The 115,343-nt window shown below is 38.4% G+C and carries 102 protein-coding genes, 5 tRNA genes, 3 rRNA genes and 3 pseudogenes (2 of these 113 running past the window's edge); 77 read left to right on the top strand and 36 right to left on the bottom strand.

Annotated elements, in window-relative coordinates; genetic code table 11:
• The 9 genes in view from AC4CVF_RS19320 to galE are tightly spaced (at most 27 nt apart) and all read left to right on the top strand, a layout consistent with a single transcriptional unit that may run on beyond the window.
• Nucleotides 1-332, top strand: partial view of a hypothetical protein gene (locus tag AC4CVF_RS19320; RefSeq protein ID WP_490789846.1) — the 3' end only. It extends 502 nt beyond the left edge of the window; only the last 332 of its 834 coding nucleotides appear in the window; its start codon lies off the left edge, out of view; the stop codon is at nucleotides 330-332.
• A 27-nt stretch (nucleotides 333-359) separates the two neighbouring features.
• A complete protein-coding gene (locus AC4CVF_RS19325) occupies nucleotides 360-1,463 on the top strand; it encodes an O-antigen polymerase (protein ID WP_490789847.1) in 1,104 nt (367 codons plus the stop codon).
• Nucleotides 1,464-1,476: 13 nt separating this feature from the next.
• Nucleotides 1,477-2,307: a beta-1,6-N-acetylglucosaminyltransferase gene (locus tag AC4CVF_RS19330; protein ID WP_490789848.1), complete on the top strand. Its 831-nt coding sequence runs from the start codon at nucleotides 1,477-1,479 to the stop codon at nucleotides 2,305-2,307.
• Nucleotides 2,307-3,137, top strand: a complete 831-nt coding sequence (locus AC4CVF_RS19335) for a glycosyltransferase (protein WP_490789937.1) — start codon at nucleotides 2,307-2,309, stop codon at nucleotides 3,135-3,137. Before AC4CVF_RS19330 ends, AC4CVF_RS19335 begins: the two co-directional genes overlap by 1 nt.
• Before the next feature lie 16 nt (nucleotides 3,138-3,153).
• Nucleotides 3,154-3,774: a sugar transferase gene (locus tag AC4CVF_RS19340; RefSeq protein WP_333667321.1), complete on the top strand. Its 621-nt coding sequence runs from the start codon at nucleotides 3,154-3,156 to the stop codon at nucleotides 3,772-3,774.
• Between the two features lie 24 nt (nucleotides 3,775-3,798).
• Nucleotides 3,799-4,677, top strand: coding sequence for a UTP--glucose-1-phosphate uridylyltransferase GalU (gene galU, locus AC4CVF_RS19345; protein ID WP_490789849.1), 879 nt, complete (start codon nucleotides 3,799-3,801; stop codon nucleotides 4,675-4,677).
• A gap of 11 nt (nucleotides 4,678-4,688) precedes the next feature.
• Nucleotides 4,689-5,948 (top strand): nucleotide sugar dehydrogenase, encoded by a 1,260-nt coding sequence (locus AC4CVF_RS19350; protein WP_336953801.1) that lies wholly within the window; start codon nucleotides 4,689-4,691, stop codon nucleotides 5,946-5,948.
• Nucleotides 5,945-7,606: a glucose-6-phosphate isomerase gene (gene pgi, locus AC4CVF_RS19355; protein WP_490789850.1), complete on the top strand. Its 1,662-nt coding sequence runs from the start codon at nucleotides 5,945-5,947 to the stop codon at nucleotides 7,604-7,606. The genes AC4CVF_RS19350 and pgi overlap by 4 nt, the downstream gene beginning before the upstream one ends.
• A 10-nt stretch (nucleotides 7,607-7,616) precedes the next feature.
• Nucleotides 7,617-8,636, top strand: coding sequence for a UDP-glucose 4-epimerase GalE (gene galE, locus AC4CVF_RS19360; RefSeq protein ID WP_490789851.1), 1,020 nt, complete (start codon nucleotides 7,617-7,619; stop codon nucleotides 8,634-8,636).
• 51 nt (nucleotides 8,637-8,687) lie between these two features.
• Here galE and AC4CVF_RS19365 read toward each other — a convergent pair whose 3' ends face one another.
• Nucleotides 8,688-10,064: a phosphohexomutase domain-containing protein gene (locus AC4CVF_RS19365; RefSeq protein ID WP_490789852.1), complete on the bottom strand. Its 1,377-nt coding sequence runs from the start codon at nucleotides 10,062-10,064 to the stop codon at nucleotides 8,688-8,690.
• Nucleotides 10,065-10,480: 416 nt separating this feature from the next.
• On the opposite strand from AC4CVF_RS19365, the gene AC4CVF_RS19370 reads away from it, so the two are divergent.
• From AC4CVF_RS19370 to AC4CVF_RS19380, 3 genes and pseudogenes are all read left to right on the top strand, one after another.
• Entirely contained in the window at nucleotides 10,481-12,040 is a 1,560-nt protein-coding gene (locus AC4CVF_RS19370) for a TolC family protein (protein ID WP_333667306.1), read from the top strand.
• Nucleotides 12,037-14,172: a type I secretion system permease/ATPase gene (locus tag AC4CVF_RS19375; protein WP_336953797.1), complete on the top strand. Its 2,136-nt coding sequence runs from the start codon at nucleotides 12,037-12,039 to the stop codon at nucleotides 14,170-14,172. The genes AC4CVF_RS19370 and AC4CVF_RS19375 overlap by 4 nt, the downstream gene beginning before the upstream one ends.
• A pseudogene (locus AC4CVF_RS19380) lies at nucleotides 14,169-15,424 on the top strand (HlyD family type I secretion periplasmic adaptor subunit). The gene AC4CVF_RS19375 and the pseudogene AC4CVF_RS19380 overlap by 4 nt, the downstream one beginning before the upstream one ends.
• A 182-nt stretch (nucleotides 15,425-15,606) precedes the next feature.
• Here AC4CVF_RS19380 and AC4CVF_RS19385 read toward each other — a convergent pair.
• The 3 genes from AC4CVF_RS19385 to AC4CVF_RS19395 form a co-directional block, all read right to left on the bottom strand.
• Nucleotides 15,607-15,682 (bottom strand) — tRNA-Gly (locus AC4CVF_RS19385).
• 45 nt (nucleotides 15,683-15,727) lie between these two features.
• A tRNA-Gly gene (locus AC4CVF_RS19390) sits at nucleotides 15,728-15,803 on the bottom strand.
• Between the two features lie 46 nt (nucleotides 15,804-15,849).
• Nucleotides 15,850-15,922: transfer RNA gene (locus AC4CVF_RS19395), tRNA-Gly, on the bottom strand.
• Between the two features lie 217 nt (nucleotides 15,923-16,139).
• On the opposite strand from AC4CVF_RS19395, the gene AC4CVF_RS19400 reads away from it, so the two are divergent.
• From AC4CVF_RS19400 to AC4CVF_RS19415, 4 genes are all read left to right on the top strand, one after another.
• Entirely contained in the window at nucleotides 16,140-16,448 is a 309-nt protein-coding gene (locus AC4CVF_RS19400; protein WP_336953796.1) for a BolA family protein, read from the top strand.
• Between the two features lie 18 nt (nucleotides 16,449-16,466).
• Entirely contained in the window at nucleotides 16,467-16,859 is a 393-nt protein-coding gene (locus tag AC4CVF_RS19405; protein ID WP_333669467.1) for a SirB2 family protein, read from the top strand.
• An 85-nt stretch (nucleotides 16,860-16,944) separates the two neighbouring features.
• Entirely contained in the window at nucleotides 16,945-17,781 is an 837-nt protein-coding gene (locus AC4CVF_RS19410) for a ParA family protein (protein ID WP_004723483.1), read from the top strand.
• A gap of 13 nt (nucleotides 17,782-17,794) precedes the next feature.
• A complete protein-coding gene (locus AC4CVF_RS19415; RefSeq protein WP_490789853.1) occupies nucleotides 17,795-18,208 on the top strand; it encodes a hypothetical protein in 414 nt (137 codons plus the stop codon).
• A 69-nt stretch (nucleotides 18,209-18,277) separates the two neighbouring features.
• Here AC4CVF_RS19415 and AC4CVF_RS19420 read toward each other — a convergent pair whose 3' ends face one another.
• Nucleotides 18,278-18,925, bottom strand: a complete 648-nt coding sequence (locus AC4CVF_RS19420) for a DedA family protein (RefSeq protein WP_333670074.1) — start codon at nucleotides 18,923-18,925, stop codon at nucleotides 18,278-18,280.
• 196 nt (nucleotides 18,926-19,121) lie between these two features.
• On the opposite strand from AC4CVF_RS19420, the gene AC4CVF_RS19425 reads away from it, so the two are divergent.
• The 4 genes from AC4CVF_RS19425 to AC4CVF_RS19440 all read left to right on the top strand — a co-directional run bounded on the left by AC4CVF_RS19425 (nucleotide 19,122) and on the right by AC4CVF_RS19440 (nucleotide 23,167).
• On the top strand, nucleotides 19,122-19,538 hold the full coding sequence (locus AC4CVF_RS19425; RefSeq protein ID WP_490789854.1) for a DoxX family protein: 417 nt from the start codon (nucleotides 19,122-19,124) through the stop codon (nucleotides 19,536-19,538).
• 124 nt (nucleotides 19,539-19,662) lie between these two features.
• Nucleotides 19,663-20,289 (top strand): hypothetical protein, encoded by a 627-nt coding sequence (locus AC4CVF_RS19430; RefSeq protein ID WP_490789855.1) that lies wholly within the window; start codon nucleotides 19,663-19,665, stop codon nucleotides 20,287-20,289.
• A gap of 120 nt (nucleotides 20,290-20,409) precedes the next feature.
• Nucleotides 20,410-21,978 carry a glutamine-hydrolyzing GMP synthase gene (guaA, locus tag AC4CVF_RS19435; RefSeq protein WP_004823655.1) on the top strand — a complete coding sequence of 523 codons (1,569 nt, stop codon included), beginning with the start codon at nucleotides 20,410-20,412 and terminating at the stop codon, nucleotides 21,976-21,978.
• A 268-nt stretch (nucleotides 21,979-22,246) separates the two neighbouring features.
• The gene (locus AC4CVF_RS19440; protein WP_336953790.1) at nucleotides 22,247-23,167 is read left to right on the top strand and encodes a restriction endonuclease; all 921 of its coding nucleotides are present in this window, start codon (nucleotides 22,247-22,249) and stop codon (nucleotides 23,165-23,167) included.
• Between the two features lie 146 nt (nucleotides 23,168-23,313).
• Here AC4CVF_RS19440 and AC4CVF_RS19445 read toward each other — a convergent pair whose 3' ends face one another.
• Complete coding sequence (locus tag AC4CVF_RS19445; protein ID WP_336953789.1) at nucleotides 23,314-24,081, bottom strand: putative porin; 768 nt, start codon at nucleotides 24,079-24,081, stop codon at nucleotides 23,314-23,316.
• Nucleotides 24,082-24,567: 486 nt separating this feature from the next.
• Here AC4CVF_RS19445 and prfB point away from each other — a divergent pair.
• From prfB to AC4CVF_RS19475, 6 genes are all read left to right on the top strand, one after another.
• Nucleotides 24,568-25,663 (top strand): peptide chain release factor 2 gene (prfB, locus tag AC4CVF_RS19450; protein ID WP_490789938.1). Its coding sequence is split into 2 segments (ribosomal slippage): nucleotides 24,568-24,639 and nucleotides 24,641-25,663, totalling 1,095 coding nucleotides; the frame shifts between segments, so codons are not numbered across the junction.
• Nucleotides 25,664-25,803: 140 nt separating this feature from the next.
• The gene (locus tag AC4CVF_RS19455; protein ID WP_034614967.1) at nucleotides 25,804-26,103 is read left to right on the top strand and encodes an ArsR/SmtB family transcription factor; all 300 of its coding nucleotides are present in this window, start codon (nucleotides 25,804-25,806) and stop codon (nucleotides 26,101-26,103) included.
• Between the two features lie 37 nt (nucleotides 26,104-26,140).
• Entirely contained in the window at nucleotides 26,141-27,199 is a 1,059-nt protein-coding gene (locus AC4CVF_RS19460) for an alkene reductase (RefSeq protein WP_490789856.1), read from the top strand.
• 29 nt (nucleotides 27,200-27,228) lie between these two features.
• Nucleotides 27,229-27,411 carry a hypothetical protein gene (locus tag AC4CVF_RS19465; RefSeq protein WP_490789857.1) on the top strand — a complete coding sequence of 61 codons (183 nt, stop codon included), beginning with the start codon at nucleotides 27,229-27,231 and terminating at the stop codon, nucleotides 27,409-27,411.
• 125 nt (nucleotides 27,412-27,536) lie between these two features.
• Nucleotides 27,537-28,817: a 3-deoxy-D-manno-octulosonic acid transferase gene (locus AC4CVF_RS19470; RefSeq protein ID WP_490789858.1), complete on the top strand. Its 1,281-nt coding sequence runs from the start codon at nucleotides 27,537-27,539 to the stop codon at nucleotides 28,815-28,817.
• Between the two features lie 58 nt (nucleotides 28,818-28,875).
• A complete protein-coding gene (locus tag AC4CVF_RS19475) occupies nucleotides 28,876-29,589 on the top strand; it encodes a 16S rRNA (uracil(1498)-N(3))-methyltransferase (protein WP_490789859.1) in 714 nt (237 codons plus the stop codon).
• Here AC4CVF_RS19475 and AC4CVF_RS19480 read toward each other — a convergent pair.
• Both AC4CVF_RS19480 and AC4CVF_RS19485 read right to left on the bottom strand, forming a co-directional pair.
• On the bottom strand, nucleotides 29,572-30,555 hold the full coding sequence (locus AC4CVF_RS19480; RefSeq protein WP_373868811.1) for a mechanosensitive ion channel family protein: 984 nt from the start codon (nucleotides 30,553-30,555) through the stop codon (nucleotides 29,572-29,574). The two genes, AC4CVF_RS19475 and AC4CVF_RS19480, sit on opposite strands and share 18 nt — an antisense overlap.
• Before the next feature lie 146 nt (nucleotides 30,556-30,701).
• A complete protein-coding gene (locus tag AC4CVF_RS19485; protein ID WP_336953784.1) occupies nucleotides 30,702-31,283 on the bottom strand; it encodes a DUF805 domain-containing protein in 582 nt (193 codons plus the stop codon).
• Nucleotides 31,284-31,576: 293 nt separating this feature from the next.
• On the opposite strand from AC4CVF_RS19485, the gene acs reads away from it, so the two are divergent.
• Together acs and AC4CVF_RS19495 are read left to right on the top strand one after the other, a co-directional pair.
• Nucleotides 31,577-33,520 (top strand): acetate--CoA ligase, encoded by a 1,944-nt coding sequence (gene acs / locus AC4CVF_RS19490; protein ID WP_490789860.1) that lies wholly within the window; start codon nucleotides 31,577-31,579, stop codon nucleotides 33,518-33,520.
• A 168-nt stretch (nucleotides 33,521-33,688) separates the two neighbouring features.
• Entirely contained in the window at nucleotides 33,689-34,873 is a 1,185-nt protein-coding gene (locus AC4CVF_RS19495) for an acyl-CoA dehydrogenase family protein (RefSeq protein WP_336953782.1), read from the top strand.
• A gap of 211 nt (nucleotides 34,874-35,084) precedes the next feature.
• Here AC4CVF_RS19495 and ampC read toward each other — a convergent pair whose 3' ends face one another.
• The 3 genes from ampC to msuE all read right to left on the bottom strand — a co-directional run bounded on the left by ampC (nucleotide 35,085) and on the right by msuE (nucleotide 38,467).
• On the bottom strand, nucleotides 35,085-36,209 hold the full coding sequence (ampC, locus tag AC4CVF_RS19500; RefSeq protein ID WP_419328338.1) for a class C beta-lactamase: 1,125 nt from the start codon (nucleotides 36,207-36,209) through the stop codon (nucleotides 35,085-35,087).
• 355 nt (nucleotides 36,210-36,564) lie between these two features.
• A complete protein-coding gene (gene sfnG / locus AC4CVF_RS19505; protein WP_004723462.1) occupies nucleotides 36,565-37,683 on the bottom strand; it encodes a dimethylsulfone monooxygenase SfnG in 1,119 nt (372 codons plus the stop codon).
• A 46-nt stretch (nucleotides 37,684-37,729) separates the two neighbouring features.
• Nucleotides 37,730-38,467 carry an FMN reductase gene (gene msuE, locus AC4CVF_RS19510; RefSeq protein WP_004723461.1) on the bottom strand — a complete coding sequence of 246 codons (738 nt, stop codon included), beginning with the start codon at nucleotides 38,465-38,467 and terminating at the stop codon, nucleotides 37,730-37,732.
• 378 nt (nucleotides 38,468-38,845) lie between these two features.
• Here msuE and AC4CVF_RS19515 point away from each other — a divergent pair, with 378 nt between their 5' ends.
• The 4 genes from AC4CVF_RS19515 to AC4CVF_RS19530 all read left to right on the top strand — a co-directional run bounded on the left by AC4CVF_RS19515 (nucleotide 38,846) and on the right by AC4CVF_RS19530 (nucleotide 44,582).
• Entirely contained in the window at nucleotides 38,846-39,499 is a 654-nt protein-coding gene (locus tag AC4CVF_RS19515; RefSeq protein WP_004823671.1) for a response regulator, read from the top strand.
• A 234-nt stretch (nucleotides 39,500-39,733) separates the two neighbouring features.
• Nucleotides 39,734-40,954: an MFS transporter gene (locus AC4CVF_RS19520; protein ID WP_336953780.1), complete on the top strand. Its 1,221-nt coding sequence runs from the start codon at nucleotides 39,734-39,736 to the stop codon at nucleotides 40,952-40,954.
• Between the two features lie 267 nt (nucleotides 40,955-41,221).
• Nucleotides 41,222-43,627: a YgiQ family radical SAM protein gene (locus tag AC4CVF_RS19525; RefSeq protein WP_490789861.1), complete on the top strand. Its 2,406-nt coding sequence runs from the start codon at nucleotides 41,222-41,224 to the stop codon at nucleotides 43,625-43,627.
• A 430-nt stretch (nucleotides 43,628-44,057) separates the two neighbouring features.
• The gene (locus tag AC4CVF_RS19530; protein ID WP_336953778.1) at nucleotides 44,058-44,582 is read left to right on the top strand and encodes a DUF2726 domain-containing protein; all 525 of its coding nucleotides are present in this window, start codon (nucleotides 44,058-44,060) and stop codon (nucleotides 44,580-44,582) included.
• A gap of 61 nt (nucleotides 44,583-44,643) precedes the next feature.
• Here the strand turns inward: AC4CVF_RS19530 and AC4CVF_RS19535 are convergent, their stop codons facing one another.
• The 7 genes from AC4CVF_RS19535 to argS all read right to left on the bottom strand — a co-directional run bounded on the left by AC4CVF_RS19535 (nucleotide 44,644) and on the right by argS (nucleotide 52,040).
• The gene (locus AC4CVF_RS19535; RefSeq protein ID WP_336953777.1) at nucleotides 44,644-45,000 is read right to left on the bottom strand and encodes a RidA family protein; all 357 of its coding nucleotides are present in this window, start codon (nucleotides 44,998-45,000) and stop codon (nucleotides 44,644-44,646) included.
• A gap of 59 nt (nucleotides 45,001-45,059) precedes the next feature.
• Nucleotides 45,060-45,284 carry a hypothetical protein gene (locus AC4CVF_RS19540; protein ID WP_336953776.1) on the bottom strand — a complete coding sequence of 75 codons (225 nt, stop codon included), beginning with the start codon at nucleotides 45,282-45,284 and terminating at the stop codon, nucleotides 45,060-45,062.
• 69 nt (nucleotides 45,285-45,353) lie between these two features.
• A complete protein-coding gene (creD, locus tag AC4CVF_RS19545; RefSeq protein WP_483770527.1) occupies nucleotides 45,354-46,766 on the bottom strand; it encodes a cell envelope integrity protein CreD in 1,413 nt (470 codons plus the stop codon).
• A gap of 112 nt (nucleotides 46,767-46,878) precedes the next feature.
• Nucleotides 46,879-48,342, bottom strand: coding sequence for a two-component system sensor histidine kinase CreC (creC, locus tag AC4CVF_RS19550; protein ID WP_483770528.1), 1,464 nt, complete (start codon nucleotides 48,340-48,342; stop codon nucleotides 46,879-46,881).
• A gap of 3 nt (nucleotides 48,343-48,345) precedes the next feature.
• A complete protein-coding gene (gene creB, locus AC4CVF_RS19555) occupies nucleotides 48,346-49,065 on the bottom strand; it encodes a two-component system response regulator CreB (protein ID WP_419328320.1) in 720 nt (239 codons plus the stop codon).
• A 445-nt stretch (nucleotides 49,066-49,510) separates the two neighbouring features.
• Complete coding sequence (locus AC4CVF_RS19560; protein ID WP_336953772.1) at nucleotides 49,511-50,104, bottom strand: SPOR domain-containing protein; 594 nt, start codon at nucleotides 50,102-50,104, stop codon at nucleotides 49,511-49,513.
• Nucleotides 50,105-50,249: 145 nt separating this feature from the next.
• Nucleotides 50,250-52,040, bottom strand: a complete 1,791-nt coding sequence (gene argS / locus AC4CVF_RS19565) for an arginine--tRNA ligase (protein ID WP_004823680.1) — start codon at nucleotides 52,038-52,040, stop codon at nucleotides 50,250-50,252.
• Nucleotides 52,041-52,235: 195 nt separating this feature from the next.
• Here argS and AC4CVF_RS19570 point away from each other — a divergent pair, with 195 nt between their 5' ends.
• Complete coding sequence (locus AC4CVF_RS19570) at nucleotides 52,236-52,655, top strand: hypothetical protein (protein WP_336953771.1); 420 nt, start codon at nucleotides 52,236-52,238, stop codon at nucleotides 52,653-52,655.
• Nucleotides 52,656-52,713: 58 nt separating this feature from the next.
• The gene (locus AC4CVF_RS19575; RefSeq protein WP_490789862.1) at nucleotides 52,714-52,983 is read left to right on the top strand and encodes a DUF2798 domain-containing protein; all 270 of its coding nucleotides are present in this window, start codon (nucleotides 52,714-52,716) and stop codon (nucleotides 52,981-52,983) included.
• 5 nt (nucleotides 52,984-52,988) lie between these two features.
• Here AC4CVF_RS19575 and AC4CVF_RS19580 read toward each other — a convergent pair whose 3' ends face one another.
• On the bottom strand, nucleotides 52,989-53,585 hold the full coding sequence (locus tag AC4CVF_RS19580) for a YfjT/YkfB family phage-associated protein (protein ID WP_490789863.1): 597 nt from the start codon (nucleotides 53,583-53,585) through the stop codon (nucleotides 52,989-52,991).
• 324 nt (nucleotides 53,586-53,909) lie between these two features.
• On the opposite strand from AC4CVF_RS19580, the gene AC4CVF_RS19585 reads away from it, so the two are divergent.
• The 11 genes and pseudogenes from AC4CVF_RS19585 (at nucleotide 53,910) to AC4CVF_RS19635 (ending at nucleotide 65,830) form a co-directional block, all read left to right on the top strand.
• On the top strand, nucleotides 53,910-55,607 hold the full coding sequence (locus tag AC4CVF_RS19585) for an NAD-dependent malic enzyme (protein WP_419328317.1): 1,698 nt from the start codon (nucleotides 53,910-53,912) through the stop codon (nucleotides 55,605-55,607).
• 173 nt (nucleotides 55,608-55,780) lie between these two features.
• A complete protein-coding gene (locus AC4CVF_RS19590) occupies nucleotides 55,781-59,107 on the top strand; it encodes a type VI secretion system Vgr family protein (protein ID WP_419328316.1) in 3,327 nt (1,108 codons plus the stop codon).
• Nucleotides 59,107-59,556 (top strand): hypothetical protein, encoded by a 450-nt coding sequence (locus tag AC4CVF_RS19595; protein WP_199959319.1) that lies wholly within the window; start codon nucleotides 59,107-59,109, stop codon nucleotides 59,554-59,556. The genes AC4CVF_RS19590 and AC4CVF_RS19595 overlap by 1 nt, the downstream gene beginning before the upstream one ends.
• A complete protein-coding gene (locus AC4CVF_RS19600) occupies nucleotides 59,557-61,698 on the top strand; it encodes a glycoside hydrolase family 73 protein (RefSeq protein ID WP_199959317.1) in 2,142 nt (713 codons plus the stop codon).
• 9 nt (nucleotides 61,699-61,707) lie between these two features.
• Nucleotides 61,708-62,232 (top strand): hypothetical protein, encoded by a 525-nt coding sequence (locus AC4CVF_RS19605; RefSeq protein ID WP_199959315.1) that lies wholly within the window; start codon nucleotides 61,708-61,710, stop codon nucleotides 62,230-62,232.
• A 267-nt stretch (nucleotides 62,233-62,499) separates the two neighbouring features.
• Nucleotides 62,500-63,300: a hypothetical protein gene (locus AC4CVF_RS19610; protein ID WP_336953766.1), complete on the top strand. Its 801-nt coding sequence runs from the start codon at nucleotides 62,500-62,502 to the stop codon at nucleotides 63,298-63,300.
• A gap of 225 nt (nucleotides 63,301-63,525) precedes the next feature.
• The gene (locus AC4CVF_RS19615) at nucleotides 63,526-63,900 is read left to right on the top strand and encodes a lysozyme inhibitor LprI family protein (protein WP_336953765.1); all 375 of its coding nucleotides are present in this window, start codon (nucleotides 63,526-63,528) and stop codon (nucleotides 63,898-63,900) included.
• A gap of 121 nt (nucleotides 63,901-64,021) precedes the next feature.
• Complete coding sequence (locus AC4CVF_RS19620; protein ID WP_336953764.1) at nucleotides 64,022-64,546, top strand: hypothetical protein; 525 nt, start codon at nucleotides 64,022-64,024, stop codon at nucleotides 64,544-64,546.
• Nucleotides 64,547-64,706: 160 nt separating this feature from the next.
• Nucleotides 64,707-65,122, top strand: a pseudogene (locus AC4CVF_RS19625) (transposase family protein); the annotation flags it as partial.
• Nucleotides 65,123-65,153: 31 nt separating this feature from the next.
• A pseudogene (locus AC4CVF_RS19630) lies at nucleotides 65,154-65,312 on the top strand (IS5/IS1182 family transposase); the annotation flags it as partial.
• Between the two features lie 56 nt (nucleotides 65,313-65,368).
• Nucleotides 65,369-65,830, top strand: a complete 462-nt coding sequence (locus tag AC4CVF_RS19635; protein WP_419819848.1) for a hypothetical protein — start codon at nucleotides 65,369-65,371, stop codon at nucleotides 65,828-65,830.
• 394 nt (nucleotides 65,831-66,224) lie between these two features.
• Here AC4CVF_RS19635 and AC4CVF_RS19640 read toward each other — a convergent pair whose 3' ends face one another.
• Nucleotides 66,225-67,145, bottom strand: a complete 921-nt coding sequence (locus AC4CVF_RS19640) for a Dyp-type peroxidase (protein ID WP_419328312.1) — start codon at nucleotides 67,143-67,145, stop codon at nucleotides 66,225-66,227.
• 162 nt (nucleotides 67,146-67,307) lie between these two features.
• Between AC4CVF_RS19640 and AC4CVF_RS19645 the strand changes: the two genes are divergently transcribed.
• Nucleotides 67,308-67,928 (top strand): LysE family transporter, encoded by a 621-nt coding sequence (locus tag AC4CVF_RS19645; protein ID WP_336953762.1) that lies wholly within the window; start codon nucleotides 67,308-67,310, stop codon nucleotides 67,926-67,928.
• Between the two features lie 72 nt (nucleotides 67,929-68,000).
• Complete coding sequence (locus tag AC4CVF_RS19650; RefSeq protein ID WP_419360054.1) at nucleotides 68,001-68,621, top strand: LysE family translocator; 621 nt, start codon at nucleotides 68,001-68,003, stop codon at nucleotides 68,619-68,621.
• 37 nt (nucleotides 68,622-68,658) lie between these two features.
• Here AC4CVF_RS19650 and znuB read toward each other — a convergent pair whose 3' ends face one another.
• The 3 genes from znuB to AC4CVF_RS19665 are packed head-to-tail and all read right to left on the bottom strand — an operon-like array spanning nucleotide 68,659 to nucleotide 70,733.
• Nucleotides 68,659-69,459: a zinc ABC transporter permease subunit ZnuB gene (gene znuB / locus AC4CVF_RS19655; RefSeq protein WP_419360052.1), complete on the bottom strand. Its 801-nt coding sequence runs from the start codon at nucleotides 69,457-69,459 to the stop codon at nucleotides 68,659-68,661.
• 3 nt (nucleotides 69,460-69,462) lie between these two features.
• Nucleotides 69,463-70,263: a zinc ABC transporter ATP-binding protein ZnuC gene (znuC, locus tag AC4CVF_RS19660; protein ID WP_336953759.1), complete on the bottom strand. Its 801-nt coding sequence runs from the start codon at nucleotides 70,261-70,263 to the stop codon at nucleotides 69,463-69,465.
• Nucleotides 70,236-70,733 (bottom strand): transcriptional repressor, encoded by a 498-nt coding sequence (locus AC4CVF_RS19665; protein WP_336953758.1) that lies wholly within the window; start codon nucleotides 70,731-70,733, stop codon nucleotides 70,236-70,238. The genes znuC and AC4CVF_RS19665 overlap by 28 nt, the downstream gene beginning before the upstream one ends.
• Nucleotides 70,734-70,871: 138 nt before the next feature.
• Between AC4CVF_RS19665 and AC4CVF_RS19670 the strand changes: the two genes are divergently transcribed.
• The 10 genes from AC4CVF_RS19670 (at nucleotide 70,872) to AC4CVF_RS19715 (ending at nucleotide 79,081) form a co-directional block, all read left to right on the top strand.
• Nucleotides 70,872-71,714 (top strand): metal ABC transporter solute-binding protein, Zn/Mn family, encoded by an 843-nt coding sequence (locus AC4CVF_RS19670; RefSeq protein ID WP_336953757.1) that lies wholly within the window; start codon nucleotides 70,872-70,874, stop codon nucleotides 71,712-71,714.
• A 171-nt stretch (nucleotides 71,715-71,885) separates the two neighbouring features.
• Nucleotides 71,886-72,284 (top strand): ATP synthase subunit I, encoded by a 399-nt coding sequence (locus AC4CVF_RS19675; protein ID WP_004723429.1) that lies wholly within the window; start codon nucleotides 71,886-71,888, stop codon nucleotides 72,282-72,284.
• Nucleotides 72,285-72,387: 103 nt separating this feature from the next.
• On the top strand, nucleotides 72,388-73,263 hold the full coding sequence (gene atpB / locus AC4CVF_RS19680; protein ID WP_336953756.1) for a F0F1 ATP synthase subunit A: 876 nt from the start codon (nucleotides 72,388-72,390) through the stop codon (nucleotides 73,261-73,263).
• A gap of 83 nt (nucleotides 73,264-73,346) precedes the next feature.
• On the top strand, nucleotides 73,347-73,592 hold the full coding sequence (atpE, locus tag AC4CVF_RS19685) for a F0F1 ATP synthase subunit C (RefSeq protein WP_000424060.1): 246 nt from the start codon (nucleotides 73,347-73,349) through the stop codon (nucleotides 73,590-73,592).
• A gap of 39 nt (nucleotides 73,593-73,631) precedes the next feature.
• Nucleotides 73,632-74,102: a F0F1 ATP synthase subunit B gene (locus tag AC4CVF_RS19690; protein WP_004723424.1), complete on the top strand. Its 471-nt coding sequence runs from the start codon at nucleotides 73,632-73,634 to the stop codon at nucleotides 74,100-74,102.
• Between the two features lie 11 nt (nucleotides 74,103-74,113).
• Nucleotides 74,114-74,650: a F0F1 ATP synthase subunit delta gene (locus tag AC4CVF_RS19695; protein WP_004823704.1), complete on the top strand. Its 537-nt coding sequence runs from the start codon at nucleotides 74,114-74,116 to the stop codon at nucleotides 74,648-74,650.
• Between the two features lie 60 nt (nucleotides 74,651-74,710).
• A complete protein-coding gene (gene atpA / locus AC4CVF_RS19700) occupies nucleotides 74,711-76,255 on the top strand; it encodes a F0F1 ATP synthase subunit alpha (protein ID WP_004723422.1) in 1,545 nt (514 codons plus the stop codon).
• Nucleotides 76,256-76,343: 88 nt separating this feature from the next.
• Complete coding sequence (atpG, locus tag AC4CVF_RS19705) at nucleotides 76,344-77,213, top strand: F0F1 ATP synthase subunit gamma (protein WP_004723421.1); 870 nt, start codon at nucleotides 76,344-76,346, stop codon at nucleotides 77,211-77,213.
• A gap of 26 nt (nucleotides 77,214-77,239) precedes the next feature.
• On the top strand, nucleotides 77,240-78,634 hold the full coding sequence (gene atpD / locus AC4CVF_RS19710) for a F0F1 ATP synthase subunit beta (protein ID WP_004723420.1): 1,395 nt from the start codon (nucleotides 77,240-77,242) through the stop codon (nucleotides 78,632-78,634).
• Nucleotides 78,635-78,661: 27 nt separating this feature from the next.
• Nucleotides 78,662-79,081 (top strand): F0F1 ATP synthase subunit epsilon, encoded by a 420-nt coding sequence (locus AC4CVF_RS19715; protein ID WP_056518359.1) that lies wholly within the window; start codon nucleotides 78,662-78,664, stop codon nucleotides 79,079-79,081.
• A gap of 99 nt (nucleotides 79,082-79,180) precedes the next feature.
• Here the strand turns inward: AC4CVF_RS19715 and AC4CVF_RS19720 are convergent, their stop codons facing one another.
• Complete coding sequence (locus AC4CVF_RS19720) at nucleotides 79,181-79,954, bottom strand: tRNA(His) guanylyltransferase Thg1 family protein (RefSeq protein ID WP_336953755.1); 774 nt, start codon at nucleotides 79,952-79,954, stop codon at nucleotides 79,181-79,183.
• Between the two features lie 96 nt (nucleotides 79,955-80,050).
• On the opposite strand from AC4CVF_RS19720, the gene AC4CVF_RS19725 reads away from it, so the two are divergent.
• On the top strand, nucleotides 80,051-80,350 hold the full coding sequence (locus AC4CVF_RS19725; RefSeq protein WP_336953754.1) for a hypothetical protein: 300 nt from the start codon (nucleotides 80,051-80,053) through the stop codon (nucleotides 80,348-80,350).
• Nucleotides 80,351-80,355: 5 nt separating this feature from the next.
• On the opposite strand, the gene AC4CVF_RS19730 is transcribed toward AC4CVF_RS19725, so the two are convergent.
• A complete protein-coding gene (locus AC4CVF_RS19730) occupies nucleotides 80,356-80,799 on the bottom strand; it encodes an AAA family ATPase (protein WP_490789864.1) in 444 nt (147 codons plus the stop codon).
• A 95-nt stretch (nucleotides 80,800-80,894) separates the two neighbouring features.
• Between AC4CVF_RS19730 and AC4CVF_RS19735 the strand changes: the two genes are divergently transcribed.
• Complete coding sequence (locus AC4CVF_RS19735) at nucleotides 80,895-81,359, top strand: hypothetical protein (RefSeq protein WP_490789865.1); 465 nt, start codon at nucleotides 80,895-80,897, stop codon at nucleotides 81,357-81,359.
• 21 nt (nucleotides 81,360-81,380) lie between these two features.
• Here the strand turns inward: AC4CVF_RS19735 and AC4CVF_RS19740 are convergent, their stop codons facing one another.
• The 5 genes from AC4CVF_RS19740 to AC4CVF_RS19760 form a co-directional block, all read right to left on the bottom strand.
• Nucleotides 81,381-81,995, bottom strand: coding sequence for a PM1805 family lipoprotein (locus AC4CVF_RS19740; RefSeq protein WP_419360047.1), 615 nt, complete (start codon nucleotides 81,993-81,995; stop codon nucleotides 81,381-81,383).
• 282 nt (nucleotides 81,996-82,277) lie between these two features.
• Nucleotides 82,278-82,823 carry a glutathione peroxidase gene (locus AC4CVF_RS19745; RefSeq protein ID WP_004723411.1) on the bottom strand — a complete coding sequence of 182 codons (546 nt, stop codon included), beginning with the start codon at nucleotides 82,821-82,823 and terminating at the stop codon, nucleotides 82,278-82,280.
• A 153-nt stretch (nucleotides 82,824-82,976) separates the two neighbouring features.
• A complete protein-coding gene (locus AC4CVF_RS19750) occupies nucleotides 82,977-83,501 on the bottom strand; it encodes a PM1805 family lipoprotein (RefSeq protein ID WP_004823717.1) in 525 nt (174 codons plus the stop codon).
• 188 nt (nucleotides 83,502-83,689) lie between these two features.
• Nucleotides 83,690-84,436 (bottom strand): helix-turn-helix domain-containing protein, encoded by a 747-nt coding sequence (locus AC4CVF_RS19755; RefSeq protein WP_490789866.1) that lies wholly within the window; start codon nucleotides 84,434-84,436, stop codon nucleotides 83,690-83,692.
• A 12-nt stretch (nucleotides 84,437-84,448) separates the two neighbouring features.
• Nucleotides 84,449-85,687 carry an MFS transporter gene (locus tag AC4CVF_RS19760; RefSeq protein WP_483771054.1) on the bottom strand — a complete coding sequence of 413 codons (1,239 nt, stop codon included), beginning with the start codon at nucleotides 85,685-85,687 and terminating at the stop codon, nucleotides 84,449-84,451.
• Nucleotides 85,688-85,836: 149 nt separating this feature from the next.
• Here AC4CVF_RS19760 and AC4CVF_RS19765 point away from each other — a divergent pair, with 149 nt between their 5' ends.
• Both AC4CVF_RS19765 and AC4CVF_RS19770 read left to right on the top strand, forming a co-directional pair.
• Nucleotides 85,837-86,481: a TetR/AcrR family transcriptional regulator gene (locus AC4CVF_RS19765; protein ID WP_336953748.1), complete on the top strand. Its 645-nt coding sequence runs from the start codon at nucleotides 85,837-85,839 to the stop codon at nucleotides 86,479-86,481.
• 141 nt (nucleotides 86,482-86,622) lie between these two features.
• Nucleotides 86,623-87,516: a DMT family transporter gene (locus tag AC4CVF_RS19770; RefSeq protein ID WP_336953857.1), complete on the top strand. Its 894-nt coding sequence runs from the start codon at nucleotides 86,623-86,625 to the stop codon at nucleotides 87,514-87,516.
• A 423-nt stretch (nucleotides 87,517-87,939) separates the two neighbouring features.
• On the opposite strand, the gene tsaC is transcribed toward AC4CVF_RS19770, so the two are convergent.
• The 3 genes from tsaC to AC4CVF_RS19785 are packed head-to-tail and all read right to left on the bottom strand — an operon-like array spanning nucleotide 87,940 to nucleotide 90,858.
• Nucleotides 87,940-88,509, bottom strand: a complete 570-nt coding sequence (gene tsaC, locus AC4CVF_RS19775; protein WP_336953747.1) for an L-threonylcarbamoyladenylate synthase type 1 TsaC — start codon at nucleotides 88,507-88,509, stop codon at nucleotides 87,940-87,942.
• Between the two features lie 46 nt (nucleotides 88,510-88,555).
• A complete protein-coding gene (gene dprA / locus AC4CVF_RS19780) occupies nucleotides 88,556-89,683 on the bottom strand; it encodes a DNA-processing protein DprA (protein WP_336953746.1) in 1,128 nt (375 codons plus the stop codon).
• A gap of 23 nt (nucleotides 89,684-89,706) precedes the next feature.
• Entirely contained in the window at nucleotides 89,707-90,858 is a 1,152-nt protein-coding gene (locus AC4CVF_RS19785; RefSeq protein ID WP_336953745.1) for a LysM peptidoglycan-binding domain-containing protein, read from the bottom strand.
• A 123-nt stretch (nucleotides 90,859-90,981) separates the two neighbouring features.
• Between AC4CVF_RS19785 and def the strand changes: the two genes are divergently transcribed.
• The 4 genes from def to AC4CVF_RS19805 all read left to right on the top strand — a co-directional run bounded on the left by def (nucleotide 90,982) and on the right by AC4CVF_RS19805 (nucleotide 94,516).
• Entirely contained in the window at nucleotides 90,982-91,512 is a 531-nt protein-coding gene (gene def / locus AC4CVF_RS19790) for a peptide deformylase (RefSeq protein WP_004723400.1), read from the top strand.
• Between the two features lie 69 nt (nucleotides 91,513-91,581).
• Entirely contained in the window at nucleotides 91,582-92,088 is a 507-nt protein-coding gene (locus tag AC4CVF_RS19795) for a DUF2946 domain-containing protein (RefSeq protein ID WP_490789867.1), read from the top strand.
• A gap of 70 nt (nucleotides 92,089-92,158) precedes the next feature.
• On the top strand, nucleotides 92,159-94,231 hold the full coding sequence (locus AC4CVF_RS19800) for a TonB-dependent copper receptor (RefSeq protein ID WP_336953744.1): 2,073 nt from the start codon (nucleotides 92,159-92,161) through the stop codon (nucleotides 94,229-94,231).
• A 42-nt stretch (nucleotides 94,232-94,273) separates the two neighbouring features.
• Nucleotides 94,274-94,516 carry a hypothetical protein gene (locus AC4CVF_RS19805; protein WP_056518382.1) on the top strand — a complete coding sequence of 81 codons (243 nt, stop codon included), beginning with the start codon at nucleotides 94,274-94,276 and terminating at the stop codon, nucleotides 94,514-94,516.
• A 116-nt stretch (nucleotides 94,517-94,632) separates the two neighbouring features.
• Here the strand turns inward: AC4CVF_RS19805 and AC4CVF_RS19810 are convergent, their stop codons facing one another.
• Nucleotides 94,633-95,841: an oxygenase MpaB family protein gene (locus tag AC4CVF_RS19810; protein ID WP_336953743.1), complete on the bottom strand. Its 1,209-nt coding sequence runs from the start codon at nucleotides 95,839-95,841 to the stop codon at nucleotides 94,633-94,635.
• Nucleotides 95,842-95,927: 86 nt separating this feature from the next.
• Between AC4CVF_RS19810 and AC4CVF_RS19815 the strand changes: the two genes are divergently transcribed.
• The 8 genes from AC4CVF_RS19815 (at nucleotide 95,928) to AC4CVF_RS19850 (ending at nucleotide 105,737) form a co-directional block, all read left to right on the top strand.
• Nucleotides 95,928-96,542: a TetR/AcrR family transcriptional regulator gene (locus tag AC4CVF_RS19815; protein WP_336953742.1), complete on the top strand. Its 615-nt coding sequence runs from the start codon at nucleotides 95,928-95,930 to the stop codon at nucleotides 96,540-96,542.
• Nucleotides 96,543-97,390: 848 nt separating this feature from the next.
• Nucleotides 97,391-98,929, top strand: a 16S ribosomal RNA gene (locus AC4CVF_RS19820).
• 59 nt (nucleotides 98,930-98,988) lie between these two features.
• Nucleotides 98,989-99,065, top strand: a tRNA-Ile gene (locus tag AC4CVF_RS19825).
• A gap of 44 nt (nucleotides 99,066-99,109) precedes the next feature.
• A tRNA-Ala gene (locus AC4CVF_RS19830) sits at nucleotides 99,110-99,185 on the top strand.
• A gap of 336 nt (nucleotides 99,186-99,521) precedes the next feature.
• A 23S ribosomal RNA gene (locus tag AC4CVF_RS19835) occupies nucleotides 99,522-102,412 on the top strand.
• A gap of 182 nt (nucleotides 102,413-102,594) precedes the next feature.
• A 5S ribosomal RNA gene (rrf, locus tag AC4CVF_RS19840) occupies nucleotides 102,595-102,709 on the top strand.
• Together the 16S, 23S and 5S rRNA genes with 2 tRNA genes alongside form the textbook arrangement of a ribosomal RNA operon.
• A gap of 474 nt (nucleotides 102,710-103,183) precedes the next feature.
• Entirely contained in the window at nucleotides 103,184-104,326 is a 1,143-nt protein-coding gene (locus AC4CVF_RS19845) for a PQQ-dependent sugar dehydrogenase (protein WP_419358662.1), read from the top strand.
• A gap of 166 nt (nucleotides 104,327-104,492) precedes the next feature.
• Nucleotides 104,493-105,737 (top strand): esterase-like activity of phytase family protein, encoded by a 1,245-nt coding sequence (locus AC4CVF_RS19850; RefSeq protein WP_490789868.1) that lies wholly within the window; start codon nucleotides 104,493-104,495, stop codon nucleotides 105,735-105,737.
• Between the two features lie 84 nt (nucleotides 105,738-105,821).
• Here the strand turns inward: AC4CVF_RS19850 and AC4CVF_RS19855 are convergent, their stop codons facing one another.
• Nucleotides 105,822-106,589: a hypothetical protein gene (locus tag AC4CVF_RS19855; RefSeq protein ID WP_490789869.1), complete on the bottom strand. Its 768-nt coding sequence runs from the start codon at nucleotides 106,587-106,589 to the stop codon at nucleotides 105,822-105,824.
• A 441-nt stretch (nucleotides 106,590-107,030) separates the two neighbouring features.
• The gene (locus AC4CVF_RS19860; RefSeq protein WP_336953608.1) at nucleotides 107,031-110,522 is read right to left on the bottom strand and encodes a PAS domain-containing hybrid sensor histidine kinase/response regulator; all 3,492 of its coding nucleotides are present in this window, start codon (nucleotides 110,520-110,522) and stop codon (nucleotides 107,031-107,033) included.
• Nucleotides 110,523-110,707: 185 nt separating this feature from the next.
• On the opposite strand from AC4CVF_RS19860, the gene AC4CVF_RS19865 reads away from it, so the two are divergent.
• The 4 genes from AC4CVF_RS19865 to AC4CVF_RS19880 all read left to right on the top strand — a co-directional run.
• Nucleotides 110,708-111,040: a DUF485 domain-containing protein gene (locus AC4CVF_RS19865; RefSeq protein ID WP_336953609.1), complete on the top strand. Its 333-nt coding sequence runs from the start codon at nucleotides 110,708-110,710 to the stop codon at nucleotides 111,038-111,040.
• Between the two features lies 1 nt (nucleotide 111,041).
• Nucleotides 111,042-112,757 carry a cation acetate symporter gene (locus AC4CVF_RS19870; protein ID WP_336953610.1) on the top strand — a complete coding sequence of 572 codons (1,716 nt, stop codon included), beginning with the start codon at nucleotides 111,042-111,044 and terminating at the stop codon, nucleotides 112,755-112,757.
• 218 nt (nucleotides 112,758-112,975) lie between these two features.
• Nucleotides 112,976-113,656, top strand: a complete 681-nt coding sequence (locus AC4CVF_RS19875) for an ion channel (RefSeq protein ID WP_336953611.1) — start codon at nucleotides 112,976-112,978, stop codon at nucleotides 113,654-113,656.
• A 166-nt stretch (nucleotides 113,657-113,822) separates the two neighbouring features.
• On the top strand, nucleotides 113,823-115,343 hold the 5' portion of the coding sequence (locus AC4CVF_RS19880; protein ID WP_336953612.1) for a glycine betaine transporter. Its footprint extends 447 nt past the window's final position; only the first 1,521 of its 1,968 coding nucleotides appear in the window; the start codon lies at nucleotides 113,823-113,825; its stop codon lies off the right edge, out of view.

Genomic DNA, 115,343 nt, shown 5'->3' on the forward strand with positions numbered 1-115,343 from the left:
TTGTTTTACAAAATAGAAATACCATTGCAAGAGTTACTAATTTTGTAGAAATTGGTCCTATTTTTTCATTTCATTCCTCTATATTTCAATATGTTCTACCATTTCCTGACGGTGCTGAAATGGGATGGGGGTTAGATTATATTTGGCCGAAAATCGCTGAAAAATATAAATTTAAAATAGGTATTGTTGATGAAGTTGCTGTAGATCATAGCTATAGACCACAAAGTAAAACTTATTCTAATAGTACTAATGTAATTTTAATGAATCAATTACTGGCAGATATTGATAACAACATGAATGAAAAAAAAGTTATCATTGAAAAATTAAGATAAATTAAATGTTTTTTGTAGAGGTTAAGTATGGAACTAGTAAATAGAAAAGAGAGTATTCAAAGTATAGTTTTTTTTATTTTAATTAGTTCAGCCTTTATAAGTATTCATATATTACCTGTTAATCCAGCATATATTTTAGGATTAATCCCTATTTTTTTATCTATGCTTTATATAAACTTTAAAGAAGTAGATAAATTTGCATTAATGCTTTTTATCTATTTTTCTTTAAGTCTTAGTTTTTTTTATATCGGTATAGAAGTTTTTAAGACTGTTAATGCTAATCCTAATTACCAATCAAGTTTTTTGTATATTTTTTGCATAATTTTAGGTTTTTCAACCATATTAATTGGGTCAAATATTAAGAAAAAATATAGATTGATTGTGTATAGATATATTGCAAATTTTTTAATATTGTTTTTGCTAGTAGATCTTGTATCTAGATTTGCATTTGGAGGAAATAGTGGTAGTTTTTATGATTATAAATTTGGTCCGTTTTATCTAGATTCTAACTTTACAGGTAATATATTACTATGTTTTTTAATGTTTTATTATTTTTTATATAAACAGAAGATTTTAAATATTGGTTTCTTTAGATTTTCAATGCTTGTATTATTGCTTATTGGAACATTTTCAAGAGCTGCAATCTTTTCATTCGTTTTATCTTACTTTTTATTTAATTTAAACCAAAAATATAGAACAATTTTATTATCAGCTTCTGCGATTTTAGGCGTGATTCTTATCTATAAAATGATTAGCTTTTATTTGTTAGGAGGCGATTTTATGGGGGTAGATCCAAGTTTTAATTCTAAATTTGCATTGATTAATATTGCTATTGATAATTATGACAAATTACCAATTTTAAATAAATTTTTTGGAATAGGTTTGAATAATTTTTCATATTATTCAAATGGAATGTTTGCTCATAATTTTTTTATTACTTTTTTTTATGAATTTGGTTTTTTTGGAATTTTTCTTTTTTCATTACTATTATGCTATTTCTATATTAAACTGAAATCAGACTCTTTATATTTGATATTCCCATTTCTACTGTGTAGTTTTTCTTTATTCTCTGCTTATATGCCATTTTTCTTTGTAATTATGTCATGTATATATTTGGAAAAAAAATATTAATTATGGTGCTCATATGTCAAAAAATGCATTTTTAATTCTTACCCATAAACCTATTGAACATATTTATGCTTATGCGAAATTTTATCAAGATTCTAATTTTTATGTGCATGTCGATAAAAAATCAGATATAAGTTTAATTAATACACAAAAGTTGAATAATGTTTATTTCTTGGAGAATAGTGATAGAGTTAATATTACTTGGGCTGGTTTTTCAATGGTTCAAGCGACATTGAATCTAATAAATTTTTCTTTGAATAATGATAGTGAAAATTCTTTTTTTCATTTAATTAGTGGAGATGATGTAATTTTCCAAGCCTTTGATTGTATTGAATTTGATGAAAAAAAAATTTATATGGAATGTTATGAATCACCGAGACATAGATATAGAGTTCGTTTTGATACTCCGCACGCGGATACAAAGCATCAGAGAAAGCCGTATGGAAAAGCCCTAACGATTTTTTATAAGTTATTAGATAAATTAATACCAAGTGACGAAAAGTGCTTGTTTGGTAGCCAGTGGTTTTCAATAGGGCGTAAAGATTTAGAAGTGATGATGTCATCCGCGAACGAGGATTATCTTAACTCATTTAGACGCAAGTTATGTCCAGATGAACATTTTTTCCAATACCTTGTGAAAAATAATAATTTAATAGAAAAGTTATCAGAAGACAGTAATAAACGCTTTATTGTTTTTGATGATAATTATCAACATGGATCTAGTCCAATATTTTTGGATTTAGATACATTAAAAGAGAAAAATGAAAGTACCTACTGGTTCTCCAGGAAAGTAAAGCCTGATGTAATTTCAGAATTTATTAAGTTTAGGGGTTTGGGTTTAAAATGATGAGTTTCTCAGTCTTAAGCTCTATTTATCACAAAGAGCATCCATTACATTTTAATTCATGTATGGAAAGTATTTGGGATAAACAAACTTTAAAACCTACAGAAATTGTTTTAATTGAGGATGGTTCTTTAACACCTGAATTAGATCAAATTATTGCTAAATGGCAAGCAAAATTAGGTAAAGTTCTTCGGGTTAAAAAACTTGAACAAAATGTTGGAACAGGCAAGGCAAAAAATATTGGATTGCAAGAATGCACCTATGACATAGTTTGTATTGTTGATACAGATGATATTTATGTGCCAGAACGATTTGAAAAACAAATTAAATTTTTAGAAAAAAATCCTGATATCTCAATTGTAGGAGGGCAAATTCTTGAGTTTGTTGAAGACACTCAAAATCCGACAGGTATGCGTAACGTTCCTTTATCAAATGAGGAGTTAAGGAATTACGCAAAAAAACAAAGCCCTTTTAACAATATGACGATTGCTTACCGGAAATCACATATTCTTGAGGTGGGCGGCTATCAACATCATCTATGGATGGAAGACTATAATCTTTTTTTACGCGTTATTGCCAAAGGCTATAAGATTCAAAACCTAGCTGATGTGTTGGTATATGCTCGAATTGATAACGGCATGCATGGACGCCGCAAAGGGTTAGAATATATTAAAAGTGAAAAGCAATTACTAAATTTAAAAAAACAACTTAAGTTACAAAATCCAATTCATGCTAACATGTTATTTCTAATAAGATCAGCACTTAGGTTGGTACCTAGTTCACTGTTAGGAAAATTTTATAATACTTTTCTGCGGAAAAAAGTTAAAAAATAGAGTGGTAAATTAAGTAATGAAAAGATTGGTAGATATAGTTATATCATTGACGGCATTAATGATTTTGTCGCCTATTTTTTTATTTGTTGCTTATAAAGTGCGCAAAAATTTAGGGTCTCCTATCTTCTTCTATCAAGAGCGACCAGGAAAGAACGGTGAACTTTTTAAAATGATGAAGTTCCGTTCAATGAAAGATGCAACCGATACTCAGGGTAACCCATTACCCGATGAGCAACGTATCACGCCTTTTGGACAAAAATTACGTTCAACCAGTTTGGATGAAATGCCACAACTGATCAATGTCTTAAAAGGTGATATGAGTGTAGTTGGACCACGACCAATGCTGAAAGAATTTGTTGAGCTTTATTCACCTGAACAAGCACGTCGTTTAGAAGTCCGTCCTGGTATGACGGGTCTTGCACAAATAAGCGGTCGTAATGAATTGGACTATGAAGAACGTTTTAAGTATGACGTTTGGTATGTCGATAACCAAAGCCTATTGGTTGATTTTAAAATTATGTTTAAAACAGTTTCTGTCATGACAAATCGAGAAGGCATCAATGCGCCTGGTCATGTTGGTCCTTCTCTTTTCAAAGGGAATGAATCAGATGCAAAAAATGATGAAGTAAAGTCTTAAATTAATAAATTGAAGTTTTAAGTTATGATCAAAAAAGCCATTTTACCTGTTGCTGGATTAGGCACTCGTTTTTTACCTGCAAGTAAATCAATTCCTAAAGAAATGGTGACTGTTGTAGATCGCCCTGCAATTGAATATGTCGTCAAAGAAGCAGTGGCGGCTGGAATTGAACAAATTATTTTGGTGACACACTCATCAAAAGCGTCCATAGAAAATTATTTTGATCGAAATTTTGAGTTGGAAACCACATTAGAAAATAAGAAAAAAATTGATCTACTCAAAGAAATTACTGAAATTTTACCTAAACATATAAGTGTAGTCACTGTACGCCAACCTCAAGCATTGGGTTTAGGTCATGCTGTTTTATGTGCGAAATCAGTAATTGGAAATGATGACTTTGCTGTGTTATTGCCAGATGTTTTGGTGAAAGAAAATAGTACAGAAAACGACTTAGCGAGAATGATTCATCGTTTTAATACATCTAAAGCATCGCAGATTATGGTAGAGGCTGTCCCTGATCATCTAGTGGATCAATACGGTATTGTGGATGTTGCATCTTCACCTGTTGAGGGTGAAAGTATCATGATGAAAGGCATTGTCGAAAAGCCGGCAGTGGGTAGCGCGCCTTCAAATTTATCTGTGGTGGGACGTTATGTGCTTCCTGCTAAAATTATGCAATTATTAGAACAGACACCTAAAGGTGCGGGCAATGAAATTCAATTGACGGATGCCATTGCTGCATTACAAAAATTAGAAAATGTCGAAGCGTATCGTATGAAAGGTCAAACTTTCGATTGTGGTAGTAAAATTGGTTATTTAAAAGCAGTATTATACTATGGTATTGAACATCCTAAGTTGGGTGAAGAATTTAAACTACTTATTAAAGAATTGAATTTATTATAATTGGATATGATATGAATATTTGTGTATTTGGCACAACACTTCAAGCTGGCGTACTCGCTGGCTTGTTTGCTGAATATGGGCACCACGTATATTGGTGTCCTCAAGTAGGCGCTGATCATCAATACTCAGTACATTATCAAGATCAAGATTTAAATCAACTCATTCAAAAACAGATTAAAAACAATGCAATTCAATTGGTTGGGTTAAAACAGCTTAAATTGCAAAGTGAAGTTTTTTTATTTAGTTTTAACCCTTCTGAATTTGATCAAGCTAAGCGCTTGGCTGAAGAATTAAAACGACTTCCTATTATTCATCCAAGACTGATGATCAATGGTTCTACGTTCGGTTTACAGGGCACTGAAGAACTTAAACAAATTTTAGTGACTGACCATTGGGCTTATTTGCCTGACACGATTCAAGAAGGCAATGCGATTCAAAGTTTTATTGACTTAAAGCAAGTAATTGTGGGTGTAGATCAATCTGAAACACAGCAGATTATCAAAGAATTGTTAAGACCTTTTTTTCAATTAAAACATCAATATTTGTTTATGCCATTTTTAGATGCTGAATTTACCAAGCTGAGTATTTCAGGCATGTTGGCAACACGCATCAGTTATATGAATGATATGGCGCAAGTTGCTGAAAAATTAAATATTGATATTCATAATGTTAAACAGGGATTAGCATCTGATAGTCGAATTGGCGCATCATATTTATCTGCAGGTGTTGGTTTTGGTGGGGAAAATTTCTCCCATGATATTTTAACCTTAACCGGTACAGTGGCGGGCTCCGGGATCAAAAGCCAGTTGCTGGATCAGGTTTGGAATATCAATGAACAACAAAAAGAAATTTTATTTAGAAAACTGTGGAATTACTATCAAGGGCAGTTAACAGGTAAAGTTGTGGCGATTTGGGGTGCTTCTTTTAAAGAAAATACCTCCAGTATTGAGAACTCGCCAATTCATGCCATGCTTGCAGCGCTTTGGGCGCAAGGCGCGATTGTACAGTTGCATGACCCACAAGCCTTGGAGCGGGTAGCAAATTTCTATGGCGAACGCACTGATTTGATTTTATGTCATGATCAATACCAAGCCGTAGAAAATGCACATGCATTGTGTTTATTGACGGCTTGGAAGCAATATTGGAGTCCAGATTATTCGCAACTTTTACAGAAAATGGCCCATCCTTTAATTCTCGATGGTCGTAATATGTTAGATCCAGATTTCGTCAAAGCACAAGGTTTTGCTTATCAGGGTGTAGGGCGAGTATGACAAATTCTATATTAAATATTGATCAAAGAAATCAGCATTTAGCAGGATTGCAAAATCTTGCTACAGAACAACAGCAATTGCGCTTAACCGATTTATTTGAACAAGATCCACAGCGTTTTGACAAGTTCTCAGTACATTTTAATCAACTGAGTTTTGACTATAGCAAACATCGTATTGACCAAAATGCATGCGATGCCTTGTTTAAATTTGCAGATTCAAAACAATTAACGCAATGGATCAAACGTTTATTTACTGAAGAATCGATCAATTATACGGAAGACCGAGCAGCAATGCATTGGGCATTGCGCTTACCGAAACATGATCAAGATTACCCTGAGCTGGCTGAGTTGGTGCATCAACAATTAGATCGTATGTACCAGCTTGTTGATAAAGTCCACGCGGGACAATGTCGTGGTTCGACAGGTGAAGTGATTCAGGACGTGGTCAATATTGGTGTGGGTGGTTCTGACTTGGGACCATTGATGGTGAGTCATGCCTTATCAGATTATAAAGTCAGTACCTCTAAACCATTAAAAGTACATTTTGTTTCAACTATGGATGGTAGTCAGCTTTCTGATTTATTACATCAATTACGCCCAGAAACCACCTTATTTATTATTTCATCTAAGTCTTTTGGTACCATTGATACTTTATCCAATGCTCAAACAGTTCGTCAGTGGTTAGAAAAAGATTTGGGTACACAAAACAGTGTGATCCAACATCATTTTATTGGGGTTTCAACCAAGCCTGAGAAAATGACAGAATGGGGAATTGCAGCAGAAAACCAGTTCTTACTTTGGGATTGGGTCGGTGGTCGTTACTCGCTGTGGTCATGTATTGGTTTACCAATTGCATTGCAGATCGGTGTTGATGGGTTTAAGCAATTGCTCGCAGGCGCTTATGCGATTGATCAACATTTCCAAAAAGCCTCATTTGAACAAAATATTCCCGTATTGATGGGTTTGCTTGGGGTCTGGAATAATAATTTTTTAAATATTCAGACCCATGCAGTATTGCCTTATGATGGCCGTCTAAAATATTTTGCTTCTTATTTACAGCAACTTGAGATGGAATCGAATGGTAAGTCGATTCAAAGAAATAATGAAAAAGTTGATTTAAACACCTGTCCAATCGTCTGGGGGGAAGTGGGACCAAATGCGCAACATGCTTTTTATCAGCTTTTGCATCAAGGAACCCATGCAGTGAGTTGTGATTTCATTGCGCCGGTACAGCGTTATAACTCGAATCAATTCACCTATGCAGAAAGTGCGGAATCCTTAATTGAGCAGCATCATTTGGCTTTATCCAATTGCTTGGCCCAGTCGCGATTATTGGCTTTTGGTAACACAGCATTAAATGCCAATGAATTATCAGACTTACCTGTATATAAACAATATGAAGGTAACCAACCAAGCTCAACGCTATTGTTACAAGAACTAAGCCCTTATAGTTTAGGGATGCTGATCGCATTGTATGAACATAAAGTATTTGTGCAATCGGTCATTTGGAATATTAATCCATTTGATCAATGGGGGGTTGAAAAAGGCAAAGAAATTGCTAATCAATTACTCCCTATCCTCAATGGTAAAGAAAAAGACGTGTCTCAACTGGATGCTTCAACACAAGGTTTAATCAAGATATTGCTGGGTAAAGAATAGAGAAAAATTTATGGCAAATATTTTAGTAACAGGCGGTGCGGGTTATATTGGATCACATACTTGTGTGGAGTTACTTGAGGCTGGACATGAGGTTATTGTTCTAGATAATTTATCAAATAGCTCGGAAGAATCATTAAAACGTGTCCAAGCGTTGACTGGAAAAACGCTGAAATTTATTCAAGGCGACATTCGTTATCAACATGATTTAGATCAAGTTTTTTCAAACAACAAAATTGATGCTGTGATTCATTTTGCCGGTTTAAAAGCAGTGGGAGAAAGTCAGCAAATTCCACTGACTTACTTTGATCATAATATTGCAGGATCAGTTCAGCTGGCACAAGCAATGCAAAGAGCGGGTGTTTTTAATTTAGTTTTTAGCTCGTCTGCAACTGTATATGATGAAGCGAATATTTCTCCCTTAGATGAAAATATGCCGACAGGCATGCCTTCAAATAACTATGGTTATACCAAGTTAATTGTTGAGCAATTGTTGGAAAAGCTATCCATTGCGGATGAGCGCTGGTCAATTGCACTCTTGCGTTATTTTAATCCAGTTGGGGCACATAAGAGTGGCCGTATTGGTGAAGATCCACAAGGTATTCCAAATAATTTAATGCCTTATGTCACTCAGGTTGCCGTTGGGCGTCGTGAAAAACTTTCGATTTATGGTGATGATTACGACACTGTAGATGGTACAGGGGTGCGTGACTATATTCATGTGGTTGACTTAGCCAATGCGCATTTATGTGCTTTAAACAACCGTTTAGCGGCTCAAGGCTGCCGTGCTTGGAACATTGGTACAGGGAATGGTTCATCTGTACTTGAAGTGAAGAACACTTTCGAACAGGTGAATGGGGTTTCTGTTGCATATGAAATTGCACCGCGTCGTTCGGGGGATGTCGCAACTTCATTTGCAAATAATGCACGCGCAATTAAAGAATTAGGTTGGACGCCAAAGTATACTTTGGAAGATATGCTGGCAGACAGTTGGAATTGGCAAAAACAAAATCCAACAGGCTATCAAGCATAAATTTAACTGTAAAAAAATAGACGCATTAAGCGCCTATTTTTTTATCGCCATTTAGAACTTACCCTGAATCAACTGAGTTAACTCATCTACATAGTCTTGCATTGGTTTAGGATTTTTATCTGCACGGCTTTCAATATTTAAGCGTAATAATGGCTCGGTATTGGATGCACGGACATTTAAACGCCATTCACCAAAATCAAGGCTAACGCCATCTGTTTGATCAATTGCAGGGTTTAGATCGGCAAAATGATCGAAGATTTTTTGAATAGTTTTTTGAGTATCTTCGACTTTAAAGTTGATTTCACCACTACAAGGAAAACGTTCAATCATCCCTTCAACAAGGCTTGATAATGATTGTTGGGTTTCTGATACCACTAAAATTGCCAATAACCAAGGGATCATCCCGCTGTCACAGTAAGCAAAATCGCGGAAATAGTGATGTGCACTCATTTCCCCACCATAAGCCGCATTGTGTTCACGCATCACATCTTTAATAAAGGCATGTCCAGATTTAGATTGAACAGCAATACCATTATATTGGTCAATGATATCCAGTGTATTCCAAACTAAGCGAGGATCATGTACGATTTTTTCACCGGCTTTTTTTAACAAGAAAGCTTGGGCTAATAATCCAACAATATAATAGCCTTCAATAAATTGACCTTTTTCGTCGAATAAGAAACAACGGTCAAAGTCACCATCCCACGCAATTCCCATATCCGCATGATGTATTAAAACCGCATTTCGAGTGCTATCTCGATTTTCCACCAAGATTGGATTGGGAATACCATTTGGGAAAGTACCATCTGGATGATTATGGATTTTAATAAACTCTACTGGGATATTGAGCGCTTTGAACTTTTCTTCGATTGCATCAACGACATGACCCGCCGCGCCATTGCCTGCATTCATCACCAGTTTAAGCGGGCGAATTTTGCTCGGATCAATATAAGTAAGTAAGTGTTCAATAAATTCAGGCAGGATATTATATTTTTGGACTGAGCCTTTTTTCTCGACTTCAATGAATTGTTCAGATTCAGCCAATGATTGGATATCTTTTAGTCCCGTATCTGCACTGATTGGTCGGGCATTTTCACGAACCAATTTCATGCCATTATAATCCATCGGGTTATGGCTTGCTGTGATTTCAATACCACCTTGAACATCGAGATGAAAAGCAGCAAAGTAAACTTCTTCTGTCCCCGTCATCCCAAGATCAAGAACATCTACCCCAGCATCATTTAAGCCCCGAATCGTTGCTTGTTTTAATGCTTCACTGGTTAAACGGATATCACAACCGATAACAATAGTTTTCGGTTGATAGATTTGACCATAAGCACGTCCTACTTTATAAGCGATTTCTTCATTTAGCTCTGTGCCCAGTTTGCCTCGAATGTCATAGGCTTTGAAACAAGTCAGTTTATTCATGTTCATCTTTATATTGTTTAAGGTTGGCTGGTAGTGAAACATCATTTTAACCTTAAAGTGTATAAGAAATTATATTGGAAGATGTAAATTTAGTTGAAGTGTGAAATTAAATAAGTGTCTACTTCATCAAGCCGAACTCTTAATATCATGTTTGATCATCCGTGATGATTTGCACATTGCCAATTTATAGCTTTTGAGATGATCTATGTGGAATCTTATAATTCATGTGATAAGAGTCACGTTTTATCATCATTACTCTTTGAATTTAAAATATTTTATTAAAGAAAATTAACTTTAAAAAGTAAAAATAAGCATTTGATTAGATTTTATAATGTGTAGAATAGAAATGAGGTAGGGAAATAATTCAAAATAATTCAATACCGATAATTAAAAGCTTTTCTAGGTGCCATTCGCGAATGTTAATAGCAAAAAAGCCCACTATATTGTTAAAAAGTTTGAGTGCTGTCAGTTTATTGGTTCTATTGCAGAACAATGGTTATACACAAGAAACAAGCTACTTAAAAAATATCAAAGAAGGTGTGACAGGTTTTATAAAACCTAAAGATGATCAGTCATTTAGAACCGTACAGCTCAAGGATTTGACCGATTTTAAATATCAACCCGATACACATATAGGCAATCAGAATCAACTGCCTATAGTAAAGCCATATACTGGACAAAAGGCATCACTCAATAATTTATATTTAGAACAAGCGCAAACAAGCAAGGCGTATTCAAGCCAAGCAAAAATCTTAAGTCTTGAAGATGCGATTCAGATTGCAGTAAAAAGAAACCCCAATATCGCTCAAACGATTTCAACATTGGCAGGACAAAATGCCAATATTGATGTGGCAAAAGCACAATATTACCCACAGTTAAAAGCGGGTATGAATACGGGTGATTTTACATCCAATGACAAAGGTCGCCAATTGTATTCAGTTGAAGCCAACCAATTGCTTTATGACTTTGGCAAAGTAAAATCCAGTGTCACCACGCAACAAAATAAATTGGCAGTTGAGCAAGCCAATGTATTAATCAGTATTGATGATATATCGACACAAACAGCGCGAGATATTTTATCCTTACTGCGCTATCGCAATATTATCAAAATAGCGCAAGATCAATTAAATGGGGTCAGTCGTTTACATGAGATTGCCCGTTTAAGAGCAGACGCAGGAATCAGCAGTAATGCCGATCCTGTACAAGCACAAAGCTATGTTGAGTACGCTCGTTCTTACTTAATTACTCAGCAAAATTTTTTAAAACAACAAGAACAAAAATTACGCACATTATTGGGTTTTGATGTGAGTCAAATGGATTTTAATATTCCTGATGAATTTGTAAAACAATCAGGTCTTTATGACGACCCTGAAATGAATACCATTCCTACGATGATTGCAGCAAAAGCAGAGATTGATGTTGCGCAGAGCCAAAAGAAACAAACCCAATTGAGTGCTTATCCCACAATTTCATTAGTAGGATCAGTCAGCAAAGCACTGAATGGTCAAAATCCAAATACTGGTTTAGAAAATGATACTGATGGTTCTGTCGGCGTGCAGATGTCCAGTAATTTTTATCAAGGTGGTGCACTGGGATCTCAAGTTAAGGCTGCAAATTTTGCTGAACAAGCGGCACGTGCAAAGTTGAATGCAACTTACCTAGATATTATGGATCAAACACAAATTGCGCGAGAAAGCATTGAAAACACAGATAAGCAGATCTGGGTTTTATTGGATCGGGAACGTTCAACAGCAAAAACTCGTGAGCTATATGAAGAACAATATAAATTAGGTAAGCGTTCAATCTTAGATTTATTAAGTTCAGAGCAATCTTATCAAAGTTCAAGAATAGAAAGGGAAGCGGCACGCTTTGATATCTATGACACGATCGCTTTGTATATCAAGGTAACCGGTAAAAGTAGAAATGCTTATCATTTAAATAACATTCAAATTCAGGGGTTTGAAGTTCAACCATGAATACAAAAACATTAAATTATCAACCCTGGTTACAAGCGATCATTACGGTTGCTCAGCATTATCGGATGCAACCTGCTGAAGAACAAATTCGACTGCAACTGGATTGGAATAAATACACAAATATTGATGACATGTTGTCCATTATTACCCGTCAAGTGGGTTTGAATGTTCGCAAAGCAGACTTCACCACGGATGTACTAAATCCATGGAGGTTGCCGGTTGTTGTAGAGTTTAACAATGGTCAAGTTGCGGTTATCGAGAAAGTCGACAATGAGGGTAATGCAAGCTTACAGTTAAGTGGTGATCAAGGCCTTTCACAAACTTTTAACTTGCATGAACTTCAAGCCAATGCCAGTCGTGTTTATATTTTTCGACCAGAAACATCGATTCCCGATGCACGTGTTGATGAATATATCAAACCTTATGAAAAAAGCTGGTTCTGGGACATCGTTTTAAAAGATTGGAAACGTTATACAGACATCATGGTTGCTTCGATGATTGCCAATATTTTGGCATTGGCAACCATTATTTTCTCTATGCAAGTCTATGACCGAGTTGTGCCATCTCAATCTATCCCAACCTTGTGGGTGCTTGCAGGTGGGGTGTTGATTGCAGCCGTTTTTGAGTTTGTGTTACGCATTGCACGGGTTTATTTGTCAGACATTATTGGTAAACGCGCAGATCTCAAGATTTCAGACCGCGTCTTTGGTCATGCACTACGTATTCGAAATAAAGATCGTGCCCGCTCAACGGGTTCGTTCATATCACAGATTCGTGAACTCGAAGGTGTTCGTGAGTTGGTGACCTCAACAACAATCAGTGCAATTGCAGATTTACCATTTTTCTTCCTATTTTTAGCGATTTTCTGGATTATTGGCGGCAACATCTTTTGGGTGATGTTACTGGTTGTACCACTGATGATTATTCCTGGGTTCTTGGTGCAGAAAAAGTTAGCTCATTTAGCCACTGAAGGGATGCGTGAATCTGCAATTCGCAACGCAATTTTGGTCGAGGCGGTTCAAGGTATTGAGGACATCAAGTTATTACGTGCTGAAGCCAGATTTCAAAATCAATGGAATCACATGAATGAAGTGTCTGCAGATGTCAGTATGCGTCAACGTAAAATCGTGGGTTGGTTAAATGCTTGGACACAAAAAATTCAAGGACTGACCTATGCGATTGTGGTTTTAGTGGGGTGTTTTGCGGTGATGAAAGGGGATATGACCACTGGGGCATTGGTGGCGTGTTCGATTTTATCTTCACGTATGCTTGCGCCAATTTCACAAATCACAGGTGTATTAGGTCGTTGGCAACAAGCCAAAGTGGCTAAAAATGGTTTAGATGAGCTGATGCAAAAGCCAGTAGACCGTCCTGATCGAGCACAATTGATTCAGCGTAAAGTCCTCTCAGGTGATTATGATTTTAAAGGTGTGATATTTAAATATACTGAAGATGATCCACGCCCAACTTTAGTCATTCCACAGTTAAAAATTCAGGCAGGTGAAAAAGTTGCAATTCTTGGACGTAATGGGGCAGGGAAATCTAGCTTATTACAGTTACTTTCAGGAATGCAATTGCCAGTACAGGGCAAGATCAGTTTGGATGGTGTCGATCAATCTTTACTTGATCCCGATGATATTCGCCGTGATATGGCATTACTAAATCAAAACGCGCATTTGTTCTTTGGTACCATTCGTGAAAATTTAACTCTGGGTGCACCATTAGCAAGCAATGATGAAATTATCCAAGCCTTAAAAATCACCAATGCTTTAGAAATCGTGGAACAAAAAAAGGAAGGCCTAGATCATCTTATTCTTGAGGGTGGTGTGGGGTTCTCTGGAGGACAGAAACAAGCACTGTTACTCACACGATTATTGCTCCGAAATCCAAATATTGTGTTATTGGATGAACCGACTGCTTCGATTGATGATGTTTCTGAAAAAGTGTTGATCCAGCATTTAAAAGAATGGTTAGGTCATCGGACTTTAGTGGTTGCGACGCATCGTCCTGCGGTTTTGCAACTTGTTGATCGTATTATCGTTGTACATGAAGGTAAGATTATCAAAGATGGGCCACGTGATGCCATTTTGAATCCTGCCCAGCAGGCAAATGCAGGAGGGACTTCAACATGAGCCAAGAAAAAAATGACCAAAATATCACAGCTCAAGATGCTGAACCTGCTCAAGTTGATCATGTCTCCAATGTGTTACAACGGCCAACTAATCCCTCTGCATTAAAATTTTCAGAACCGCCTTTACCGAAATCCACATTTATTATTTGGATCGTTGCAATTGGCTTGTTGGCTTTCTTAATTTGGGCTTGTGCATTTAAATTGGAAGAAGTTTCTACAGGAACGGGTAAGGTTGTTCCGTCATCAAAAGAACAGACGATTCAATCTTTAGATGGTGGTGTGTTGACCAGCTTAGATGTCAAAGAGGGAGACATTATTCAAAAGGGGCAGACGCTTGCGCAAATTGATCCTACTCGATTTGAGTCACAAGTGGGTGAAAGCCAAATGAAATTACTTGCCACACTGGCCACTGCATCACGTTTAGAAGCTGAAGTAAATGGGACAGCGATCAAGTTTCCAAAACAGGTTTTGGCCGTTCCTGCGTTAGTGAGAGAAGAAAGTGCACTGTATAGTTCGCGTCGTGCAAATTTAGACGAATCAATTACTGGTTTAAAACATGCATTATCTTTGGTTCAAAATGAATTGCAAATGACACAACCTTTGGTGGCAAAAGGCGCTGCTTCTGAAGTTGAAGTGCTACGCTTAAAACGAGATATCAATAATTTTGAAAATCAAATCAATGATAAGCGTAATGACTACTATGTAAAGTCACGTGAAGAATTGGCAAAAGCCAACGCTGATATTCAGTCATTACAGCAAGTTGTTGCTGGTCGTAATGATTCAGTGACACGCTCTACTTTTAAAGCACCAGTACGTGGTGTGGTTAAAGAAATTGCGGTGACAACCATTGGTGGGGTTATTCCACAAAATGGCAAATTGATGACTATTGTACCGATTGATGAGCAGTTATTAATTGAAGCTCGGATTTCGCCACGAGATATTGCGTTTATTCACCCTGGTCAACCTGCATTGGTAAAAATCACAGCATATGATTATTCAATTTATGGTGGCTTGGAAGGGAAAGTGACAGTGATTTCTCCTGATACCATCCGTGATGAAGTTAAACAAGATCAGTTTTCTATCGAGTCTATATTCGTACAGATAAAGATAAGTTGACCAATAAAGCGGGTAAATCCTTTTCAATAACACCAGGTATGGTGGCAACGGTAGATATTCGTACTGGTCAAAAAACAATTATTGAATATTTATTGAAACCATTTAATAAAGCCAAAGAGGCTTTAAGAGAAAGATAATTGCATCATGTGGTGATTATTTTAAAAAACCAATCTTCGGATTGGTTTTTTTGTGCTTTTACCGTTTTGTGATCAACACACTGATTGAATGAATCAGCATAAAGTGTGTAAGTGTATTTTGATGATTTATAAATTAATAATGCAAAAAAAGCCCCAATCTTTCGATCAGGGCTTTTTAAATTTGGAGCGGGAAAGGAGACTCGAACTCCCGACCCCAACCTTGGCAAGGTTATGCTCTACCAACTGAGCTATTCCCGCGGAGTCTGTCCAATTTTTTAAATAAAAAACTGAATAAAAAAATTTTGGAGCGGGAAAGGAGACTCGAACTCCCGACCCCAACCTTGGCAAGGTTATGCTCTACCAACTGAGCTATTCCCGCGGAGTCTGTCCAATTTTTTAAATAAAAAACTGAATAAAAAAATTTGAGCGGGAAAGGAGACTCGAACTCCCGACCCCAACCTTGGCAAGGTTATGCTCTACCAACTGAGCTATTCCCGCATGCGGTGTATAATACATCAACAGATGGTAGGGTCAAGATTTTTCTGCAAAGGAAAACACTAATTGCATAAAATAAAGACATTTTTATGAAAAAAAATCAAAATTTAATTTAAAAAAATCAAATCGAACAGCAAAAGCTTTGTTGAACACTCAGCGATGCTCAAAGAATCCGCTATACTATGTCATTCATCCATTGATCGATCTCTAAGGAATCAGCATGAGTTTAGAACAACAATTGATTGAAAGTTTAAATCAACTTGAGCCATCACATTTAGAAGTGATCAATGAGTCTGCTGGTCATGGTGGGTATTTTCCTGGAAAAGAGTCGCATTTTAAGGTGATCATTGTCAGTGAACAATTTGCAGGGTTACGTTTGGTACAACGCCACCAAAAAGTGTACGCAGAAGCCAAAGACTTACTCAGTCCTGGAAAAATTCATGCCTTAGCGATCCATGCTTATCTTCCAAGTGAGTGGCAAGGTCAAGCACCAGCAAGCCCAGAATGCGCTCACGCACCTAAAGTATAAAGTGCAGAGTAATTTAAAATGGATATACATTTGCTGATCAAAATCATTCACATGACCAGTGTTGCATTATTGATACTGGTTTTTGTTTTACGCGCTTCAACATTATTTATTAGAACACACAACCAGCAGCCGAATCCTAAAGGGCGGGTGGCTTTTGTTGCCTTGCAACATCTTTCCCTCACGGTGGTTATATTTACAGGTCTAACTTTATTGATCATGAATGAGTTTAAAGTGCAGCCTTGGTTCTATGCGAAAATTATTTTGTTTATGGTTTTCCTTTCCTCACAAATAAAAGCCTATAAAAAGGATGACACTATTCTTTTGGCACAACGTCGAGCGGGTTTAGTGATTGGCGGAATTGCTTTACTTGCAACTTTAGTTTTGGTGGTGCTTAAACCAGTTTTTAGCTGATTGTTAGACATGAATTTCACACTTGGAGAGTGTCTAGGTTAAACTAGATACAAGTTTAAAAATAATGATAGCTTGGGGAACTTGTATGCTAACTCGTGTGGTATTTAACCAAAAAGGCGGTGTGGGAAAATCAAGTATTACAGTGAATCTTGCTGCGATTAGTGCATATCAGGGTTTTAAAACTCTGGTAATTGATTTAGATCCTCAAGCAAATTCAAGCCAATATCTTTTGGGTGATGACGCCACCTATTCGGCTGAAAAAACCGCATTAGAACCCAATATTGAAAATTTTTTTAATGATGTGCTGGGGAATCATCAACAAAAAGGATTGATTGGAAATGCCATTGGTAGCCTTTTAAAAACAAAAAATAAAGGTTTTGAGCAATATATTCATCGTTCACCTTTTAAAGATTTGGATGTATTACCTGCCAGCCCGAGCTTAGGCGAGTTAGAGCATGCGTTAGAATCAAAGCATAAAATTTATAAGTTACGTGATGCGATTCAGACCTTAACCAGTCAATATGAGCGTATTTATATTGATACACCACCAGCATTTAACTTTTTTACCTTATCGGCACTGATCTCAGCAGATCGTGTTCTGATTCCGTTTGATTGTGATGTATTCTCAAAACGTGCATTACAGACGCTTATTCAAAATGTCATAGAAACTCAAGATGATCATAATGATCGACTTGAAATCGAAGGCATTGTGGTCAATCAATATCAAGCTCAGGCAAAATTACCGCGTGAAGTGGTACAACAGCTTAAAGATGAAGGTTTACCTGTTTTAGAAAATATGTTGCCACCTTCTGTATTAATGAAAGAATCGCATCATAAAAATCTGCCATTAATTCATTTGGCTACAGATCATAAATTGACTCAAGCCTATCAATCATTGTTCAATGAGATTGATAAAAAATAATTTCGAGATCGTGATGAAATCATTGAAAATGACTTCTGTTAAATTATCAGTCGTTGCTTTAACGACAATGGTCGTATCTGCTTGTACGACGACGGTTAAACCTACATATGTATCGCCTACGCAATATCAGGCAATGAACTGTATGCAATTGAATACAGAATTTAACCGTATCCAACAATACATTAATAATGGTGTACAACCTGCGAAACGTACAGGCGTGGGTGTTGGATTAGGCGTCGGTGGTGGTTGGGGCAGCGGTGGCTGGGGTTGGGGCATTGGTCCAAGTATTTCTGTAAATTTAGGGCAATCTTCAAATACCAAAAATACTGAGCTTTCCCGATTGTATGGTGAACAAGATGCCCTTTCACAGGCAGCTCAATTTAAAAATTGTCCTTATGTCCCTAAGCGTCAGTATGTCAAAAAATAACTGTTTTGATGTTATATAAAAAGCCGATTTTAGAAATCGGCTTTTTTATCACTTTTAACATAGTGTTTATTAATTGTTGGGCATTTTATTTTTATTAAAAAATTTATGACGTATATAGCCAATAATACCAGGCAAGACACTCAAAATAATGATACCGAAAACCAAATGGGTAAAATTATCTTTCACAATCGGCATATTACCGAATAAATAACCCAAAGTAATAAACGAGCCAACCCAGCAAATTGCACCGACTGCATTATAAGTTAGGAAATACTTATAATTCATGCTTCCTGCACCCGCGACAAAGGGTGCAAAAGTACGGGCAAAAGGGATAAAGCGGGCAAAAATAATGGTTTTTCCACCATGTTTTTCAAAAAATTGTGATGTTTTCAACAAGTGTTGTTTGTTGATAAATTTAGAATCAATTTCAAAAACACGAGGTCCAACATATTTCCCAATATGATAATTGAGGGTATCACCAAGAACTGCCGCAATAAATAGCAGAAGAATTAAAACCATAGGATCCATTGCACCCGTGGAGGCTGCTAAAGCACCCGCGGCAAAAAGTAAGCTATCCCCGGGCAGGAAAGGCATCACCACTAGACCTGTTTCAACAAAAATAATCAGGAATAAAATTCCATACACCCAGATACCATAATTTCTAATAAATTCAAATAGGTGTTCATCTACGTGCAAAATAAAGTCAATCAGATCCATAAGGAAGAAACTATGCGAATTGGTGCACAAATCCTAGCAGTGTGAGTTATGAAAGTCAGTATTAAAAAGTAATTTTTTAAAACTTATTATTGTTCTTAATTTGCAACGATGAGTTTAGTTTTTAAGTATTTAACTTGAAATGTTTAGTGATTAATATGTATACATCTTCAGAACGAAATACAAATTAGGTCACAGCATGTTTAATCCAAATATCGTTGTTAAAAATATTGTGAATCAACCCACCGCGAATGCGATCATTGCATTGATTGCGCGTATTCTTATGGCATATATTTTTATTGTTGCAGGCTGGGGCAAAATCACGGCTTACAGCGCAACTGTCGGTTATATGGAATCAATGGGTGTACCAGGTGCCATGTTACCTTTGACCATTCTGGTTGAGTTGGGTGGTGGTTTGGCATTGCTATTTGGTTTTCAGGCACGCTTTGCAGCATTTGGTTTAGGTATATTTAGTTTGATTACCGCGTTGATATTTCATGGTGGTGAAGCAGATGCAATTAATTTTATGAAAAACTTTGCAATGGCAGGCGGTTTGTTTTTCTTGATGTTGCATGGTGCTGGGAAATTGAGTCTTGATCATGTAATAGAAAAATAATTTAAACATAAATAAAGTTTTGAAAAGCCAGATCTGTATCTGGCTTTTGTGTGTGTTCATTTAGCACTATTCAAATGGATCAATTGGTTTATGCTATCTAAAAATATTCAATTCAGTTTTAACAATGAAAAAAGAAATTCTAGACAGAATAAAAGCACTGGGCGGTGATGTTGATCAAGTCAAAGGTGTGTCATGGGTTGATGACCTGTGCGCTATCACCTTTAATACCGTTTTATATGAACGGCCTCAGGATACACCTTGGGCGGCAGCCGATGATCAAGAACCAATTTATGGTTTGGGTGACTATATTGATCAACATCAAGCCGAGCTAGATCTAAATCCAGATGGATTTTTTAATCAACTGATTCAAGAGTATTATCAGTTAACAGAAGAAGTGCGCGGACAAACCTTTTGGCAAGCTGTGCACTTTACTCCATATCAAGCTGGTACAGCTGATTTTGATGAATGGAACCGTGATTTTTTAGAGGATGATATTGATCTCAAAGCAGTGATTCAGCTGACCCAAAATCCAAAACCTGATTTTCTACAGTTGTTTTATCGTTATAGCTTACCTGATCGATACTATATCTGCTTGTCTGATCCAGACCCTGAAAATCCAACATTATTTGGCACAGATCATGAGGTGTTTTTTACAGAAGTGACCGACGAAGGCTCCTTAGAAGATTTTTTAAATCGCTGTATGACCCCCAGTGAACTGATTAGCATCATTAAAGCCAAAATGAACCTATAAGCTGATTATTTAAAATGATTTTTTAGAAAGCTAAGGAACTTGATTGAATGGAGTGCGTACGGCTTATAAAAATGATAGAATATGGCGCTTATATTCGTTTGCCTGCATAGTTGTTGACTCATGACTACCAATACTCAAATTACTGAAGATCGTATCCTTATCTTGGATTTCGGTTCTCAATATAGCCAGCTTATTGCACGCCGTGTACGTGAAGCTGGTGTATATTCTGAAATGTATGCTTTTGATATGTCTGAAGAAGACATTCGCGCGTTTAATCCGAACGGTATCATCTTGTCTGGTGGTCCTGAAAGTGTGCATGAGGAAGGTAGTCCACGTGCGCCAGAAGTTGTGTTCAACTTGGGTGTACCTGTATTGGGGATCTGCTATGGTCTGCAAACCATGTCAGAACAACTTGGCGGTAAAGTAGAGCCAGGTACTGTACATGAATTTGGTTATGCAGCAGTTGACGTTTTAGTACGTGATCAATTGCTTGGTGATTTAAATGATGGTGATGACAAACTCAATGTTTGGATGAGCCACGGTGACAAAGTTTCTGCGATTCCAGCAGGCTTTAAAGTGACTGCAAGCACACCAAGCTGCCCATTTGCTGCAGTGAGTGATGAAACGCGTCGTTTCTACGGGGTGCAATTCCACCCAGAAGTAACACATACTGCCAAAGGCGCAGAATTACTGTCTAACTTCGTTCACAGCATTTGTGGTTGCCGTAATCTTTGGAATTCTGAAAACATTATTGATTTACGTGTTGAACAATTACGTGAACAAATTGGTGATCAAAAAGTTCTTTTAGGTCTTTCAGGTGGTGTTGACTCATCTGTGGTTGCAGCATTGTTGCATAAAGCAATCGGTGATCAACTGACCTGTGTATTCGTAGACAATGGCTTACTTCGTTTAAATGAAGGCGAGCAAGTGATGGACATGTTTGCGAAAAACATGGGGATCCGTGTGATTCGTGCGGATGCAGAAGAGCGTTTCTTATCTGCACTTGCTGGTGAAGTTGATCCTGAGAAAAAACGTAAAATTATTGGTCGTGAATTCATCGAAGTTTTTGCTGAAGAAGCGCGTAAGCTTGATGGCGTAAACTTCCTTGCGCAAGGTACGATTTACCCTGACGTGATTGAATCTGCGGCAACTAAAAATGGTAAAGCGCATGTGATTAAGTCACATCATAATGTGGGTGGTTTACCTGAAGATTTAGCTTTTGAATTGGTTGAGCCAATTCGTGATCTATTTAAAGATGAAGTACGTCGTTTAGGTACAACTTTAGGTTTACCACATGAAATGCTTTATCGTCATCCATTCCCTGGTCCAGGTTTGGGTGTGCGTATCTTGGGTGAAGTGAAAAAAGAATATGCTGATATTCTTCGACTTGCTGATGATATCTTTATGCAAGAGCTTCGTGCAAGTGGTTGGTATGACAAAACTGCTCAAGCATTTGCAGTATTCCAACCTGTGAAATCGGTAGGTGTTGTAGGTGATGGCCGTCGTTATGCATGGGTCATTGCACTTCGTGCCGTGGAAACTGTTGACTTTATGACAGCTCGTTTTGCGCATCTTCCATATGAGTTGGTTGATAAAATCTCGACACGTATCATGAATGAAATTAAAGATGTTTCTCGTGTGGTGTATGACGTTTCTTCTAAACCACCAGCAACAATTGAATGGGAGTAATTCAGGGATTTCAAGAAGCGAAGCTTCTTGCCTGAATTACGCCAAGAGCTATGCTCGCGGCAGCAGGGTTTCAAAATGCAACGCATTTTGCTGATTTTACGCCAAGAGCTATGCTCGCGGCAGCAGGATTTCAAGAAGCGAAGCTTCTTGCCTGAATTACGCCAAGGGCTTTATTCTTGGTAGAATTTGATAAATTACTTTTAAAAAGAGCACTTAGGTGCTCTTTTTTTTATATAATTGAAAAAATGAAAGACCTATTAGAGTAATTATGTATACCCACTATGATTTGATGTTGCCACTACTTAAAATTATGCAGTCAAATGATGTGACTTATAGTTTAAAAGAGGCGTATGAAGCCCTGATTCTTGAATTAAATTGTTCTGACGAAGAAATAAATGAAACGATGGAAGATGGTCGAAATGTTATTTTTTATCGGTTACAGTGGGCGAAAACCTATTTAAAAAAAGCTGAGTTTATTGAATATCCTCAAAAAGCACATTTTAAGTTATCTGATCTTGGTAGAAATATAAATCTCAAAAATCTCAAAAAGCTGGATCGAAAGTATCTCTCTCAATTTGATTCATTTAATGAGTTTAGAAAAATAAATCCCAAAGTTGAAAAAGAGCAAAAGAAAGAGGATATTCTGGAAATAAATTTAAGCTCAGATGAGCTGACTCCGCCAGAAATAATCACTCAACAATCTAATTTATTAAAAAATGATTTAAAGATAGATCTACTTAATTTAATTAAAAGTAACTCACCTCAATTTTTTGAAATATTAGTTGTCGATTTATTGGTTGCTATGGGCTATGGCGGCTCGCATCAAGATGCGGCCCAAGCTATTGGTAAAACAAGTGATGGTGGGATTGATGGAATTATTAGTGAAGACCGTTTAGGTCTAGATAAAATTTATATTCAAGCAAAGCGTTGGGAAAATACTGTTGGAAGACCGGATATTCAACAATTTAAAGGCGCTTTAGCAGATCAAGTTGCTAAAAAAGGGGTATTCATTACAACCTCAAATTTTAGTAAAGAGGCTGTTGAATCTGCAAAAAAATCGGGAATTGTTTTAATTGATGGAGATAAATTGACTTCTTTAATGATTGAATTTGGTTTAGGAGTTCAGGTTGAAAGAAGCTTTAATATTTATAAGATAGATCAAGATCGGTTTGATGAAGACAATTTTTAGAAGTGTTTAAAAGAATTTTAATATTCTGACATTTACTACAAATTTACTAAAACGTATTGAATTAATGATTTATACACATATAAAAAAGCCAGTCAATTGACTGGCTTTTGTTGCTCCAAAAGAGCGATTGCTAAATAGATTTAAACTTAGAAACGGTATCCAGCACGAACGCCGTAAGTGTTGTAGTCATCACCAAAACCTACACGACCTTCTAAGCTAACATTTTGATTAAAGAATTTCTTCGCAGAAATACCCCATTCATCACGATCAGTTAAATCATTGTTGTAGTAGTCAGCACCTACACTTAAGGTCTTATCTAAATACAAGTCACCACGTACTTTGTACTCATCCAAGTCACCGAATGCACCAAAAGCTTCAAAGTTAGCGTCATATTGACCTACTTTAGTTACATATTTAGCACGTACAGTTGGGTCTGCGCCGTCATCACCATCTTTAACATCATAACCTGTCACACCAAGTGCAAGTAATAAACCAGGAGCTGGTAAATAACCCACTTCAGCGCCATAAGTTGTTACTTTATTGTCGATGTTGGTGTTATCAACTTCAAGTTCATCACGACCTACACGACCACTTACATAGAAGTCTGAGTTAGGTACGTAGTATTCAAGACCTGCACCGTATTGGCTGTCTTTTACACCATCATTTTTAGCATAATTTACATTGGCTTTTACATTACTTGCACGATCTAAGAATGCAGCCTCATTAAGCGGTGAATTACGAGTTTGTACTGGTTTAAAATAATAAGTACCATCTACACCAAAGCTATGAGTTGCATCAAAATTATCTGGATCATTATATGTATATGAACCACCAACTTCGGCTTGGTAAGCATGTGCAGTGCCAGTTAAAGCGGCTACGGAAAAGATTGCAGATGCGATTGCTAATTTTTTCATGGAATTCGCCCCTATGAAGAATTGATTGATTTATACATGTTTGGTTACAATTTCGAGTCTAGGGCAAATATGAAAATCGTCAACCACGCTATAGTAACTGAAATGTAATATTGGTGAGTTTGTGTAACAAAATTTATTTAAGATATTGAAAATAAATGTATAAAACTTATGTTTTGTTTTATTAAAATTGTGTAGATAGTGTGGATATTGGTACGCTTTGAGTAAGGTTTGGACATAATTAGTAATAAAAAAGTATTCGGAAATTAAAATACTTTTAAGTAAATGATCAATTGTAGAATTTATCAACACAAGCTTTGACTACGATATGACGATTTTTCTGATTGCAAAAAAATCAATGCATTTCACTTCTCTTGTTATAGCGTTATTGAGCTATAGATGGATCTATAAAATCCCATATCTCAACTTTTTCCACTCTGTGGTAGAATGCCTGCGAATTAAAAGACGTCAAATGTGAGATTAAAACTCGTGGAAATTAATCCTTATCTAGTTCAGCTAAAAGACTTAAATGACCGTGGTCTAACACTACGGGGGTATCTTTGACTACGATCTAAAGAAAGAGCGTTTAGAAGAGGTTCTCCGCGAGTTAGAAGATCCAGCGATCTGGAATGATCAAAGCCGTGCACAGGCGATGGCAAAAGAAAAAGGCGAGCTTGAAAACGTGATCAACGTTTTAGAAGGCTTGGCGACACAGCTTGATGATGCACAAGCGATGCTTGATCTTGCTGTTGAAGTAGATGATGAAAGCTTATTGGCAGATGTTCAGTCGGAATTGACTGCAGCGGAAGAAGAGTTAGCAAAACTTGAATTCCGTCGTATGTTTAGTAATCCAATGGACCCAAATCCATGTTATGTGGAAATTCAAGCGGGTTCCGGCGGTACAGAAGCACAAGATTGGGCTTCAATGCTGTTACGTATGTATATGCGTTGGATCGAACGTCATGGCTTTAAAGCAGAATTAATGGAAGAATCAGATGGTGATGTTGCAGGGATTAAATCTGCAACAATCCGTGTTGAAGGCGAGTATGCTTATGGTTGGTTACGTACCGAATCTGGCGTACATCGTTTAGTACGTAAGTCACCATTTGACTCAGGTAATCGCCGTCATACCTCATTCTCGGCAGTATTTGTATCGCCTGAAGTGGACGATAATATTGAGATTGATATTAATCCTGCTGACGTACGTACAGATACATATCGTGCATCTGGTGCAGGCGGTCAGCATATTAACAAAACTGACTCAGCAGTACGTTTGACTCACGCACCAACTGGGATTGTGGTGGCATGCCAGAATCAGCGTTCACAACATGCAAACCGTGATCATGCTTGGAAACAGTTACGTGCAAAATTGTACGAACTGGAAATGAGTAAACGTAATGAAGCTGCTCAAGCACTTGAAGATTCAAAGTCGGATATCGGCTGGGGCAGTCAGATTCGTTCATATGTACTGGATGACTCTCGTATTAAAGATTTGCGTACTGGTGTTGAGAACTCGAACACGGGTGCAGTATTGGATGGCGATCTAGATAAATTTATTGAAGCCAGCTTAAAACAAGGTCTTTAATTTAAATTTTTAACAAAAGCAAAGCTTTATTCATATTTTTGTAATATATCTAAAAAAATCGATATTAAAATCGAAAAAATACGATATATTAGATGCAAAGATGCTGAATGGAGCTTTGCTCTGAATTGAATGTGTCTAAGATGGATATTGATTTAATTTCTAAAGCATTAGCGAATCCGACTCGCCGACAGATATTGGAATGGCTCAAGAAGCCACAACAATATTTGTCGGAAGAGCAGTGCGGTGGCTTTGGTCGTGGTGTCTGTGCAGGGAATATCGAGAAGCTCGGTAATGTCTCTCAATCTACGATGTCAAATCATTTGTCTGTTTTGCAACAGTCAGGATTAATTCAGGCCGAAAAGTATGGGCAATGGTCATATTTCTCGCGTAATGAAGCTCTAATTCAGCAATATATTGATTATCTACAAAACTCGCTTTAAGCCTGATTTCAATCAGAAAGCGAGTGATGAGGCAAATATGGCTGAACTTAACTCTCCCCTTGTACTTGGTGATTTACATTTAAAAAATCGTGTCGTGATGGCGCCTTTAACCCGTAGCCGTGCTACTGCTGATCGGGTACCCACAGCAATCATGGCTGAACACTATGCACAGCGTGCCAGTGCGGGTTTAATCATTTCTGAAGCAACAGTGATTTCTGAACAAGCCAATGGCTATTTAAATACACCAGGGCTATTTACCGATGCACAGGTTGAAGGTTGGAAGTCTGTAACCCAAGCAGTTCATGATCAAGGTGGCTTGATTGTGGCGCAGTTATGGCATGTGGGACGTGTCTCACATCCAGATCTACTCGATGGTGAAACGCCTGTATCTGCAAGTGCAATACAACAAGCAGGACAAGTCAGCTTACTACGTCCAAAACGTGAATATGTCGTGCCACGCCCTTTGGAAATCTCCGAAATTCATACCATCACTGAACAGTTTAAACAGGCTGCAATTAAAGCCAAAGCGGCTGGTTTTGATGGCGTTGAATTACATGCAGCCAATGGTTACCTGATTGATCAATTCTTACAAAGCTCAACCAATCATCGTGAAGATGAATATGGTGGTCCTATTGAAAACCGTGCACGTCTTTTACTTGAAGTGATGGATGCTTTAATTGAAGTATGGGGCGCAGGCCGTGTGGGCATACATTTAGCGCCTCGTGGTGATGAGCATGATATGGGTGATGCTGATCCACGTGAAACCTTTGGTTATGTCTTGGAACAATTGGGTAAGCGTAAAATTGCGTTCTTCTTTACACGTGAATATTTAGCTGATGACAGTATCAGTGAATATATGAAACAACGTTCAAATGGTGTGCCATATATTGCCAATATGCGTTTAAGCCGTGAGGATGCCATCAAACTCTTGGCATCAGGTCAAGCAGATGCTGTGTCTTTCGGCAAGGCTTATATTGCCAATCCTGATTTGTATGAACGTTTGATTCAAGATGCACCTTTAAATGAATTGGTGTTCGAAAATATGATTGGTTCACAAACTGCAGAAGGCTATATTGATTATCCTGCTTTAGTATAATATTGAGACTATATGCTCTGTTAGTATGCATGGAATACATTCCACATCGTATATTCAAAGGCTTAGTCTTTGAATATTTGACCACTACAGCGCTGATCCAGTGGATGGCGATATGGATATCGCCATTGGTTAAGGCGTACAACATAGTTCTTAACCAAAAACCGTTTTTCATCCCTGCAAAGCCAAATTTTGCCAGCGTTATTGCTGGTTGATAGATCAGATTTGCTCTAGCATAAGGTCTAGTACCATGCTGACAACAAATCGTTAAATATTATTCATTAACAACTGAATATGGCTCTGTTATATTTGCCGATTCATCTATATTGAGACATTCTGCTTGGCTACTCCTTTTTGGTATAACACAGCACTTAAAATCGTTAAGCCTTTATATCAATGGCGTATCAAAAAGCGTGCGAAAGATAGCACAGAATACCAACAAGAATGTGTTGAGAGATTTGGCCCCTTTCAAGATGTAAAGAATCAGCATGCCATTTGGTTTCATTGTGTTTCAGTCGGAGAAACCAATGCTGCTCAGCCTTTAATAGAACATTATTTAAAAGCAGGTCATAGTGTTTTAGTCACCAATACGACAAAAACAGGTCAAGCACGTGCCAAATCGTTATTCTTAAAAGCACCTTATCAAGCATTATTTCAAGCGGTATATTTGCCTGCCGATCAGCGCTATTTAGTTGCTGATTTTTATCAGAAATACCAACCCAAATTGCTGATTTTGGTTGAAACTGAACTATGGCCAAATCTTATTGACCAAGCTCAACAGTTTAAAGTGCCTTGTATTTTAGTGAATGCACGGCTTTCAGAAAAATCTGCCAAAGGCTATGCCAAAGTTCCAAGCCTAACCCGTCCAATGCTACAGAAATTAGATCAGTTATTGGCGCAAGATACTGCTACGCAACAACGATTTATAGATTTAGGTATGCCACAGGATAAAACACAAGTACTTGGAAGTATTAAATTTGATATTTCTGCACCTGAACAATTTATTCATAAAGCACAACAATTGCAGCAGGACTGGAATTTAGCAAATCGAAAAATCATCACCATCGCCAGTACACATGCACCTGAAGAAGAAAAATTATTTCTCGCATTTAAAACCTATTTAGAACAATATCCAGATTGGTTGTTGATTGTTGTTCCTCGCCATCCTGAACGTTTTGATGAGGTTTTTGCTGCTGCACAAAGTTTAAATTTAACCGCACAGCGTCGTAGCTTAGAGCAAGCGATCGAGTCGAATACCCAAGTTTATTTGGCAGACAGTATGGGCGAAATGTGGCTGTGGTATGCATTGAGCCAAGCTTGTTTTGTTGGTGGATCGTTAAATGAACCCGGTGGTGGGCATAATATTTTAGAGGCTATGGTTTTAGATGTACCCACCGTAATTGGACCACATTATTTTAATTTTCAAGCGATTGTGGATGAGTTCTTACAGGCAGATGCCTTAAAAGTAGGGAAAACAGTCGATGAGGTGGTTCAGTTATTGGTGCGTTGTTTGGAAGATCAAGCTTTTGCCCAGCAGTTAAGCCAACATGCGATTGATGTTTTAAAGCGTAATCAGGGTTCTTTATACAAACATATTGCAGTGATTGATCAATATTTATAATCTATACATTGCTGATGAATAAACACCATTAGCTAAAAGTAAAACGAACCAGAATTTTATGAATATCGTCCTTCTTGATCCTCATCAAACACAAGCTGAAACTTGGACAATCAGTTCAAAAAGGCAAGTTGAACATTTGCACACACATCTTGCTGCGAAAGTCGGAGATATGCTTAAAGTTGGCGTTCGGGGTGCCAGTCGTTATTTAACTGAAATTGTTGATATTTCAGAACATACGATTTTTCTTCGACCGATTCAAGAACAGCCTGTTCCAGCAAAATTGCCCGTAACTTTAATAGTGGCATTACCACGGCCCAAAGTTTTACGCCGTTTAATCATGGATGCGGTGACACTGGGGGTAGAAAAATTAATTTTAATTCATAGTTATCGGGTTGACAAAAGTTATTGGCAAAGTCCTTTTTTACAGCAAATTGATCATTACATCATCTTGGGATTAGAACAGGCAGGAGACACAATTGCTCCCGAAATTGAACTATATAAACGCTTTAAACCCTTTGTTGAAGATGTCTTACCTAGCTTCATTACGCCACAGAATCCTGCTTATATTGCGCATCCGTATACCGAACAAAAAATGCCATTTGCTATCGATCATTCATGTACTGTGATCATTGGGCCTGAAGGTGGTTTTATACCTTACGAGGTAGATTTACTGATAAAAAACGGCTGCCAAGCAGTGAACTTAGGCAACCGTATTTTGCGTACTGAAACCGCGATCCCTTATGTATTGGGGCGTTTATTTAGCACGAGCTGATTCAATGTCATCCGCTGATGGATCACCGCGGTAAACTTTGACTTCCTGAACAGGATAGGGAATCGAAATATTATTATCCGCAAAGGCTTCAAGTACCCGTTCTTGAATTTCACTGATTGATGCTGCAGTAACCACTTGGGTGGTATCTACCCACCAACGAACGGTTAAATTGACAGAGAAATCCGCCAAAGCAGAAACATTCACAGTAAAGCCCGGCTGGCTTAAAATACGTTGGTCTTTATCAAGCAATTTAAGAATAATATCTTTGGCTTTCTGTACATCATCTTCATAACCAATCCCAACCACAAACTCACAACGACGGCGTTGGTAAGCGGTATTTACCGTCACGGCACTGGTATACACAGTTGCGTTTGGAATCACGATACGTCGTCCATCAGGGGAACGTAAAAAAGTTGCACGAATTTGAATATCTTCAACAGTACCTTCCATATTGTTGACAATGATGTCATCACCAATCTTGAACGGTTCGCCCAAAAGAATCAAAATTCCAGAAAGTAGATTTTGGAAAATATCTTTAAATGCAAAACCAATCGCGACCGAACCAATCCCCAAAGCACTCATCAGTTGAGCAGGAGTAAAGCCTGGAATTGCAATGACCATGGCAATTAAGAAACCAAAAAAGATAATTGCGGTACTGCCGACACGATTCAGTACCAGAACTAAATTTTGGCGAGTATAAGTACGGTTTTCGAGTGTTCTACGGACAAAGAATTTAAAAAGCTTAGACAGCAACCAGAAAATAGTGATGACGATCAGCGCAATACATAAATATGGCATACGCTCCCAAAAACCATCAACAAACTTATCGATGGTTGAGTATGCGTCTTTATATTTTTCAGTATGTTGAATCACTGTTTGTGCAGTTTTTTCGCCTGCAGAATGGATCAATTGAGTCGTGTCTTGCGCAACGGTACTCAATGCATTTGCTTCTTCAGCCACAATCATGTCCAATAAAATAATTGGCATATTTTGCCTGAAATTTCAAAGAAGTTAAGCTTTGATTACAGTTTTTCTTATGACGGACTAATAAAAATAATATTTGTGAATCAATATTCAACCCATGTTAGTGGATCATCAAGGAATGATAATCCTTAAAAATATTTAGTTCCTTTTTCAATGATTGTTGTTGGATTTTCAATTTCTCCAGTCCCCATCATAAATGACACTACGCTTAGAGAGGTCAATAAGCTGATGATAAAGCCTATTATCATGAGCCAAGCCATTAATTTTTCAATAAAAGTCGATGGGCGTGGGTGGCCAAAACGGTTGGCACGATTACAACCACGCGCAAAGAGTAAATACAGTAGAGTCAAGAATTGCACAATTGGAATCAGCAATAACAGAATAAACCAACCAGATTTATTACGATCATGCAGCCTGCGAATAATTACAACTATCATTGCATAAAAATAAAGACAGCTGAGTAAGAGGTAAGTGAACTGTCCTAATCCTGAAATCGAATTTATTGCATGTTGACTGAATTGCAGTGAATTTAAATTCACAATGCCAAAGACTAGACCGAGGGCAAGCAATGCAACAGTAAAAATGAGATGCAAGAATCCAAACCAAGCAATATAACTTAAGCGGTTAAAACGACCTTGAGTTGAAAGAGGATAATCTACCGGTGATACTTGATGCTTTGAAAAAAATGTCGACGATTCTTGTATTTGCATGACGATCGTGTCCAGTTGAATGAGTTCGGTAAGGAAATGTTTTTTTCTGAAAAAAACCATATGCACTTCTGAATACAAATTATAAGATCAAAAAAACTCCATAGATATTGAAAATTCGAATATTTTGGCAAATGACTTAAGATTTTCCGATGGTTAAAGTGACCCCCGTGTCTACGACCAAAGCACAATTGTTAACCGAAATGCGCTATCGTAATACTGAAGACATGCAGCAAATAAAATCAAGAAAGTAGGCATACATCTCGTGATGAGGTGATACATCAAGGAAGCAGAATATGAATGAAATCTATCCAGTTCCAGAACAATTTGTAAAAACAGCAAGGACCAATGAACAAGAATACTTTGATCGTTATCAACAGTCAGTAGACCATCCAGATGAATTTTGGGCAGAAGCTGCAAAGAAGTTAGACTGGATTAAGCCTTTCACCCAAGTAAAAAATACCAGCTACGACAAAGATAATTTTAAAATTGAATGGTTTGCAGATGGGCAACTGAATGTCAGTGCCAACTGTTTAGATCGTCATTTAAAAGAACACCCACTGAAACCAGCAATTATTTGGGAGGGGGATCATCCATCTCGCCATAAAATCATTTCTTTTGAAGAGCTACATGATGAAGTGTGTCGTTTTGCCAATGTCTTAAAGAAAAATGGAATCGGGAAAGGTGATCGAGTCATTTTGTATATGCCGATGATCCCTGAAGCGGCGATCGCCATGTTGGCCTGTACTCGAATAGGGGCAGTGCATTGTGTGGTATTTGGTGGGTTCTCTCCAGACTCATTGGCAAGTCGAATAGATGACAGTCAAGCTAAATTGGTGATTACAGCCGACCAAGGTATGCGTGGTGGTAAAACGATTCCTTTAAAAGAGAATGTAGATGCAGCATTGGCGTTGGATGGAACCACTTCCGTTGAAAAAATGATTGTGGTGCATCGAACAGGTCATCCAATAACAATGCAGGAGGGGCGTGACCTGTGGTATCACATGGAAATTATGACGGTCACAGATATCTGTCCGCCAGAACCGATGGATGCCGAAGATCCTTTATTTATTTTATATACGTCTGGATCAACAGGAAAGCCTAAAGGGGTGTTACATACTACGGGTGGTTATTTAACTTATGTAAATTCAACTTTCCGTGAAGTTTTTGATATTAAACAAGATGATGTGTTCTGGTGTACCGCAGATGTGGGTTGGATTACGGGGCATTCTTATGTGCTTTATGGACCATTATCCAATGGTACAACCACCGTCATGTCCGAAGGTATCCCACAATATCCAACATGGGCACGTACAGGTCATATTGTAGATAAGCATAACATTACCATTCTCTATACTGCACCAACAGCGATCCGCGCCATGATGCGTGAGGGTGATGCTTTTGTGCGTGAAAGTGACCGTAGCAGTTTGCGTCTATTGGGTACCGTGGGTGAGCCGATTAATCCAGAAGCATGGAATTGGTACTATACCGTTGTGGGTGAAAGCCGTTGTCCAATTGTGGATACATGGTGGCAAACTGAAACAGGTGGTATTTTAATTTCCCCACTACCTGGTGCAACTCCACTTAAACCAGGTTCGGCAACTCGTCCGTTATTTGGTGTACAACCTGCATTGGTTGATGCTGAGGGTCAAGAACTCGAAGGTGAAGCAGAAGGCAATTTGATTATTAAGAATTCTTGGCCGGGGCAAATGCGGACCATTTGGGGTGATCCTGAGCGATTTATTGAAGCGTATTTCTCAACTTATCCGGGAAGTTATTTTACTGGTGACGGTGCGCGTCGTGATAAAGATGGTTATTACTGGATTACGGGTCGTGTAGATGATGTTCTGAATGTTTCAGGTCACCGGTTGGGCACTGCTGAAATTGAAAGTGCATTGGTTGCGCATGCAAAAGTTGCTGAATCAGCAGTTGTTGGTATGCCACATGAGATTAAAGGGCAAGGGATAACGGCCTATGTGACCTTGCAGGCGGGTGAAGCTGAAACTGAAGAATTACGTAAAGAATTGGTCAGTTGGGTACGTAAAGTGCTGGGACCTGTGGCAACACCTGATGCAATTTATTGGGCACCTGCTTTGCCAAAAACCCGTTCTGGAAAAATCATGCGACGCATTTTAAGAAAAATTGCTGCCAATGAGCTAGATAGTTTAGGTGATACTTCTACTTTGGCTGATCCAGGTGTGGTAGATCAGTTAATTACGGAGGTTAAGGCCAATTCTTAATGTTTGAAGTCTCTTGATTTTGCTAGCCAAAAGTTGAATACCGTTAGAGAAATTCTAGCGGTATTTTTTGTTATTGATTTTCAAACCACAGAATAAGTAATGCAGGCATTGAGATAAGGAAATCTTACTTGATTTGATAAGCTCAAGGCACTGGGAATAAGAGTAAATATGATGAATGCACCTCAACAGGCGTTAAACCTTTCTGCTTTAACAACGGCAAAGCAATTGGCAGAACAATTTGCGCAGACTGCTGCTGAGCGTGATAAAGCAGGTGGTAATCCGAAGCTGGAACGGGATTTGATTCGTCAAAGTGGTTTATTGGGACTGTCTATTCCACAACAATATGGCGGGCAAGGAGCAAACTGGAAAACAATTTTCCAGACCATTCAAAGTATTGCACAAGTCGATAGTTCCTTAGCACATGTATATGGCTTTCATCATTTACTAATCGCCACTGTGCAGTTATTTGCTCAGCCTGAACAATATTCGTCATGGTTTGAACACACCGCCCGCAATAACTTGTTTTGGGGTAATACTTTAAACCCTTTAGATCAGCGCACGAAGGTACAACAACTCACTGAGAACGACTTTATTTTTCATGGTGATAAAAGCTTTTGCTCAGGATCAATAGATTCAGACATACTGCTTTGTTCGGGCTTTAATGATGCTGGAAAATTACTGATAGCTGTGATCCCAACATGTCGAGAAGGGGTAAGTTTTTTAGGTGATTGGAATAATATGGGGCAGCGTCAAACAGACAGCGGTACCAGTCATTTTGAACAGGTCAAAATTCACAAAGATGAGTTACTGTTAAATCCAGGACCATTAAGTACACCTTACTCCAGTTTAAGACCTTTGATTGCACAATTGATTTTTGTGCATCTGTTTTTAGGCGTTGCTGAAGGTGCCTTTGACCTTGCGCGACAAACAATAAAAAGTCAGAAAGCATGGTCAACGTCTTTGGCTGAAAATGCGGTGAATGATCCGTTTAACCAGAAGCATTTTGCTGAGTTTTATGTACAGCTTGAAAGTGTACGTTTACTTGCCGATAAAGCCATTGCAGCATTGCAAACGGCTTGGAATATTGGTGAGCAATTAACAGCAGAACAACGTGGTGAAGTCTCAATTGCCATTGCGACTGCAAAAATTGCTGCAACCAATAGCTCACTGTTTATAACGCAGAATATTTTTCAAGTGATGGGTGCCAGAGCGACAACAGCCAAATTGAATTTAGATCGTTTTTGGCGAAATGTCCGTACTCAGACTTTGCATGATCCGATTGATTATAAGTATCAGGAAGTAGGGGAATGGGTATTGACTGGAAAAGTGCCCGATCCAAGTTTTTACGCTTGAACCTAAGCCGACCGATGACATTTTATAGAAGTTCATTCTTAGCGCTTTAGCGTTGGTATTGCCTTATCTTAGATTGAAAAATCTGTGTTGGATAAGGGGTAGGTTATACCCCTACCAACAGCGACAATTATGTTGCCATGCAATAGATACAGTATGAATGATTTAACAATGTACAAAGCAAAAGCCTAGCCAGATCTGACATGTTTCAGCATCAAGGATTGGATTTTTGCTTTAAGCTATTGAGCACTTCATACGCTGCCTTAATTCGCTCAGCATTGGGGATTTTTTTGTTCATCAACATCACCAAGCCAAAGTTCTCTTGTGGAATATAAATCACATATGTCCCAAAACCATTGGTGGAGCCAGTTTTATGAAAGACTCTTGAACCAGTCTTCACGAGGGTTTTTTCAACAGGGTTGGATTGCATCACAACCCGATCAGAGTTGCTTTCTAATAGTGTGTTTAATGTTGCTGGGTAGCTGAACGATTCCCAGCCAAGGGCTTGGGTCATACCACCCATTTTAAAGTAACCAGTATGTGTCGCTAGAATTGCGGGTTTAATCGCTGCTTTGGCTTGATCTGGATTTAAGTTTAAATTTAAAAAATGTAGCATGTCCGGTAGGCTAGATTTTACACCATAGGCCTGCGCATCAAAAGCGCCAGCAGTGACCCGAAGCGGGTGATTATTTTGATCATAACCAAAGGCATAGTTGCCTTGTTGTGCTTTAGGAACTTGGACATAAGTATGTTGGAGTTCTAGTTTGGGGAAGATCACTTGTTCTAATAAAGCGCTAAAAGGCATGTTCATGGCTTTAGCGGTCGCTTCACCGAATAAGCCTATGCTTGGATTAGAATATTGTCGAAATTGACCAATAGGGTTTTTGACTTTCCAATCTTGAAAATATTTAAGTGTTTGCGCATCTGTTTTTATTTGATCAGGAAATTGCAATGGAAGATTACCACTGGTATAGGTGGCCAATTCTAAGAGTGTGACTTGATTAATGTCTGAGTTTTTTAATGTGGGTATATATTTACCGGGATGGTCTTGAAGAGAAATTTTGCCTAAATTTTGTGCATAAGTACCTGCTGTTACAGTAAAAATCTTACTGACTGAACCTAGTTCAAAAAGAGTATTTTTATTTACGGCTTTTGCATTCGCAAGTGATTGTACGCCGTAGTATTTTTCATAACTTTTTCCGTTATACAAAATACCTATTGCCATACCGGGCACTGCATAAGTTTTCATTAATGGCTGAAATGCAGTATTCATCGCAGTTTCAACCTTTATAGACGTTGCAGGTATCTCGTTGGCGTTTACATAGGTCGTCAAGCTCATGCTGCCGATGAGGACGCAAAATATCGTTTTTGTTTTATTTAAAACTACCATACCCACTTTTTCCATCTATGCTACAAAAAGGGCGTATTTTAAGGTTGAAAGAAATTTTTTCCAAGATTGCGGTTGTTGAGTATATGTATAGAACAAATACACTCGATGATTCAATAAAACAAAAAGCAAAAGTTTGCTAATTTATATAAGGATAATTGTACTGATTTATACGATTCTATTTTTTATAAATACTTTTTATTTATTCTAAAAAAAAATCCCTCAAGCCGAGTCAAGAGGGAAAGCTGCAAAGCTGTTTTAGTTATTTATTGTTGTTTTCACAGCACCATCGATGAAGAGATAAACCTTAAGCTGATTTTGCAGTAATTTGATCTTTTTGTGCTTCTTCAATTTGACGAACCAAAGGCAAGACCTTTTCACCGAAATATTCAACTTCCTCAATGAAATGTAAAAAGCCAGATAACACTAAATCTACACCTACATTTTTGAGTGCAACAATACGTTCTGCAATCTGTTGCGGTGTGCCAATCAGATTAGTTTTAAAGCCATCGTTATATTGCACCAAGTCTTCAAATGTTGATTTTGCCCAGTTACCTTCACCTTCTTTAGATGCCGCGCCCGCTTCACGGGTTGCATCGCCAAAGGCATTGACCGCTTCAACATTGGCTTGGTCAATAATCTCTTGTAGCACTGCTTTAGCTTCTTCTTCAGTGTCGCGAGCAATGATAAACGCATTGACCCCAATTTTGACTGAGTGATTATTTAGCTTGGCTTTTTCACGAATATCATCGATTTGTTTTTTGAGTTCCTCAGGTGTATTGCCATTGGTAAAGTACCAATCCGAAACACGCGAAGCCATGTCACGTGCAGCACGTGAACTTCCTCCTTGGAATACTTCAATATGGGGTTTCTGCAAAGGTTTTGGTTTTAAAGTGTAGTCTTTAAACTGATAATATTTACCATCAAAACTATAGTTATCTGTTGTCCAAATACCTTTTAACGTACGAATAAATTCTTCTGAACGAACATAGCGTTCATCATGTTCAGGCCATGGCTCACCAATGGCATCAAACTCGCCACGGAACCAGCCACTTACTACATTAATCGCAATACGTCCATTGGTCAGATAATCAATGGTCGCCAACTGTTTTGCGGCTAAAACCGGTTTCCAAGGTCCTGGAAGAATTGCTGCAATTACTTTTAATTTTTCAGTTTTGGCTAAAAGTGCATGACTAAAACTCACAGATTCATGTTGATTTTCAGCGCCATACCCTGCGGTAAAACGAATTTGGGTGAGGGCATATTCAAAACCACTTTTTTCGGCAGCTTGTGCCAAACGTACATTGTAGTCATAGCTCCAGTCTGTACGTTGTTCAATATTACTGACCACTAAGCCGCCACTGACATTGGGAACCCAATAGGCAAATCGAATTGCTTGACCATTATTCGATGAAAACTGTGACATATCATAACCCTCAATTTTTTATGATTTATTCATAATAAGGTTACGTTTAAGCAACCTGTGATTGTGGTGTTTTGGATTTTGCATGTAGACGAGACTCTGCAGCATCCAAGTCTGGTATCGCCGCGGAAGGAAGCACATCATCTTGCTCAATCTGTTTGTTAATGCCTAAATTTTGATTGGCTTGTTCTGTTTTGGCTTTCACCACTTCTGCTCGCTGACCTTTTGCAGGCGCCCATTCTAAAATTGGCAATGCACGTGCGACAGCTAAAGTAATACGGTCTTGGATGTGTTCACTTTTAATGGTGTACTCAGGCGTAAAGTCACGATCTGTTGCATAGACACCAATAGGCAGAGTTTGCGCTTGAAAGAAGCTAAATAATGGACGTAACTGATGCTCTAGAACTAAAGCATGACGGTCACTACCACCCGATGCAGCAAGCAATACAGGAACATCGACTAACGCTGTTTGTTCAACAAAATCAAAGAAATGTTTAAATAAACCAGTAAATGATGCACGATAAACAGGAGTTCCCACGATGAGCGCATCTGCTGCTTCTACGGCAGCTAAGTCATCTTGAACACGTTGTGGCAGTTGGTTGCGATAAATTGCGCCCCCTAATAAATGGCCTATTTCACTGAATTTAATAAAATGAACATGAATCGGTGTTGCCTGACCAAGCTCATCTAAAATCGCTTGCACTAAACTTTCGGTTTTTGAAGGGTTATTTAATCCCCCTGAAACAGCAACAATATTTAATGGTTTTTGTTGAGTATAAATAGACATGTTGGCAACCTAATAAATTGAATCTCGGAATGCCATTCATTAATCTATATTTGACGAAGCGCTGTAAAATAATGAAAAACAGATTGGTTATCTGTTTTTAAGATAAACCAGAAAGCCTTTGAGTAATGCACGATTTCCTCTTTTAAGTATTTGAAGTTAAATAATATTCTTAAAATGAATAAGTAATTCATTTTTAACTGTTTATTTTATATTTAAAAGTGATATTCAAATCTTAATTTCGATAAATGACTTAAAGATTTTAGGGAATTTTAATTAAAGCCGACAAATTATTCAAAAATTCGTTAATATTTACGTATCCTAAATAGCAATAGTGCGGTTAGAATGAAATAACTGCGCTAGAGATCTCTCGCTTCGCTTATGAATATTTTAATCGTTGATGATCATCCACTGTTTCGCCATGCGTTAATTCAGGCGGTTCGTTATAGTTTGCCACAGGCTCAAATTAGTGAAACTGCGGCTGTTAATGAATTTTATGAGCGTTTGGAAAATGGTCCAGAACCAGATCTCGTCTTGTTGGATTTAAATCTGCCAGGCGCATCGGGTTTCTCTGCATTGGTACATGTTCGTGCACAGTATCCTGCACTTCCTATTATTGTGGTTTCTGCTCACGAAGATGCATCCATTATTCAACGTGCAATTGCACATGGCGCAATGGGCTATATTCCTAAATCTGCACATCCAAGCCATATTGGGGAAGCAATTCGCCAAGTGCTGGATGGTGATATTTGGTTACCGCCAAACTTACCCGCAGCGAATATGAATTTTGACCCACGTGCCGCAGATGAAACAGCTTTAGCTGAACGTATTCAATCGTTAACACCACAACAGTTCCGTGTATTGATGATGGTTGCAGAAGGTTTATTAAATAAGCAAATTGCTTATGAACTTGATGTTTCGGAAGCGACCATTAAAGCGCATGTGACGGCAATTTTCCGTAAATTAGGTGTACAGAACCGTACTCAAGCGGTACTCGCAATCAATGCACTAAATATTGAAGAACGAAAAGTTTAAGATTTTAATGGTTAAATTTAACCTCAATATATTGAAAAATTAACAGAAGAGTGTATTAAAAAATATGCTCTTTTTTATTTTCTGATTTCTGCATTTTCTAGTGTAATTTTAGTCTAAATCAAAAATTTAAAATCTATACCTGACTTGAATCATCAAAGCATTGTCTGTAATAAAACTTTAGCTTTTATCAAGAGTTAAAAATAGGCGTATACTGAACGGACATGAGGAATAATTATGTCTGAAGCACCTGAATCTACAGCTTATATTGAGTATGGCACTCGGCCTTTTATCGCAATTTTACTTTCATTGTTTTTAGCTGGCTTTGCTGTATTTTCATCATTGTACTGTGTTCAGCCGATGATGCCATTTTTGGCAAGTTTTTTTCATGTTACGCCAACCCATAGTAGTTTTCCGCTTTCATTTTCCACCATTGCCTTAGCCTTAGGGCTTCTTTTTGCAGGGTTGATTTCAGATCGTTATGGTCGTAAGCAGATCATGGCTATTTCTTTATTTTCCACAGCAAGCTTGTTATTGCTGAGTTCGTTTTTACCTTATTGGGAAATATTTCTTGCAACACGCATGATGATTGGCTTGGCTGTTAGTGGTGTCGCTTCTGTTGCAATGACCTATATTGGTGAAGAAATTGCGCAAAAAGATGTTGGCTTTGCCATGGGACTGTATATTTCAGGGACAGCAATAGGGGGAATGGGCGGGCGTTTGATTGCAGGAGTATTGCTGGATTATATCTCTTGGCAAACTGCGACGATGATTATTGGTCTACTCAATTTATTGATCGCGATTACATTTTATATTGCCTTACCCACCTCTAAACATTTTAAATCTTATCCCATTCAATTCACACGTTTTATCGAATCCTTTAAGAAAAATCTTTCTGACCCAAAACTCAGATTATTGTTTGTAGAAGGTTTTATTCTAATGGGATGCTTTGTGACCGTGTTTAATTACATGAGTTATCATCTGTTAGAAAAACCTTTTGAACTGTCGCAAACGTGGATTGGTTTAATTTCGATAGCCTATTTATCAGGCATTTATAGTTCACCTCGCGCTGCCAGTTGGAGTCGTCAATTTGGACGAGGTAAAGTGCTGATTGTGATGTTCTCAAGCATGATTCTGGGGTTATGGATTATGCTGATTCCATCACTTTGGGTGATTTTGATTGGCTTATTGATTTTCACTTTCTCATTTTTTGCCGCCCATTCCACATCAAGCAGTTGGGTATCAGTACAATCCTTACAGTATCGCGCAGTTGGCTCTTCACTTTATCTATTTTGTTATTATCTTGGTTCGAGCTTCTTGGGGAGCAGTAGTGGTTTAGTCTGGGAAAAATATGGATGGTTTGGCCTAACGGTTACGATTACTTGTGTACTTTGTATCGGGCTATTGGTGGCTTTAAAACTAAATCAAACACAGAATGATGATCAGGCAAAAGTATGAGAGACTGCGGCTAAATAGTGTTTATTTAAATAACCTTTTCTTTTCAATTTCTCCGTGCTTGTAAACAATACATCATGGCGGGTAAATTTTTTTAACTTATGACGAATACCTTGAACATCTTAAAAAGCTATCAATAACAGACCAAATAGAAGACCAAGAGACAATGTTTACTTTTTAATCAAACAACATGAGTAAAATTCATGGTAAAATGATCAACTTTCATTTTAGATCTCTCCCGATCGCCAACTGCCAATCGAGAAACTCACCATGTCGACCGCTTATACTGCTCAGACAGCGCCTACTGCGTTGTTTGATTATGACAAATATTGGGCATCGTGCTTTGAACCAGCACCATTTTTGCCAATGTCACGCGAGGAGATGGATCAACTCGGTTGGGATAGTTGTGACTTTATCCTAGTATGTGGTGATGCCTATATCGATCATCCATCATTCTGTTCAGGAATTATTGGTCGAACGCTTGAAGCACAGGGTTTCCGTGTCGGGATTATTGCACAACCCGATTGGACTTCTGCGGAAGCGTTTAAGGTGCTAGGCAAACCGAATATTGCATGGGGTGTGACCGCTGGTAACATGGATTCTATGATCAACCGCTATACGGCTGACCGTAAAATCCGTTCTGATGATGCTTATTCACCGGATAATTTACCTAATAAACGCCCTGACCGTGCTGCAACTGTATATTGTCAGCGTTGCCGTGAAGCATTTCCTGATGTACCTGTATTATTAGGTGGTATCGAAGCATCATTACGCCGTATTGCGCATTATGATTACTGGTCAGACAAAGTTCGTCGTTCAGTACTGATGGATTCAAAAGCGGATTTATTGATGTATGGCAATGGTGAGCGTTCTGTTGTTGAAGTCATGCATCGTCTTGCCAAAGGCGAAAAAATTCATGAAATCACCGATGTTCGTGGTACTGCATTCATCGTCAATAAAATTAATCGTGTGTCTAAAGCTAAGTTTGTTGAAATTGCATCGAATGATGTCGATGCGATTGGTCGTGTTGATCCAATCATCAATCCTTATGTGATGACTGAAGATTTAGATGGTTGCGAAATAGAACAGGGTAAAGGAAATTCTTTAACCCAATACCAAAATTTCCAAAAAGAATTGGTAGCGAATCCAGTCGTTCGTGAAGGCGATCAACTGGATGAGAATACCCAGATTGTACGTTTACTGCCGGCTTCTAAAGCGATTAAACATAAATTACCACCTCGTGAATTGGCAGTGATTCGTTTGCCTGCCTTTGAAGAAGTAGCAACTGATCCAGTACTTTATGCACATACCAACCGCATTTTGCATCTTGAAACCAATCCTGGGAACGCTCGTGCATTGGTACAAAAGCATGGTGAACGTGATGTATGGTTAAATGCACCACCGATTCCATTGACTACTGAAGAAATGGATTATGTGTTTGACTTGCCTTATGCGCGTCTACCACATCCAGCTTATGGTGAAGCGCGTTTCCCTGCATTTGATATGATCAAATTCTCTGTAAACATCATGCGTGGTTGTTTTGGTGGTTGTACATTCTGTTCGATTACCGAACATGAAGGTCGTATTATTCAAAACCGTTCAGAAGAATCAATTTTACGTGAAGTTGAAAAAATTCGTGATACAGCCCCAGGTTTTACAGGCATCATTTCAGATTTAGGTGGTCCAACTGCAAACATGTATCGTTTGCAGTGTAAAGATCCTGAGATTGAAAAGAACTGCCGTAAACCTTCTTGTGTGTACCCAGGTGTATGTCAAAATTTACATACTGACCATGCGCCACTTACTCAACTTTATCGCAAAGCACGTTCATTAAAAGGCATCAAAAAGATTTTGATTGGTTCAGGCTTACGTTATGACCTTGCGGTATTGAACCCTGAGTATGTCAAAGAACTGGTTCAACATCATGTTGGCGGTTATTTAAAAATTGCACCAGAACATACCGAGAAAGGTCCATTGTCTAAGATGATGAAACCAGGAATCGGGACCTATGATCGCTTTAAACAGATGTTTGATCGTTTTAGTAAGGAAGCGGGTAAAGAACAGTATTTAATTCCGTACTTTATCGCTGCGCATCCGGGAACAACGGATTATGACATGATGAATCTTGCGATTTGGCTTAAGAAAAATGGTTTCCGTGCCGATCAGGTGCAAACCTTTTATCCGTCACCAATGGCGACTGCGACCACGATGTATCACACCGGGAAAAATCCGTTGGCCAAAGTGGCTCGTTATACCGAAAGTGTGGATATTGTAAAAGGTGAAAAGCGTCGCCGTTTACACAAAGCCTTCTTACGTTACCATGATCCAAACAACTGGCCGTTACTACGTGATGCATTACGTGAAATGGGCCGGGTAGATTTGATTGGTAATTCTAAACATCATCTGATTCCAACTTATCAGCCGCAAGGAACAGAAGGGCAATATCAATCTGCGCGTAAGAAAAACTCGACTGTTGATGGTGATTCGCAAAAGCGTACTGGGGATAGTCGTAATTCGCAGGCGAAAACGCAATCGCGTCCTTCCAATACCAAAAAGCGTCCTGAACGTGGTCAAATATTGACGCAACATACAGGTTTGCCGCCGCGTGAAACGGGTGATAAAAAACCATTTGGTGGAAATGGCAAAGCAAAGTCTACGTCAAAAATTAGAGCTTAGGTGCTGTTTGAAATAGTAATAAGAGAGGATGCCTAAGCATCCTTTCTTAAATCAGCAATTGAATAATAAAAATACGCTACTGTGGATAACTCTCTGTAAACTGTTGAAAACTTTAGTGTACTAAAAACACACAATTTTCAAATGTGATTGTCCTACAATAGTACTCAAAGTTCATTAAATTCAGTTGTATTCGTAAAAAATACACGGTATAAATGTGGTTAAATCAATTCATTTGGTTGAAATACTCAATGAATAATACAAATAATAGTTCAAGAAATAAGTCAAAAATGTGATTTATTTGATTATTTTGAAAAAGTAAATATTTAAATCCGTCTTGTATATTACAAAATTGAACTGATTAAAAATAGTATCTTTGGTACACATGAACTGGTCTTAGACCAAATTATAATAAAGAATTAGGAAATGAAAAATGGATATGATAATCGTTGCGAGTTTGATATTACTTGCTGTCGTGATTGGTGCTAGTTATAAAGGATTGAAAAATAAGCAACAAGCAGATAGTGCTTTACGAAGAAGAGCAGTATTTAACTCACATGAACAAATTACGTTTACGCGGTTAAAAGAAATTTTACCTGAAGCCAATATCTTGGCTCATGTTTCTTTTGATGCCTTATTAACGACAAAATATTTACATACACGCCGTAAGTATCAGCAAATGTTTGCAAATTTTGTTGTGCTGGACAAAGATTATAAAGTTTTAGCGGTGATGGCTTTAGATGATATCAATGCGATTAAGCGCTCGAATCAAAATACTTATGAAGATGCTTTGTTAAGATCCGCAGGTTATCGCGTGATTCGTTATATGGGAATTCCAGAGTACCAAGATTTGCGAGAAGATTTTTTAACAGAATTTTCTGAAATGAGCCATTCGCAAATGCTGGAAGAACATGTACTGGGGAAGTTTGATCTGTACTCAAATCGCGCATATAGCTAAGCAAAAAATGCATGTTTAAACATGCATTTTTTAGTTTATTCAAAAAATTTGAGTATTGAGCTTATTCTGGTTTTACCGCAACCACCGTCATTTCAACTAAAACATCAGGTCGATAAAGTTTTGCTTCAACACAGGTTCTCGGCAGAGCCTGCATATCTGAACACCATGCATCCCAGATTTCATTCATTCCTACATAATCATTTTCAATATCTTTTAAAAAAATCATCACAGACATAATGTGTTTTTTATCTGTGCCCGCATCTGCAAGAAAACGATCAATGATATCTAAGGTCTGTTGAGTTTGCCCTTTGATATCCAAACTTAAATCCGTAGCCAATTGACCTGCCAAGTGAACTAAATTTCCCGAAATTGCGATTTCAGAAAAGCGTTTTTCTACATGCAAACGTTGTACAGTCATGATCATTCTCAAAGTTTGTTTATGCTTTAAATTTTACGTCATGATTTGCAATCTGCAAATCAACTTTGTTGCTGGTTGGTGAATGTATCTATACGAATGAGAATTTTATACTTAAAAATAATCAAACAGTTATATTCTGGGCAAATAATGAGATTGCCTAAATTTAAAAATTGAATCTGCGCGCCACGTAACTGATTTAAACAAAACGCAATTGAACAGTGCAGAGGAAAAAGTTGTTGCAATCGCTTAAAGTGCTGTTGCTCCTGAAGGATGGAAATATTCATTGCAATACCTATTATTTAGAATATATTTTTAAGCCAGTGAATAGCTTTGAGCTATTCACTGTGTCGTTATCAATTTTGCGGAGGCGTATAGGATTTGAGTTTTTGCTCAGGTTTATTGCTGATTTGATACCAGTCGATATGCCGTGTAATAAACATCACTACAGCAAGTAAAACAAATGAAATGATAGAGCCGATCAGAAAGGTTTTGCCTGAAGATTGCAACAGCATGTACATCACGGCATAAAGTGAACTTAGGATGAGGCTGAATAGGCCAGCGGCTTTAAAACCTTTCATCACATAGTATAAGTACCAGCTCATGAGCCCGACACAGGCAATTCCAGCAACGCAATAAGCCCATGCAAAGGCATAGTATTCACTGATCGAAAGGAGTAGGACAAAGAACACCACTTGAGCCATCGCCACCAAAGAATATTGAATGGGGTGAATCCGTAAGCTTTTGAGTACTTCGAAGAGAAAGAAACAAGCAAAGGTGATGATAATAATCACAATACCGTATTTAATCGCACGATCCGTTTGTGTATATACATTGACTGACTCTAAGAATTCTGTTGATAAACCAATACTTTGACTAGGTTCACCCATATAACCTGGTTCTTGTGAAAAATAACCATTACTAAACTGGCGAATACAATCATTGTTGTCGCAATCAATCAATTTGCTGATGTTTTGATGACCTAGAGCAATATTTTTCCATTGTGCGGTGAATTGTTGTTGTGTGCTGGTTTTTGCAAAGGGTAAGTTTTGTCCTGAATATTTGGTATCAGCCCAATTGCCTTTGGCCTGATAAGTGACACTACGACTGGTTGGAATTAGCGTGAATTTCCCCAGACCAGTAATATTGGCTGTCAAATCAAAAGTAAAACCATTTTGTATGGCATTGATTAATTCAGGATATGTTTTTGCAGAAACATACATAAAGTCAAAACCAGAACTGTTGCTCCCTTGCGCACTCATTTCAAAGACATAGGTTTTATTGAGCATGTTTAAGCTCGGTTGTGTATCTAAGCCGCGAGGATCATGTACAGGGAAGATAATTTCAGCTCGTTCCCATTGGTAATCTTTCTTTTCAAGTGTTGGTTTTTGGAATACACCTTTGGCCATGAGATTGGCTGTGTAGCTAATTGCTCGATAGATGGTGCGTTTATAAGTGTTGTCAGAAACATTAAAGTTGGATGACCATTGCGTGCTGTCAGCACTGATATACATCCACTGTTCCTCAGTACACAAATAGGCCACTTTCTTTTCATCGAGGCAGTTTTTTTGCTCATTGTAGGGCACGCGGATATACGGTGAAATCACGGTTTGAGGACTAATATTATTTTGTGCAATTTCTTTCAGAAATGCCCGTTGGTAATCTTGTCGTTCTGAGACCAGACTGGTAATAAAGAGTAAGCCTATCCAAAATAAGGCAACTAAAATTGCGATTGCAATAATTTTGAATGTCAGAAAGTTAGAGCGCATCACTGTTTTCCTTCGCCGTTGTTTTTTGTCAGTGTTAGTGTGCGAAACAGCAATGTGCTTTGTTTGAGGCGTATAGGTTTTTTATATGAATTTTAAGTGAAGTTTGGCTGTGCTAAGGCAATTGAATTTTTACCAATACACCCTTTTGGTGGGGTTGTAAGATGGTGATTTCATTTCCTTGAATATTACCAATGTGAATCTGTCCATGGTGTTGTTCAATAACTTGTTTAACAATACTCAGTCCAATACCAGAACTGCGTTGCTGGCTAATCGGGCGAGGCAAGGAAAAATAAGTATCAAACACTTGCGTGAGTGCATAATCTGGAATCCATTCGCCCTCATTAAAAACCTGTAATTCTACCTGCTGGTGTGTTTGATGATGAAGCCGAATCAGGATTTTTGCTGAATCTGCGGAAAAATCTAGGGCATTATCTAAAATATTGGTAAGGGTTTGTTGAATCCAAAATCGATCTGCCCGAAGCATACAATTGGCTTCAATATCCAGTAAACACTGAATTTTTTTGGCCTGAATTTGACTGGCATGCTGGTCTAAAGTCTGTTGAATCAGTTCAGATAAATTGAAATCTTGCATTTCAATTTGATGTTTAGATTTTTCCAGACGGGTCAATAAGAGCATCCGGTCAATCAGGCTACGTAAGCGCTGGCTTTGTTCATGAATATGTGTGGCAAATTGTTGTTGATCATTTAGTGGTAAATCTTCTTGGAGTAGTTCTGCACTGGCTTGAATGGCGGTAAGCGGGCTTTTGAGTTCATGGGTCAGTGTGTTGATATAGTGTTCTACATAAGCACGATCTTCAAGTTTTTCTCTCATATTTTCAACTGCTTGAGCAACTTGATTGAGTTCTTTTGCCGAACGAAAATAAGGGGTTTGATTGACAGGTGCAAGTGCTTGTGCGTATTTACGGACACGGTCAATACTGTGTTTTAGCCAATAGGCCACCAAACTGGCAAGAAACAGACTGAGTAATGTAATCCAAGCGGCTTGTTGGATCAGCTGATTTTCAGCACGCTGAATATAAGGTTGTACTGAAATATTGGGTTTTCCAATGCTGACAACGCCAATCAATTGCTGTTGTTGACCAACTTGATAATAGATTGGCGCTGCAATAAACATGGTGCTGCTATTGCTGTCCTTTTCATAACTGCGTGTAGAGCGAACGCCGTATTTTCCCTTTAAGGTCAGGTAAACATCATTCCATCGTGAGTAGTCTTGTCCTGTGGCGATACCTTGTGAGTCATAAATGACGATACCGTTGTTGTCAGTAATATAGATTTGCTGATTGATCTCATTTTTATTATGTTTCCAGATGGTGGCATTGAGTTTTCGATTCAGCGCATTTTGAATTTTTTCATCAAACTGAACAGTACTGACTTTATTTTCATAGACATCTTCAGCTACTAACATCGCGATAATATTGGCATTTTCCGCAAGGGTATCTTCTACGACCTGTCGAACATTGGGTTTTACTTGTTGATTGAAGGTATATGACATAAACCATAAACCCAGCAAGATGATCAATCCAAAGAAGAACCAAATACGAATAAAAATGGACATGGTTTATCCTTGCCTTTTTAAACTATAGCCAAAGCCTCGATGGGTTTCGATTGGATCTTGCTCGGGAGAGATCTGCTTGAGTTTATTGCGAATACTTTTGATATGTGTATCGACTGTTCTTTCTAAACTATGCTCAGGGTGTTCCCATACATGATCCATCAATTGTTGACGGCTAAACACCTGTTCAGGGCGTTGAATCAATAATTTAAGTAAGCGATATTCATAGCGGGTCAAGTGCAGTAGTGTGCCTAAATAATGGATTTGCAAAGCTTCATCATTACATTGCCAAACTTTAGACGGGGTTGTAGAAATGTGTGTGTTTGGCTGTGAGCTTTGCTGTAACTGATTTTGCATTTCCATTCTGCGCCAAATGGCTTTAATTCGAGACACAATTTCACGTGAACTAAATGGCTTGCTACAGTAATCATCTGCACCAATTTCTAAACCCACAATACGATCTATTTCGTCATCTCGTGCGGTTAAAAATAGTAGTGGTGTATGATTAAAGAGACGAATTTTTTTGCAGAGATCAAAACCATTTAAATCAGGTAATCCAACATCTAAAATAATAAAATCAAATGGTTTGTTTTTAATAAAATCAATAGCTTGCAGGCTTGAGTTGGCCCAAGTGACTTGCCAGTCTTCTCGTTCAAGTGCGTAACGTAACGGCATAAGAATAGCAGCATCATCTTCTACACATAAAATCTGTTTTTTATTATTCATTGCATTTAAAAGCTCATAATCTCAATAGGAGTGTACTCAAATTGAAATAATTAGGCGAATGAATTTTCAGTGAAGTTTAGATGAACTGTTTTATTGTTTGAAATTAGCTGAATGCCTATGGATGTGGGCTTTTTTACCCATGTGAATTTCTGAGCGCCCTGTAATCTTCGGATTTGATCGTCACGCCAATCACAGGACAGCAAATCAAAAGTATTGGTGACTTTTGATATCTCGGCAACAACATGGGTAATGTATTGCGGAAAATAGATTACTCTAATTTTGATCAATTTGGGTAAGTATTTCATCAAAACATGTTTCTTTTGGGTAAAAAACACTCAATTTATTCTGATATATAGGCAAGGTGAAAAAGACTTTGAAGAATAAAAAAGGATACCGAAGCATCCTTTTTTGTGATTTATAGATCAGGCAATGCCATAAAAAAGGATTAGCGTTTAACTACAATAGAGTCAATACCGCTATGTTGTAAGGTTTGTTGTGCAATCACTGCTGCATTTTGTGATTCATAAGGGCCTGAAATCACACGATACCAAGTTTTTCCACCTTCTGTACTTTGCATCACATCAGCAGATAAGCCATTTAAGATAATTTCAGCACGACGTGCATCAGCAGCATCAGGATCATCATAACTACGAACCTGTAGAATATATTCAGGTTGAACAGGCGTTGTGCTTTCAGCGTTTACCCCAACATTGACATTTTCAGACTGAGAAGGTGCTTCAACAATTACAGGTTGTTGTTGATTTCTGCTTTCAGGAACAGCTTGTTCAGGAATAGGGGTAACTTGTTGTTGTGGTAACAGATCATAAAAACGATAGTCTTTGTTGGTATCTTCTTGATAATGCTCAGACGTGATTTCATTTTTGGGTTGGACGGGCGCCCACGGTTTCCAGAGCATCAGTGCGACACCAAAACTTAACACGATTAAAATGACGACAAGCATCCCTAACCATTTAGGAATCAATGGTTGTTTAGGTTTGGTTGGCCTTTCTGAAACACCGCGTTGCGTTTTTCCAAACACGTGGAACCCTCTTATTATGTATTGCTTTGATCGTGTTCAAGCATAGTTTTGCATGAACACGATGTAAAGTAATGATTTATTACACACTTCAATGCTTACTTTGAGCCAGACCTGGGTCTTGGGAAAATGTAAAGCAACTCTTGACTTACATACTTTCAGGTGCAGATACACCCAATAATTCAAGACCATTATGTAAGACTTGTTTTATATTTGCTGAAAGCAATAAACGCGCTTGAGTTAATTCGGCATCATCACCTAATACTTTATTCTCGTTGTACCAACCATGGAATAAAGCAGCAAGTTCTTTCAAATAATTACCGACTTGATGAGGTTCATAATTATTTGCAGCGCGAATAAGGACTTCAGGATAAGCCGCGAGTTTCGCTAAAATTTCAGTTTCAGCATCAAGTTCTAATTTTGCAGCAAATTGACGTGCATTTTCAGTATCAAATTGAATATTTGTTGTTGCTGCTTTTTCTAACATACGGCAAATACGAGCATGCGCATATTGAATATAATACACGGCATTGTCTTTGCTTTGAGATACCGCTAAATCTAAATCGAAATCAATGTGCTGTTCAGATTTACGCATTACATAATAAAAACGTGCTGCATCATTGCCAACTTCTTTACGAAGGTCGCGTAATGTCACGAATTGACCTGAGCGAGATGACATTTGTACCATCTCACCACCACGCCATAAGCTGACGAACTGCACTAAAAGTACAGTCAATTTAGATGAGTCATAGCCCATCGCATCAATTGCAGCTTTAACACGTGCAATATAGCCATGATGGTCTGAACCCCAAATATCAACAAGGTCAGTAAAGCCACGTTGTAATTTATTTAAATGATAGGCAATGTCAGAGGCAAAGTACGTGGTTTGTCCATTACGACGTTTGACTACACGGTCTTTTTCATCGCCAAATTCAGTTGATTTAAACCAAATGTTGCCATCTTTTTCATAAAGAAAACCACGTTGATCTAAGGTTTGTAAGGCTTCATCAATTTTTTCAGCCAATGATGCTTCACTAAACCAGTGATTAAAGGTTACGCCAAACTCACCAAGGTCATCTTTAATATCATCTAAAATGGCATGTAATGCTGCTTGATGGAATACACGATAACCTTCACCCACTAAAGCTTGTGAGTTGTGAATTAAGCCGTCAATGTGTTTTTCTTTATCGCCTGAAATAACCACTTTATTGCCATCAGCATCAAGCTCTTCAGCATATTGCACATCTTCAGGAACATCTTTGTAAACATCAGCCACACTACGCACATAAGCATCAGCGTGTTTGTCGATGATACCTTGGGCGATTTCTTTAACGTAGTCGCCTTGATAAGCATTTTTAGGGAAAACTAAAGTTTGTCCACTTAATTCTAAATAACGTAAATAAGTTGATGTAGCGAGGATGTCCATTTGACGGCCAGCATCATTGACATAATATTCACGTTCAACTTTGGCACCTGTTGCTTCAAGTAAGTTTGCAACAGTCATACCATATGCAGCACCACGACCATGACCTACATGCAGGCTAGAGGTTGGGTTTGCAGAAACGAATTCAACCTGAATTTTCTTGGCTGCATTTGCTTGGGTTTTACCAAATTGTTCCTTTTGTGCTTGGATCTGATCCAGCACGGTAAAGCGCTGATCGGCATTTAAAAAGAAGTTGATAAAACCCGGACCCGCAATTTCAGCTTTGGCAATATCGACCACTTCAGGTAAATTTGCCAAAATTTTCTCTGCAAGATCACGTGGTTTCATACCAGCAACTTTAGCGCCCATCATGGCAATGTTTGATGCGAAATCACCGTGGCTTCGGTCTTTAGTTCGCGTTAAAACACTCGTGTTTTTCCAGTCAGATGGAAGAGTCCCTTCAGCTTGTAGGGATTGCACTGCATGATCAAGAGCTGCTTGTATGGCCGTATTCATAATCTATAGAGAAATAAATGTCGCAGAAAAACGCTAAATATAGCAAATTTTGCGCCTTTTAGGTGAATGCATTTGTATAGAATAAAACTTATTCGATAATAAAAATGGCAGTATGCTCGATTTCACTGTGTATTGGTGTTTAGATTTCAAATGGACTTGACGGATTACACTGCTTTAATCACCGGATAAAAAAATATGTTTGTGAATTTTTTAGATCAAATTGATCATGAGAATATAGAAAAAGACCAAGTTATACAGTTGTTTCTGGAGATTCAGGCCACAGACTTTGAATATTCAAATTCAGGTTATCTTATGCTAAATATGCCAAAACAAGGTCAGATCATTTTATTGTTTTGGTGGGTAGATACGACTCATTTGATTTTACGTTACGATAAGAATATCCCTACTGTCCAACAAGGTGAGTCGTGGTTGTCTTGCAATGAAGATCTGAACTTAGCATTATTTGATGTTGGTGATGACACGTGGCTCCCTTTAAATTCAATTATTTCACTCAATGAAGCAATCAATGTCATATCTGAGCTCTATGATCAGCCTTTAAATTTGTCTAATCAAATTAAATGGCAAAATGTGGCCGATGTTATGTGGAAGGATTAATTGTTTCAGGCCCATTAAAAGAATAAAATGTGTCCTGTTGGTAAATTTAGAGCGATATATGTCAAATACTCCCCCCACAATTATTGGCAATATCCCAAAACTCCCTGCAAAATTTGCAGCATGGATTATGCCGTTGTTCTTATCTTGTTTAATGAGTGGCATGGTGTCATTGATTAATATGTTGATCAATGTGGGTTTGATTAACGGATTTTGGGCCAAATGGCTTGCTGCATGGCTGGTATCATGGGCTGTGGCATATCCTGTGGTTCTGATTGTTTTACCCTTAGTACGACGTTTAACCGCCGTATTTGTGGATATGCCTAAATAATGCATCTACTCTTTACATGTGACAGGTTTACTGAGTAATTCAGCATGGTCATTTGTAAAAGTGTAAAGTTTGGAATTGTTAAAGATTTTAATCACTTTGGCTTTGCTCAGTGCTGTTTTAAATGTTGGCATTTTTTTCGCATTGACTAAGTCAAATGGATTGCCATAGTTTTTATTGTCGATTAAGAATTGAACTTGACCCATTTGCGCATCATGTGCTTTAAGCAGCTCTTTGCCATCTTTATCTTCAATCGCAAAACCAGACTTCTGCGAAGGAATCTTACAATTCAAACGCAAATATAGGACGTTTCCATCACTGGATTTGTTTTGTAAGGTGTAAATACCTTGAAGATCATTTTCAATATAGACCCATTGTCCAGTGGGCATATTGATCTTCATTTGTTCTAGTTTTTCGAGGGTGGCTTTACTGACATCAACCACGCCTTGTTGATCAACTTCTGGGATTTTGGCTTCGCCTAAGCCCACCATGCTTTTGACTTTTTCAGTGGTTTTAGAAACACCAGAAGAGACTTTTTTTGCAGTTTGGCAGCCAGTACATGCAATGACTGTGCTAAGAAGGAGTAGAGAGATCTTTGTGTTCATTGTTATTGGTTTAGCTTCATCGTATTTTAAACAAAATAAATCTAAACAGAAAAAAAATCAATGATTGGTCAAAATTGCGTACAAATATGCAGTTTTAATGGCGGGATCATGACTCATTATTTTATGGAAAAATATTAAATTGCATAAAAACGAGAATTTGATCAGTAAAACTGAGAATAATTTATCATTCTGTAAAATACTTTGAATATCATTATCACGTATCTAAATACCCATTTAGTCAAAAATAGGCTTAAGCTTGTATCAGACCAAAGTCGTAGCTTAGCAAAAGATAGAAGCAGGCAGTCTGCTTCAATGAGAATGGAAATGCCAACGGAAACCCTGAAAAAATATCCTCTATATATTCATTATGCAGGTAATGCCTTATTAGAGCTGCCTTTATTAAATAAAGGTTCAGCCTTCACAGAAGAAGAACGAACTCAATTTAACTTACACGGTTTAATTCCTCATGTGATCGAAAGTATCGAGGAACAAAGTCAACGTTCATACCAACAGTTCTGTTCTTTCAGTGAAGCGATCAATAAGCATATTTATTTACGAAATATTCAAGACACCAATGAAACGCTGTTTTACCACCTGATTGAAAACCACTTAAGTGAGATGATGCCAATTATCTATACACCGACAGTGGGTGAAGCATGTCAACGTTTCTCCGATATTTATCGCCGTCATCGTGGAGTATTTCTTTCCTATCCTGACCGTAAATACATTGATGAAATCATTCACAACGTAAACCGTAAAAATGTCAAAGTGATTGTGATCACAGATGGTGAGCGTATTCTTGGTTTAGGTGACCAAGGTATTGGTGGTATGGGCATTCCAATTGGAAAACTATCTCTTTACACCGCATGTGGTGGCATTAGTCCTGCTTACACATTGCCGATTACCATTGATGTGGGAACCAATAATCAACAGTTATTGAATGACCCGATTTATATGGGATGGTCGCAACCTCGTATCAGCGGGGATGAATACTATGAATTTGTCGATGAAGTGATTGCTGCGGTTAAACGTCGTTGGCCAAAAGCACTGATCCAATTCGAAGATTTTGCGCAAAAAAATGCCATGCCTTTACTTGAAAAATACCGTGATAAGATTTGTTGCTTTAATGACGATATTCAAGGAACAGCCGCAGTTTGCGTCGGCACTTTAATTGCAGCGAGTAGAGCCGCAGGTAAACAGCTCAAAGACCAGAAAATTACCTTCTTAGGGGCTGGTTCCGCAGGTTGTGGTATTGCAGAACAAATTATTGCACAGATGGTTGCTGAAGGGCTGACGGATGCTGAGGCACGTGCCAAAGTATTTATGGTGGATCGTTTTGGCTTAATCACTGAAAATCAGCCAAACTTATTAGATTTCCAACGTAAACTTGCGCAGAAACCTGAAGATGTTGCACATTGGGGCAATGCTGAGGAAATCATTTCACTGCTTGATGTTGTGAAAAATGCCAAACCAACCGTATTGATCGGGGTATCCGGTCAACCAGGTTTATTTACAGAAGAAATCATTAAAACGCTGGCTGAAAACTGTGAATATCCGATTGTATTGCCTTTATCCAACCCAACTTCACGAGTTGAAGCCGTACCGGCTGATATTATTCAATGGACAGATGGTAAAGCATTGATTGCGACAGGCAGCCCATTTACACCTGTAAATTATCATGGTGAAACCTACCAGATTTCGCAGTGCAATAACTCCTATATCTTCCCTGGCATTGGTTTGGGTGTGGTAGCAGTTCAAGCAACCCGTGTTACAGACAATATGTTAATGGCTTCAAGTTCAGCTTTGGCCGATTGTTCACCGAAGTTGCAAGATATCCACGCAGATTTGTTGCCTGATTTAAATGAATTGCAGCAAGTATCTAAAATTATCGCGTTTAAAGTTGCTAAAGCGGCTATTCAAGATGGTGTAGCACCGATGATCAGTGATGAGCAATTGCTAGAAAGTATTGAACAGAACTTCTGGAAACCAGAATATCGTGACTATAAACGCGTTCCGTTCTAGAAATTTTTAAATGTTGTAAAGAAGGGGCTATACGCCCTTTTTTATTAATCTAATTTATTATGTTGTTTATTTGGTAATTTGTAATTTTTTTATAAAAAGTAATTTAGGTATATTTATATTTTTGAACATTAGTTATAATAGTATTATACAAAATTTAACATTTAAAAAATAAAATGCTTAGAAATATTAATGCCTTACTTGAAAGTTTTGGCCTGGGACTACAAACACGAGCGATCCACGTTCAATTCTCAAATCAAGCCTTAAACAGCAGTGTATTCTTGCAATGCATACAGGGGCAACAACAGATTAATCAAGGCTTAAAGGCAGAATTACTCTGCCTTTCAACCAATGCGCATATTGCTTTAAAACAATTTATCGGGTGTCAGGTTGCAGTTGATCAAGTCACCGATTTTGGTGAATTGTACCGAACCACTGGAATTGTGACAGGGGCAAGCCAAGGGCAGAGTGATGGGGCATTAAGCGTTTATAAATTAACGCTTGAAGATGCAACTAGTCTTTGGCATAAGCGTCGTAATAGCCGTGTTTTTATGAACAAAAGTGTTCTGGAAATATCGGAAATCTTATTTAAAGAGTGGCAAGCGAAAAGCGCCTTATTTTCTGCTAGTCTAAGTCTGGACAGTAGTGGTTTAAAAAAACAATACGATATCCGTCCTTTTGTAATGCAAGCCAATGAAACGGATTATGAGTTTTTAACTCGCTTGTGGCGCAGTGAAGGTATTAACTGGTTAGTTGATGAGTCTGTACGAATTGTGCCTATTTCGGCAACGCAGATTCAGGCACAGAAATTACGTCTGATTGATGACAATACCCAATATGAGGCAATGCCTAGACGAAGTATTCGTTTCCATCGCAGTCATGCAACAGAACGCTTTGACACGATCACCAGCCTCATTGCCCAGCGCTCAATTCAATCAACAGCAATACAAGTACAACGTTGGCAAGCGGATAGCCTTTTACAAGATCAGGGCGATAGCCAGTTAAGTAATCACCAACATAGTGATCAACAAGATAATGAAACTTTAAGTTTAGAGCAGGCTTGGACAATTAGCCCAGCTTGGACCAGTGATCTCAATGGTGAAGACCAAACCACAGTTTCAAGTTCAGCTCAAGTTGATAAATTAAATACCCAACTAACACAATACCAAGAATTACAGTCCAAATACTTTACCGCAACCAGTTCAGTGCGCGATGCGCAAGTTGGCTATTGGTTTGAATTAAGAGAACACCCTGAAATTGATCAACATGATGGTTCGGATCGTGAGTTCTTAATCTTAGGTAAGACTTTTTACAATCAAAATAACTTACCTAAAGAGTTACAAGATCAGTTATCCAAGCTGCTTAATTTAAATTATTGGAACCATTTAATTAAAGACCAGCGTCAAGCCAATGAGTTGTCCTTGGTACGCCGTAGAATTCCGATCGTTCCTGAGTATAACCCTTTAGCACATAGACCTTCTGCATTTCCACAACGTGCCAAAGTGGTTGGCCCGCAAGGCGAAACGATTTATGTCGATCAATGGGGGCGAATCAAAGTTCGTTTCCTCTTCACCCGTACCGATGACAATAGTCATGATGGTGGTGCAGGCTCGAATGACAATGATACAGACTCAGCTTGGGTTGATGTATTGACCTCTTGGGCGGGAGAAGGTTATGGCACAAGATTCCACCCACGAATTGGTGAAATCGTAGTTATTGATTTCTTTGATGGCAATGTCGACCGTCCATTTGTGATGGGACGTTTACATGAAGCAGAACGTCATCAAACCATGTTTGATATCAAAGGCCAGTTGCCTGATACCAAAAAACTAAGCGGTATTCGTTCATCGGAAGTGGGTGGATCAGGTTTTAACCAACTCCGCTTTGATGATACAACAGGCCAAATCAGTACGCAGCTACAAAGTAGTCATGCAGCAACACAACTTAACCTTGGGAACTTAAGCCATCCGAAAGATAAGGAAACCAGCAATGGGCGTGGTGAAGGTTTTGAGTTAAGAACCGATGCTTATGGTGCGGTGCGTGCAGGAAAAGGCATGCTTATCACAACCTATGCCCAAGAAAATGCAATTGCAGATCATTTAGAAGCAGCCCAAGCACAGTCTTTGTTGAATCAAGGGGCTGAAAGTATGAAAGTGCTAAGTGAGATTGCTGTAAAGCAACAAACCGATGCATTGAATGTCATCAATCGTTTGCCTAAGTTCATTCAATCACTTGAGTTAAAAAGTGCAGGGCAGGCGCTCAACACAACTTTGAATCTATTTAAAGAAGGGGTGAGTAGTGATCCTTTGAATGCTTTAAAAGATTGTGGTGGATTTATTAAAGACATTGGTGCTTTAGGTGGCAATGCAAAAGGCATTGTAGATGAATTTAATGAATATTTTTCTGATGCAAAAGAAGCGGTTGAAAACTTAAAAGCGTTTATTGAAAATGTAGAAGAACACGGTACAGATATTATTAAAGGCAAGCTGGCAAGCTTAAAAGATAATATTAAATCTAATCCTTTTGAATCCATTAGTAATGTGGGTAAGGTTTTATCCAATGTCGAAATCAAAGATTTTGACATCATGAGTACTTGTGGAACATTCAATAAGGGGAACAAACTTGAAATTAAACCGTTGGAGGCTTTGAGTAGTTTGCAGGGCTTTATGGAGGGTTATACACAAGGTCTGGAAGATAGCAGCGACAACGCCAAACAAGAACAAGGTAAAATTTTCCGTCAAGCATTGATGCTATTGGCTTCGCCAAATGGGATTGCATTAACCACACCAGAAGATATTATTCTTCAAGCTTCCCAAGATATAGCTGAAAGTGCAAATGGTTCGATTAACATGAGCGCTCAAAAGAATATTGTGGGTCATGCGCAGGATAAAATTAGTTTGTTTGCAGCACAGAAAGGTTTAAGTGCTTTTGCTGCAAAAGGACCGATAAAAGTACAGGCTCAGGATGATTTGATTGAAATCATTGCGAAGAAAGTCATTAAGCTGATTGCAACTGAAGATAAGATTGAGCTAACCAGCTCTAAAGAGATTGATCTAAAAGCGGGTGGTACTCAGCTGGTGGTTAATGGTAGTGGTGTCTTTATTAAAACTGGTGGAAAGTTTGAGGTGAAATCTGGACAACAGTTGTTTACCAGTGGAGCAACGGTGAATGCGCAATTGCCGAAAATGCCTGAGAGTGGGATGTATAGTAAACGCATTGATTTAAAAAATCTTGTACCAGAAAATCTCTTGAATACAGAATTAAACTATAAAATTATTAATCAAACGAAAAAAGTAGAATATATTGGTGAATTAGATGAATTTAGGACAAATCGTTTATTTTCAGACACTTCCGATCATATAGAATTTAGATTTATTGATAGCGAAAATGGAGAAAATGGAACAATGTTTATAAGTTTATTAGATCCGGATGATGAGTTATTCAGTTGCCTAAATGAAGTTGGCAGTGAAGACGATATTGATGAAAATAATGGGGGTGAGTAATGAATAAGGTAGTATCGATTTTATTATTGTTTATAGCTAGTTCTGCTTTAGCAGCTGAAAAGTGTGATTATAAAGTTCAGTTTGATGATACGATTCCTGCAAATGTCTCCTTCATAAAATTAGGGAAAGCTAAAGGCTACACGAAATTTGAAGTTAAGCCTGATTATTTTGAAACTACTATACAGGATTGCGCTTTTAAAAATAATAAATATTATATTTTATCTAGTTCAATTACTCATCCTGCAAATACATTAGCTCAATCAATCTTGGTTGTAAGTATTTTTGATAAATTTGGAAGCTTAAATGAACATAAATTTATAAATAAAAAATGGACTTGTGAGATTGATGATGGTTTTTATAAAAAAAACAATAAATTAGAAGTCCTTTATAGTTGTGCAGATAAGTCAGAAAATTTGAAATATAATAAATATGCGACTGAGGTAAAATAAATGGCTTATACATACGAAGATAAACTAAACTTTATTTCCTCAATCTATTGTTCTGTGAGGAGGATAGCATTCAAAAAAAATGTGAGTTGGGAGACTATATTAGCTCAAGCAGCCCAAGAAACTGGATGGGGAGAAAATATATTAGTAGGTACTAATAATATATTTAATATAAAAGCAGATAGGAGTTGGAAGGGTCCTAAAAGTAAACATTTAGTCTGGGAAGATAAACCTAATGGAAAGCGTGTGCAGGAATACCATGATTTTAGAAATTATAAAGATTTTGATGAAGCAATTGAAGATAGAGTTAAATTTTTAGAAGAAAATCAAAGATATCATAAATTTTTCAGTAATGGTGTAAGAGGTATATTTGAAAGGGAAGCCCAAGCATTAGAAGATGCAGGATATGCTACACATAAAGAAAAAAATAAAGCTACGGGGAATTTTGAATTAGTATATGCAGATAAATTAATAGAAGTGTTTAGAGGACCTTCAATGAGAAGGGCGATAGCCAGAGGTGAATCTAACGGACAATGCACTATTGTGAATGCTGTATTCTTGGATGATGATAATAGCAAAGAAGCAAATAAAGAAGTTGAAATTGTTATAGATGGAAATATCAGGGTAACGAAAATCACGGATAGTAATGCGATTATTAAAGGTATAGTTGTAAAGCCAAATGGAACTATTAGCTTTAAGAAAGATAATATTATTGTTCCAGCTAAAATTCCTTCAGCTAAAGCTCCAATAAATATTAAAATTACCAAAGCATCAACTCCTATAGCTGATAAATTAGACCAACATAATGGTAGTCCTTCTAGGAGAGAAAATGCTGTAGAAACTTCAAGGCAAACGCAAACTTCTACACCAACATCAAGTGCTGATAAGGGACTGACTTCTTTTAAAATAAAATTTGTAGAAAATGATACTAATAAAAGTATTGAAAACTTTTCATATGGAATTTTTTACAAAAATAAAATGAAAGAACATGTTGCTGATAGTAAAGGTGAAGAACAGATTCGTGCAGAATCTGGTGAAAAAATAGTGATTTACGTTAAAGATTCTTTTGGAAAATTAAATCAAAAAATTGAAGAATTTAATGTTCAAGAAAATGTATTAAAAGTCATTAAAATTCCTATTAGAGAAATAAAAGTATTGGTAATGGACCACTCTTCAACAAAGGCAATGGAAAATTATCATATTATTTCAGAATATAGAGGTTCAAAGAAAAATAAATACACAAGAAATGACGGTACAATCATTTTAAAAGGCTTAGCTGGATTTGGAGTGAAATTAACTATACCTTCAGGTCAGATTGTATTGCCAGAAACATATTTTGATAATAAAGTTTTATTTTATAAGCGAGCTTTGTTTGAAAAATATGAAAAACCTATTTTGACTAAACCAACAACAACTCCACCATTAAAAACAGATGGAGATATTGTTGTTTCAAAAAATAAAACTGCCCCAATATCACAAAATGATGTGCGTGGAAATAACGGACATCCTATTAAATTAGTCAGTAAAGAAGGTACATTTGAAGTTGAAACTTATTTAGACACTACAAAAGCGCTAGCATCTAATTTAAGTTATGAAATAGTTTATAAAGGGCAATCCCGTGTTCATATCAGTGGAAGTAATGGGCGTAAATTACATAAATGTGAGATAAATCAGGAAATAAGTATAAAGTATAAAAGTGGCAATAAAATATTAATTGAGAAGTATACTGTAATTGAAAATATGTCTCCTATTAAGATTTATATAACAAAATCTAAAGGTAAATTTAATAAAGCAATTTTTGCCCAAACTTTAAGAGCAAACTCTACAGCAAAAAGTCGTGGATTATGTGCAATGTATGTACGATTAGCTTTTGAAGCAGCTGGCGGAAAAGTTAATCCTAGACCTGGTTCTGCTTATCAATATGTAAGAGTTATGCAGGAAAATGAATTTAGAGAAGTAGATAAAGAAGGATATACACCACAAATAGGTGATATATATATTATTGATAGATTTGGATCACACGTGCATGGACATATTTCTGGTTATGATGGATCTCAATGGATATCGGACTTTAGACAAAATGGAATAAATATCTATAGAGGGCGACCTGCCATTAGCTACAGAGTTTTTCGGTATTATGATTAGAGGATAAATATGCTTACTGATTTTAAAAAACTGCTATATGTAATTTTTTTAACTTTTTTTTGTTTTGGTTGTGATTCAAAACATGCTGCACATGAGTCTAAAGAAAAATTGGATTCTATAAGTAAAGAAAGTATAAACCATAATGAAGTTGATATAGTATCTTTTATTTTAAACTTTTATAAAATATATTCTCCTTTTGATTTGGGTGGAAATAACGAAAATAAATTGAGTGATTTTATATCAAAGCATGGTGATGAATTTTTAACAAAAAAATTGAAATTATTGATTTTAGAGGATATTAAATGTACGCAAGAAGGTTATGTCTGTAACTTGGATATGGACCCATTTTATAATAGTCAAGATAAAATCGTATTGTCAAATGTCACAAAGCAAAATGATAAAACTGTAAATGTTTTATTTGATAATAAAAGTAAATTAATAATTTTATTAGATTGTGATGGGAAGTGTTTGATTTCAAATATTATTTATCCAGATGGATCTAACTTGGAAGAAAAATTGAAACAGAAGGATTGAGTCAAAGAGAGAATATGATTCTAGCATTAAAAAGAGTATTAAGAATACTCTTTTTTTTAATATTTTTATAAATTTTTTGTCATAATTTTCAATGGAAAATAATAAATTATTTTGATATTAATTTTTGTAAAAAATGAGATACTTAATAATATGGTTATTATGTTTCAGGTGATTTAAATTAGATTATGAGATTACTGCTAATCATGCAAATCCAGATTCTAGGAAAAATTTTATAAAAATTATCAATAGAAAAAAGTGAGATAGAAAATGGAAAAACAATTTAGTGTATTAATATTTTTAAGTTTATTTGTTATTACAGGTTGTAGTGCAAAATCAGTTGAAAAGGATGCGGTATTAAAATTAAAAGTTGAACGTTGTGGTTTCGATTATGATATAGAGAATTACTATTGCAAAGCAGATAAATTAGACTTATATAAGAAGAGTGTTGGAAATAAAGTGGATTTTAATAAAAATTATACGATAATTAAAATAAATGATGGAAAATATTATCGACTAGTTGCACTTAATCAGAAGGATTTAAAGGTCTACCCTTTAAATTATCAAATAGGTTATAAGTCTAAATTTGATTATTCGGTGAATAATGATAGCTTGTGTGTTACAGGCGATTTTTATGCATATAGAGATGATTACAGTCATTCAAAGTTGTGTTTTAAGGTGATAAATGGAAGTTTTGTAAAAACAAATATTTCTGAAAATTTACCCAAAAGTACTAAAGAAAGCAATTTAAAAAAGATATTAATTCCTAATGCTTCAAATTACTTCTTGAAGTGTTTAAAAAGCAACTCTGAAAGTAAATGTGAGAAGCTAAGTGATTTGGAAAATCATGTATATAGTTTGAACGATGTGAAAAATATGTCGCCAGAAATTCATACGATCTTAAGCCAGAATAAAATTAATAATTTAAATTTAGATGGAGTTAAATTTATACCAGATATAGGAGATTCACAATTTGTGATTGGTGAAAAATATCATGACACAGATAATGGATCGACGACTTTATTCTATTTGATTAAAATAAAGCCAAAGATAGAAGTTTATAATCTTTAAGAAAGCTATGCTATTGATGGTGAATATAACTTAAGCTATAAAGATTCTGCGGGGAATAATAAAAATATAAAATTAAATTAATCTATAATATTTATAGTTAATTTCTGGATGAAAAGCAGCTTCATAAAGTTGCTTTTTCATTTAAAATATAGAGAAACTTTCGATTTCGATCATATAAAATTTAAACTGAAGGCTTTCTATCTTTAATTGCTATAATGGGTGTCTATGAAAAAATTAATCTTAATATCCTTGCTGTTATTCAGTATGGGTGGTCTTGCATTTGCTCAACCTAACACTTCCTGTAAAAATGATGATGAAAGCCTCATATGTATTAGAAGTAGTTCAAAGGCTGTCACTAATGAAATGAAAAAAGTGATCCTTAATATTGAGGAATCGACTGATAATCTGCAAAAATTTCAAATATCTCAATTGAAGTGGTTAGCTTATAAAAATGCATACTGTAAAGATTTTATGGGTGAAGAAGCAACCAATGCTCAAGGCGATGGTGCAACCATAATAATTGAATCATGTTTGCTCGATATTGATAAAGCAAGACTAGACGAACTTAAACGATTAAATAAAGTTTATTTAGCTCAATAAATGAATTTTATAAGACGTATAAACCAAAGAGGTTAGATGTCTTTTGCCTTTTTATTTATGACTGTTATATCTTTTTAAGGGTTTTGGTAACTGGACTTTAATATTAATTTTGGAGTATAAAATGAAAAAAATATTTATTATATTTCTTGTTGTTTTGAATTCGATTTATATGACTAATTCGCTAGCTAAGCCAAATGATAGTGAGGAATCATGTAATACAAATAACATAGTAGCAAATAATTTTAAAAAGACATTCCCTGTGATGTTGCCTATTTCATCAAAGAGTAAATTAAAAAGAGAAAATACAATTTCCTTCTCTCAATTTTCTAATAGTTTTTTACAAAAACTTTCAGAAAATCATGGTGATTTTGTGCCATTTGGAGGAGCGATAAGATTACCAGATATTTGTAATAAAACGGTTTTTATTGCTTATTTTACTGATGAAGGAGAGGTGGAAAATTATAGTCTTAATGTATTTAAAGATGGTAAGGGACATTCTGTGAATTTTGGAACGGGATCAGAATTCTGGATTGATAAAAAATATAATATTAAGGTTAAAAGCTATGATGGTAAGTTAGCTAAAATAAACTATTATAAAATTTCTGATGATGGCATTATTATGAAAAGTAAAAGTCCTTTCAATTAGTTGTCTAAAATACTAGATATTACTTTTTTTAAAATGAAATTTAATTAATAATTACAATGAATAGCCATAAGGAAAAAGCATCATATGTTGATGCTTTTGCTATGAGTACAAAAATTATATTAGACTTCTTGCGAAAGTATAAATTGTTTATAATAGCTTTATGAGATATGAAAATTTAACAAAGTTCGATGATATTGAGTTCAAACGTTTAGTCGGAGTGACATGTCCTTTATTTTGTAAAATGGATCTCGTTTTACAAGAGGCTGAGCGTTTTAAGAAAAAAATTTGGCCGTCCTCACAACTTAGCAATTGAAGATCAATTGTTATTAACATTGAAGTACTTATGATCTTATAGTATTCAGCTTGAATTGTCTGCTGAGTTTGCAATAGCTGAAAGCAACGTTAATCGAACCATCCAAAAAATTGAGAACTGGCTTATACAGTCTAGAGTATTTTTATTACCTAAAAGAAATCAATACATTACAGATCATGACTTTGTTATTGTGGAGGTAACAGAATCTGAGATAGAACGTCCTAAACAAAAAAATTAAGTTGTATAATGGTAAAAAGAAAAAATCCAATAGCTAATCAAACAATGACCATATAGCATATAGATTGTTATTTATATAAAGTCAGGCATTTAGTAGAAAATATGTTTTGTAGATTAAAGTAGTTTTGAGAAATAGCCACTTGATATGACAAATTAAAACGGAACTATGAAATTTCTGTTGCATTAGCTTGCATATTTTTATGGCTCCACTTGTAGGTTAAATTATGAACCCTAAATGTCAACAGATCCTAAATATTTCGAAGGAATTCAACTTGTTTAAAAGTATTTACCAAAAGATATTTATTATTATTTTCTTAAGTTTTAGCACTTATGCTGGTGCGGATAATATTAAGCGAAAAGATAAAAATAGTGATGGTTTAGATATAACGCATTTACCTTATAACTCTCAAGATCATTTGAAATGTTTGGAAAATAACTCTAAAGATAATTGCCAATCAGTAAATTTAATTTCTTCTAGTAAACTTACTCATGCTTATAATTTTATAAATTCTCAATATGGGCGTGGGGTTGTTCTACCTGAAAGTAGTGATCGGAAGTTGATAGTTATTTCGCCTTTTTCAGATGAAAGCGAAACACTTTTAAATATAAACATTGTTGATAAATTTGGAGTTGTCACAGAAAAAAGTTTATCTGAAAAAACAAAGTTTATTATAGATAAAAACTATAATTTAATTTATATCAAAAATGGAAAAACGATAAAAGAAAAATTATAAAAGTTCTGGGCTTTAATGTAAATTAGGAGCCCAGTTATTCAATGCTATTTACATTTATAGGAAGCCTATATTAAAGATCTTTCATAAATAAAAAAATGATCATGTGGAGTGAATTATATTGGTATTGAAAGTTCCTTCTCCCTATGGGAGAAGGTTAGGATGAGGGTGCTTTTATGTTGATTTATGGTTTTAAAAAGCACTTATGAAAGAAGTCTATTGATGATATTTAGTTTAGGGAAAAACCTTTTTTCTTTATTTTATTTTTGATAGTCGGCTGTTCTTAATAGAAAATGAACACCTTGATTAATGAAAAATAATATAATTTTCAGAATGTTGAGATTATTTTTTAAATTAATAAGCAGCTTTATAAAGCTGCTTATTTAATGGATTTCTATCAATCTTCCAAAATCTCTTCCAACACTTCTTCATTCGGTGCAAAGAAATAAGCACCATCCATAGGTGTTACAAAGTGCAGCAAACGGTCATGAATCCCATCGCCTTGAGTACCAAACATATTGACTAGCATACGATCAATACGGGTTAAGTCTTTGGTATAGGCAATAAAAAATAGACCTTGCTCACCTTGACCATCGCCATAAGGAAGAGAGTGGCGTAGTATTTCTAATTCTTCACCTTCATTATCTTCAATGACAACACGAGCAATATGGGCATTTTCAGGTTTGTGTTCATCGTCCATCTCTATACTTTCTAATTTAGAACGACCAATCACATTTTCCTGTGCATCAACTTTTAAACGTTTCCACTTTTCAAGTTCATGTACATAACGTTGTGCGAAAATAAAAGAACCATCTTCAAAAATACCTGAATCTTCACCTAATAACGCAGTCTCAGCACGATCATCAGGGAATTGAGGATTTTCGGTACCATCAATAAACCCAGTCAGGTCACGACCGTCGAGATAACGGAAGCATACCCGTTCATCCAGAACCTCAACTTGATTTTGGATGCCATCAAAAAAGGATTGGCTAAGCGCAAAGCAAATATCTGTACGTGCAGACGCAATATGAATCAGAACATCAGCAGGAACGACTGGCATCGCAAATGCGCCTTGAATCGGTTCTAACTGCTTAAACCCTTCAGGAGTTGTGTGATAAAGTTTTGCCCAAAGTTCAGGACCAAAAGCAATAGATGTTTTAATTTCAGCATCAGGATGTTGAGTGATTAGGCGATCACGTGTACTTAACAACGCATTGAGTTGTTCTTTTAAACCATCAATAGACAGATTTTTTAAATTTAAAACAATGAAACGAGCATGGTTAGAAGGTAAAGGTAGAATTACAGATTGGGCTGTCATAGGGTGATGGCTCCTCAATTTTTATTTATCAATACTCTTATTGTGCATGATCAAGTAACAGCTGAATAGTAAAGTCTTATACTTTTTACCAATTAAATTAATCGAAATGTATCGTTTTAAAACCGCTATAATAGCGTGTTCAAAGTTTTCTATTCTTTTGTTATGTCGTATCAAGTCTGGTTTGCCTATATGTTGGCGTGCTGGGTGATCAGTATTTCACCTGGTGCGGGTGCGATCGCGTCTATGTCGAGCGGTCTTAATTATGGTTTTCGCCGTGGTTATTGGAATGCAATCGGTTTACAACTGGCATTGTTGGTTCAAATTGCGATTGTCGCAGCAGGTGTTGGGGTATTATTTGCAACCACACCATTGGCATTTTTCGTGGTGAAATGGTTTGGGGTTTTATATTTATTGTATTTAGCTTACATACAATGGACAACGAAAACACAGTCGATAGATATCCCGACTGAGCAACCGACAAAATCTATTCCCAAGCTGATCTTATATGGCTTTATTGTCAATATCAGTAATCCAAAAGCCATCGTCTTTTTACTTGCTGTTTTGCCACAATTTCTAGACTTGTCTAAACCACAATGGATTCAATATGTGATTATGGCAGTGACCATGATCATGATTGATTTGATAGTCATGGCTGGTTATACGGGATTGGCAGCCAAAGTGTTAAGACTATTAAAATCACCCAAACAACAAAAATATATGAACCGTACTTTTGCCGTATTGTTTAGTTGTGCCGCTGGCTTATTGAGTTTGGTTCACCAATAAAAATATAGGCGATTAACTGCTTGATATGTTAGAGATTTGATCATATAAATAAGCCATTGTTTCGAGGATGCTTTGAATTATTTAGAATTTTATCTGTATGCCATTAGTGTGATTATCATGATTGCAACGCCTGGTCCAGTCATGATCTTGGTTGCAAGTGCAGGTTTAAAAGGTGGCTACCGACAGTCTTTACTGACCATTATTGGGACAAATTTGGCCTCTTTGGTATTGATCACAGCTTCTATTTTAATTTTAAAGGGCATGTTTAGTGTCAATGAAGCACTTTTCTTGATCATTAAAGTTTTAGGATGTCTTTATATTGCCTATCTAGGTTATGGAATTCTAAAAGAAGTATTATCTCAGCAGGAGCATCAACTCAATACAATGTTGTCGCCTGTAGATGGTGGTCTTAGCAAAGGTTTTTTAGTGGGTATCTCAAATCCTAAAGATATCATTTTCTTTTCATCATTTTTTCCGCAGTTTATTCATATTCATGCTGATATAAATACCAGTCTGATTATCTTAGTCGTGACATGGATTATTTTAGATTTTCTCACGTTATCTTTGGTCTATCTGTCGTTTAATAAACTTTCTAAAAGTCAAATTTATCCAAAAATATTAGGGCTTTGTGGATTAATTCTGATTGTCATTGCTGTATATGGGTTATATGTTTCGTTAAAAAGCATAGTTTAAATATTGAGTGCGGCTAAAGATGGAAATGATTGATTCATCAAGCCATCTTTCTTACTTTCATTACACAGAAAATCACAGCAAACAGCAAAGACATGGTTAATACGATGCTTAGCCCTGTAGAGATGTTCAGGGCAGCACTTGACCATAACCCCACCGTCACACCAATTTGAGCAATCACAAACGCCCCCATCACCATTTGTTTCGGAGAGTGAGAAATAAGACGCGAAGCCAGTGCGGGGATGACCAATAATGCGCCCATCAGTAATGAACCAACGGCACGTAAAGCGAGTACGGTGAATAAAGCCAATAACAACATAAAAATTAAGCGCTGCCATTTGGCGTTTACGCCTTCACTTACTGCAATATCAGGATCAATCGCAATTTGAATTTGTGCTTGCCAGTAACGGTAGAGGACAGCTAAAGCAACAATAATCACAGTTGCAAAAATGGGTAGATCTGACCACTCAATTGTTAACAAATCGCCAAATAAATAACTTAATAATTCAGGACGTAATGCGGGTAAATGTTGAATTAACAATAGACCTGAACAGAGTAAGGTGGCAGCACATAATGCAAGTAAGGCGTCATTGGGTAAACGAGGGTCATGTAAAACCCAAAGTACAGCCACCAAGAGAATTGCAGTAAAGCTAACACCGACCCAAAGTGGTAAACTCAAAACAGCTGCTAAAGCGACACCCAGCAGGGTACCATGTGCCATGGTGTCAGCAAAAAAAGACATTCTGCGCCATAGCATTAAACAACCTAGCGGAGCGGTTAGAAACACTAAAAGTGTTCCCATAATCCATGCAGGTAACAGTAATTCTAACCATTCCATCATGGTTTAAGCTTCCGGTTCTGGGTGAATGTGTGGATGTGGGCCATGTTCACAAGTTTTGGCCGAGTCACCATGCGCACAATGATCATGATGGTGTTGGTAAAAAGCATGGTATTTTCCAAAAGTATCGCCAAACAAAGCTTGATACTCTGGATGTTGTTGAATACTGTCAGGTAAACCACTACAGCAAATGTGTTTATTTAAACAGACAACTCGCTGAGTGCCTTGCATGACCCACTGTAAATCATGAGACACGATTAAAATGGCACAACCATAACGTTGTGGCAGGCTACGCACATATTCATACAGTTCAGCTTCAGACTGGATATCTAAACCTTGCATAGGTTCATCTAAAACCAAAATATCGGGTTGGCGTAATAAAGCACGGGCCAATAAAACCCGCTGACGTTCACCACCTGAAAGTTGTTGTACTTTGGCATACTCTAATTTGGCAATACCAGTATCTCGTATGATTTCAGCTTTAATGGCCTTATCACATTTCTCAAGATCAAGTAGATCTTTAACTCTTAAAGGTAAGCTATGAGAGGGATTAAATTTTTGTGGTACATACGCCAGTTTAATTTTTTTTTGGCTGATAATTTTACCTGCATTGGGTTTTAAAATACCTAATAATACTTTGATCAGGGTTGATTTACCTGCGCCATTCGGACCAATAAGCGTGACAATTTCTTTTTCTTGTAATGAAAAATCTATATTTTTTAGAATGTCACGATCATCAATTCGGACATTAATCTGTTGCAGTTGAACGAGAGGGGAGTTTAGGCTTTGTTCGAGCACTGCTGACATATTCCTGAAATCTCAATAATACTGTGATGTGCATTGAAGTGATCTGACTTTGCTAAATGATCTAATTCTTGAATCAAACCTTTTGCTGAAGCTTCTTTCACTGTATGACATTCAGTGCAAATTAAAAATGCGGCTTGATGTCCTTCACGTGGGTGACAACAAGGGATATAAGCATTAATAGAAGTTAAACGGTGAATAAAACCTTTTTCTAAAAGAAAATCTAAGGTTCTATACACAGTAGGTGGCGCAGCTGGACGTTCTGCAGCACCTTTCATCTTGGCTAGCAGATCATAAGCACCTACAGGACCTGAGGCATTCAAAATTAATTCAAGTACTTCTTTACGTAAGGGGGTAAGGCGGGCACCTGAGGTTGCACAAAGGTTTTCTGCTTCTGATAAACGAGCTTCTACATTGAGATGATCGTGTACACCATGCAAAGTATCATGCTGTTCGTGTGAACATAAGCTCATATCAGACCTCAAAACTTGTTATTTGAATGGAAGAGAATCGCAAATATTAACATGAAGCTCTATCAACTTACGAATAGCGTAGGTATTTTTTAACTTCTGTTATACTATAACATAAATTTTTTTTGGTAATACACTCCCATGAATCGCATTATTGCCTTTTGCTTATGTGCATTATTAACTAGTGTTACTTGGGCTCAAGCGCCTTTAGTGGTATCAACTCACCCTATTTATTTGATTGCAAAAGAAATAACAGAAGGCGTGGAAGAGCCAGTTTTACTTTTGAGAAATCAAACAGGGCATGATGTGCAACTTACACCAGATAATCGTAAAACGATTATGGATGCTTCATTGGTGATTTGGCTGGGAAAAGAACATGAAGCGCCTTTGGAAAAGGTGTTGGGAGAAAATGCTAAGGCCATTTCAATACTCAATTCAGGCATTATCCAAGCGCTTCCATTAAGAAGTCCAAAAGGTATTGCACTTAAAGATACCATTGATACACATGTCTGGTTAGACCCTAACAATGCCGTACGTATTGGATTCTTTATTGCAGCCTTACGTTCACAACAACATCCTGAAAACAAAGTAGCATACTGGAATAACGCTAAGAAGTTTGCCAGTGAAATGCTGCGAGTCTCACAGAAAAGTATCAGTGCGGGTACGGCACGTCCATATTGGGCTTATCATGATGCTTACCAATATTTAGAGCGTTCATTAAACTTGAAATTTGCAGGGGCGATGACAGATGATCCACATGTTGCACCAACTGTAACCCAAATTAAGTTTTTAAATGACACGCGACCTTACAAAAAAATGTGTTTACTTGCAGAAGGCAGTGCAAGCCCGAGTCAGTACCGAAAATTGGGTGAAATTTCATTTCAAGCGGTAGACGAAACTTTGGCTAAACAACAAGATTTTGTGGTTGCATGGCAGACTTTGGCTCAACAAACACAAGCTTGCGTACTTAATGCACGGAAATGATGCAAAAAATAATCAACAATTGTTCATATGCAAAGCAACCTGTATATCGAAAAAAACACGACTAAGGTCGGGAAAAGATTGCATGTTCAGGGGTGTAACTCTATAATGCCTGCGATTAAAAACGATCATCAGCTAAACTTGTCAAGCATTTATGCTGTGAGTGGATAAAAAATGAGCCAAACTAGTCGCTTGATTGACCGACGATTAGCAAAAGCTTTGGTCTATTTGCAAGCGTTTATGATTCCTGTTTCAGCCTTGGTAGCGTGGGTCTTGAAAGACTCGACTGCGGCTCTGAGTGCAGCGTTAGGTGCACTGATATGTTGGCTTGCCAGTTGTTATTTTTCTTGGCAGTCGTTTCGAGCAGCAGGGGCACGTGCTTCAAAACAAGTTCTTTCGAACATGTATAGAGGCTTAATGGGCAAATTTGCAATTGTGATCGTTGGTTTCATTTTAATTTTATGCAATGTCAAACCGTTATCTCCGGTGGCATTGTTTTGTGGTTTTATTCTCGTTCAAGCGATGTCGTGGATTGCTCCTTTTTGGGTAGCACGACAACAAAAACGAGTATAAGCGCAGCAGAAATTGAAAATTTTTTTGGGGATTAACGAGATATCATGCAGCACGCGATATTCGTTAACTCTATTTATTATTTGACATTGACCAGGTGTGATTTATGGCTGCTGAAGAACATGCCCTGACTTCGACCGAGTATATCAAGCATCACTTGACCAATATGACCTATGGCAAAATGCCAGATGGTACTTGGAAATTGGCTGAAAGTGGTGCAGAAGCTCAACAGATGGGGTTCACTGCTATTCACTTGGATTCAATGGGTTGGTCAATTGGCCTTGGTGTGATTTTCTGTTTGATATTCTGGTGTGTAGCGAAAGCTGCAAACTCTGGTGTTCCTACCAAGTTCCAGTCTGCAATCGAAATGATTATCGAGTTTGTTGACTCAAGTGTTCGTGATACGTTTCATGGTAAATCACGTTTAATTGCACCTTTAGCCCTCACAATTTTTGTGTGGATTTTCTTGATGAATGCGATGGATTTACTTCCAGTAGATTTCATTCCGCATCTTGCAGGAATTATTGGTTCAAACGTATTTGGTATGGATCCTCACCACGTTTACTTTAAGATTGTTCCATCTACAGACCCTAACATTACCCTTGGTATGTCTTTGTCTGTATTTGCACTGATCTTGTTCTATAGTATTCGTGAAAAAGGCATCGGCGGTTTCGTTGGTGAATTGGCACTTAACCCATTTAATCCAAGTAACCCAGTTGCAAAAGCGTTATTGATTCCAGTGAACTTAATTCTAGAATTAGTAACATTCCTTGCACGTCCAATTTCATTGGCGCTCCGACTATTCGGTAACATGTATGCGGGTGAGTTAATCTTCATTCTTATCGCGTTGTTACCTTTCTGGATCCAGTGGGCGTTGTCTGTGCCTTGGGCTATCTTCCACATTCTTGTTATTACATTGCAAGCCTTCATTTTCATGATGCTAACAATCGTATACTTGAGCATGGCAAGCGAAAAACATTAATGGTATTGCCTAACTGTCATCCGGTGGTTAGGTATAATTTTTTTACTTTAATTTGGTATAAACCTAACCTCTGAGGAATTATCATGGAACTCACTTTAGGTCTAGTTGCAATTGCATCTGCTATCTTGATCGCTTTTGGTGCTTTAGGTACTGCGATTGGTTTTGGTCTTTTAGGCGGCCGTTTCCTTGAAGCTGTTGCTCGTCAACCAGAATTGGCTCCACAACTTCAAACTCGTATGTTCTTAATCGCAGGTCTTCTTGATGCTGTGCCTATGATCGGTGTTGGTATTGGCTTGTTCTTCATCTTCGCTAATCCATTTGTAGGTTAATCAGCTTAATTCCGAAATTCACTATTTGAGGAATTTGCAATGAATATCAACCTCACATTGTTTGGCCAAGCGATTGCATTTGCGATATTTGTCGCATTCTGCATGAAGTTTGTATGGCCACCACTAATCAATGCGATTAGTGAGCGTCAGCGTAAAATCGCTGATGGCTTAAATGCTGCAGAGAAAGCGAAAGCTGATCTTGCTGATGCACAAGCACAAGTTAAGCAAGAAATTGATGCGGCGAAAGCACAAGCGGCTCAATTGATCGAACAAGCGAACCGTCGTGCGGCACAATTGGTCGAAGAAGCGCGTACTCAAGCATCTGCTGAAGGTGAGCGTATTCGTCAACAAGCGAAAGATGCTGTTGACCAAGACATCAATTCTGCTCGTGAAGAATTACGTCAACAAGTTGCTGCTCTTGCAGTTGCTGGTGCAGAGAAAATTCTGAACCAACAAGTTGACGCAGAAGCTCATAATGCCATGCTGAATCAGCTGGCTGCTAAACTTTAAGAGAGGCGAATATGGCTGAATTCTTGACGTTGGCACGCCCATACGCTAAAGCAGCATTTGCTTATGCATCTGAGCAAAATGCAACTGACGCTTGGTCAAATGCATTACAACTGCTCAGTGCTGCGGTGCAAGATGAAGCATTCTCCGCTTATTTAAATCGCCCTGAGTTGACACCTGCTGAGCAGGTTGATCTTTTTGCGAAAGTTTTAGGTAATGAACAAACTGCGGCTGTGTCAAACTTTTTGACACTTCTTGCAGACAATGGCCGTTTGGCATTGTTACCTGAAATTGACACAGAATTTGAGCAACTCAAATCGCAAAATAACAACACTGTAGATGTTGTGATTGAATCCGCTTTTCCATTGGATTCAGTACAAGAACAGAAGTTGGCTCATGCGTTAGAAAAACGCTTGAACAGCGCTGTGAAAGTTACAGTTGAAGTAAATCCAGCATTGATTGCTGGTGTTGTTATTCGTGCAGGCGACCAAGTGATAGATGATTCTGCGCTTAGCAAGCTTGAAAAAATGCGGACTCGTCTTCTAGCGTAATTGTTAAAAATAACTACGTCTAAAGAAGACTGAACTTTAAAAAGATTGAGGTATAGCGCAATGCAACAACTGAATCCATCCGAGATCAGTGCGCTCATTAAACAGCGTATCGGCGATCTGGACACCAGCGCGACCGCTAAGAACGAAGGGACCATTGTTATGGTTTCCGACGGTATTGTGCGTATTCACGGCCTTGCTGATGCAATGTACGGTGAAATGATCGAATTCGACGGCGGCTTATTTGGTATGGCACTGAACCTAGAACAGGATTCAGTGGGTGCCGTTGTCTTAGGTAACTACTTAAGCCTTCAAGAAGGTCAAAAAGCTCGTTGCACAGGTCGTGTATTAGAAGTTCCGGTTGGTCCAGAACTTTTAGGCCGTGTAGTAGATGCTTTGGGTAACCCGATTGATGGTAAAGGCCCTATTGATGCAAAACTTACTGATGCTGTTGAAAAAGTAGCACCAGGTGTAATTTGGCGTCAATCAGTGGATCAACCTGTACAAACTGGTTATAAATCAGTAGATACAATGATCCCTGTTGGTCGTGGTCAGCGTGAGTTGATCATCGGTGACCGTCAAACTGGTAAAACAGCGATGGCGATCGATGCGATCATTGCTCAAAAACAATCAGGCATTAAGTGTGTATACGTTGCGATTGGTCAAAAACAATCAACAATTGCAAACGTAGTACGTAAGCTTGAAGAAACTGGCGCTATGGCGTACACAACTGTTGTAGCAGCTGCTGCAGCTGATCCTGCAGCAATGCAGTATCTTGCTCCATATGCTGGTTGTACAATGGGCGAGTACTTCCGTGACCGCGGTGAAGACGCACTTATCATTTATGATGACTTGTCTAAACAAGCTGTTGCTTACCGTCAAATTTCATTGCTTCTTCGTCGTCCACCAGGTCGTGAAGCTTATCCAGGTGATGTGTTCTATCTTCATTCACGTCTACTTGAACGTGCTTCTCGTGTATCTGCTGACTATGTTGAGAAATTCACTAATGGTGAAGTTAAAGGCCAAACTGGCTCATTAACTGCATTGCCAATTATTGAAACTCAAGCGGGTGACGTATCTGCATTCGTACCGACAAACGTAATTTCGATTACTGATGGTCAGATCTTCTTAGAAACATCATTATTCAACGCAGGTATTCGTCCTGCTGTGAACGCGGGTATCTCTGTATCGCGTGTTGGTGGTTCTGCTCAAACGAAGATCATCAAAAAATTGTCTGGTGGTATCCGTACTGCTTTGGCGCAATACCGTGAATTGGCAGCATTTGCTCAGTTCGCTTCTGACCTTGATGAAGCAACTCGTAAGCAACTTGAGCATGGTCAACGTGTAACTGAATTAATGAAGCAAAAACAATATGCTCCATATTCAATTGCTGACCAAGCTGTTTCAATTTATGCATCTAACGAAGGCTACATGGCTGACGTTGAAGTGAAGAAAATCGTAGACTTTGATACTGCGTTAATTTCTTACTTCCGTTCAGAACATGCTGCGTTAATGCAAAACATCGATGAAACTGGTAACTACGACAAAGACATCGAAGCTGCAATCAAAGCAGGTATTGAAAGCTTTAAAGCGACTCAAACTTACTAATTTCAATGTATGTTGTTGTTAGTTATGGTTTGGTTCACGGATCAACCTTCGGAAGCTCGAAAGGGCTTTCGAATACTAGGTTAAGCGTATGGCAAATTTAAAAGAAATTCGCGCCAAAGTAGCTAGTATCAAGAGCACGCAAAAGATTACTCGCGCGATGCAAATGGTAGCAGCTTCTAAGATGCGTCGTGCGCAAGAGCGCATGGCTCAGGGCCGTCCGTATGCCGAAAATATGCACCGTGTAATTGCTCATTTGGTCCAAGCGAATCCTGAATACAAACATCGCTATATGGTTGAACGCCCTGTAAAACGCGTTGGCTATATCATTGTTTCTTCAGATCGTGGTCTTGCTGGTGGTTTGAACATTAACTTGTTCAAAAAAGTGGTAAAACACGTACAACAGCAACAAGAGCAGTCAATTGAAGTTCAATTTGCTTTAATTGGTCAAAAAGCGGTTTCGTTTTTTAAAAACTACGGCGGTAAAGTACTTGGCGCAACTACGCAAGTAGGTGATGCTCCAAGTCTTGAACAGTTAACTGGTTCTGTACAGGTGATGTTAGATGCATTTGATAAAGGCGAGTTAGATCGTATTTATCTTGTGTCAAACGGCTTTGTCAATGCCATGACTCAAAACCAAAAAATCGAACAACTTGTTCCTTTAGCTGCGGCTGATACGGACGAGGATCTTAACCGCCAATATGGTTGGGATTATCTATATGAACCAGAAGCTGAAGAGCTTTTAAATGGTTTATTGGTTCGTTACATTGAGTCTATGGTTTATCAAGGTGTGATTGAAAACATCGCATGTGAGCAGTCTGCTCGTATGGTTGCAATGAAAGCTGCAACTGACAACGCAGGTGATCTTATCAAGAGCCTACAACTCATTTATAACAAGCTGCGTCAAGCCGCGATTACTCAGGAAATTTCTGAGATCGTTGGTGGTGCCGCTGCCGTTTAACATTATTTTGAATTGAGGAGACAGCAATGAGTAGCGGTCGTATCATTCAGATCATCGGCGCGGTTATCGACGTCGAGTTTGAACGCAATAGCGTTCCTAAGATCTATGACGCTCTCCAAGTTGACGGTACTGAAACTACTTTAGAAGTTCAGCAACAACTTGGTGATGGTGTAGTTCGTACCATCGCAATGGGATCTACAGAAGGTCTTAAACGTGGTCTAAACGTATCTAATACTGGTGCACCTATTTCTGTACCTGTAGGTACTGCATGTTTAGGTCGTATCATGGACGTTCTTGGTCGCCCAATCGACGAAGCTGGTCCAGTTGCGACTGAAGCGCGTTTGCCGATTCACCGTCAAGCACCTTCTTATGCTGAACAAGCTGCTTCTACTGACCTTTTAGAAACTGGTATTAAAGTCATTGACTTACTTTGCCCGTTTGCTAAAGGTGGTAAAGTTGGTTTATTCGGTGGTGCCGGTGTTGGTAAAACTGTAAACATGATGGAATTGATCAACAACATCGCGAAAGCTCACTCAGGTTTATCTGTGTTTGCTGGTGTTGGTGAGCGTACTCGTGAAGGTAATGACTTTTACCACGAGATGAAAGATTCTAACGTTCTTGACAAAGTAGCAATGGTCTACGGTCAGATGAATGAGCCACCGGGTAACCGTTTACGCGTAGCGTTAACTGGTTTGACCATGGCTGAATACTTCCGTGATGAGAAAGATGAAAACGGTAAAGGCCGTGACGTATTGTTGTTCGTTGACAACATTTACCGTTACACATTGGCTGGTACTGAAGTATCTGCTCTTTTAGGTCGTATGCCATCTGCAGTAGGTTACCAACCGACGCTTGCAGAAGAGATGGGTGTTCTTCAAGAACGTATTACATCGACTAAGTCTGGTTCGATTACATCTATCCAAGCGGTATATGTACCTGCCGATGACTTAACAGATCCATCGCCTGCAACTACATTTGCTCACTTAGATGCAACTGTAGTATTGAGCCGTGACATCGCATCTTCTGGTATTTACCCAGCGATCGATCCACTTGACTCTACTTCACGTCAGTTAGATCCACTTGTTGTTGGTGCTGAGCATTATGAAATTGCACGTTCTGTACAGAACGTATTGCAACGTTATAAAGAGCTTAAAGACATCATCGCAATCTTGGGTATGGACGAGTTAGCAGAAGAAGATAAGTTGATTGTTTACCGTGCGCGTAAAATCCAACGTTTCTTCTCTCAACCGTTCCACGTAGCTGAAGTGTTTACTGGTGCTCCTGGTAAACTTGTACCACTTAAAGAAACAATTCGTGGCTTTAAAGGTCTTCTAGCTGGTGAATACGATCACATCCCAGAACAAGCGTTCTATATGGTTGGTGGTATTGACGAAGTGATCGCTAAAGCCGAGAAGCTTTAATTAGCAACTCTAATTTAGGAGATTCACATGTCGACTATGCAATGTGATGTTGTAAGTGTTAATGAGTCTTTGTACTCAGGCACTGTGACAATGCTTATCGCAAAAGGTGCTGGCGGTGAATTGGGTATCATGCCTGGTCACGCTCCGTTAGTCACCTTACTCAAGCCGGGCGCAATTCGCGTTCTGCTTGAAAACGGTACAGAAGAGTTAATCTATGTATCTGGTGGTGTTCTAGAAGTTCAACCGCATGTTGTTACTGTGCTTGCAGATACTGCAGTTCGTGCTGACAACTTAGATGAAGCTGCAATTCTTGAAGCACGTAAAAATGCTGAACAATTGCTTGCAAATCAAAAAAGCGATTTGGACTCTGCTGCTGCTTTGGCTGCTCTTGCAGAAACTGCTGCTCAGTTGGAAACCATCCGCAAAATCAAAAACCGCGCGCTATAAGACGCAGTTTAAGATTGAAAAACCACCCGCGAGGGTGGTTTTTTTATGCGATTAATTTATGGATGGTTCAAATTTTTAACAACTCATCATGCTAGAAACTTATCCTTGGGGAGTATCCAATAAAAATTGTGTTTGTATAAATTGACTATAATCTTCACCTAAAGTTAATTCATAGTCTTTAAAAATGTGTCGACGAGTTGATACTGTCGACTGTTTAGTTTTTGGATTAAAACCAATTTTTTCAATATCTTTCCAATATAAACCTGTACCACGCTTCTGCCATGCAGGTAATTCATTGAAGTTAATGTCACGGCTAAAGAGTAAATCATGCTTCTCTTGGCGAGATAATCCTTTTACTTGGTCGGTTGCATTTTTTATATTTTCTCCTTCCTTGCGCAACATCCAATAGCAATGTGCATTGAGTGCGTTGCGATGAGCATCTTCATGACGCCAACGAAAATAATCTTCAACAGCTTTTGCATTGGGCAGTATACAAATTCGAGCATCAAAAGTTGCCATCTCATCATGTAACACACTGAACTTTGCACTGGCTTCTGCGGCTAAAATAGAAATGATTTTTCGTGTTTTACGATTAAAGCTATCATCTTTTAAATGAAACAGTAAGGAGATTTCATCGCTTTGTGTATAGCCATAAATAATATTAAAGCCACATTGCATTAAGTGAGCTGTTGTTTCGACCATCAAGTCCCTAAAACGGAGGTCAAAGGGCGCTTCAAATTTCCAAATATCTTTGGTGAGTTTGGTAAAGCCACGTCCATCCAAACGCACAACAATATATTGTTCTGGCGGTACACAGAAATCATAAGCTGTTTCATAAACACGTAATCGTGTATCTAGATCATCAAATCTCATGGTTAAACTTCTTCGTTATTCTCATGCAAAAGTTATATTTCATCACTGACTAGTTTTAGCATAATCTAAACAATAAAAAAGGAGATATAGAAGACAATGCACCTCATCGAACAACAAGCGCACTTTTGGGAACTTTATCAAACGCAAGATGACTACTATCTCAGTATTGCTGTAGATATGAGTTCTGTTGTTTCATGTTGGGATATTTATTTAATCGAAGTAGAAATTCTGGCGTATCACAACAAAGGTCGAATTGTGATCGAAGACTTGGCAAATTCAATTGTGGCTGAAACCTATCGTGGAGATTTTTCCAATTTAGCAGCTCGGAAAGTACCTAGAGAAATACAACAACAGATGCAAACCGCATTTAAGACATGGCGGTTGGCTCAAGATTAAATTTTTTATTCAGTTATGAGAGTAATTGAAAAGCCATTATTTTCTATCATATTTACTTTAAACAGTACATCAAACCCTTCTGAACGATTAGGGGCTTCTAATTTATAAAAGGTGGCTTTAACGCCTTTTTCAGCAATATTGGCTTTACCCTCACGTTGTGCATTACGCTGTAAAGTACTGTCTAAATCCGTTTCAAAATAGTATGAAATGACCTCGAAGCCAGCAGTTTTGGCAAGTTGAATATAACGGGCTCGATCGACTTTGCTTATGTTGGTGTTATCTATCACGATTTTGGTTTTAGAGGCTATAGCTGCTTCAAACAGTATCTTTTCGCGATGGCGTGTTTTTAGCATATCGAGATTGATACGTAGATGTGTATGGTAAAAATACTGTTGATAAAAAGTAGATTTACCCGAAGCTTGTACGCCTGTGAATAAAATCAGTTGCATGAAACACTACAAAAATACGCTTAATTTGTTATTAAATCATGTTCATGAACTTTGCTACAATCCATTCATTGTTGTAGAAAACCAATAAACTTAAAATGAAAAAATTAGTTCAATGTCGGTATTTATTTTCTGTACTTCTACTGAGTGCTGTTTCAGCATGTCAAAGTCAATTTGTCACTAAACCTAATGCACCCACTGAAGCAAGTTTGGTGGCAAATTCAGTGGGAAATGGTTTAGAAACCGAATTAGATATCGATTATGTTGTGGCATTTAAAAATTTGAAAATGGCCTATGGGCAATGTGTTGCGTTTACTGGCGAAAAAGATTTTGTATTTACGGATAATCGACTAGAAAGAGATTTAGAAATGGGAACCTTGTTTACCCGTACAGAGGGTGGGGCGTATTTATCAAAGACCTTGGTGGAATCGATTGGAAAGAATAAAACCCGTTTAACGCTATTTTTGCCCACAAGTTATAAGTCTGCTCAAGCTCGTTTTAAGTTAGATGCTAAACGCGCGCTAGGACTAGACCCATCATGTAATGTCGCAAAGCCAAGCTAAGACTAGTCTGTTCAAATCTAATTAACTCTGCTCAGAGGCTTGTTCTGTATTTGATCTAGGGATTATCATACCTGCAAGTTTAAGCATATCTAATTGGATGGTATTCATTTGTTGTTCGATTTTCTTAAAATCAACTTTTGAAATGTCTAAATCACCGTTTAACAGTGCTGAGTTAAGCACTTGCTTATTGGCCTGTAGCACTTGTTGGCGGATACCATCAATCTCTTGGCTTTTTAAATCTAATGAAATCAATGCTGTGTTAAAGCCTTGTAGTTCACGAGTCAATGTTTTGACAGATTGTTGCAGCTCAGCTTGATTTTGCGATTGTATCGCTTGTTGTAAGTTAGCTTGGCTTTGCTGTAATTTTTCAACATAATCACCAGTTTTCAGCTGTACGTTGGCAACATCACGTGCGATATAAAACATATTGCCTTGTTTTAAATCTTCAGTAGTTTTTGCTATTGATTGATTATTATTGTTTGAGTCGGATGTATTTTCACTTATTTGCGCAGATTCAATCGCTTGAGCGTCATCTTGTTGCCGTGATTGTTCAGCTGCTTGATTGCAGCCTAGCAGTAACATGCCTGAAATAAAAATAACAAAAGGCAAAGCCGCACCTTGTAAAAGCTTTTTCATCGTTGTCCAAAAGTAATTTAATCTGTTAAGAATTAACTATAATTTGCAAAAGTGTAGAGATTGAGGATTGTTGCAAAGGGCATACAGTCTGTAACTTTAGAGATTCATTTTTACTCAAACAAAAGCAAAAAAAGAGTGCATTTTTAGCACGCCATTGAAGGTTGTTGAAATTTAAAAATTGTGAATAAAGCTAGAGGCAGTTTTGATCGAAAATATAAAATTTTCGATCAAAACTGCAAAACATATAAATTTATTTAAAGCATAGTGCTTTTAATGCTCGATCTATTTTGCTAATTCAGCTTCAATCGCAGATGTAATTCGTGGATCATCAGCAGTGATATCTGGTGCAAAACGTGCCACGATTTCGCCATTTTTACCGATTAAGAATTTTTCAAAGTTCCAAAGGACTTCAGGTTTTGGGTTTGGTGTTAGGCCATAATCGACTAAGTCTTTCCACCAAGGGCCTTCACCAATACGCTCAGGGATTGCATGAATTAAGCTGTCATAAAGTGGATGCTTATCATCACCTGCAACTGAAATTTTAGCAAAAAGTGGGAAGTCGACATTGTACGTTAAAGAGCAAAATTGCTCGATTTCATCATTTGTTCCTGGCTCTTGTGCAAGAAAGTTATTTGCAGGAAAGCCGAGGATTTCTAAACCTTGATCTTTCTTTTCAGTATATAGTTTTTCTAAACCTTCATATTGTGGAGTAAGGCCACATTTAGATGCAACGTTAACGATTAAAAGAACTTTACCTTGATATTGATTCAAGGTCGTCGCTTCACCTTTGATGGTATTGACTGGGATGTCATAAACGGAATTGCTCATAGGGGTATCCTTAAAAATCAAAAGACAGTGATTAGAAATATGTCTAATGTTTTAGCGATATTCCAAGATTTCAGCAAGTTACATTTGTATATAAGTGTAATAAAAAAGCAGATCATACGATCTGCTTTTAAAAACTGTATCAAATTTAATCGATTATGGTGCAGCGTTTGCTTTGGCTTGAAGTGCTTGCATTTCAGTTAACAGACTTTGTTGTAACTCAGTACCTTTCTTTTGTAGTTCCATGATTTTTTGTGGATCTGGTGAAGTCGCTAAACCAGCTTCAGACATTTCAACGCCTAGGTTATTTGACTCTTTCATTTTGTCACGTACAGATGCAACTTCAGTACTTTTAAGTGCTAAACCATCAAGATCTTTGTTGAAACCGTCCACATAAGTTTTCATTTTATCGACAACACCTTTCAGTGCATCTTTATCACCCTTTTGTGCAGCTTGCATCACTTCTGTTTGGAAGTTCAAAGCTTCTTTAGCTTTCGCTGTAGACATTGTTTGAAGTGCAGTTAAATCGCTTTTGATATCAGCAGTATTGTTGGTACTTAAGGAAACCGCAGCTGCAGCAGGTTTGCTCTCAGTTCCTGAAGCTGAATCAGCTGGTTTTTTATCACATGCAGTTAAAGCAAACGCTGAAGCACATAGTGTAGCTAGTAGTAATTTTTTCATTTATTCGAACCCTTCATTATTTAAAATTCTTATGAATTTGACGGTAATATATACAAATTCAAAAAGTTATATGCTTAATCTAGAGCATAAGATGCAAAATGCACAATTTTAAGGCAATTTTCCATAGTATTTTTGTATATAAACTTATCAATAAAGTGGAAATGGATTGTTTGAAAAATGTCCTAATCTTAAAGATTTCGCATTTGTGCTGGGGTTTGATGGGTATAACGTTTAAAAAACTCAATGAAGCTGGACGTGTGTTGATAGCCGAGATCTAAGCTAATTTTTTTAATTGAGATGCCTTGTTGGATCAATGAAATTGCATAAATAATCTTGGCGCGATTACGCCATTCAGACAGCGAAAGTTTAAGGTGCTCTTGGCTAAGTCTAAGAGCGTGCCGTTCAGTAATTTGGAAAGTATCGAGAATTTCCTGAAGGCTTTGGGGAAAGCGTGTTGTATCTGACAAATGCTCAAGAATGGGCTTGGGTGTTGGATGGTTGGTCTGCGGTAAATAATGCTCATAACACACACTATTTTGGATTTGATCCACCAACAGTTCTAATAAGTGTTGATAATAGGGAGAGGATGGAATCCCTTGTTTCTGCTGTTCTAAAACCTCTTCAATAGTATGGCGTAAAAAAGGGCGAATACTTAAAGTCTTCGTGCTTTGGGACAAACTTTGACAAAGCCGGGGATGAATACGGATACAGATATAATGCGTCAGTTGATCATCCACAGCAGTACAACAATGTTCGGTTTGCGGTGGAATCCATAAACCATAACTTGGAGGAGATAGATAGGTTTGTTCTGCGACGTTGAGTTCTAGAGTCCCATTTAGACTCAAATTAAAATCACCCCACAAATTTGAATGGGGTGTAACCACATCATGCTTTTGGTAGAAAAATTCTTCTACAGAAATCAGCGCTGAATACATAGTTGAAAAGACTTAACTCTCACATTGGATGGCATTGTTTTCAGCTTTGGGATTATTTAATCCACGACTCAGCGTGAAGATTGAAATAAAGGCCAAAAGAATAAAACTCAATACACTATACAATAAAATGTTGGCATTAAAATGGTCAACAACATAGCCACCGATTAATGCACCTGTTGCAATCATGACTTGGAAGAAACCGACAAATAACGGCATGCCTTTTTCTACAGCTTGTGGGGCATGTAAAAACATCCAAATATTGGCAGTGGTTGGAAATGCGCCAAATGCAAAACCCCAAAGCGCTGTAAGAACAAATGCGCCTGATGTATGTATGGCAAATAAAGGAAAGCCAAAGAATACAACCGCAAAACAGATGGCAACGAATGCAAAGGTATAACGCACATTCAAATTACCGCTATAGCCAGCAAAAGCATTACCAAAGATACCTGCGATACCAAATAATAACAGTAGAGAACTGATGGTAGCGCTGTCAAAGCCTGCTGAATTTTTAAAGAATGGGGTTAGATAGCTATATGATGAAAAATGAGCTAAACCAATCAACAAAATAATAATCAAACCTTGTCTGGCTTTACTGATTCTTAGCAATGCGGGTAAGTCTTTAAAATGAATGGCGGATTCAGGTTTTAAGCTCGGGATAAATTTAATTCCCAACAGTAAAACAACGAAGCCGATGGCGGAGGTAATTCCAAATGATGTTCGCCAGCCATATGCGTCACTTAACCATGTCCCAATCGGTACACCAAGAACAGTAGCTAAAGTCACACCAGCCATGACTGTTGCTGTTGCTTTAGCAATAGGTAAATGGGTTGGTGCTAAACGACCACTTAAGGCAATTGCAGTCGCCCAGAATCCACCAATCGCAAATCCAAGAATAAAACGGCTCAGCAGTAAAATCTCAAAAGTTGATGCAATTGCAGTGATGGCATTGGCAAACACCATCGTTGCAGACAGTGCTAGAAGTAAGTAACGCCGATCTAAATTTTTGACTAGAACGGGAAGTAGTGGTGCTGCTACGGCGGCCATAATTCCTGGGAGGGTGATCATCAAACCTGCTGTACCAACAGATACTTGTAAATCACTGGAAATATTGTTGAGTACCCCAATCGGGAGAAACTCGCTGGTGACCAAAGCAAAAGCGGTAATTGCTACGGTTAATAGCGCCAACCAGCTCCCTTGGCTACTGGGGGGAATCTCAGACGACTGTGGTTCTGAAACTTCTGATTGCATCATATTCATGAAAATATATTCCTGCTGTAAAGCGAAAGTATATGGAGGTGTTTTTTAATTCATTAACGATCGTTATAAAAATAAAATATTTGATTAATTTTGTGTTGTCAATTAATTTAATAGTGTTCGTTATAAAAATATATGTGAAAGTTATGGCTGATTCTGAAAAACATGCTTTAGTCGCTGAAAAACAAGCACCTAAGCGTGGGCGTGGTCGTCCTAAATGTTTTGATGAACAACAAGCGCTACAAAAAGCTATGTTGTTGTTCTGGGAATATGGCTATGAATCCACATCGATGAGCGACTTAACCAAAGCCTTAAATCTTACTGCGCCCAGTATCTATAGTAGTTTTGGTGATAAATCACAGTTGTTTCATGCCTGTTTAGAATACTACTTAAAGCATGAGGCATGCCCTTTGGAGGTGATTTTTCAACAAGCCAAAACGGCAAAAATCGCCATTGAAATTTATTTGTATGAAAACCTTAAAAAACTGGTTCAACAGAATAAACCGACGGGTTGTATGTTGGTTACCGCAACCATGAATTGTTCACAAGAACATGCACCCATTCAGCATGATCTCTTGCTGAAAAGACAACAAGTCAAAGAAAATATTTATCAACGTTTGCAACAGGGTGTCAAAGAAGGTGATTTAAATCCCCACGCCAATATTCAGGCGATGACAGATTATTATTCAACGGTGATTCAAGGTTTAACCATGCAAGCCCGTGATGGGGTGAGTACTGAACAGTTACAAAGTGTAGTGATTTTGGCAATCAAAACTTGGGAATTATTCTAAGTTTAAAACGAATAAAATAGCATTTGTCTGAATAGCCCTATAGATGTCTGAAATGCCATATTTAAATTTATTCCGACTTCATCGATAATTATTTCCAGATCCTATTCGATAGTCAAGATTATGTATAGCAATTCAAAACCCATGTGGTGGGCAATCAGTTTACCGATTATTGCAGTATTGATTTGGTCAATGAATATTGCAGTGACACGTTATGTTTCGGATTATATTTCGCCTGTCAGTATTAGCTTTTATCGCTGGTTAGTGGCATTTATTATTTTGACTCCATTTATGTTGCCCCAAGTGTGGAAGCAACGTCATTTGGTTAAACAACATTTTATGCAATTTGTGGTGCTGAGTGCTTTTGGTATGTTTTTGTATCAAGGTTTAGCATATAGTGCAGCGCATTACACCACAGCAACCAATATGGGCATTATCAACGCCTTTATTCCGGTATTTACCATTTTTGTTTCGATTCTTATTTTACGTGAAATTCCCAATCGCTTTGCTGTAGTCGGCAGTATCTTGTCCTTTCTCGGTTTGTTATATGTGATTGGCCGAGGGGATTTTAGCAACTTGACTCAATTGGCAGGGCACTCTGGTGATTTGATCATGGTCTTGGCCGTGTTCTTTTATGCTTTTTATGGAGTCTTTCTAAAAAAATGGCAATTGAAAGTCCCATTACTGCTGAGTCTCTATGTGCAAATTGCATTGACCTTAGTCTACCATTTACCGTTTGTAGTTTATTATGGGATTGATGCGATTAACCAAGGTAATGTTGCCAGCGTTTTATATGCAGGTATATTACCTTCTCTTGTTGCACCTTTATTGTGGATGATGGCTGTACAATATCTAGGTCCAAATCGAACCAGCATTTTTATGAATTTAATGCCAGTATTTACTGCAATCATTGCCTACTTTTGGTTGCATGAGGCTTGGACGATGTCGCATACGATTGGTGGTATTGTTATTTTAGTAGGAATAGCATTGGCACAAAAAAAGTCACTTAGTGTCAAAAAAAGTACATTATTGAGTTAAAATTCAAAGTATTTTGAGTGAAAAATGTTCATTTAAAAACTTATTTTTTACGCTTTTTAAGTATTAAATCTGAGCAAAATTTGTTTTTTAATTAGTGATTTATCTATTGAAAATGCAAATAATAAAACAAATTTAAACACTTAGTTTTATTATTGAAATTGACGTTATTTGCAATTCACTAAAATGAACAGATATTGCTCAGAAGAATATATTTGTATTCAAAAAAAAATTATAGGATAATATTTTCATCGTAGCGAATTAAGAATTTCTTAATTAAATTGTTCTACACTGAATTTTTCATACCCTCTGGATGTGTTTAACGCATCCTTTTTTATACTCAGCCAACCCTATATGTGGCTGAGTTTTTTTTTGCTTTTTTATTGGCAATATTTAAACTCATGATTGAGTGATATTTTAAAGTGTTTAAGCGCGAATCACTTGTGCAGTGCATGCATCGATTATTTTACTTGGCTCGCCACTTAAACCAAGATCACCATTTAAATAATTCAATTCAGAACCAAAATATTGACTGGCTTGTTGTAAAGACCTTGCAGGTTCCAAACCTGCCGAATTTGCACTGGTCGACACAATAAAACCATTAAAGGCATTACATAAGGCAATACACAAAGGATGATTGGTTACACGAACTGCGACCTGAGCATGCTTGCCTTTAATCCATTGTGGAATTTTATCATCAGCTGGAAGTAGCCAAGTTGTTGCACGTTCTGCTCTAGAGCGTTGTGTCCATGATTGAATGATTTGTTCACGAATAATAGGGTCAATTTCTGTCAATAGATGCTCAACTTGTGAGAGTTGTCCTGCCAATAAAATGACACCTTTCTCTATAGGGCGTTGTTTAAGCCTTAAAATTTCTAAAAAAGCCTGTTCATTGAAAGGATCACAGCCTAACCCCCATACTGCCTCTGTTGGATAAGCCAAGACTTTACCTTGTTGAAGAATTTGTGCAGCTTCAGCAACTGAGGTTGTAATCATCTATGTTTACCTTGCCATTTCGTAGAATAAACTACTATTGTGAACCTTAATAACTGACTCGGCAACGTAAGTACAGCCCAGATTGTTGAATACAGTGACCCAGAAGTTCTAATTCCATGAGATCGCTTGTGAGTTGTGCTATTTTTAAATTTGAACTTTGAGCGAGGGTATCTAAATCTTGTCCAATCCAATCCAGCAACTGATATAGGTTAAATAAATGCTCAGGAATTTGTGGCATTGGGGATTGGGATTCAGGTTGTTGTGCGCAGTGCCATTGGGTTGGAAGTGCTAGATCTTCAACAATCTGTTCTGGATGGTCGACCAGAATAGCACCTTCACGAATGAGTTGATGACATCCTTGATGATGTTCTCCATAAATATGCCCAGGAATTGCGAAAATCACTTTGCCTTGTTCGGCGGCGGCTTGCGCCGTAATCAGTGAACCACTGCCGAGTTGGGCTTCTGCGACAACAACACCTAAGCTTAAACCACTCACGATTCGATTACGATAAGGAAAGTTTCGTTGAATAGGCTGAGTTTCTGGTAAGTATTCAGTTAGGATTGTTCCTGCATGTTGCAAAATTTGCTCTTGTAACTGTCTATTTTGGCTCGGATAAACCAGATCTAAGCCTGTACCGATCACAGCAATAGTTCGATGATGTTTTAGTCCACCCATGTGTGCAGCTTCATCTATTCCCAACGCTAAACCACTGGTAATAAAAAAGCCTTTTTCACTCAGATAGTAAGCAAAATCATAAGCCACTTGTTTTCCATGAGGACTGGCCTTTCGACTACCTACTATGGCGATTTGTGGTTGACTTAGATTTTGGAATGAACCTTTACCAAACAGAATAGGGGGATGATCATGATAAGGCAAAAGTTGTTGAGGGTAATGAGGATCAGTATCTAAAAGAATAAAATCAGTATGCTGTTGAATTTTATCGAAGCAAACTTGAAATTTGGATTGCCCAAGCGCAGTGAGAAATTCCTTGGCTCTTTCAAGATGGTTTTTATGAATTTTAGCTTCAGACCAGCGGTTTAAATTTTCAGGTTGCAGTGCTTTTACGATGGAACCAAAATGTGTTTCTAATTTACGAAAAGCGCTGAGCGAATGTTGAACCAAATACCAAAGTCTGATGGCATCATATTGGTCATTGGATATTTGCTTCAACATATTTAAATCACATCATGAAAAACTTAATTGTCTGCAATTGCAGGCGGTTTAATTTCAGCACCCATTTTAATAGGTAAATTACTTTCCAAAATATAGGCATAGCTGAGGTGATCAAAACTCTTAAAGATCATCAGTGTACCAATTTTTTGACTTGGTAGCTTCACCGACTCTTTGGTTTTTGGGTCACGGACTGTTTCACCTTGTTGGTAAATACTAAAGACCTGTCCAGGTTTAGCACCTTGTAAGCTCCCACGGTCAATGGTGACTACACTATATTGCGCTGCTGTACCAATTGAACCTTGTACACGAACCACTTTACCGCCACTGGTGACTTCATTGGTGGTGGTTGGATAGAACAAACTTGGTAATTCGGCATCATAGCTTGGCAGGACATAATCGCCCTTACGCACTTCAGCATTATAACTTTTGGTTAACTCAAGGGTGGTGACATCATTTTCACCAGCCGCCGCAGTTGCAGAAGCAACCTCAGTTAATTCCATGCCCGCATTAAACTTTTTTCCTTCAGCATTGAGGAAAGTATAAGGTTTGCCTTCACGATAGATCCCATAACGTTGACCCACGACTAAGCCATTTCCACGCGCATAAACGGTTTGTCCTGCACCCGTAATCACACGATTATCAGCAGCACCGATGGTATAAGGAATGTTCTGTAAAGATTCAGGATTGACTACAATACTGTGTTCTAACCACGGTTGAATATCTGATAATGGAATCACTGAAATCGCATTATTTAAGGATTCAACGCGTATTTGAGGGCGTAAAGATGTCCCACCTTGATGACGACGGATAATTCCATCACAACCATCACCTTCATCTACACCAATCAGTGGGCGACCATCTAGAGTACACAACAATAATTTATCGCCAGGATAAATCCAATGTGGATTTTTAACATGCTTATTGCTTGCCCAGATTTCAGGCCAGCGCCAAGGCTTGCTTAAAAATTTCCCCGCAATATCCCATAACGTATCACCACGTTTCACCACATAGACATTGGGTGCGCTGGATTTCAGTGCAGGTGGATTGGTGTTTGGACTTGCGTGTGTCGTTTCCATGTAAGTGAATCCTGCACTTAAACATAGTGTCACAGCAAGTAATTGTTTCTTGAACCCCTTGGCATGAAAGTTCGTTATGCCAGTTAAAACCTTTTTCATTATCATAATTCCTAAAATTATGTCTCTATATGCGTTATAATACGCATATTACACACATTTTTTTAATGAAGCATATTCTTCATTTAGTTTTAAGATCAATGGCATAGCAACAGAGGGTACAGTATGGCCTTATTACCTATTTTAAGTTTTCCTGATCCCCGTTTACGCACCATTGCAAAACCTGTCGATGTGGTAACTGATGAAATTCGCCAGTTAGCAGCAGACATGTTTGAAACCATGTATGAAGCGCCAGGTATTGGTCTGGCTGCTACACAGGTCGATCAGCATATTCAGCTTATCGTAATGGATCTGTCTGAAGACAAAGACCAACCTATGGTGTTCATTAACCCCAAAATAACACCGCTTACAGAAGAAACCTTATCTTATGAGGAAGGCTGTCTTTCTGTTCCTCAAATATACGATAAAGTTGAGCGTCCGTCACGAGTTAAAATTGAAGCAATTAACCTTGAAGGTCAAGCTTTTGAAGTCGAAGCGGATGATCTATTGGCGGTATGTATTCAACATGAAATGGATCACTTAAACGGTAAATTATTTGTGGATTACTTATCCCCTTTAAAGCGTCAACGTGCGCGTGAAAAAGTGGAAAAAGTGGTCCGTCAGCGTGAAAAGCAAAAAGTTCCAGCAAAACGTTGATCTGAGTCAGTTGAATTTTAAAAACTTTTAAAATTTTCCTGCAATACAAAGCCCAATTTTGTTTGGGCTTTGTTATACTCTGGCTCGAAAAATGTTGAGACGAACGTTTTGTTGAGAATAGGTTTACTGCTCGGTTTTACCGCAGTTTTTTTACAGATTGCTGTATTTTTACAGCCTTTGCTACCGAAGCAATATCAAATTGCGCCGGTCTGTGAAACTATTACTCAAGCTTTAGTACAAAGTCATTTCTACGAAAAGCATCAACATAGCACTCATCATCAACATCAATCTGTATCTTCTGCACATGAAGTTGCCAGTCATGACCATCTATTGGCCCATGCTGAGCATGCAGCGCCAGAGCAACCAAGTTCACATCACCATGACGCGGGTCACCAGTGCCAATACTGTACAGTCTATGGCAATTTAGTTTTACCTCCTGAACTTGAAGTCAAAGAAATATTAGATCGTATTCAAGTGCGACTGGTTGCATTTCAAAAAGCATTTCGACATGTCTATTTTGTATTGCAACGTTTATTTTTACTTCCTCAAGGGCGAGCCCCGCCACTTTTCGCATAAATCAAAAACTTAATTTTTAGGGTCTTCATTGACTCCAGCCTTGTTTAATTTATGATTTAAGAGAAAGAAAATGGCTCAACCTCAATTCTTTTTACAGCCTTTAGCGGCTGCGGTTTGTGTTGCTTGTTATTCTACAGCGACGTTTGCACACGATCAGGAACATGCAGCTCAACTTGCTCCAATCGTGGTTACAGCACAGTTAAATAATGATGCCAATGGTTTGATTATTCATGCTGATCCAAAACAGCCGATTCAACCTGTACCTGCCACAGATGGTGCTGATTATTTGCAAAGTATTGCAGGCTTTAATTCGATTAAAAGCGGTGGAACCAATGGAGATGTCACATTCCGCGGCATGTTTGGTTCACGGATTAAAATTTTAACAGATGGTACCGAAAATTTAGGTGCATGTCCTGCACGCATGGATGCACCTACATCGTATATTCAACCTGAAAGTTTTGACCGTATTTCGGTGGTAAAAGGGCCTCAGACAGTCCAATATGCCAATACAGGTTCAGCAGCCACGGTGATTTTTGAACGTCAAAAACCAACCTTAACAGATGATAAAAATTATCAAGGTCAAGCCAGTGTTTTAGCCGGTTCTTTTGGACGTTTGGATCACAATATTGAAGCTGTTGTAGGTGACAGTAAAAAGTATATGCGTATCAATGCCAATCGTTCTGAGTCAAACAGCTATGAGGATGGTGATGGCAACAAAGTACCTTCTTCTTGGGAACGCTGGAATACTGATTTAGCCTTAGGCTGGACACCCGATGAAGATACATGGGTTGAACTGACAGGTGGTAAAGCCGATGGTGAGGCTGAATACGCAGGCCGAACCATGGATGGTTCTCAATTTGCACGTGAAAGCTTAGGCTTACGTGTTGAAAAGAAGAATTTAAGCCCTGTGATTAAAAAACTCGAAGGGCAAGTGGACTATAGTTATAACGACCATATTATGGATAACTTTAGTTTACGTACTCCACCAATGACACATGATATGAATACACATCAAATGGTGTCGAATCCAATGGCAATGCAGGTGACACGCCGTACTTTAAATAGTCGTTTAGCCATGACCAGTGAATGGGATAAGCTCAGTTTAATTACTGGGGTGGATTCTCAGCTGAACAAACATGGTGGCAGTATGTCATCACCCACCATGCCATCCATGAATGTTGCATTTAGAGAGGATATGCGCTTCCAATCTTATGGTGCTTTCGGAGAAATGACCTATCGATTCAATGATGCTTATAAATTGGTGACAGGTGCACGAATTGATCAAGTTAAAATTGATGCATTAAAACTGAATGATCAACGTAAAGAAACTTTGCCAAGTGCATTTATTCGTTTAGAAAATCAATATCCTGAACATAATGCCAAATCTTATATTGGTTTAGGTTATGTGGAACGGGTTCCAGATTATTGGGAGCTATTCAGTACTGCACATGGTAATACTGGTATGTCTAAACCGACGTTTAATGATCTAAATACTGAAAAAACTTTACAGTTGGATCTCGGTTATCAATACCAACATGATGCATTGAGTGTATGGACATCAGCATATGCAGGGCTGATTAATGACTTTATTTTATTGAGTTATCATAATCATCCAAAAGCTGGAATGGGTGGGCATGATCACGGTTCTTCATTCAGTGCTGGGGCAAAAAATGTCGATGCAACTATCGCGGGTGCTGAAGCGGGGATCGGTTATCAATTTACTGATGCGATTCAAGCGGATTTAAGTGCAATGTATGCATGGGGCGAAAATACTGATACACATAAACCATTGCCACAAATTGCGCCTTTAGAAGGTCGTTTGAATTTACGTTATGTTCAAGATAAATATTCTTTAGGTTTATTATGGCGTGCAGTGGCGAAACAAGATCGTATTAGCTTAAATCAAGGTAATATTGTCGGTTACGACACTGGTGAAAGTAAAAGCTTTACCACCTTGGCATTGAATGCGTCATATAACATTCAAAAAGATCTAAATCTTGCTGTTGGTGTCGACAATGTCTTAGATAAAACCTATACCGAGCATTTAAACAAATTGGGTGTAGGTGCGGATGGTCAAGTCGGTACTCAACAATTTAATAATACAGGGCGTAATTATTGGGCTCGTATTAGCATGAAATTTTAATTGATTTAAAACTGAATTTTTACAGAAATATGAGGATGTTCTATGAGTAATGACAGTAATAAGTTGTCACCTGAAAAATCGTTTTGGGGATGGAAATTGCTGATAATCGCAATTATTTTAAGCTGTATTTTTATGGGAATCTTCTATTTGGCGATTACCAACGAGCCTGACTATATGCCAAGCCAAAAACAGAATGCAGCTCAGCAACATGATATGTCTAAGATGAGTCATGAAAGTATGCCAAACATGGATCATTCGGCTTCTGAAGCAACACATTCTCATTGATGAATGGGTAATGTGACGCGAAGTCATGTAATGTGAAACAAGGGGAGGCCAATTGGCTTCCCCTTGTTTTTTCGAGTGTTTCTATTTGATGATAAAGTGCGTTTGCTGGATAGATCTTACTGATGCATACTCGCTAACTGTTTCCCCGCATTTTGATAAAGTTTGAGTGCATATTCTTGTTCTGCACGACCATTCTGTTGCAAATATTGATCCAGTTTGTCGATATGTTTAGCACCACGGTAGAGCAGGGTGTTTTTTGCAATTAAATAAAGCGGATACCAAGCCAAAGTACGTGGCTTGAGTCCTAGGTTTTTCATTTTACGTTGCCCAATAAAAAACTGAGTAATATCCAAATGATTTTGATAGGCCTTTTTTTGCAAAAAGGAATTGAAGTGTTTGTAATGTCGTTCAAAAGGCTCTTTGGATAAGCTGATGGCTAAAGCTTTGCTACTTTCATCGGCCTTGGGGTGGGCATAATTCATCCATTGCAGTAGTTTCCATGCGTCAGACTCTTTGCTGACTAGCCATTTTTCATCTACTCCCATTAGCCAGCCTGTATATTTCCAAAAATGCATGATGGCTTCTGATTCGATTTTGCTTGGAAAAATACCAATGGCTCTGACACCGAGAAGTAACACCGCACTAAATGCGATATTGGTCATGGCTTGATCATATTGATTGATCGGCGCTCCCCAAATATCGTTATCCCAGTCTTTGGATTTATTGAGTTGATGCCGTACCAGCGAATGAATAAAACGCACATAAATGGTTGAAGTAAAACCATTATTAAAACGAGAGAAACTATCTTGTTGATTGACATCAAGCCACCATTTGTGGGTTTCAGCTAAGCGTTTCCCCGCATATTTATGTAAAGCACCCGTCATAATTAACGGTTGATTAAAACCTGGGTATTGATAACCCGTCATTAAAGCCACATCGCGTAAAATAAAAGTGCCATTTGTCCCTAAGCGATGGGTAAATTTGATTGCCGTTTCAATTTTAGCTGGATCAAGCCAAGTCGGCGCTTGTTCAACCATTTTAAAAAAATCAGTTAATTCAGGGATATCATTGGGAAGTTTATCCAAACCTTGATACAGGGCTGTTTCAAAAAGTTTTCTATTTTGTCTTGGATTAGTCATTACCCAATCCATAACTTTATCCATCGCGATATCACCAGTCTGTAAGGCACGATTGAGTGAAAGATATTCGTCATAACTGGGTTGTAGCTGCTGGTCTGTAAAATAATAAAAAAGCTTAGACTTCATATTTGTTTGTGCCATGGTCTCAAATGAGGCAAGGCGTTGTGGCTTAATTAATGTTTGCATTTTGAGCATGACCTGATTATTGTTTAGTCAAACTCTAATATGAATAATTATTCGCATTCAATTCGCATTTTGGAGTAAACCGCAAGATGAGAAAACAACCACAACAACAACGTGCTCGAAATGTCGTAGATAGTATCTTGGAAGCAACTCAATTATGTGTTGCTGAATATGGCTTAATCAATGTCACCACACCCAAAATTTCAGAAAAATCAGGTGTCAGTGTTGGTTCTATCTATCAGTATTTTGGCAACAAAGAAGAAATTATTCAGGAGCTTTTAAGTCGTAAAAGTGAGCAGTTGGGGCTTGCACTGAAACACATTGCGATTAGCCAAGAAGGATTGAGCTTAGAAGAAATTATTCCACTTAGTATTCAATTCGGTTTTGACATGATGAAAGCTGATGGTGGTTTTTTTATTGAAGTGTTGAAACATTGGCATGGTTATAACAATTCAGAAGCAGCAAAAGTGCTAGAAAAGCATTTCTATGAAGTGGGATTGTATGTATTTAGCCGTTTTTTTAATCATTGGAGTTTTGAAGTACTTAAAAATAAATCCTTTGTGATTATCAATAGTACGCTTTTTACAATGATGCGTTATGTCAGTCATAATAATTTTCTAATTTCAGAACAGCAGCTCAAAAAAGAATTAACTTTGATGATTCTGGCTTATTTAGAGCAAGGCGCCAGCCCCAATCCGCTTTAAGATAGTCTTTAATGGTGGTAAGGATCCATAGATTGTACTTGATCTATATAGACATACATCCAAATACAACTAAAGCTTGGTTTTATAGAACCCATTTTATAGAGTTGGTTTTATAGAGTGAGTTTTATAGTGTTGGTTTTAGCGAGTCTAATTGTTTGAGTTGGGGCAGAACATTGATCTATTTATCGGGAATTGTTGGATGCTTCTATTTAATAATAAAACTGATCTATTTCCTTATATAGATTTTAATCGCCGTATCTCTATTAAATTGTATTTATAACAATGCTAGGGGCATACAAGAGGCCGTTTTACTTGTTTTAGCGAATATATGATGGGGGTATTGGTTTTTTTATTGCTGTGTTTTTATGCAAAAAAGCAGATTTTTAAAGAAAAAGTGCTGTTTTAGAGGAATAAATAAGCAAGTGATAGAAAAAATGAAAAATAATTAAAAAAAGGGGTTGTGTTGGATTGTTAATGCTGTAGAATGCACATCCATCGGCGGTGATGTTAAATAAAACTTCTGATAAATCAGGCACTTGATTAAGTTGTTGAGATTTCGAATTGAGATTTTAAGATGAGGTTAGAGTTGGGTTTGTTAGAAAAAATAATTAACATTATAGATTGACTTTTTAGAGATAGAGAGTAGTATAGCCGACCTAGCTTGATGCTGACGAAGCATTGAGAAGATCATTAAGAGAATATGAAGAACAACTTGTGTGGATTTTTACTAATTGATTGATCGAAATATTATCATTGATTGATTGGTTTAAATTACTCGAAGTTTATTTGAGAGAATTTGTCAGAACATTGATGAGCCAGAATTGTGACCTTAAGTCACTAATGATTTTTAACTGAAGAGTTTGATCATGGCTCAGATTGAACGCTGGCGGCAGGCTTAACACATGCAAGTCGAGCGGGGGAGATTACTTCGGTAATTGACCTAGCGGCGGACGGGTGAGTAATACTTAGGAATCTGCCTATTAATGGGGGACAACATCTCGAAAGGGATGCTAATACCGCATACGCCCTACGGGGGAAAGCAGGGGATCACTTGTGACCTTGCGTTAATAGATGAGCCTAAGTCGGATTAGCTAGTTGGTGGGGTAAAGGCCTACCAAGGCGACGATCTGTAGCGGGTCTGAGAGGATGATCCGCCACACTGGGACTGAGACACGGCCCAGACTCCTACGGGAGGCAGCAGTGGGGAATATTGGACAATGGGGGGAACCCTGATCCAGCCATGCCGCGTGTGTGAAGAAGGCCTTATGGTTGTAAAGCACTTTAAGCGAGGAGGAGGCTCTTCTAGTTAATACCTAGGATGAGTGGACGTTACTCGCAGAATAAGCACCGGCTAACTCTGTGCCAGCAGCCGCGGTAATACAGAGGGTGCGAGCGTTAATCGGATTTACTGGGCGTAAAGCGTGCGTAGGCGGCTTTTTAAGTCGGATGTGAAATCCCCGAGCTTAACTTGGGAATTGCATTCGATACTGGGAAGCTAGAGTATGGGAGAGGATGGTAGAATTCCAGGTGTAGCGGTGAAATGCGTAGAGATCTGGAGGAATACCGATGGCGAAGGCAGCCATCTGGCCTAATACTGACGCTGAGGTACGAAAGCATGGGGAGCAAACAGGATTAGATACCCTGGTAGTCCATGCCGTAAACGATGTCTACTAGCCGTTGGGGCCTTTGAGGCTTTAGTGGCGCAGCTAACGCGATAAGTAGACCGCCTGGGGAGTACGGTCGCAAGACTAAAACTCAAATGAATTGACGGGGGCCCGCACAAGCGGTGGAGCATGTGGTTTAATTCGATGCAACGCGAAGAACCTTACCTGGTCTTGACATAGTAAGAACTTTCCAGAGATGGATTGGTGCCTTCGGGAACTTACATACAGGTGCTGCATGGCTGTCGTCAGCTCGTGTCGTGAGATGTTGGGTTAAGTCCCGCAACGAGCGCAACCCTTTTCCTTATTTGCCAGCACTTCGGGTGGGAACTTTAAGGATACTGCCAGTGACAAACTGGAGGAAGGCGGGGACGACGTCAAGTCATCATGGCCCTTACGACCAGGGCTACACACGTGCTACAATGGTCGGTACAAAGGGTTGCTACCTAGCGATAGGATGCTAATCTCAAAAAGCCGATCGTAGTCCGGATTGGAGTCTGCAACTCGACTCCATGAAGTCGGAATCGCTAGTAATCGCGGATCAGAATGCCGCGGTGAATACGTTCCCGGGCCTTGTACACACCGCCCGTCACACCATGGGAGTTTGTTGCACCAGAAGTAGGTAGTCTAACCGTAAGGAGGACGCTTACCACGGTGTGGCCGATGACTGGGGTGAAGTCGTAACAAGGTAGCCGTAGGGGAACCTGCGGCTGGATCACCTCCTTAACGAAAGATTGACGATTGGTAAGAATCCACAACAAGTTGTTCTTCATTGATGTATCTGAGGGTCTGTAGCTCAGTTGGTTAGAGCACACGCTTGATAAGCGTGGGGTCACAAGTTCAAGTCTTGTCAGACCCACCAAGTCTACTGAACACAGAAGAGCAGATATATTAAGATCTTAAGCTGGGGACTTAGCTTAGTTGGTAGAGCGCCTGCTTTGCACGCAGGAGGTCAACGGTTCGACTCCGTTAGTCTCCACCACTAATTACAGACTAAGTGATTACAGAACTTAGTAAGCCGATAGCTTATTAAGTTCTGTGATTTATCACAGTTAACTACTCGCTGACGAGGCGGTAGTGAATCATTAACAGAATATATTTGAGTTGAAATAATTGTTTAACTCGTTTTAGTTGATGTTAGCAAGCAATTGTTAATATTGAATGAAATGAGAACTAGCGATAAAACTGAATCAAGCGTTTTGGTATATGAATTAAATTGAAGCTGTATAGTGATTAAGTTCACAGGCAACAAATAGAAGTGGTTGAATCCACATTGTTGATCCTCCTTGTAGGGATTAGCGACTGTTTGGGGTTGTATAGTCAAGTAATTAAGTGCATGTGGTGGATGCCTTGGCAGTCAGAGGCGATGAAAGACGTAATAGCCTGCGATAAGCTTCGGGGAGGCGGCAAATATCCTGTGATCCGGAGATTTCTGAATGGGGAAACCCACTTACCATAAGGTAGGTATCGCATGATGAATACATAGTCATGCGAGGCGAACGAGGGGAAGTGAAACATCTCAGTACCCTTAGGAAAAGAAATCAATTGAGATTCCCTCAGTAGCGGCGAGCGAACGGGGATCAGCCCATTAAGTTATATGTGTTTTAGCGGAAAGCTCTGGGAAGTGCTACCGTAGAGGGTGATAGTCCCGTACACGAAAGGGCACATATAATGATGACGAGTAGGGCGAGGCACGTGAAACCTTGTCTGAATATGGGGGGACCATCCTCCAAGGCTAAATACTCCTGACTGACCGATAGTGAACCAGTACCGTGAGGGAAAGGCGAAAAGAACCCCTGTGAGGGGAGTGAAATAGAACCTGAAACCGCATGCATACAAGCAGTGGGAGCCGACTTGTTCGGTGACTGCGTACCTTTTGTATAATGGGTCAGCGACTTATATTCAGTAGCAAGGTTAACCGTATAGGGGAGCCGTAGAGAAATCGAGTCTTAATAGGGCGTTTAGTTGCTGGGTATAGACCCGAAACCGGGTGATCTATCCATGAGCAGGTTGAAGGTTGGGTAACACTAACTGGAGGACCGAACCCACTGTCGTTGAAAAGCCAGGGGATGACTTGTGGATAGGGGTGAAAGGCTAATCAAACTCGGTGATAGCTGGTTCTCCCCGAAAGCTATTTAGGTAGCGCCTCGGACGAATACCATAGGGGGTAGAGCACTGTTTCGGCTAGGGGGTTATCCCGACTTACCAAACCGATGCAAACTCCGAATACCTATGAGTACTATCCGGGAGACAGACTGCGGGTGCTAACGTCCGTAGTCAAGAGGAAAACAATCCAGACCGCCAGCTAAGGCCCCAAAATTATAGTTAAGTGGGAAACGATGTGGGAAGGCATAGACAGCTAGGAGGTTGGCTTAGAAGCAGCCACCCTTTAAAGAAAGCGTAATAGCTCACTAGTCGAGTCGGCCTGCGCGGAAGATGTAACGGGGCTAAAACTATATGCCGAAGCTGCGGATGTATACTTAGTATACGTGGTAGGGGAGCGTTCTGTAAGCCGATGAAGGTGTATTGAGAAGTATGCTGGAGGTATCAGAAGTGCGAATGCTGACGTGAGTAACGACAATGCGAGTGAAAAACTCGCACGCTGAAAGACCAAGGGTTCCAGTCCAACGTTAATCGGGGCTGGGTGAGTCGACCCCTAAGGCGAGGCCGAGAGGCGTAGTCGATGGGAAATTGGTTAATATTCCAATACTTCTGTGTAATGCGATGAGAGGACGGAGAAAGTTAAGTCAGCCTGGCGTTGGTTGTCCAGGTGAAAGGCAGTAGGCATGCATCTTAGGCAAATCCGGGGTGCTCTATGCTGAGAGCTGATAGCAAGCTAGTTTACTAGCGAAGTGGCTGATACTATGCTTCCAGGAAAAGTCTCTAAGCTTCAGTTACACAGGAATCGTACCCGAAACCGACACAGGTGGTCAGGTCGAGTAGACCAAAGCGCTTGAGAGAACTCTGCTGAAGGAACTAGGCAAAATGGTACCGTAACTTCGGGAGAAGGTACGCTGCTGACGGTGATAGGACTTGCTCCTTGAGCTATTGGCAGCCACAGAAACCAGGCCCCTGCAACTGTTTATTAAAAACATAGCACTCTGCAAACACGAAAGTGGACGTATAGGGTGTGATGCCTGCCCGGTGCTGGAAGGTTAATTGATGGGGTTAGCGTAAGCGAAGCTCTTGATCGAAGCCCCAGTAAACGGCGGCCGTAACTATAACGGTCCTAAGGTAGCGAAATTCCTTGTCGGGTAAGTTCCGACCTGCACGAATGGCATAATGATGGGGGCGCTGTCTCCAGCAGAGACTCAGTGAAATCGAATTCGCCGTGAAGATGCGGTGTACCCGCGGCTAGACGGAAAGACCCCGTGAACCTTTACTGCAGCTTGACATTGAACTTTGATCTTACTTGTGTAGGATAGGTGGGAGGCTTTGAAGTAGTGACGCCAGTTGCTATGGAGCCATCCTTGAAATACCACCCTGGTAATATTGAGGTTCTAACTCTGTCCCGTTATCCGGGACGAGGACCATGTCTGGTGGGTAGTTTGACTGGGGCGGTCTCCTCCTAAAGAGTAACGGAGGAGTACGAAGGTGCGCTCAGCGTGGTCGGAAATCACGCGTAGAGTATAAAGGCAAAAGCGCGCTTAACTGCGAGACCCACAAGTCGAGCAGGTACGAAAGTAGGTCTTAGTGATCCGGTGGTTCTGTATGGAAGGGCCATCGCTCAACGGATAAAAGGTACTCTGGGGATAACAGGCTGATACCGCCCAAGAGTTCATATCGACGGCGGTGTTTGGCACCTCGATGTCGGCTCATCTCATCCTGGGGCTGAAGCAGGTCCCAAGGGTATGGCTGTTCGCCATTTAAAGAGGTACGCGAGCTGGGTTTAGAACGTCGTGAGACAGTTCGGTCCCTATCTACCGTGGGCGTTGGAAATTTGAGAGGATCTGCTCCTAGTACGAGAGGACCAGAGTGGACGAACCTCTGGTGTACCGGTTGTGACGCCAGTCGCATCGCCGGGTAGCTATGTTCGGAAGGGATAACCGCTGAAAGCATCTAAGCGGGAAGCCTACCTCAAGATAAGATTTCCCTAGGACTTTATGTCCTCTAAAGAGCCGTTGAAGACTACGACGTTGATAGGTTGGATGTGGAAGTGCGGTGACGCATGAAGCTGACCAATACTAATTGCTCGTGAGGCTTGACTATACAACACCCAAGCAGTTGTATACGAACTTCGAAAGAAGTAAGCATCATTTGATTCATAAAAGATCAAACATACTTGATTTAGTTGTAAAGCTAGTTAAAATATTCAACTCAAATGTTCTGTTAAACTCATTTGGTACGAAGTAAGGCATTTAAATAAGACCCGAACAAGTCCATAACAGTTTGCTGGCGACAATAGCAAGAGTGAACCACCTGATCCCTTCCCGAACTCAGAAGTGAAACCTCTTAGCGCTGATGGTAGTGTGGGGTTACCCATGTGAGAGTAAGTCATCGCCAGCTTTTAAATCTAAAACACCCCGGTCTCTAACGAGAACGGGGTGTTTTTTATGCGCAGTGCTTATTATCGGAATAAAAGAGATCTAGTCATATTAAGTAAATAGAAATATGCACAAGAATTAAAGTGCATAAACAACTGAAAATTAATACATTTTTGTAAATGCAAAAAGAAAACCCCATCATCCTGATGGGGTTTTCTTCGTATTGGTGTGTTAGATTTGACTCCTGTCGAATCTCACGTCCTGTGTGTTTTCTTATTCTCAATGAGACTTCCTGTCTCTTTATGCTTTGTATGATAAGCGCAATGTCTAGGTCAGTATATTCGCTAATCACTGCGATTGTTGTAGGTTAAAGCTTACAAGATGATCCAATTAAAAATTAAGACCCAATTCGCTCAGTTACCAATATAAAATGGTGAGATGGATACTTTTGTTTAAAATAAATCGATAAGTCATAACAATATTGAGGGAATTTAAAATGAAGGCTTTTCGACAGTGCTTAATCTATTTGCCCCTATTGCTCAGCTGTAGCTTGTTGAGTGCATGTAATGCTCAAAATAATCAAACCACTACGGCTAATTCTTTAATTAACCAGAGCTATCAGGTCCAAAAAGTAGCGACATTTGGTGAACCTTGGGCAATGGCTGAGTTAGCTGATGGTCGTTTACTGATTACCGAAAGGAGAGGAAAGTTAAAACTGTTTGATCCTTCTACATTGAAAAGTATAGAAATTTTAGGGCTTCCCGAAGTGGCTTATGGTGGGCAAGGGGGCTTAGGCGATATTGTTCTACATCCTGATTTTGCAAACAATCATCAAATTTATTTAAGTTATGCCGAAACAGGAAAAGGGGGATATGGTGCGGTTGTGATTCGTGGTGAATTAAATCTTCAAGAGAAAAATCCCCGAATAATCAATATCAAAAGAATTTGGGAACAAGTTCCTAAAGTTTCAGGGCAAGGGCATTATGCACATCGAATGATTTTTGCAAAGGATGGTAAGCTCTGGATTAGTTCTGGTGAACGCCAGAAATTTGATCCTGCTCAAGATATGAATTCAAACTTAGGCAAAGTTTTAAGACTGAATGATGATGGTACTGTTGTTGCAGATCATCCATTTACTCAACAAGGTGAGATTGCAAAACAAGTATGGTCGTTGGGTCATCGTAATCCATTAGGTATGGCTTTTGATGCCAAGGATCAATTGTGGGTGGTTGAAATGGGGCCTAAAGGAGGAGATGAGTTAAATCTGATTAAGAAGGGCGAAAATTATGGTTATCCGATTGTTTCCAATGGTGATCATTATTCAGGAAAATCCATTCCCGATCATGCGACACGTCCTGAATTTAAAGCGCCAGAAATCAGTTGGACACCAGTGATATCACCCTCCAGTTTGGTCTTTTATCAAGATGAATTATTTCCGAAATGGAATCATAAAGCCTTAATTGGTGGGTTATCTTCAGAGGCGATTATTGTGGTTGATACTGAATCAAAGCCTGTTCGTGAGGTACAGCGTTTGAACATGCAGCAACGCATTCGAGATATTCATCCCGCGCATAATGGTTCGATTTGGGTTTTGGAAGATGGGAAAAGTGCGGGGCTATTAAGATTGTTGCCTAAGTAAAAAATTAATTTAAATTAAGGAATTATTCAGCCGACTAATGCTTATATGATGAGTGAAGCATGTCTACGTATTATAAAACTGACGCAGTATTGTCATTGAAATGACCTCAAAATGTCATGCTATTGGTTTCTAATAAAGCTCATTTAAATCAATAAAAAAGACCTTTATGAAAAAAATTGCTTACTCTGTTTTAGCGTTAGGCATATTGGCTTTAACCGCATGTAATGATGATGACAAGGATTTCTCATTTGAATCATCTGTCTCCGTACCGACCTTGGTTTCATTTGCCAAACTTGATGTCGAAACTTATGCAGCTGGCCCAAACTCAGGTACCTTTGTAAAGGGCGCCAATGGCATATTCCCGCCTTTTAAAGGTCAGCCAGTTCAAGGTTTCTCGGGTGCTGTAAAGAACGGTGATGGCACTTATATGGTCATGGCAGACAATGGCTTTGGTACACAAGACAATTCATCTGACTTTCTACTACGTATTTATCAAGTAAAACCTGATTTTCGGACGAAATCGGCAGGATCAGCAAAAGTTCAAGTGATGAGCTTTGTTCAGCTTCGTGATCCCAATAAATTAATTCCATTTACAATCATTAATCAAAACAGCACTGATCGTTTGCTTACCGGGGCAGATTTTGATCCTGAATCGATTCAACGTACTGCGGACGGTACCTATTGGATTGGTGATGAATTTGGACCATATTTACTGCATTTTGATAAAGATGGAATACTGCTTGATGCACCGATAGCATTACCTCATCCATTGAAAGCTGGTGTGGAATTACGTTCTCCGCAAAATCAATTCAATAAAGCCAACCTAAACTATGTAGAGCCTTTGGTTCTGCAAAGTGGTGGCTTTGAAGGAATGGCATTGTCTAAGGATGGTCAATATTTATATCCTTTGTTAGAAAAACCGTTAAAAGGCGAGACAACACAACAGTTGCTTATCTCACAATTTGATGTGAAGAAGAAAGCGTATACTGGTCGATATTATTATTTTACCTTGAATGCCAAGGCGACCAATATTGGTGACTTCCAAATGTTTGATGATAAGTCTGGCATTATCATTGAGCGTGATGCGAGTCAAAACAAGTTAGATGGTTATAAGAAGCTGATTAAAATTGAATTAGGGGATTCTGGTAAAGCGGTAAAACGTTCTGACTTAGTTGATCTTATGAATATTGCCAACCCGAATAATTTATATGGTACAGCGCGAGATGGGGATATTGGTACAGCAACAACTTTTGCTTTTCCATTTGAAACCATTGAAGATGTGATTATTGAAAATAAAAACACTTTAACTGTTTTAAATGACAATAACTTCCCCGGTTCATCAGGACGAAATGCAAAGCGTGCGGATGATAATGAAATTATTCAGATTAAATTGCCTAAAGCGTTGTATTAATAAGCGATAAAATATATTGGTGCTTCACTCTAACAAAGCCAGTCAATTGACTGGCTTTCTTTCTACATCATTCAAGTATGAGGATTAAGCTAAACAGTCTTGTTTAGAAACTTGATCAGGGCAGCCCAATGGATTTAAAGCACATTTTAAATCTTCAATTTGTTCATGGGTGACATAGCCTTTAGATTTTAGGTAATCTGCAACTCGGTCATCACGTAGACTTAAGAATGCTGCATCATAAACACCTAAATCTACAAATAACGCAGCTGCTTCTAAGCTATTAAAACGGTCTAGAAACACATCATTGCCATACATCAGGAAAACATGGTCGTAATCTGCATGTGCATCGATTTTTAAACGAGCTGCTAATGTTGCTGGAGAGGTTTTGATAAAAAGCAAATCTGATAATTCATCAAATTGGGTCATATCTAAGATATTTTCCCCAGTTTTTACTTTACCTAACCATGCTTTAAAGACCAGTACCGCACCGCCACGCAGTAACATGCTCCACACTTGATGGCGAACTTCATCATTTAAGCATTCGCATTCATCTTCGAGACGTTGAACCAGCTTTTCTTCTTGTTGCGCTAATTTATCAAATAGACCTAAGCCTTGAGGATGGTAAGCAACAGGGGTAAACACATCAAATTTTAATTCCTCAAATACTTGAAGTGCTAAAGGCACAGCAGCTTGATAAATTGTGTTGAGTGCTTGGATTTGTGTGTCGTGGAGTTTGCTATGTTTAAAAAGATCATGCCAGTCAATTTCAGGCAAGATTGCATTTGCACTATATTGACGATGAAATTGTTGAGCTTGGTGTAGCCCATGTGGAACAGTTTCTGAAATATTCATGGTTAAAAATCCTATTTAAAATTGAATTCAAGCGCTGTTTTTGTTTTCCTAAACATGAGCGTGATTTTGTCTTGAAGTAATTTTTGATTTATCTGAGATGCAATAGGAATACGACTAAAGTTGTAGATAGAGGGGAAAAGGTTTTTTTATTTTTTAAAATCATATAAATAGAAAATTGTAACTAACTATACAAGTGTATATTTACTATTTTGATGTTATTTGCCATAGAAAAGAAGCCTTTGAAGTTTTTAGTCAATAAATGGGTTCGAGTTTTGCTTTTTTTTGAATGCTTTTGCACAAAGCTTAAAAAAAATTGCTATTCCACTTAAAAAATTGCGTTACAAAACCTCTAGAATGTAACGATCTAGAGGTTGTAAATGTTTCAAAACATTAAAGAAGAACGTGATCAATAAATTGAAATGGGTTGAAAGTAGTGGAAGATTATTTAGAAATCTTCAAGCCAGATAACCATGCACGTAGAGAAGCAGGTTTCAATGGTTTCTTCAACAACACCACGTTGAGGTCTTTAACACGCTCAGGTAATTCAGGATCAGAATCTGCAGTAATCAGTGCTGACGGAACATTTTCCTGACGGTTTTCGACAATAAAATCTAAGCCAATTTTACCATGATTTAAATGCTGATCAACCAACCAGACTTGAATGTTTTCTTTTTGAATAATTTCCAAAGCTTGTTCAGGTTCAGTGGCTTTAAACACTTGATAACCCCATTTGGTCAGTAGCGTTGCCATACCTTCTAAGATTGTATCGTCATTGTCTAAACATAAGATTTTATAAGCTTTGGCTTTTAATGGTACCGCTTGTATAGGTGTTGAAACGACTTTAGGTGCTGCTACCATTGGCACATCAATCATAAAGCATGAGCCTTTGCCAAGCTCAGAGTAAACATGTACAGGATAATCAAGCAAACTGGTCATACGTTGCACGATTGCTAGCCCAAGTCCAAGCCCTTGTTCACCCCATGGCGAGGTATGTCCACAACGCTCAAATTCTTGAAACAACTTAATGCGTTGCTCTTCTGCAATCCCTGGACCTGTATCCCATACACCGATACGGATATGATTTGGACGATTAGACGCGCGCAATACACCAACAATCACACGTCCACGAGCAGTATAACGTAAGGCATTACTGACAAAATTTTGGATGATACGACGGATCCATTGTGGGTCGGTATCAATCCAGAATTGGGCATCATGGACATGCAATTGGATATTGCGTTGTGCGGCGATTGATTTAAATTGTAGTTCTAAATCACTCAATAAATCATGCAACGGATAAGCTTGGCGTTTCGGTTGGATTGAACCACCTTCCAATCGAGCAATATCCAAAAGGGCAGATAACATGCTCTCGGCACCATGTAAGGCACGATCAAGCTGCTGTAAGGTTTTACGGTCTTCATCTGATTGTACGCTTTGTTCTAAAGCAGTACTGAATAAGCGTGCTGCATGCATTGGTTGAAGCAAATCGTGACTAGCTGCTGCAATAAAGCGACTTTTTGACATATTAGCTTTGTCGGCTTGCTCACGTGCCAGTTGTTGTTCAGATAAGGCATTTGCAAGCTGTTGGGTACGATCAGACACGCGTGCTTCTAGTACCGCTTCATTTTCACGGAATGCGGTAATATCGGCAAAGGTTGTGACAAAACCACCCCCTTCAATGGGGTTACCACGCATTTGAATCACACGGCCATCTTTACGAATCCGTTCAAATTCATGAGCGCTACCGACTTTCATCCAATGTATTCGTTTACGTACATGCTCTTCTACCGAGCCTGGACCACATTCGCCACGTTCAGCGTTGTAACGAATCAAATCGGCAATGGGACAACCGACATAGACTAAATCTTTTGGATAATCAAACAGTTTTAAATATTGGTTGTTCCATGCGACCAAACACATGTTTTCATCAACCACACTCACCCCTTGGGTCATGTGGTCAATCATGGTCATGATGAGATTTTGGTTAAAACGTTGCCATTGTGAAGCTTGGTCGAGAATATTTGCCACTTGACCTAAAGCCAAGCCATTATTGACCATGGCTGTGGTGAGTAGTGTTCGTGCTGAGGCTGCACCGATTGTTCCTGCAAGGTATTGCTCAGTAAACCGCCACCACATCCCATTGGCACTACTATTCTCATTGAGCACCACATTATTCATAGTACAAAACTGTTGAAATGCGTGGGTTGCTGGGCCTTCGCCTGTAATACGCTTAGCAAGTGCAATCAGATCACCGACTTTAAGTTTAGCGACATCATGGTGTAAGTAATTAATATCAGTAGAGGTGTTTTGTGTAGGTAAGGGCTTAGTTTCATAGTAGAAAAAGCTCTCTGCCTGAATTTGTTCAGCAATACTTGGGCGATAAATACGAGAGACCCAAATATATAAGGTAATATTTAAGCCAAGTGCCCAGATGACACCATGTGTAAGCGGGGCAAAAGATTCAAAGCCAAATAAGGCTTCTGGTCTTAACCATTCAATATTTATAGGTCCAAACATCAAAAATTGATGTGCAAATTGGCTATATTCAACAGGTAGGCTACGTAAAATCGTGGGTAATAATAATGTATATGACCAAAGTATGAAGCCAACGACTAAACCTGCATAAACCCCTTGGCGACTTCCTCCACGCCAGTATAAACCGCCAATGAGCGCAGGCGAAAATTGTGCAACCGCACTAAATGCCAATAGCCCAAAGGTGGATAGTTGGTCAATATCATTAAAGAAGTGGAAGAATAAAAAACCGAGTAGCATCACCGCTAAAATACAAACACGACGAGTAAATTTAAGTACTTGTGGTAAGCGTTTGTCATGACGGGAAAGAATGCCAAACTTCCATAGAGAAGGCATAATCAAGTCATTACTGAGCATGATGGACAGTGCCACAGAGGATACTAAAAGCATACCAGTTGACGCTGAAAAGCCGCCTAAAAATGCCAGTAACGATAACCAGTCTTGATTATAACTAATCGGCAATGAGAGTACTGCAACATCAGGAATAGTTAGATATTTGGGTGCTGCATGAAGAGCCCAACTGGCGATTGGAATAATAGCAATAATGGTTAGAATCAAATAGGCAGCAAACCAACGTCTTGCACCACGAATATGTTTTTCATCGCGTAATTCAACCACTGCAACATGAAACTGACGGGGTAAACAGATAATTGCCAATGAGGCTAATAACGTTTGAACCCAGAAGGTGTCTGGCACACCAAACAGTTGTACTTCATGAAAAGTCTTTTGCACATCCTGTGAGATTTGTACAATATTTTGTGGATGATCAAAAATAAAGAAAAATGCCACACAAAGCAGGGCAAATAGTTTTACAAATGATTCAAAAGCGACAGCAAGCATTAAACCGCCATGTTGTTCCGTATTGGCGATTTGTCTTGTTCCAAACATCATCGCTAAAATCGCTAATACAGCAGTAAGACCAAGCACCCCATTGGTGGTGGTGGAAACTACTTGGGTATTGTGATCGAGCATGACGGAAGCGCTAAGCGCAATGGCGCGTAATTGCAGTGCTAAGTAAGGAATGATGGCGATTACAGCCAAGATTGTGACTAAGGATGCTAATGTTCCACTTTTACCATAACGTGCTGCCACAAAGTCGGCAATCGAAGAAATCGCATGATGTTGACGCACACGACCTAAGCGACGCCAGATGTCATAACCCAGCCAGACAAATAATAAAGGTCCTAAATAAATCGGCAGGAAAATAATCCCTTCACGTACTGCAGCACCTGTTGCCCCGTAAAACGTCCAAGATGAGCAATACACGCCCAATGTTAGACTAAAGAGAAGCATCCTGCCGCGCGTACTTAATCGACTCGCATGCCTCTCACCAAAGAAAGCACAAACGAATAGAATGAGGATGTAAAGGGCCAGAACCCCTATAATTAACCAACTGTTCATAAGGACTGCAGTATAAAAATCTGCGCCTATAATAACGCATCCATGAACTGTCTCGTTTATTTTGCTCAAAATTTAACGACCAAAGTCTAAGTTACGAGAACCCCACAATATTGTTAATTTTGACCATGTAAAAAAATATTAAAAAAAGCAACCAGTGTTCTGGTCGCTTATCAAGGAGCATGGTTATGGATGAGAGACAGGTAGAGGCGATTCTACAAAATCCAAAATTCAAGGAAATGGTTGCTAAAAAAAGTAAATTGAGCTGGACATTAACTGCAATTATGTTGTTCGTTTATGTTGGCTTTATGCTTTTAGTAGGCTATAACAAAGAATTTTTAATGAGTTCATTTAGTGGTGGTATAACTACTTGGGGGATTCCTTTAGGTCTGGGAATTATTGTTTTATCTTTCGTTTTGTGTGGTGTGTATTCATATATTGCCAACAATAAATTGGATCAACTGAATGCAGATGCAATGAAAGAAGTAGAAGCAATCACCCACGAAAAAGGACTGCACTAAGATGAAATGGAACTCTTTAAAGACTAAAGCAGCTCTTGCATCTACTGCACTGCTTTCTACTGTTGTACAAGCAGGCCCAGATTTAGGTGAAGCTCAACAGCAAGCAACCAACTGGCATGCAATCATTATGTTTGCAATTTTCGTTGGTTTAACTTTGTTCATTACCAAATGGGCTGCAAAACAAACCACAAATACCGCAGATTTCTATACCGCTGGTGGTGGTATCTCAGGTTTCCAAAATGGCTTAGCGATTGCAGGCGACTATATGTCTGCTGCATCGTTCTTAGGTATTTCTGCATTGGTGTTTAGCTCAGGCTTTGATGGCTTGCTTTATTCACTGGGTTTCATGGTTGGCTGGCCAATCGTATTGTTCTTGGTTGCTGAGCGCCTACGTAACTTAGGTAAATATAACCTGTCTGACGTGGTTTCTTTCCGTTTAGAAGAAAAACCAGTACGTACACTTGCAGCAATCAGTTCGCTTGTTGTTGTGGCTTTCTATTTGATTGCTCAAATGGTGGGTGCAGGTCAGCTGATCAAACTGTTATTTGGTTTGAACTATAACATCGCAGTTGTGATTGTTGGCCTTCTGATGATGGCTTATGTGATCTTCGGTGGCATGTTGGCAACAACTTGGGTACAGATCATTAAAGCAGTGATGTTACTTTCAGGTGCAACATTCATGGCGTTCATGGTGATGCATTCTGTCGGTTATAGCTTCTCTGAAATGTTCAGACAGTCTATTGATGTATTTGCAAAAGTACATGATGTCAGTCTTGATGATGCAACCAAAATTATGGGGCCAGGCAGTTTGGCGAAAAACCCACTCGATGCTTTGTCACTTGGTTTAGCACTCATGTTTGGTACAGCAGGTTTACCACACATTCTTATGCGTTTCTTTACAGTTAAAGATGCCAAAGAAGCGCGTAAATCTGTAGTTGTTGCAACAGGCTTCATTGGTTACTTCTACTTATTAACTTTCATTATCGGTTTCGGTGCGATCCTTTTCGTATCAAACAATCCACAATTTATTGATGTTGCAAAAATGGCTGTAACTGGCAAACTAGAATTAGTTGGCGGTAACAACATGGCAGCGGTACACCTTGCAGATGCAGTAGGTGGCGATCTGTTCATGGGCTTTATTTCAGCAGTTGCTTTCGCAACGATTCTTGCGGTAGTTGCAGGTTTGACACTGTCAGGTGCTTCAGCAATTTCACATGACCTATACGCAAACGTACTGAAAAAGGGTCAAACAACTCCTGAATCTGAATTACGTATGTCGAAGATTGCAACACTTGGTCTTGCGATCTTTGCGATGATTTTAGGTATTTTGTTCGAGAAACAAAACGTTGCCTTCATGGTAGGTTTAGCATTCTCTGTTGCGGCGTGTGCAAACTTCCCAGTATTGGTTCTTTCAATGTTCTGGAAAGGCTTGACTACACGTGGTGCTGTTGTTGGTGGTGTTGTCGGTCTAGTGACAGCGGTGACTTTAATTATCTTGTCTAAAGCGGTTTGGGTAGACACATTAAAAATCTCTGATACTCCGATCAACTCATTCAATGGTCCTGCAATCTTTGCAATGCCATTAGCATTCATCTGCTGTTGGTTGTTCTCTGTGACAGACAAATCTGCACGTGCAGAGGCAGAGCGCAAAGCATTTGATGCACAGTTTGTACGTTCACAAACAGGTATTGGTATCTCTGGTGCTTCAGATCACTAAGTGATTGGAGATCAGCCTAAAAAACACCTTCTCGAAGGTGTTTTTTTATGGAGGATGCAAAGCCAGAGTTCAATCATCCTAGGTTCAGCCTTTAAGCCATATTAAGCTTGTTTTATGCTGATTGATCAGTTGAATGATCACGAAAAATTGAAAGGATTTAAGAAACCCAATGAATATGTTAATTTGAATGTTTAAAAGAACAATCAGAATCAGAAAATATGCGTTCAATGCTCGAATTTTGGAAAGGTTTTAAACAATTACCGTCAGCATGGTTATTGTTGGTCCAGCTGCTTATTTTAGTTTTATCTGTCTATACCAATGCCAGTAGAAGTTATCAAATTTTAACTTGGTTACTGGGTGTCTCTGCATTATTGATTATTGCCAAAGTGATTCGACAAACACCGACATTTACACTGTTGGGCTTAACCTTTGTCACAGGGGCATTTGTACTGTCCTTTCTGATGCTGATCGGTTTTCATTCTGTTACTTTGCAAATCTTTGCACATTCATTTGAAGCAGCCGCTTATTTTTGTGCAGCATATGGCCTAATCCGCTATATGTTTGCAGATCGTTATTTAACCAAAGATGAGTTGTTTGCTGCGGGTGCGGTATTTACCCTGATCGCATGGGGATTTGCCTTTTTATACAGTATCTGCCAATTGATGGTTCCACAGAGCTTTCAAAACCCAAATCATGTTGCAGACTACCAATCTTGGCTGGATTTACTATTCATTAGTTTTAGTCTGCAATCGGCCACAGGATTGTCTGATTTGATTCCTGTTGCACCTGCTGCGCGGGTGATTTCAATGTTGCAAATGTTCTGTGGCGTGATGTATTTTGCCCTGATCGTCTCACGGATGATTGCCCTGCAATATATTGAAAACAAACCAAAATCATGAGTTAATGATCTTGTTACATTTAGTAAATTGTTGAAAATGTTAATTTAAATTATAATGTGGCCTGAATCCAATCGCTGTTCTACAGGATTCGTCTTTTTTCACACCTGTGAATGCCTTTTTTGACTTTAAAAAGTCTGTCCATTGAGTATAAAAACCTGGGGGAAATATGCCTTCCAAAAAAATCACTTGGTTTGACAATGTCAATCCAAATGTTTTCTTGAGCACTGTTGGAATTATTGCGCTTTTTTTAGCCGTTGTTGTCTTTGCACCAAATGCCTTTGAGTTGATTACCCAAAGGATGAATGGATGGATTACTGATTCATTTAGTTGGTTCTATGTTTTATCTGTCGCAATATTTTTAATTGTACTGATTTTTATTGCCTTTTCTGACATGGGTAAAATCAAGCTTGGACCAGATCATAGCCAGCCTGAGTATAGTAATGGGTCATGGTTTGCCATGCTATTTACTGCGGGTATGGGCATCGGGTTGATGTTTTTTAGTGTTGCAGAGCCTGTCATGCATTATGTCAATCCACCTACAGGTGATCCACAAACCATTGAATCTGCCCAAGAAGCAATGAGAATTACCTTTTTTCATTGGGGCTTACATGCTTGGGCTATCTATGCGGTTGTGGGCTTAACGCTGGCTTATTTTGCTTTTCGCTATAACTTGCCACTCAAAGTTCGTTCGGGTTTATTTCCGATTATTGGTCAACGAATTCATGGTCCAATCGGAGATGCGGTAGATACTTTTGCCACCATTGGTACGGTATTTGGTGTGGCTACCACGTTAGGGTTTGGGGTAACTCAAATTAACTCTGGCTTAAATTATTTATTTGGCTGGGAAAGTAATATTAGCACCCAAATCTTTTTGATTATTGTGGTGAGTACGCTGGCTTCATTGTCAGTTTTCTTAGGATTAGACAAAGGAATTAAACGTCTCTCTGAACTGAATCTGATTTTAGCCTTGGTATTGCTAGGTTTTGTATTCCTCGCCAGTTCCAGTATTTATATCCTACAAGCAACCATTCAAAACGCTGGACAGTATATTTCGAATTTGTTTAGCATGACCTTTAATTTATATGCTTATCAATCGAATGGCTGGATTGGTGGTTGGACCATCATGTATTGGGCATGGTGGATATCTTGGTCACCATTTGTTGGTATGTTTATTGCGCGTGTTTCAAAAGGTCGAACTATTCGAGAGTTTATTGTTGGTGTACTGCTTATTCCGACAGGCTTTACCTTGATCTGGATGGGTTTTATTGGCAATGCTGCCTTGTTCAGTATTATGGAACAAGGGCAGGTTGGGCTAATTTCTGCGGTACAAAAAGATTCATCAGTTGCATTGTTTGAATTTTTAACCCATTTGCCTTTTTCAGGTGTATTTAGTCTTATTGCGACACTGCTGGTGGTCTTGTTCTTTGTTACCTCTGCGGATTCTGGTGCATTGGTGACCGATTATCTCACTGCGAAAACAGAAAATTCGCCGATATGGCAACGCTTGTTCTGGACTGTTTTAATGGCGGTGTTGTCGATCATTTTATTAATGGTCGGTGGGCTAGGCGCATTACAATCGGCTACCATGATGAGTGCCTTACCGTTCACCTTTATCATGCTGCTGTTGTGTTGGGGCTTAGTCAAAGCATTGCGCTTAGATGTCACCAAAATGCAGGCTTTACAAGTG

This window comes from Acinetobacter sp. LipI_19 (assembly GCF_058242925.1).

Bases quoted from the DNA above. Each gene is read 5' to 3' on its own strand.
- AC4CVF_RS19325 (WP_490789847.1), top strand. From the start codon at position 360: ATGGAACTAGTAAATAGAAAAGAGAGTATTCAAAGTATAGTTTTTTTT.
- AC4CVF_RS19330 (WP_490789848.1), top strand. From the start codon at position 1,477: ATGTCAAAAAATGCATTTTTAATTCTTACCCATAAACCTATTGAACAT.
- AC4CVF_RS19335 (WP_490789937.1), top strand. From the start codon at position 2,307: ATGAGTTTCTCAGTCTTAAGCTCTATTTATCACAAAGAGCATCCATTA.
- AC4CVF_RS19340 (WP_333667321.1), top strand. From the start codon at position 3,154: ATGAAAAGATTGGTAGATATAGTTATATCATTGACGGCATTAATGATT.
- galU (WP_490789849.1), top strand. From the start codon at position 3,799: ATGATCAAAAAAGCCATTTTACCTGTTGCTGGATTAGGCACTCGTTTT.
- AC4CVF_RS19350 (WP_336953801.1), top strand. From the start codon at position 4,689: ATGAATATTTGTGTATTTGGCACAACACTTCAAGCTGGCGTACTCGCT.
- pgi (WP_490789850.1), top strand. From the start codon at position 5,945: ATGACAAATTCTATATTAAATATTGATCAAAGAAATCAGCATTTAGCA.
- galE (WP_490789851.1), top strand. From the start codon at position 7,617: ATGGCAAATATTTTAGTAACAGGCGGTGCGGGTTATATTGGATCACAT.
- AC4CVF_RS19365 (WP_490789852.1), bottom strand. From the start codon at position 10,064: ATGAATAAACTGACTTGTTTCAAAGCCTATGACATTCGAGGCAAACTG.
- AC4CVF_RS19370 (WP_333667306.1), top strand. From the start codon at position 10,481: ATGTTAATAGCAAAAAAGCCCACTATATTGTTAAAAAGTTTGAGTGCT.
- AC4CVF_RS19375 (WP_336953797.1), top strand. From the start codon at position 12,037: ATGAATACAAAAACATTAAATTATCAACCCTGGTTACAAGCGATCATT.
- AC4CVF_RS19400 (WP_336953796.1), top strand. From the start codon at position 16,140: ATGAGTTTAGAACAACAATTGATTGAAAGTTTAAATCAACTTGAGCCA.
- AC4CVF_RS19405 (WP_333669467.1), top strand. From the start codon at position 16,467: ATGGATATACATTTGCTGATCAAAATCATTCACATGACCAGTGTTGCA.
- AC4CVF_RS19410 (WP_004723483.1), top strand. From the start codon at position 16,945: ATGCTAACTCGTGTGGTATTTAACCAAAAAGGCGGTGTGGGAAAATCA.
- AC4CVF_RS19415 (WP_490789853.1), top strand. From the start codon at position 17,795: ATGAAATCATTGAAAATGACTTCTGTTAAATTATCAGTCGTTGCTTTA.
- AC4CVF_RS19420 (WP_333670074.1), bottom strand. From the start codon at position 18,925: ATGGATCTGATTGACTTTATTTTGCACGTAGATGAACACCTATTTGAA.
- AC4CVF_RS19425 (WP_490789854.1), top strand. From the start codon at position 19,122: ATGTTTAATCCAAATATCGTTGTTAAAAATATTGTGAATCAACCCACC.
- AC4CVF_RS19430 (WP_490789855.1), top strand. From the start codon at position 19,663: ATGAAAAAAGAAATTCTAGACAGAATAAAAGCACTGGGCGGTGATGTT.
- guaA (WP_004823655.1), top strand. From the start codon at position 20,410: ATGACTACCAATACTCAAATTACTGAAGATCGTATCCTTATCTTGGAT.
- AC4CVF_RS19440 (WP_336953790.1), top strand. From the start codon at position 22,247: ATGTATACCCACTATGATTTGATGTTGCCACTACTTAAAATTATGCAG.
- AC4CVF_RS19445 (WP_336953789.1), bottom strand. From the start codon at position 24,081: ATGAAAAAATTAGCAATCGCATCTGCAATCTTTTCCGTAGCCGCTTTA.
- AC4CVF_RS19455 (WP_034614967.1), top strand. From the start codon at position 25,804: ATGGATATTGATTTAATTTCTAAAGCATTAGCGAATCCGACTCGCCGA.
- AC4CVF_RS19460 (WP_490789856.1), top strand. From the start codon at position 26,141: ATGGCTGAACTTAACTCTCCCCTTGTACTTGGTGATTTACATTTAAAA.
- AC4CVF_RS19465 (WP_490789857.1), top strand. From the start codon at position 27,229: ATGGAATACATTCCACATCGTATATTCAAAGGCTTAGTCTTTGAATAT.
- AC4CVF_RS19475 (WP_490789859.1), top strand. From the start codon at position 28,876: ATGAATATCGTCCTTCTTGATCCTCATCAAACACAAGCTGAAACTTGG.
- AC4CVF_RS19480 (WP_373868811.1), bottom strand. From the start codon at position 30,555: ATGATTGTGGCTGAAGAAGCAAATGCATTGAGTACCGTTGCGCAAGAC.
- AC4CVF_RS19485 (WP_336953784.1), bottom strand. From the start codon at position 31,283: ATGCAAATACAAGAATCGTCGACATTTTTTTCAAAGCATCAAGTATCA.
- acs (WP_490789860.1), top strand. From the start codon at position 31,577: ATGAATGAAATCTATCCAGTTCCAGAACAATTTGTAAAAACAGCAAGG.
- AC4CVF_RS19495 (WP_336953782.1), top strand. From the start codon at position 33,689: ATGATGAATGCACCTCAACAGGCGTTAAACCTTTCTGCTTTAACAACG.
- ampC (WP_419328338.1), bottom strand. From the start codon at position 36,209: ATGAGCTTGACGACCTATGTAAACGCCAACGAGATACCTGCAACGTCT.
- sfnG (WP_004723462.1), bottom strand. From the start codon at position 37,683: ATGTCACAGTTTTCATCGAATAATGGTCAAGCAATTCGATTTGCCTAT.
- msuE (WP_004723461.1), bottom strand. From the start codon at position 38,467: ATGTCTATTTATACTCAACAAAAACCATTAAATATTGTTGCTGTTTCA.
- AC4CVF_RS19515 (WP_004823671.1), top strand. From the start codon at position 38,846: ATGAATATTTTAATCGTTGATGATCATCCACTGTTTCGCCATGCGTTA.
- AC4CVF_RS19520 (WP_336953780.1), top strand. From the start codon at position 39,734: ATGTCTGAAGCACCTGAATCTACAGCTTATATTGAGTATGGCACTCGG.
- AC4CVF_RS19525 (WP_490789861.1), top strand. From the start codon at position 41,222: ATGTCGACCGCTTATACTGCTCAGACAGCGCCTACTGCGTTGTTTGAT.
- AC4CVF_RS19530 (WP_336953778.1), top strand. From the start codon at position 44,058: ATGGATATGATAATCGTTGCGAGTTTGATATTACTTGCTGTCGTGATT.
- AC4CVF_RS19535 (WP_336953777.1), bottom strand. From the start codon at position 45,000: ATGACTGTACAACGTTTGCATGTAGAAAAACGCTTTTCTGAAATCGCA.
- AC4CVF_RS19540 (WP_336953776.1), bottom strand. From the start codon at position 45,284: ATGAATATTTCCATCCTTCAGGAGCAACAGCACTTTAAGCGATTGCAA.
- creD (WP_483770527.1), bottom strand. From the start codon at position 46,766: ATGCGCTCTAACTTTCTGACATTCAAAATTATTGCAATCGCAATTTTA.
- creC (WP_483770528.1), bottom strand. From the start codon at position 48,342: ATGTCCATTTTTATTCGTATTTGGTTCTTCTTTGGATTGATCATCTTG.
- creB (WP_419328320.1), bottom strand. From the start codon at position 49,065: ATGAATAATAAAAAACAGATTTTATGTGTAGAAGATGATGCTGCTATT.
- argS (WP_004823680.1), bottom strand. From the start codon at position 52,040: ATGAATACGGCCATACAAGCAGCTCTTGATCATGCAGTGCAATCCCTA.
- AC4CVF_RS19570 (WP_336953771.1), top strand. From the start codon at position 52,236: ATGTTTGTGAATTTTTTAGATCAAATTGATCATGAGAATATAGAAAAA.
- AC4CVF_RS19575 (WP_490789862.1), top strand. From the start codon at position 52,714: ATGTCAAATACTCCCCCCACAATTATTGGCAATATCCCAAAACTCCCT.
- AC4CVF_RS19580 (WP_490789863.1), bottom strand. From the start codon at position 53,585: ATGAACACAAAGATCTCTCTACTCCTTCTTAGCACAGTCATTGCATGT.
- AC4CVF_RS19585 (WP_419328317.1), top strand. From the start codon at position 53,910: ATGCCAACGGAAACCCTGAAAAAATATCCTCTATATATTCATTATGCA.
- AC4CVF_RS19590 (WP_419328316.1), top strand. From the start codon at position 55,781: ATGCTTAGAAATATTAATGCCTTACTTGAAAGTTTTGGCCTGGGACTA.
- AC4CVF_RS19595 (WP_199959319.1), top strand. From the start codon at position 59,107: ATGAATAAGGTAGTATCGATTTTATTATTGTTTATAGCTAGTTCTGCT.
- AC4CVF_RS19600 (WP_199959317.1), top strand. From the start codon at position 59,557: ATGGCTTATACATACGAAGATAAACTAAACTTTATTTCCTCAATCTAT.
- AC4CVF_RS19605 (WP_199959315.1), top strand. From the start codon at position 61,708: ATGCTTACTGATTTTAAAAAACTGCTATATGTAATTTTTTTAACTTTT.
- AC4CVF_RS19610 (WP_336953766.1), top strand. From the start codon at position 62,500: ATGGAAAAACAATTTAGTGTATTAATATTTTTAAGTTTATTTGTTATT.
- AC4CVF_RS19615 (WP_336953765.1), top strand. From the start codon at position 63,526: ATGAAAAAATTAATCTTAATATCCTTGCTGTTATTCAGTATGGGTGGT.
- AC4CVF_RS19620 (WP_336953764.1), top strand. From the start codon at position 64,022: ATGAAAAAAATATTTATTATATTTCTTGTTGTTTTGAATTCGATTTAT.
- AC4CVF_RS19640 (WP_419328312.1), bottom strand. From the start codon at position 67,145: ATGACAGCCCAATCTGTAATTCTACCTTTACCTTCTAACCATGCTCGT.
- AC4CVF_RS19645 (WP_336953762.1), top strand. From the start codon at position 67,308: ATGTCGTATCAAGTCTGGTTTGCCTATATGTTGGCGTGCTGGGTGATC.
- znuB (WP_419360052.1), bottom strand. From the start codon at position 69,459: ATGATGGAATGGTTAGAATTACTGTTACCTGCATGGATTATGGGAACA.
- znuC (WP_336953759.1), bottom strand. From the start codon at position 70,263: ATGTCAGCAGTGCTCGAACAAAGCCTAAACTCCCCTCTCGTTCAACTG.
- AC4CVF_RS19665 (WP_336953758.1), bottom strand. From the start codon at position 70,733: ATGAGCTTATGTTCACACGAACAGCATGATACTTTGCATGGTGTACAC.
- AC4CVF_RS19670 (WP_336953757.1), top strand. From the start codon at position 70,872: ATGAATCGCATTATTGCCTTTTGCTTATGTGCATTATTAACTAGTGTT.
- AC4CVF_RS19675 (WP_004723429.1), top strand. From the start codon at position 71,886: ATGAGCCAAACTAGTCGCTTGATTGACCGACGATTAGCAAAAGCTTTG.
- atpB (WP_336953756.1), top strand. From the start codon at position 72,388: ATGGCTGCTGAAGAACATGCCCTGACTTCGACCGAGTATATCAAGCAT.
- atpE (WP_000424060.1), top strand. From the start codon at position 73,347: ATGGAACTCACTTTAGGTCTAGTTGCAATTGCATCTGCTATCTTGATC.
- AC4CVF_RS19690 (WP_004723424.1), top strand. From the start codon at position 73,632: ATGAATATCAACCTCACATTGTTTGGCCAAGCGATTGCATTTGCGATA.
- AC4CVF_RS19695 (WP_004823704.1), top strand. From the start codon at position 74,114: ATGGCTGAATTCTTGACGTTGGCACGCCCATACGCTAAAGCAGCATTT.
- atpA (WP_004723422.1), top strand. From the start codon at position 74,711: ATGCAACAACTGAATCCATCCGAGATCAGTGCGCTCATTAAACAGCGT.
- atpG (WP_004723421.1), top strand. From the start codon at position 76,344: ATGGCAAATTTAAAAGAAATTCGCGCCAAAGTAGCTAGTATCAAGAGC.
- atpD (WP_004723420.1), top strand. From the start codon at position 77,240: ATGAGTAGCGGTCGTATCATTCAGATCATCGGCGCGGTTATCGACGTC.
- AC4CVF_RS19715 (WP_056518359.1), top strand. From the start codon at position 78,662: ATGTCGACTATGCAATGTGATGTTGTAAGTGTTAATGAGTCTTTGTAC.
- AC4CVF_RS19720 (WP_336953755.1), bottom strand. From the start codon at position 79,954: ATGAGATTTGATGATCTAGATACACGATTACGTGTTTATGAAACAGCT.
- AC4CVF_RS19725 (WP_336953754.1), top strand. From the start codon at position 80,051: ATGCACCTCATCGAACAACAAGCGCACTTTTGGGAACTTTATCAAACG.
- AC4CVF_RS19730 (WP_490789864.1), bottom strand. From the start codon at position 80,799: ATGCAACTGATTTTATTCACAGGCGTACAAGCTTCGGGTAAATCTACT.
- AC4CVF_RS19735 (WP_490789865.1), top strand. From the start codon at position 80,895: ATGAAAAAATTAGTTCAATGTCGGTATTTATTTTCTGTACTTCTACTG.
- AC4CVF_RS19740 (WP_419360047.1), bottom strand. From the start codon at position 81,995: ATGAAAAAGCTTTTACAAGGTGCGGCTTTGCCTTTTGTTATTTTTATT.
- AC4CVF_RS19745 (WP_004723411.1), bottom strand. From the start codon at position 82,823: ATGAGCAATTCCGTTTATGACATCCCAGTCAATACCATCAAAGGTGAA.
- AC4CVF_RS19750 (WP_004823717.1), bottom strand. From the start codon at position 83,501: ATGAAAAAATTACTACTAGCTACACTATGTGCTTCAGCGTTTGCTTTA.
- AC4CVF_RS19755 (WP_490789866.1), bottom strand. From the start codon at position 84,436: ATGTATTCAGCGCTGATTTCTGTAGAAGAATTTTTCTACCAAAAGCAT.
- AC4CVF_RS19760 (WP_483771054.1), bottom strand. From the start codon at position 85,687: ATGATGCAATCAGAAGTTTCAGAACCACAGTCGTCTGAGATTCCCCCC.
- AC4CVF_RS19765 (WP_336953748.1), top strand. From the start codon at position 85,837: ATGGCTGATTCTGAAAAACATGCTTTAGTCGCTGAAAAACAAGCACCT.
- AC4CVF_RS19770 (WP_336953857.1), top strand. From the start codon at position 86,623: ATGTGGTGGGCAATCAGTTTACCGATTATTGCAGTATTGATTTGGTCA.
- tsaC (WP_336953747.1), bottom strand. From the start codon at position 88,509: ATGATTACAACCTCAGTTGCTGAAGCTGCACAAATTCTTCAACAAGGT.
- dprA (WP_336953746.1), bottom strand. From the start codon at position 89,683: ATGTTGAAGCAAATATCCAATGACCAATATGATGCCATCAGACTTTGG.
- AC4CVF_RS19785 (WP_336953745.1), bottom strand. From the start codon at position 90,858: ATGAAAAAGGTTTTAACTGGCATAACGAACTTTCATGCCAAGGGGTTC.
- def (WP_004723400.1), top strand. From the start codon at position 90,982: ATGGCCTTATTACCTATTTTAAGTTTTCCTGATCCCCGTTTACGCACC.
- AC4CVF_RS19800 (WP_336953744.1), top strand. From the start codon at position 92,159: ATGGCTCAACCTCAATTCTTTTTACAGCCTTTAGCGGCTGCGGTTTGT.
- AC4CVF_RS19805 (WP_056518382.1), top strand. From the start codon at position 94,274: ATGAGTAATGACAGTAATAAGTTGTCACCTGAAAAATCGTTTTGGGGA.
- AC4CVF_RS19810 (WP_336953743.1), bottom strand. From the start codon at position 95,841: ATGCAAACATTAATTAAGCCACAACGCCTTGCCTCATTTGAGACCATG.
- AC4CVF_RS19815 (WP_336953742.1), top strand. From the start codon at position 95,928: ATGAGAAAACAACCACAACAACAACGTGCTCGAAATGTCGTAGATAGT.
- AC4CVF_RS19845 (WP_419358662.1), top strand. From the start codon at position 103,184: ATGAAGGCTTTTCGACAGTGCTTAATCTATTTGCCCCTATTGCTCAGC.
- AC4CVF_RS19850 (WP_490789868.1), top strand. From the start codon at position 104,493: ATGAAAAAAATTGCTTACTCTGTTTTAGCGTTAGGCATATTGGCTTTA.
- AC4CVF_RS19855 (WP_490789869.1), bottom strand. From the start codon at position 106,589: ATGAATATTTCAGAAACTGTTCCACATGGGCTACACCAAGCTCAACAA.
- AC4CVF_RS19860 (WP_336953608.1), bottom strand. From the start codon at position 110,522: ATGAACAGTTGGTTAATTATAGGGGTTCTGGCCCTTTACATCCTCATT.
- AC4CVF_RS19865 (WP_336953609.1), top strand. From the start codon at position 110,708: ATGGATGAGAGACAGGTAGAGGCGATTCTACAAAATCCAAAATTCAAG.
- AC4CVF_RS19870 (WP_336953610.1), top strand. From the start codon at position 111,042: ATGAAATGGAACTCTTTAAAGACTAAAGCAGCTCTTGCATCTACTGCA.
- AC4CVF_RS19875 (WP_336953611.1), top strand. From the start codon at position 112,976: ATGCGTTCAATGCTCGAATTTTGGAAAGGTTTTAAACAATTACCGTCA.